Below are 115,343 nucleotides of genomic sequence, written 5' to 3' on the forward strand. Positions count from 1 at the left end.
AACATCGGCACGCTGTTCGCGTTCGTGATCGTCGCGGTCGCGGTGGTGATCCTGCGCAGGACCCGTCCCGACCTGCCGCGCTCCTTCCGCACCCCGCTGGTGCCGCTGGTGCCGATCGCCTCGGTGCTGGCCTCGGCCTATTTGATGCTCAACCTGCCGGTGGAGACCTGGATCCGCTTCTTCGTCTGGATGGCCGTGGGCACGGTCGTCTACTTCCTGTACGGATACCGGCGGAGCCGGGTGGCGAATCCTAGGAGTAAGCCCGGGGAGCCAGCCCTCGGACGATGAGCACGACGCCGACGGCGGCCAGCAGCACGCCGCTCGCGCCGAGCAGCAGGCGGTAGCCGCGGGGGGTCAGCCGGTGCCTGCCTGCCCCCACCGCCCCCGCCAGCGCCACCTTGGAACCGACCAGGACCAGGTAGAAGGCCCCGGTGAAGCCCAGCGCGTACGCCGGGGCCCGGTCCCAGGCCGCGACGAACACCGGCGAGCCCACCGCGATCCAGAACAGCCAGGGGTGCGGGTTGAGCAGGTTCACCACCACCCCGCGCAGGATCTCCCGCGCCGAGGACGGCGCGTCCTCGCCGGGCCGGGGCGGCAGCGCCGTACGGGCCTCGCGCAGCGTCTCCACACCCAGATAGACCACGTAGAGGCCACCGCACACCGACAGCACGCGCAGCAGCGCCTCCGGCAGCGCCCCGACGGCCGTCACAGCGAGCAGCACCACGGGCAGGTCCGACAGCAGCGGCACGCAGGCCAGGCGCACACCCGCGCGGAAGCCGCCGCGCAGGCTGGCCGTGATGACGAGCGTCAGCAGCGCCCCGGGCATGACGCCCGCCCCCAGCCCCAGGCTGAGCCCCATGAGTAGTTCTGGCACATGACCTCCAGATTTGTCCGCACGAGAGGCTATCGGCGGTCGGCACGCGGCCCTGCCACACGTTCCCGACCCCGTGGGCCGCGGGGAACGACATCCCGAACGATCTACCGATATGGCGGTTTATCAATTACCTTGACTTGGTGCAAAGGTGATCGATAACACTGCCGGCAATAAAGGAGTTTCGGAATGACGTTATTCCGTCACGGCGGCGTGCGGCCCGGGGGGACGCGCCGGCTTCCGGCGGTGATCGCCGCCGGGGTCGTGGCGATCGCGGCGGTCCTGGTCGCGCCCCTCGTGCCTCTCTTCGCGCCCGGGCCGGCGGCGGCGGACACGCCGTGGCTGAACGTTTCGGACGACGGCTACCTGTCGATCAGCATCCCGGCGGCCTCCGTCGAGGCCAAGGTGGGCCCGGTGTCGGAGGTGGCCGTCGAGGGGAACTTCGGTCCCTCCTCCGCCTGGGCGGAGTTCGGCCTGACCCGCCGGGGCGACGCCTGGTGGGGGGCCCTCGGCCCGCTCAAGCCGGGGCTGTACTACTACCAGGTCACGGGTGACATCACCAAGGGTCTCAAGGATCCGACGAACGCCACCACCGTGGCGTCCAAGCCTCTGTGGAGCACCTTCCTCGTCCCGGGCGACTCGGCGCGTCTGCTGGCGGACGCGCCCGAAGGGCAGGGCGGCAAGGTCGGGACCCTGACCTACCGGGTCGGGAAGGAGGAGCGGTCGGCTCTGGTCTGGACCCCGCCGGGCTACCCGGCCAAGGGCGGCAAGCCGCTTCCGGTGCTGTACCTGCTGTCCGGCCCGGACAGGAGCGCCACCGACTGGCTCGACCTCGGCCGTGCCAGGCAGATCCTCGACAACCTGTCCGCCGGCGGTTCCATCGAGCCGATGGTGGTCGTGATCACCGACGGTCGCGGTCCGGACGACGACAAGGACCTCAAGGACCTCCGCAAGGCCGTCGGGGACGCCTACCGCGTCCATGACGACCGGGAGCACCAGGCCATCGCCGGTGTGTCCGAGGGCGGCTCGCAGGCGTTGCGCGCCGCCCTGACCGGTCCCGGCCAGTTCGCCTACGCCGGCTCGTTCTCGGGTCTCCTCACGGAGATCGCCGGAGGCAGGCCCGGTCCCGGGCCGAACCCCGGTGCCAAGCTGCTGCGCCTGTACACCGGGAACGTGACCGACCCCGCCTACAACGCCACCGTCCGCCTCACGAAGGCACTGGACCGCGCCCGTGTCAGATACGAGTTCGACGGGGTCAACCCCGACGCCGGGGCGAACTGGACCGCCTGGCAGGAGAACCTGATCGATTTCCTCCCGCGGCTGTTCCGCAAGGCGCCGGATCACGGTCCGAGCGCCGGTCACGGGCGGCTGAAGGGCGAGTTCCACCCGCCGGCGCCCGGCACGACTCCGACGCCGTACGTGACGAAGGACGGCTTCGTCACCTTCGAGACCACGACGGACCTCAAGGACGCCAAGCACGTCACGGTATGGGCGAACGACGCTCCCGGCGGGAGCTGGCTGCGCGTCCCGATGTCCCGTGAGGGCGACCGGTGGCGGGCGACCATCGGTCCGCTGGACCCGTGGTTCTACTACTACCAGTGGATCGTGGACGGGGTCTCGGTCAAGGACACGTCGAACCCGGCGAAGGTGACCTCCGAGCCGAACTGGAGCACCTTCCTCATCCCCGGTGAGCGGTCGCGCCTCCTGTCGGACGTTCCCGCCGGCCGGGGCGGAAAGATCGAGAGCCTGACGTATCCGAGCACCGTCGCGAACCAGGACCGGACCGCGCTGGTGTGGACCCCGCCCGGATACGACGCCGGCCGGGCGGAGCCGTATCCCGTCCTCTACCTCCAGCACGGCAGCGGCCAGAGCTACACGGACTGGGTCGAGATGGGACGCGCCAAGCAGATCCTCGACCACGAGTTCCTCGACGGGAAGCTCGTGCCGATGGTGGTCGTGATGGGCAACGGCAACGTGCCCGACTTCGGCAAGGAGCTTCTCGACAACATCGTTCCGGCGGCCCGGGCCCGCTACAACATCTCCAGTGATCCGTCGCAGCAGGCCCTGGCCGGTCTCTCGATGGGCGGGGTGCAGACGCTCGGGGTGCTCAAGGCGTATCCGGGCCGGTTCGCCTACATCGCGGCGTTCTCGGCCTGGTTCGGCAGCGGCGACGGCGTCGACGCGGAGGCGATCAACAAGGGGACCAGGATGCTGCGCCTGTACGTCGGCGATGTGACCGACTTCGTGCAGCCGTTCTTCATGGCGTCCCTGCCCACCTTGGACGGTCTCGGCATCCGCTACGAGTTCGACGGGGTGACCCCCGGTCCGCACGGCTGGGACGTGTGGCAGAAGAACCTCATCGACCTGGCGCCACGTCTGTTCAGGCGCTGACCCTCGGCTCCACGCGGCGCGGTCACCAGGGTGACCGCGCCGCGTCCGCGTTTGTGCCCGTCCACAAACCATCCTCGATCTTCCGTCGGCACACCAATTGCCGGTCCCTTCGCTCCTCCTGCAGACTTGCCGATCCATGGCCCCTGACCTGGGGCTTCGCAGTGGAGTGAAAGGATCGGGTATGACCGTGCCCCGGGGGCCCGCCGACTCGTCCCGGGTTCCGCGATTCGCCGGACCGGCCACCTTCGCGCGGCTGCCGCGCCTGGACGAGGTCGGCCACGCGGACGTCGCGGTGGTGGGCGTGCCGTTCGACAGCGGGGTCTCCTACCGCCCCGGCGCCCGGTTCGGCCCCTCGGCCGTCCGGGAGGCCAGCCGGCTGCTCCGGCCGTACCACCCGGGCCTGGACGTCTCGCCGTTCGCGGCGATGCAGGTGGCCGACGCGGGGGACATCGCGTGCAACCCGTTCGACATCCACGAGGCCGTCGAGACGATCGACGAGGCGGCGTCCGGGCTCATGGAGGGCGGCACCCGGCTCGTCACGGTCGGCGGCGACCACACGATCGCGCTGCCGCTGCTGCGCGCCGCCGCCCGGCGGCACGGCCCGGTCGCGCTGCTGCACTTCGACGCCCACCTCGACACCTGGGACACCTACTTCGGGGCCGAGTACACGCACGGCACGCCGTTCCGGCGGGCGGTCGAGGAGGGCATCCTCGACACCGAGGCCGTCTGCCACGTCGGCACCCGCGGCCCGCTGTACGGCAAGAAGGACCTGGAGGACGACCGGCGCCTCGGCTTCGGCATCGTGACCAGCGCCGACGTCATGCGCCGGGGCGTGGACGAGGTGGCCGGCGCGCTGCGGGAGCGCATCGGCGGCCGCCCGCTCTACGTCTCGGTCGACATCGACGTGCTCGACCCGGCGCACGCGCCCGGCACGGGGACCCCGGAGGCCGGTGGCCTGACCAGCCGCGAACTGCTGGAGATCCTGCGCGGCCTGACCGGGTGCGACATCGTCGGCGCGGACGTGGTCGAGGTCGCCCCGGCCTACGACCACGCCGAGATCACCTCGGTCGCGGCCTCCCACGTGGCGTACGACCTGATCAGCCTGCTCGCACTCAAGGAGGAGCGGTGAGCGACACGAACGCGGCGACGGGTCTTCCCGCCGCCTTCGCCTGGTCCCCGAAGGGCTGGCCCTCGGAGCGTGCGTTCGCCACGCCGGACGCGGCCGAGGTGTGGTGTTACACCGACCGGTTCTCGTACTTCCCCGGGGAGACCGTCCGCTTCCACCTCAGCGCGAGCGTCCCGTCCTTCGACCTGGAGGTGATCCGCGACGGGCTGGAGCCCCGCGTGGTGTGGTCGCGGCGCGGGCTGTCGGCGGGCTGGTTCGAGGCGCCGGCCGACGCCCACGCCGCCGGCTGCGGCTGGCCGGTGGGGCTGGAGCTGGAGATCCCGGACGACTGGCGGAGCGGCTTCCACATCGTCACGGTGCGCGCGGTCACGCCGTCCGGCGAGCTGTGGGAGCGCGAGCACTTCTTCGTCGTCAAGGCCCCGGCCGGGCGGCGTGCCCCGGCCGCGCTCGTGCTGACCACCAGCACGATGCTGGCCTACAACGACTGGGGCGGCGCCAACCACTACCGCGGACTGGGCGACGATCCGCGTTCCGACAACGGGTCGCCGCTGGCCTCGACGCAGCGTCCGATCGCCCGGGGAATGATCCGCAAGCCCGCGGGCGCGCCGCGGGAGGCCAACCCCGGTACGCTGCCGATGCACGGCGCTCCCCGTTACCCGTCGTACGAGTGGGCGCGCCTGTTCGGGTACAGCCGCCACCACGCCGACGCGTTCTGGGCGACGTACGAGCGGCACTTCGCGGTGTGGGCCGAGCGCCACGGGTACGAGATCGACTACCTGACCCAGCACGACCTGCACTTCGACCCCCAGGCGCTGGACGGGTACTCCTGCGCGATCGTCGTGGGACACGACGAGTACTGGTCGTGGCGGATGCGCGACACGGTCGACGCGTTCGTCGACGAGGGCGGCAACCTGGCCAGGTTCGGCGGCAACTACCAGTGGCAGGTCCGGCTCGGCGACGACGGGACCACGCAGTACTGCTACCGGCTGCCGTCGCTGGACCCCGAGGCCGCCACGACGCCGCACCTCGCCACCACGGTGTGGGAGGCGAAGTCGGTCGGCCGGCCGGGCGCCACCACCATCGGGCTCAACGGACTCGGCGGGATCTACAACCGCTACGGGGTCGCCACCCCCCGCTCGTCCGGAGGCTTCACGGTCTACCGGCCGCACCACTGGGCGCTGGAGGGGACCGACCTCTACTACGGCGACCTGCTCGGCGGGCCCCCGTACTTCCTCGCGGCCTTCGAGCTCGACTCGGTCGAGTACACGTTCCGGCGCGGGTTGCCGTACCCGACGTTCGAGGACGGCGCCCCCGAGACGCTGGAGATCCTGGCCCTCGCGCCGGCCGTACGCGGGGAGGAGGACCGCTTCGGCGGCCGGGTGCCGATCGGCGGGCCGGAGGAGGAGGTCTACAACTACAACGCGGACCTCGGCGACGACCTGCCCGGCTACGTGCACGAGGGGGAGATGCGGGGCGCCGGGATGATCGCGGCGTTCACCCGCGGGGACGGCGAGGTCTTCAACGGCGGCACCACCGAGTGGTCACACGTGCTCAGCCTCGGCGACCCCTTCGTCGAGCGCATCACGCACAACGTCCTGCGCCGCTTCGGCCTGCGCAGCCGCTTCGAGAACCAGAAGGGAGCCGCATCGTGAGCGACGGGCAGACCCCCGTGGGCATCGACGCCGTCCGCGTCGTCTCCGCGGCGAACGGCGAACGCTTCGTGCCCCCGCTGGGCGACTACCATGTGCTGTCCGCCGAGTGGACGGAGGCGGAGTTCCGCGTCTTCGGCGGCGCCGCGAGCGCGTTCACCGGCGGTTACTGGACGGGCGAGCCCGGCGCCATACGGTTCGACTCCTGGCCCTACGACGAGATCTGCTTCATCCTCAAGGGCCGCGTGGCCGTGCAGGACGACTCCGGCCGGCGCAAGGAGTTCGGACCGGGGGAGTCGTTCCACATCCCCCAGGGCTTCCGCGGTGACTGGATCACCCTGGAGCCGAGCGAGAAGGTCTTCGTCGCGGTCAGCCGCTGAGCTCCCCCTTCCCGCCTTCGGGCCCACCCGCCCTCTCCTCCCCACCTGCCTTCCTCCCAGCCCGCAGTAAGGAGCCCCCACCATGCCCGGTCGTCCTCCCGACAGCTCCGCGAACGCCCCCGGTTCCCAGGTCGGCTCCCTGGCCGGCAACGCCATGGGGACCAAGGACCTCGTCTTCACGGTCCTCGCCGCGCTGGCGCCGCTGACGCTCATCGTCGCGGTCGCCCCCCTGCACTTCCTCAAGGGCGGCGCCGCCGTCCCCGGCGGCTACCTGGTCGCCGGGGTGGTCATGGCGCTGTTCGCCGTCGGTTTCATGACCATGAGCCGGTACGTCCGCAACGCCGGGGCCTTCTACGCCACCGTCTCGCGCGGGCTGGGCAAGCCGGCGGGGTCGGGCGCGGCCATGCTCGCCATCGTCGCCTACAACGCCCTGCAGATCAGCACGTACGGCGCGCTCGGCGTCTACGCCACCGAGACGTTCAAGAACTACTTCCACCGCGACGTGCCGTGGTGGGTGTTCGCGATCGTCGGCCTGGTCTTCGTGGGATGGCTCGGCTACCGGGGCATCCACACCAGCGCCCGGATCCTCGGGGCGCTGCTGGTGCTGGAGACGGCCGTGCTCGTCGTGCTGGCGGTCTACGTCCTGGTGAAGGGCGGCGCCGGGAACTGGTCCGCCGAGTCGTTCGCCCCCACGAGGGTGTTCGACCCGGGCAACGGAGCGATGTTCGCCCTGGTCGCCGGGGCGTTCATGGGCTTCGAGGCCACCGCGATCTTCAGCGAGGAGGCGCGGGGCGGCATCCGCACGGTCCGCCGGGCGACCTACATCGCGGTCGGGTTCATCGCCGTCTTCTACGCCTTCATCACCTGGGTCGTCGTCATGGCGTACGGCGTCGACAAGATCGCGGCCGCGGCCGAGGCCGACCCCGTCAACCTCGTCGTCGCCGTCTTCGACAGGTACGTGCCCGCCCCGATCACCGAGGTGATGCACATCCTGTTGCTGACCAGCGCGTTCGCCGCGCTGCTCGCGCTGCACAACGCGGCCAACCGTTACTTCTACGCGATGGGACGGGAGGGCCTGCTGCCCCGCCCGCTGGGCCGTACCCACCCGCGGACCAAGGCGCCGTGGACGGCCGGGCTCGTGCAGACCGTGCTGGCGGCCGCGGCGATCGTCGTGTTCGCGGTCTTCGGGATCGACCCCTACCTGGGGCTGCTGCTGTGGGGCAGCGCCCTCGGGTTCCTCGGGATCATCTGCCTGTGGGCGCTGTGCTCCCTGGCGATCATCCGCTTCCTGCGCCGGGAGGCGCCCGAGGCCGGGATCTTCCGTACCACGATCGCCCCCGGGCTCAGCTTCGCCGCCCTGGCCGTGGTGCTCTTCCTCGTCCTGAGCAACCTGCCGCTGCTGACCGGCGCCGGCACCGCCACCAACCTCCTGATCGTCGGTCTGGGCGTGGCCGCCGTCGTGGCCGGCGTGGCCAGGGCCCTCTACCTGCGGGCCCGCGCACCCCGGCTGTACGCCGGGCTGGCCCAGACGTCCGTCGACGAGCCGCCCGCAGGGCGGAGAGAGCCTGTCACCGGAAATGCCTGATCACGACACGTCGCCCGCGGGCCGGGGCTACCGTCCGCTCGACCTCGCCGGTGTGTTCAACGTGCCCCGTTCTGTCCTCGACGACGGCGACTCCTATCCGCTCGGCGCGCGCACGCTCTACGGCCTGCCGTTCCTCTTCGGCGACGAACGGGACGCCGGGGCGGCCCTGCTCCGCGTCGGCGGCCCGCACCCGGCGGCCGTCACCATCCCGGTCGGCCGCGCGGTCACCTGGCTGGTGGTCGCCCACGCCCTGGAGTCACCGGACCTGTTCGACGGACAGGCGGTCGGCGGGACCTGCGGCCACTACACACTCGTCTACGACGACGGGAGCACCGAGCGGCTGCCGGTGCGCCAGCGCATGGAGATCGGGCCCACGCCGCGGCTGTGGAGCGACCGCGCCATCCCGCTCGACTGGGGCCAGACCCCGTTCCTGGCCGTACCCGACGCCCAGCACCGGCTGATGCCGCGTACCCACGGGCGTTTCGACGCCGCCGGGGCGCGGTTCGTCGACATCGACGACCCGCAGGCGCGGTCGCCGTACGTCCTGCCCTACCGGTTCTACCTGTGGCCCTGCCGCAACCCCCGGCCCGGCCGCACGGTCCGCGCGCTGGAGATCCGGTCGGCGGGCCCGGCCATCCTCGTCGGTGCGGTGACCACGAGCGACCTCGACGAGGACCCCTTCGGGCGTACGGTGTGGCGCGACGTCCTGCTCGACCTGGACCCCTCGGCGGGACCGATCGCGGAGGACCTGGCGGTGACCGTCGACCGGGGATCGGCGACCTACGTCTACCGCACGACCGGCTCCGGCTCCGGCGACGCGGCCGCCGAGGGTACGCCGGCCTGGGGGACGCCGGAGGGGGAGCACCACCAGGGCTACGTACGCGTCGCGGCCAATCCCTCGGCGCGGCTGACGCTCACCCGCGGAGAGACCGTGATCAGCACCTGCGGATGGGGCGAGCTGCTCGCCGCCGGGCGGCACGGCGACGGAGGGGTCACCTGGCGGGTCCCCGACGCCGGGCGGGCCTGGGTGCGCACCACGGTCAGGGACGCGGCCACGGGTGAGCCGATCCCGTGCCGGATCCACTTCCGGTCCGCCGACGGCGTGCCCTACCCTCCCCATGGCCATCACGGTCACATCAACTCCGACGGCAACACCTGGAACCTCGACATCGGCGGGGACGTCCGCCTCGGCACCACGACGTACTCCTACATCGACGGCACCTGCGAGGGCTGGCTGCCTCTGGGGGAGGTCACGGTCGAGGCGGCTCGCGGGTTCGAGTACGAGCCGTTGCGCACGACGGTCACCATCCGGCCGGACCAGGCCGAACTCGAGCTGACGCTGACCAGGGTGACCGACATGGCCGCGGAGGGCTGGTACAGCGGCGACACCCACGTGCACTTCGTCTCGACCCTCGGCGCGGAGCTGGAGGCCCGCGGCGAGGACGTCCGGGTCACCAACCTGCTCCTCAGCCAGTGGGGGCACCTGTTCACGAACACCGAGGAGTTCACCGGCCGCCCGCACACCTCGCACGACGGGCACACGCACGTGTTCGCCGGCCAGGAGAACCGCAGCGGCATGCTCGGCCACATCAACCTGCTCGGCCTGCGCCGCCCGATCATGCCGTGGTGCACCGGCGGCGCGGAGGAGTCGGAACTCGGCGGCGGCCTGGAGACCACGCTGTCCCACTGGGCCGACGAATGCCGCGAGCAGGACGGCACCGTCGTGCTGGCGCACTTCCCCGTGCCCAACGGCGAGGCGGCCGCGCTGCTCGCCACCGGCCGGCTCGACGCCGTCGAGATGATCGCGTACGACCCGTACAACATCCGGGAGTACTACCGCTATCTCAACGCGGGCTACCGGATCACCCTGGTGGGCGGCACCGACAAGATGAGCAGCGAGGTCCCGATCGGCCTCATCCGCACGTACGCGCAGGTGCCGGCCGAGGAGGAGTTCGACTACTGGAGCTGGTGCCGGGCCGTCCGGCGGGGAGCCACCTTCGCCACCAGCGGTCCGCTCCTGTGGCTCGGCGTCAACGGCCGTCAGCCGGGCGAGGAGACCCACGTGCCCGCGAGCGGCACCGTCCACGTCGGCGCCCGCGTCGAGTCGATCTTCGACGTCGACCGGCTGGAGATCGTGGTCAACGGCCACGTCGTCGCCGAGCGGAGGGTCGAGACTCCCGGCCGTACGCTGGAACTGACCGCGGACGTGCCGGTGACGGAGGACAGCTGGATCGCCGCGCGCTGCTACGGGCCGGGCGCCGGAGTCGCCCGCCACCACGACGTGTGGGCCAGGCCGATCATGGCGCACACGTCGCCGGTCTACGTGCGTACGGGCGAGGAGTATGCGCGATCCGACGCGGACACGATCGACCACATGCTGAACCTCGTCGACGGCTCCCTCGCGTACATCGACGAGCGCAGCCGTCGCCTGTGGCCCGGCCAGGTCTGCCATCGGCACGGGCAGGAGGATCACCTTGCCTTCCTCCGGGCGCCGTTCCTGCAGGCGCGCGACCTGCTGCTGAAGCGCAAGGAGGCCGGCTGAGGGCCCGCGCCGTCTCGCCCGGGAACCGCCAGGGAGCGGATCTCGGGCGGCTGGCCATCGAGCACGACTTCTCGCACGTCGCGCCGGTAACTCCAGGCAATCCGGGCGCGGGGTGCTCATGCCCGGCGGGGCCGCGATGCCGGTTACACCACCTACTCCGCCTACCGCCACGCGGCCTGAGCCGTCGCGCGTCCGAGGGTGCTCGTGTCCGGGCCTGCGCCTGATGGCTCGGACTTCAGCGCAGTTTGACGGTGGAGGCGGCCCACAATTCGGCGATCCGGCCGTTCTCGATGCGCATCATCTCCATCAGTGTGGCGGGTTCGCCCGTCTGGCTCGTGCCGTGCACTGTGGACCGGACGGCGACCGTGTCGCCCTCGGCCACGATCTGGTCGGCCACCACGCGCAACGACGGGTAGCGGTCGCGGATCTCGCGCCAGGCGTCCCTGATTGCCTCCACTCCGGTCGTGCCCATGGGATGGCTGTAGAAGCCGGGGGCGAAGATGTCGTCCACCGCGTCGAGGTCTCCGGCCATGGCTGCCTCGTACATTCGCTCCACCAGGGTCTTCTTCGGGTGCTCATCCATCGCAAGCCTCCTTAACGATCGGTCGGTAAGTGAGTGTGACTGCTTACTGAACGGTCGTCAAGTAGACTTCGGCGCGAAGGAGGGAGCGATGGCCGAATCGAGGGCGCGGACCGGCGGCCGGGACGCTGCGCGGACGCGCGCCCGGATCCTGGCGGTCGCCCAGGACCTGTTCGCCGAGCGCGGGTACGCGGGCACGTCGGTCGCCGACATAGCCGGTCGGCTCGGCACCAGCAAGGCTGCTCTTTATTACCACTTCTCGGCGAAGGCCGACATCGCCCAGGCTCTGCTGGCCGGCCCTGTCGAGGCGTACGCCCGGCTGGCAACCGCGCCCGGCGACAGGTCCGCAGAGGAGCTGCTCGCCGCTGTGATCGACACGACGGCGGAGCTGCACGAGCTGGTCGACGTCATCGGCAACGACCCGTCGCTGCAGTCGGCGCGGGGCGCCCTGGTGTCCCGCTCCCGGGAAATCAACGATGACATCGTCCGCGTACTGGCGGGGTCGGGGCCGGGCCGTGCGGGGGAGGTACGGGCCCAGGCGGCCTATGCCGTGGCGAAGAACGGCACGCTCGCCCTGCTCGCCGGCGGCACCGGCGGCCTCTCGCCGTCCGACCGGGCCGAACTGCTCGCCGCCGCCGTCCGCGCCCTCACCCCGGGTTGATCGACTCGCTCACGGCTGCGGCCTGCCGGTCCGGCCCTCACGGTGAGCGGGCCGAGGCCCGCCGGGCTTCAGCCCAGGTGCGAATCTGCCGAGGGCCTTCAGGGTCTCCTACAGCGGATTGCCGGCGGCAGGCTCGGGCAGGCCGCCCGGCCAGGCACGCGCCGTGGCGGCGGCGGGCCGTCGTCTGAGCCACGAGGTGGGTCCCGTAGATCCCGTATGCCGGAACACGGCGGTCACCGCAAAGCCGCATGACACCGACTTACCGCGGTTCTTCCGCCACCTCGGCGTCACCCGCTGGCTCGCTGTTCCCGGGGCGATCTCGAACCTGGCTATCGGTTATGACTGAACGCTGGAAAGCGGCGGATCCGAATTGTCCTCTGATGCGGCTGTGACAGAGGGACTAGTTAAGTCGGGGTTCAAACTAGCCGCTTAGGGTCATTTGCTTCGCATGAGTCAACGAAATGCGCCGTATGGGCGTCAGGTGCGGCTCTTGTCGCTTAACTTCTTGAGTACGCCGGATCGAGGTCAACGACCCGGCGTACTCCTGCCGAAGGGCGATTCCCTCAGCCGTAAACTGGGCGTTTACGCTGACCACTTTACCTGCTTCTAGCCGGGTGGGCTGGGCTTTGGGGTGATCTCTTCGGCTGTTTCCGACGCGAAGGGGTTGCTTCATGAAGTTGGGCAAGACCGCGCTCCTGCCGATCGCCGCACCCATCACGGCTGTGGTGGCCTGGCCCGATCACCCCTGGGTGAGTATCGGCATAGCCGTGGCATGTGCCGTTTCCCTGGCTGTCCTGCTCGTCGTCTTCGCCTGTCGGGGTGGCACCGTCACTCTCAGTTCAGGTAGAGGTGATGGCCGGAAGGCCGCGAGCGTCCGCGTACCCGGGCGCCGTGGAAAGCGCGCTCGTTGATCTCGGGCGGCAACCGGGTGTAAGGCATCAGTGCCCTGCACTCGGTAACTCGCCCGCCGAGTATACGGGGAGCGGTTGAGGCAGGAGCGCAGGCTGTTGATGAACGCGCCTGCAGCCCCGCCTTCCCCAGCGGCGTGACCGGGGTGCTAGGAGGTTTACAGGCCTCACGATCCGGCGAAGCGCGGCGGCTCGGATCGGAAACCAGTGTGGGGCCTCGGCGTTTCACGCGGCCCTGTCGGCTGGAAGGCTGGCGGGGCCGCATATTCGGCATCCTAGGAAACTGCTGCATAAGTCGGATATTTGCCGGTCGAGAGTCTTCCTGTGGCTCCAAGATTCCTCGATCTCGAGCGTGTTTGCGACCTGTGGATGTGGAAGAATCCATACAGGATTTCGAATTTCGAGGGGGGTGTGATGGATCTGTTCGACGCCGATTCCGAGCACCTCCCTCGCTTGAACAATCCTGGCGATGGCAACTGGTGGGAGCGGCTCACTGCCAACTCGCCCCTTTGGTCTTCCGAGGGCGCGCTTGCCCGTGAATATGTGCCGATAGTCGAGCCCAGGGCGCGGAAGCACGCGAGCCGGTTCGATGACTCGGAGAAAACGCCCAACTCTGCCCGCACATTCGAGACTCGTGGTGTTAACGCGTCCGGCGTCGAACAAACCGACGATGAGACCGCAAGCGGTGCCTCTTCCGACGGTGCGTCTCCTGAGGGTGCATCTCCTGAGGGTGCGTCTCCTGACGGCGTCGAGTGTGCCGGCAGCGATGCTCCTGCTGGCGCAGCCAGCGATGCTTCTGGTGGCGCCTTGGGCGCTGGCCGAAACGATGCGGGCCGTGATTGGGATGCTGGTCGCGATCGGGTTGCCGGTGGTGCTTGCGGTGCGGGGTCGTCGTCGTGGGTGGCGGTGGCGGCTGTTGGTGAGGCGGCGCGGGCGGTGGCGTTGGTGGCGGTGCCTGAGTCGGCGGAGGTGTGTCTGGCTGAGGCTGAGGAGTTGCTGGCGGCACGGGACCGGATCACTTCGGCGCTGGCCGCCCGGGTGGGGCGGGTGCATCGGGCCGGGGAGGCGAAGAGCCATGGGCATGCCTCCACCAGGTTGTGGTTGCGATCCGTTGGCGGGATGACCATCCCGGGTGCGGGCCGGTTGGTGACGATGGGCATGGAGTTGGGTCGTCTGTCGCGGGTGCGTGAGCGGTTCGCCGAGGGCAGCTTGGCGGAGGGGATCGTGGAGGCGATCTGCACGGCCACTGCGGGGTTGACCGATGAGCAGGCCATGACGGCTGAGGGGATTTTGCTGGAGTTGGCGGGGTCGGCGGGTGCGGCGGAGGTGGCCAAGGCGGGGCGGTATCTGCGGGCGGTGCTGGACCCCGACGGCCACGAAAGCGGTGAGCAGGCCGATTTCGACCGCCGGTTCTTCCGGGTGCGGCGGCGTAGGAACGGCGGGCTGGAGGGAGAGTTCTACCTCCCGGTCGAGGCGGCCGCGCGGTTGCAGCACCTGCTGGACGTCTACGCCAAGCCGAAGGCCGAGGGGGATGACCGCACCCCGAGTGTGCGGAACGCGGATGCGTTCATCACGTTCCTGGAGAACAAGATCGCAACCGAGCTCCTGGTGCTGGTCAACGCCGAATCCCTGCCCGACGACCCTCCAGCCGACGAACCCTCACGCGAGCCCGCAGGCACCGACCCCCCAGGCGACGCCGCTGACTCCTCTGCCGACCACCCCACCAGCGACCCGGTAGACACCGACCCGAGCGACGGCCCTGGCCCCGACTGCTCCGGCACCGGCACCGGCACCGGCCCTAGTCCTGACCCCGACCCGTCGGGCACCGACCCCGGCTCTGGTCCTGACCCTGATCCCGGCTCGTCGGGCGCCCATCCCTCAGAGACCGGCTACTCAGACGCCGGCTTCTTGGACGCCAGCTTCTTGGACACAGAACCGGGTGACGACCCTGGCCCTGAGCCTGGCTCAGGCTACGACCCCGTTCCCGGCCCTGACGCCTGCGCCGCTGCGGACTGCGGCTCTGACGCCTGTGCTACCCGCGCTGCCGCGACCTGCGCTGGCGCGACCTGTGCTGGTGCGGCCGACGCCACCGGCGAGTCCTCCGCCGCCGACTCCGCCTCTGATCCGCCGCCCGAGCACGGCGATCCTCCTGGTACCCACATTGGGGAAAGCCCAGGCGGGGACTGCCCTGTCGGCGACTGCTCGGCGGGGGACTACCGGCATGCCTTTGCGCCGGGTGAAGCGCCGCATGGGATGCGCGGGGCTGGCTCCGACGCGCCGTCGGGTGCGGAGGGGAGCACCTGGCCGCGAGCGGGCTCCGGTGCGCCGCCCGGCTCGGGAGACCGGGCGTGGGCGGAAGGCAGCGCCCGGCTGGGGGGAGACGCCCAGGTGGGAGGCGCGGCCTGGTCGGGAGGCAGCGCCCGGCGGGGAGGTGGCGTCTGGGCGGGGTCGGGGGTCGGGGTGAACAGTCCGCCGCCGGGGGTGTGGTTGCGGGGGTTGCCGGGGCTGATCCTGGCGACCGGGCATCTGCTGCCTGTTGCCAGTGTGCATCGGCTGGCCCGTACCAGCGCTTTGGTGCGGATCGTGATGGACGCCGGTGGGCAGGTGCTGGACATGGGCCGAAAGGTCCGTCTGGCGACCCCGGCGCAGCGGCGGGCGGTCTTCGCCCGGTATGCGACCTGCTGGGTGGACGGCTGCCCGCTGCCGGCCACGATGTGCCAGATCGACCACGCCGAGGACTGGTGCAGCGGCGGGCTGACCGACCTCAAGCTGCTGGGACCGGCGTGCCAGTTCCACAACCGCGACCGCTACCGCCACCCCACCCGCTACACCCGCCGCAAGATCGGAGCCGACCGCTGGGCCTTCACCTACCGAAACCCCCGCACCACCCGACTGCGGGTGTAGAGGCGGGACACCGGCAGGGCCGGGACGGCGAGTCGTCGTCGCCCCGGCCCCGTGCCGGCGCAGTAAGACCGGCGCAGTAAGACCGGCGCGGTAAGACCAGCGCGGTAAGACCAGCGCGGTTCAGGCCGGTACTGAGGCCACGCCGGGCTCCAGGAAGCGGGAGCCGGTGACCTCCTCGGAGATGCCCGTACGGTCCAGGTACGGCGTGATACCGCCGGTGTGGAACGGCCAGCCGGCGCCGAGGAGCATGCACAGGTCGATGTCCTGGGGCGCGGCGACCACGCCCTCGTCGAGCATCAGCCTGATCTCCTGGGCGAGGGCCCGTAGGGCGCGCAGCCGCACCTCGTCCGTTGTCGAGGGGGACGTGGTCGAAGGGGACGCGCCGCCCTCGAACAGCGACCGAACCTCCGGGTCGATCTGGAAGTCGGGGCCGTAGAGGCCCGGCTTGCCCGCCGCGACCAGCTTGGCGAGGTTCTCCGACACGCCGAAGCGGTCCGGGAACGCCGCGTGCATGGTCTCGGCCACGTGCAGCGCGACGGCCGGGCCGACGAGCTGGAGCAGCGCGAACGGCGTCATCGGCAGGCCGAGCGAGTCGAGCGCGTGGTCGGCGGTCTCCAGCGGGGTGCCCTCGTCGGCCGCGGCCGTGACCTCGCCCATGAAGCGGGTCAGCAGCCGGTTGACGACGAACGCGGGCGCGTCCTTGACCAGCACGCACGACTTCTTCAGCGTCTTGCCGACCGCGAAGGCCGTCGCGAGCGTCGCGTCGTCGGTGGCCGCGCCCCGGACGATCTCCAGCAGCGGCAGCACGGCGACCGGGTTGAAGAAGTGGAAGCCCACCACCCGTTCGGGGTGGCGCAGGCCCGCCGCCATGCCGGTGACCGACAGCGAGGAGGTGTTGGTCGCCAGCACGCAGGTCTCCGAGACGACCTCCTCCACCTCGGCGAACACCTTCTGCTTCACCGTGAGGTCCTCGAACACCGCCTCGATCACGAAGTCGGCGTCGGAGAATGCGTCCTTGGTCAGCGACCCGGTAACCAGGCCCTTGAGCCGGTTGGCCTGGTCGGCGGAGATCCGGCCCTTGGCCAGCAGCTTGTCCACCTCGCCGTGGACATATCCGACGCCCTTGTCGAGGCGGGCCTGGTCGAGGTCGGTCAGCACGACCGGGACCTCCAGGCGGCGGGCGAACAGCAGCGCGAGCTGAGAGGCCATCAGCCCGGCGCCGACCACGCCGACCTTGGTGACCGGGCGGGCGAGTGACCTGTCGGGCGCACCGGCCGGGCGCTTGGCCCGCCGCTGCACGAGGTCGAAGGCGTACAGCCCGGCGCGCAGTTCGTCGCCCATGAGCAGATCGGCCAGCGCCTCGTCCTCGGCCGCGAAGCCCTCGTCGCGCGACGCCGTGCGAGCCAGGGCGACCAGGTCGAGAGCCCGGTACGGCGCGGGGGAGGCGCCCCGCAGCTTGAGATCGACGAGGGTCCTGGCCTGGTCGATCACCGGCGTCCAGTCGCCGGTGGTGTGGTCGGGGCGCTCCACGGTCACCTCGCCGCGCAGCACCTGGGCCGCCCATCGCAGCGACTCCTCCAGGAAGTCGGCGGGCTCGAACATCGCGTCGGCGATCCCGAGGGCGTACGCGTCGCGGCCCTTGATCATGCGGTTCTGCGACAGCGGGTTCTCGATGATCAGCTTCAGCGCCTTCTCCGGGCCGATCAGCCGGGGGAGGAGCTGGGTGCCGCCCCACCCGGGCACCAGGCCGAGGAAGCACTCCGGCAGCGCGATCGCCGGGACCCCGGACGACACGGTGCGGTAGGTGCAGTGCAGGGCGATCTCCAGCCCGCCGCCCATCGCCGCGCCGTTGACGAACGCGAACGACGGCACTCCCAGCTCGCCCAGGCGGCGGAACACGTGGTGGCCGAGCGCCCCGATCGCGACGGCCTCCTCGCGGGCGGACACCTCCGCCGCGCCCTTGAGGTCGGCGCCGACGGCGAAGATGAACGGCTTGCCCACGACGCCGACCGCCGCGACGTCGCTGCGCGCGGCGATCCCGTCGAGCGCGTCGTCCAGCGAGAGCAGGCCGTGCGGGCCGAAGGTGTTCGGCTTGGTGTGGTCGTGCCCGTTGTCGAGAGTGATCAGCGCCATCGTGCCCGCGCCGTACGGAAGCTCGACGTCGCGCACGAGCGCCTTGGTCACGACCTCGTCGGCGTTCCTGCCCTCCAGGAGGGCCTTCCAGGTCTCGATCGTGCTCATGCGAGGTTCTCCCAGATGACGGTGCCGCCCATGCCCATGCCGACGCACATCGTGGTGATCCCGTAGCGGACGTCGGGACGCTCGGCGAACTCGCGCGAGAGCTGGATCATCAGCCGCACGCCCGACGACGCGAGCGGGTGGCCGAACGCGATCGCGCCGCCGTACGGGTTGACCCGCGGGTCGTCGTCGGCGATGCCGAAGTGCTCCAGGAAGGCCAGCACCTGTACGGCGAACGCCTCGTTGATCTCGAACAGGCCGATGTCGCCGATCGACAGCCCGGCCAGGCGCAGCGCGCGCTCGGTGGAGGGGATCGGCCCGACGCCCATCACCTCGGGGTCGACGCCGGCGAAGGCGTACGACACGAGGCGCATGCGCGGGGTCAGGCCCAGCTCCTCGGCCACCTCCTGGGCGGCCACGATGCAGCCGGTCGCGCCGTCGTTGAGGCCGGAGGAGTTGCCCGCGGTGACCCTTCCGTGCGAGCGGAAGGGCGTCTTGAGGCCGCGGATGCCCTCCAGCGTCGTGCCGGGGCGCGGCCCCTCGTCCACGGTGGCGAGGCCCCAGCCCTCGGCGGCCTTGCGGGTGGCCACCGGCACGAGGTCGCGCTGGATCCTGCCGTCGGCGTACGCCTTGGCGACCTTCTCCTGCGAGGCGACGGCGAAGGCGTCGGCGCGCTCCTTGCCGATGGACGGATAGCGGTCGTGCAGGTTCTCCGCGGTCATGCCCATGACCAGCGCCGAGCCGTCGACCAGCCGCTCGGACAGGAACCGGGGGTTGGGGTCGACGCCCTCGCCCATCGGGTGGCGGCCCATGTGCTCGACGCCGCCCGCGATGGCCACGTCGTACGCGCCGAAGGAGATGCCGCCCGCGACCGTGGTCACGGCGGTCATGGCGCCGGCGCACATGCGGTCGACGGCGTAGCCGGGGACCGACTTCGGCAACCCGGCGAGCACCGCCGCGGACCTGCCGATGGTCAGGCCCTGGTCGCCGATCTGGGTGGTGGCCGCGATGGCCACCTCGTCCACCCGCTCCGGGGGGAGGCCGGGGTTGCGCCGCATCAGCTCGCGGATGACGCGGACTACCAGGTCGTCGGCACGCGTCTCGGCGTACAGGCCCTTCGGGCCCGCCTTGCCGAAAGGCGTCCGAACGCCGTCGACGAAGACGACTTCACGGGACGCAGGCACGGGTTCGCTCCTACTAGTCGGTAGCTGCCGGAGTCCCATGCTACTGGTCGGTAACCAGTTCTGGGAGCGGTGGGCGCGCCGCGCCTGTGAGAGATCGTTAACCCGGGAGAAACCGGTAGGAATCAGCACATGTGACCAACAGCGATCTCATTCGGGATGTAAGCCCCACAAACCTCAAGATTCACTCATGTAACTCACATGATTCCATTCTTGGGGCATTGCACTTGAAAAGGGATCCAATGCACTCCCCTGTGCGCGCCTGGACCAAGGCGCTCGCCGCGGCCGTCACGGCCGTGACCCTGTCCACCTCCCTCCTCCCGGGACCCGCGCACGCCGAACCGCCCGGATCGGCCGGCTCGGCCGGCGACGACGGCACCTGGACCGTCGAACCCGTCGGCGGCGGCCACCGGGTCACCCTCCGCCTGAACAAGCCGCTGCCGGTCCGCGACGCCGTTCCCGAACTCGCGGCGGACGGCCGGTCGCTCGGCCCGGCCGAGGAGTCGCCCGACGGCATGACGCTGACCGTCGTCACCCCCGACCCCGCCGTCGCCACGGCGTCCTCCGTGGACGTGGCCTGGAACGGCGAGGTGCCCAGGGTCAGCGGGGCGGCCGTCGGCAGGGCCGCCCCGTCACCCGCCGGTTCTCCGACCAGGACACACGGCAAGCCGGCCCCCGTGCCCGTCGACCCGGCCGCGCCCGGTCCGTACGCCGTGAGCCACGACGAGTACGACCTCGGCGACACCGCTATCACGCTGGAAGGGCTCGGCGGCCGCCAGGCCGAGATCCGGGCGAAGGTCTACCTGCCCGAAGGCGCCCCCGGCAGGCGCCCGCTGGTCGTCTTCCTGCACGGCCGCCACTCGGCCTGCTACAACCCCACGACCCGGGCGACGTCCAACACCCAGTGGCCCTGCCCGGCGGGGCAGCAGCCCATCGCCAGCTACCAGGGATACGACGGTCCCGCGGATGTGCTCGCCAGTCAGGGGTACGCCGTGGTGTCGGTCAGCGCCAACGGCGTCAACGCCGCCGACAACCCCTACAGCGAGGACCGGGGCGCACTGGCCCGGGGCGAGGTCGTCATGAGGCACCTCGACCTGCTCGCCGACGCGGCCAAGGGGGTGGGCGACGCGAAGCTGGTGAGCCTCTTCAGGGACCGCCTCGACATGTCCGACGTCGGCCTGATGGGCCACTCGCGGGGCGGTGAGGGCGTCGTCAAGGCCGCGCTGATGAACGCGGGCCGGGCGAAGCCGTACGGGATCAGGGCGGTGCTCCCGCTCGCGCCGACGGACTTCGCGCGGGCGACCCTGCCCGGCACGCCGATGGCCGTCATCCTGCCGTACTGCGACGGGGACGTCTCCAACCAGCAGGGCCAGCACTTCTACGACGACTCCCGGTACGCCGTGGACGGCGACCCGGCCTTCCGGGCCTCGCTGATGGTCATGGGCGCCGACCACAACTTCTTCAACACCGAGTGGACCCCGGGCGTGGCGCACGCGCCCGCGTCCGACGACTGGTCGAACCGCAACGACCCCGTCTGCGGCGGCTCCGCGCCGTCGCGGCTGACCGCCGCCGAGCAGTACGCCGTCGGCACCGCGTACATCGCCGGGTTCTTCCGGCTCGTGCAGGGCGGCGAGCAGGGCCTGCTGCCGCTCTTCGACGGCAGCGGCGGCACCACCCCCTCCGCCGGGCGGGCGGTCGTCCACACCGTCGCCCAGGCGCCCGCGGCCGGGCGCCTCGACGTGGCCGCCTTCACGTCGCCGTCGCCGTCCACTCAGGTCTCCGGCGCGGCCACCGCGGTCGTCTGCGCGGGGATGCTCGACCGCTCGCCGCAGAGCGGCCTGCCGTCCTGCGCCTCCGCGCTGACCACCTCGCAGGCGCCGTCCTGGACGCCCGCGACGTACGCCGGAAACGTCGCCTCGACTCCGGTGCTGCGGTTCTCCTGGAGTGACCCGACGGGCGCGGTGACCGTGCCGCTGGACAAGCCCGACCAGAACGTCTCCCGCTACGACGCGCTGACCTTCCGCGCGGCCCGGGACGAGACGGCGACCGGCGAGGTGGACCTCGCGGTCGAGGTCGTCGACAAGAGGGGCGCGTCGCGGACGTTCAAGGTGTCGGAGGTGAGCGACGCGCTCACGCCGTTCCCCGGCACGGCCTCGCCGCTGCCCAAGACCTGGCTGAGCACGGTCCGCGTCCCGCTGAGCGCGTTCACCGGCGTCAAGCCGCAGCAGATCAGCGAGATCCGGATCTCGGGCGCGAGCCAGAAGGGCGCCGTCTACCTCGCCGACCTCGCGTTCACCACCATGGCCGCGGGCGAGGCCCGTACCGACAGGCTGCCGCAGGTGTCGGTGGAGGGCACTGCGGTGGACGAGGGCGACGGACCGGGCACGGCCCTGATGAAGGTGCGGCTCACGGAGAAGAGCAGGACGCCGGTGACGGTCCAGATCCAGACGATCGCGACCGGGGCCACACCGGTGGTCGCCTCCGCGGCGCAGGAGGTCGTCATCCCGGCCAGGTCCCTGGAGGCGTCCTTCCAGGTGCCGGTCAACGGCGACACCGCGGTGGCGTCCGCGCCGCAGTCCTACCAGGTGGTCGCCTCGGTGCCGGTCAACGCGACGATCGGCGGCGGCTTCACCCGGCTCCTCGTCACCGACGACGACATGAGCTGACTCCCCTGCCGGCTGAGTCCTTCCGCCTGCGGAAGGGCTCAGCCGGCGTCAGGGACGGGCGTGCACGGTTTCACGGGTGAGCCCGCTCTGGCCAGCCAGGCGCCGAGTCTCCAGGGCCGCTGCGCGTTCTGGTTGTCGCGGAACTCCAGGACGAGCGTCTCGCCCGGCCGGATGAACTCCGGACGGATCCTGATCTCACGGACGTCGACCACCTGGGCCGCCTCGAACGAGCGCCACCGTTCCACACCCGCCCGCATCTGCGCCTCCGTGTGGCCCGGCGACCCGTAGGAGGGATCCACGCCCTCGAACCGGGGATCCGCGCACCGCGTGTGCGGCGCCAGGAACGACACGTCGGCCGTGACGCCGGCCGCCAGCAGATCGGCCTGCAGTCCCTCGGGGTCGCGCATCTCGTCGAGAGCCACCGTGATCGTGCCGTCGGGGTTCTCGGTCACCGCGTACGCCGGGGTCCCGCCGCCGGCGACCAGCGGTGTGGCGACGGCCGCCGCCACGACGCCGGCCGCGACCAGCAGCCGAGGGGCGGTGACGACCCGCCGCCGGGCGTGCATCCCGTCCATCAGCCGCCGTCTCGCCCCGGTGAGGTCCTCGAAGGAGGCCACCGGGACGTCCTGCCACATGCCGTCGAGCACCTTCATGATTGTTCTCCTTCTGGTAGCGACCGCCGGATCTGGGCGCGGGCGCGGTTGAGCCGCGAGGCGACGGTGCCGGGAGGGATGCCGAGCGCGTCGGCGACCTCCTGGTAGGTGAGGCCGGCCCAGGCGACGAGCAGCAGCACGTCGCGGTCGGCCCGTTTGAGCCGCAGCAGGGCCCGCGCCAGCGGGCGGTTGACGGCCAGGGTGTTGACGCCGTCCTCCACCTGCGCGCCCGCTGTCTCCCCCGGATGCACCCCGCTGCGCAGGTACGCGCGGTAGAGGGCGGCCTCGGCACGGCGGCGTCTGCCGATCATGTTCGAGGCGATGCCGTACAGCCACGGCCGGGCGTCGGGGCGGCCCCGGTCGTAATCGGCCCGGCTCTGGAAGGCGGCCAGAAAGGTGTCGGCCACGACGTCCTCCGCCTCGCCGGGACCCAGTCGCCTGGTCACGTAGCGGTGCAGAAGCGGCGCGTGCCGGTCGAACAGGACGGCGAAGATCTCCGGCTCGTGCAGCGATCTCCCGATGAGGGTCGCGTCATCCGCCGCGATGACTTCGCGGGTGGTTGTCATGCATCTCGGCCTTTCCTGGCGTATGCGGTCACCAGTACTTGCCGCGCCGGGCCGAAATGCTTCATTCCCAGGGCACGCGCCGGTCGCCGGCGTCCCGGGTCAGACCTCTCCCTTGATCTCCAGCCGTTCGAGCGCCTTGGTCAGCGGGTGGACGGTCAGGCCGATCTGCCACTCCCGGGCGCCCAGCGCGCGCAGCCGCGCGGACACCGACTCCTCCGTGACCGGGGCGGGCGGCTCCCACGTGAGGCGGCGTACGGCGTCGGGCTGGAGCAGGTTCTCGGTCGGCATGCGGTGCTCGTCGGCCAGCGCGGCGACGACGGCCCGCGCCGCCGCGAGCCGCTTGGCCGCGGCCGGGTCGCGGTCGGCCCAGCGGTTGGCCGGGGGAGGGCCGTCCCCGGGCCCCACGGGCTGCGGCAGCGCCGGTTCGGGCATCGTGCGGGCCCGGTTCACCGCCGCGAGCCAGTCGTTCAGGTGGCGCCGGGCGCTGCGGCCGACGAAGGGCGTGATCTCGGTGAGCGCCTTGGTCGTCCGCGGCTGGTCGAGCGCGGCCTGCACGATCGCGGAGTCGGGCAGCACGCGGCCCGGCGCGAGGTCGGCCTCCCGCGCGATCTCGTCGCGCAGCGTCCACAGCTCCCGCACCACGGCGAGCCCGCGCAGCGAGCGGACCCGGTGGATGCCGGAGGTGCGCCGCCACGGATCGGTGCGCGGCGGATGGGCGGGGGCGGCCAGGATCGCGGCGAACTCCTCCAGCGCCCACTCCAGCTTGCCCGTGGCGGTCAGCTCGTCGTGCAGGAAGTCGCGCAGCTCGACCAGTACCTCCACGTCGAGCGCGGCGTACCGCAGCCAGTCCTCCGGCAGCGGGCGGGTCGACCAGTCCGCGGCCGAGTGCCCCTTCTCCAGCCGCAGCCCGAGGACCAGTTCGACCATGGTGCCGAGGCCCACCCGCTCGTAGCCGAGCAGCCGCCCGGCCAGCTCGGTGTCGAACAGCCGCCGCGGCCGGAAGCCCAGCTCCGCCAGGCAGGGCAGGTCCTGGTTCGCGGCGTGCAGGACGATCTCGGCCTCCCGCAGCGCCTCGTCCAGCGCGGACAGGTCGGGGCAGGCGACGGGGTCGATCAGCGCGGAGCCCGCGCCGGCCCGGCGCAGCTGCACCAGGTAGGCGCGGCCGCTGTAGCGGTAGCCGGAGGCGCGCTCGGCGTCGACGGCCACGGGCCCCGTGCCACGCGCGAAGGCCTCCACGGCGGCCCTCAGCGCGGCGGGGTCCTCGATGACGGGCGGGATTCCCTCGCGCGGCTCCAACAGCGGCTGGATCACGGGTTCTGACACTGGCTACGGGACCTTCGGGTCATCTCTGCGGGCGGGACGCGGGTGCAGCGTCGCGACGTCGGGGGGCAACGGGGGGATGCCCGCCGCCAGGCACATCAGATCGCACCATGCGGCGGCGTGGGGCGACATGTCCTCGTCGAGCGGCGACCACGAGGCCCGCAGCTCGATCTCGGTGGTGACGGGGTCGTCGGCCTTGCTGCCGAACCCCTCAGAGACCGCCCGGGTGACCGTGCCGCCGACCGCCGCGTAGCGCGCGCCGTGCGCGTCGAGCGCCTCGGTGAGCCAGCTCCAGGCCACCGGCCCGAGCAGCGGATCCGTGGTCATCTCCGGCTCCACGTCGGCGCGTACGTAGGCGACCAGGCGGAACTGCCCCTCCCAGCCGCGCTGGCCGTCGGGGTCGAAGAGCAGGATCAGGCGGCCGACGGCGAGTTCGTCGTCGTCGCGGTAGACGGAGGCCCCGACGGCCCCGGAGTACGGCGCGAGCCGCTGGGGCGCCGGGATGTCCTCCAGCTCGATCTCCGGCCGGACCCCGGTGGGGCGCAGCGTCTCCAGCGCGCGCCGGAAGGCGGCGGGAGGCGCCGGCGGCTCACCGAGGGTCATGACGGAAGCGTAGGTCGGATTCGGTAGAGCGCGAAGCAGGGGGGTGGCTGTGGGGGACATGAGAAGTCGTCAAGCCGTCGCCGCCGCTCGAGTACTCGGACGCCCGCCTCCCCGGCGGCAGGCAGGGCGCTCGGCACCGTGATCAGTGCGGTGTTCGGGGGAACTCCACATCGAAGTCATCGCTCCGGGGCCTCTCGTCGGATCCACGGTCGTGGCGGTCGCTCGGGACTGATCCGACGTTGGCACGTCCCGCCGACATTTCCCCGCATCGCACTCGGCGTGTCTCGAAAGTGGTATTGGAATCGATGCCGGATGCCCGATTGACGAACACATTGCCGAGCGGTGAGGCGACTCACAGGAGGGGATGGGGTTCACCTTACGGGATCGGCGGAGTTTTTCGCGTCCCCCGGGAACCCCAGGTGGTGGGTCCGGGCACGGGGCGACCTCCGGGCATGGCAGGCTGGTGCCGTGAAACCCCAGCTCGCCGAATCCGTCTTCGTCCGCGCCTGCCGGCGCGAGGCCGTCCCGCACACCCCCGTCTGGTACATGCGACAGGCCGGGCGCTCACTGCCCGAGTACCGGAGGGTGCGCGCGGGTGTCGAGATGCTCACCGCCTGCGCCACGCCCGACCTGGTGGTGGAGATCACCATGCAGCCGGTCCGCAGGTACGGCACGGACGCGGCGATCTTCTTCAGCGACATCGTGGTCCCGCTCAAGGCGATCGGCGTCGACCTGGACATCAAGCCGGGCGTCGGCCCGGTCGTCGGGACCCCCATCCGCGACAAGGCGGGCGTCGACACCCTGCGGCCGCTGGAGCCGGACGACGTGCTGTACGTGACGGAGGCCGTCGGCGCGCTGACCGGCGAGCTGGGCGGGACCCCGCTGATCGGCTTCGCCGGAGGGCCGTTCACGCTCGCGTCGTACCTCATCGAGGGCGGCCCGTCCAAGAACCACGACCGCACCAAGGCCATGATGTACGGCGAGCCCGAGCTGTGGCACTCCCTGATGGAGCGGCTCGGCGCGATCACGCTCGCCTTCCTGCGCGTGCAGGCGCTGGCCGGGGCGTCGGCCGTTCAGCTCTTCGACTCGTGGGTGGGCGCGGTCGCGCCGCAGGACTACCGGACGTACGTGCTGCCGCACACCAGCCGGATCTTCGCCGGGCTCGCGGACCTCGGGGTGCCGCGCATCCACTTCGGCGTCGGCACCGGCGAGCTGCTCGGCGTGATGGGCGAGGCCGGCGCCGACGTGGTGGGCGTCGACTGGCGGGTGCCGCTCGACGAGGCCGCGCTCCGGGTGGGCGCGGGCAAGGCGCTGCAGGGCAACCTCGACCCGGCGATCCTGCTGGCGCCCTGGGAGGTCGTCGAGAGGCGGGCCAGGGACGTGCTCGAACGCGGCCGGGTGGCCGAGGGGCACGTGTTCAACCTCGGCCACGGCGTGCTTCCCTCGACCGATCCCGACCAGCTCGCCCGGCTCACCGACCTCGTTCACGAGGCGTCGGCCCGCTGACCACCGCTCCGGGTCCTACTCGGGCTCGTCGCCGGGCGCCTGCGCGGGTCCGGGGGTGTACGCGGGTGCCCGGACCGGCGGACGCGGCGCGGCGGGGCCGGGAGACGCGGGGGGTGCGGGAGGCGCGGCGGGCCTGCGCCGGCGGACCCGGCGCGCGATCTCCCGTCCGGCCAGCCACAGCACCGCGCCCACGGCGAGCCAGGGCAGCAGCACGCCCACCACGGTCAGCGTCACCCCGGTCGCCGAGGACAGGGCGTCCCACCCGGCCCGCAGCCCGGCGAGGAAGCCGGGCGCGTCCTCGGTCTTCTTCGGCTGCGGGGAGGGGGAGGCGCCCGGCTGCGGGAACAGGGTGAGCGTCAGCGTGCCCATGCCGGTCTGCCCCTCCAGGGCCTTCTGCCTGGCCTGCAGCGACTCCAGTTCGGCCTCGCGGCTGGAGATCTCCCGTTCGATCTCCATGATCTCGCCGATCTTGTCGGCCTTCGACAGCAGCGTGCGGAACTGGCCGAGCGCGGCCTCGGCCGATTTCACCCGGCTGGCGACGTCGGCGACCTCCTCGGTGACGTCCTCGGTGTTCTGCCGCATCGACTTGCGGACGCCGAGGTCGCGTCCGAGCTGGGCCAGCACGCCGGAGTAGCGGTCCGGGGGCACCTTGAACACGATCACCCACTGACCGCCGCCCGGGGAGTGCTCGCCGCCCGCGTAGAAGTCGCTGCGCTCCTGGGCGACGTACCCGCCCGCGCCGCTGACGACCTCCTTGGCGCGGTCCGCCGCCGCCGTGACGTCCTTGGCCTCGACGATGAGCTCCGACGTGTAGACGATGGCGCGGTCGGCCTGGCCGAGCTTGACGTCGTCCTGCTTCCCGCTCCCGCCGCCGGACGCGGCCTTCGAGTCCTGTGCCGAGCCTCCCGCCGATCCCTCCGCCGATCCCTCTCCGGGAGCCTGCTCCTGCATGGCGGGCACGGGCGCGGCGGCGTCGCTCGCCGCCTGGCCGCTCGACGAGTCGTCGCCGCCCCCACACCCCGTCAACAGAAAGGCGACGGCCGCCAGGGCCGCCGCACCGTACCGGATTCGACTCATGTCAGTACATCGGTTCACCCGCACGGACAGTTCGACGCCGGCGATCACGATGGCATCACAATGCCTCTGGTCATCGCCGGCGTCTCGCCGCTGGGGGGTGAAGACCCGTGGGCCCCGGCCGGGCCGGGCCGGAGCCCACGGGGTCGTGCCGGCTGAGTACTCGCCGAGTACTAGCCGAGCTGCCTGATCAGGTCCGCGGCGTCCCGGACGAGGACGTCGCTGACGGCCGGGTCGGACACCTTCTTGCTTTCTCCGGCGAACTCGATGAACTTCTCCAGCCTGCCGACGGCCTTGTGGTTGCGGCCCTTGCCGACCACCTGCTCCTCGGCCTTGTCGAGCTCCTTGAGCAGGGACTCACTCTTGATCTTGCCCGCCGCCTTGAAGGCCTCCAGCAGCGCGCGCACGTCGGCGAACGAGGTGGTGACCTGGAAGGTGACGGTCTTCTCGGTGGTGAAGCCGGCCTTGTCGCGGGCGGTGACGGTCAGCGTGTTGTCGCCGAGCGGCAGCGTCCACAGCGGGATCGCCGCCCCGGACTCGACCGTACGGTCGCCGATCTTGGCGGTGACGCTCGCCACGCCGGAGGCCGCGTCGGTGGCCGAGAAGACCGGCGTGATCGAGGCCGAGTCGCCGTACGCCTTGCTCTCGACGCCGCTCACGTCCACGGCGGGGGCGGTCTTGTCGATCTTCACCGTGACGGTGCCGATCTGCGAGACGTTGCCGCCGCTGTCGGTCGCGCGGTAGCGGACCTCGGTGGTGCCCTCGGTGCTCAGCGTCACCGCGTTGTTGGCGTTCAGCCAGGTGGTGCCGCCGTTGACCGAGTACTGCCGGCTCGTGACCGTGCCGTTGTCGGTCGCGGTGACCGTCAGCGTCACATTGCCCTTGTACCAGCCGTTCTCACCGGTCGGCTGGGCCGGGTTGAGGGTGGCGGTCACGGTCGGCGGGGTCTTGTCGGCGACGCCTTCGCCCACGAAGGTGAACGCGTCCACGTCCACGCCGCCGGTGGAGGTGACGTAGAGCCTGCCGCTGCCCGTGGGGGCGTTCTTCAGGTCGGTGGTCACCGTCTGCCAGCCGGCCCCGGCCGGGATCGCGACGGTCGCGAAGGGCTCCGCGGTCGGCGAGTTCCAGCGCAGGGACAGGGTGCCCGCGCCGGTCGCCTGGGTCTTCACCGAGGTGATGCCGGCGAAGTTCACCGGGTCGTAGCCGATGTAGTCGCCCGCGTCGAGCGAGGTGACCTTGTTGAGGCCGGACGCCGTCGAGTCCGGGGTCTTGGTGACGCCCTTGCTGTCGTCCCCGTGCTCGGCCTGCATGAGCTTGGGGTTGAGGATCAGGGTCGTGTCGCTGGAGGCACCGGGGATGCCGTTGGCGCCGTTGTCGCGGTAGCTGACCACGACCACGCCGAAGATGTTCTCGGTCACGCCGTGCTCGGGAGCGTCCGCGGGGGTCGCCCAGGTGATGGTGCAGCCCGTGCCGGTCGTGATCGGGTGGGCGTGCGTGTCGTGGCCGAGGCCGAAGGTCCACGCGACCCGGCTGCAGGTCGGGTTGTCGCCGTCCTCCTGGTCGGTCACCTTGACCTTGAACGGAACCGCGTTGCCCCAGTCGATGAAGCCGCCGTTTCCGGGGGTCTCGATGGAGACCTTGGGTGCGGTGTTGCCGACGGTGATCTCAAGGGTGGCGAGGCCGAACCGGCCGCCCGCGTCGGTGACCCGCAGCCGGGCGGTGTACTGCCCGAGCTTGTCGTAGGTGTGGGTCGCCGTCACGCCCTTCGCGTCGAACGTGCCGTCGCCGTCGAAGTCCCACTCGTAGGTCAGGTCGCCGGCCTCGGAGTCGGAGGACTTGGCGCCGCTGAACTCGACGGTGAGCGGCGCGTTGCTGCCCGACGTCTTGTCCGTGGTGATCTTCGCCTGCGGGGCCTTGTTGCCGGGCGAGTAGTCGATGCGGTAGAGGCCCGAGTCGGGGTTGGCGCGGAAGAAGCCGTCGCCGTACTCCAGCACGTACAGCGCCCCGTCGGGACCGAACTCGAGGTCCATCGGGTTGTCCGTGATGGGCATCGCCATCTTGGTCAGCTCGGCGTTGGGCAGGACCTGCTCGATCTTGGTGACCGGCCCGTCGGAGCCCGAGACCGTGAACGCCGCGAGGTAGTCCTGCGAGAACTCGCCGAAGAAGAACTTGTTGTCCCAGTACGCGGGGAACTTCGTCGCCGACTTGTTGTCCGCGTCGAAGTGGTAGACCGGGCCGCCCATGGGGGCCTGGCCGTTCTGCACCGGGTCGAACTCGGTGAGCCCGGACCACTCCGCCGGCTGGTCGCTCGCGCGGTCGCCGTAGTACAGGTCGGCCGGGGTGGCCGGGGGCAGCTTCTCCAGGCCGGTGTTCCAGACGGAGTCGTTGGTCGCGCCGCCCGCGCAGTCGAAGAACTCACGCGGCTTGGAATTCGCGTAGTCCCAGTGGTTGTAGTTGAAGTTGTTGCCGGTGCAGTACGGCCAGCCGCCGTTCATCGGCTTGTTCAGCGGGGTGACGTTCCACTCGACGAGACCCATCGGGCCGCGCTGGGGGTCGGCGGCGCCGGCGTCCGGCCCGTAGTCGCCCCAGGAGAGCGTCCCGGTCTTCGAGTCGACGTCGATGCGGAACGGGTTCCGCACGCCCATCACGAAGATCTCGGGCCGGGTCTTGGCCGTGCCCTTCGGGAAGAGGTTGCCGTCGGGGACCGTGTAGGAGCCGTCCGCCCCCACCTTGATTCGCAGGATCTTGCCGCGCAGGTCGTTGGTGCTGCCCGCGCCGCGGCGGTCGTCGAAGCCCGGGTTCATGCCGGGGGCGTCGTTGTTGGGCGCCATGCCGTTGGCGCCGGGGGTGCTGGCCGGGGTGTTGTCACCGGTGGCCAGGTAGAGGTTGCCGTCGTCGTCCCAGTCGAAGTCGCCGGCGACGTGGCAGCACTGCCCGCGGTTGGTCTCGACCTTGATGATGACCTGCTCGGTGGACAGGTCGAGCTTGTCGCCGTCCCACTTGAACCGGGAGACCTGGTTGTAGCCCTTCCACTGGTCCCAGTAGGACACGTCGGCGCCGGCGGGCAGGGAGTTGGGCGCCGATCCGGCCGGGGTCTCCGCCGGGTACGGCCCGGTCATCTTCCTCGGCGCGTAGTAGACGTAGACCCACTTGTTGTTCGCGAAGTCCGGGTCCAGGCCGATGGTCTGCAGGCCGTCCTCGGAGTTGTTGTAGACGTCGAACTTGTTGATGATCTTCGTCACGCCGCTGGCGGGGTCGGTCAGCCTGAGGTCGCCGTTGCGCGCGGTGTGCAGGACGCGGCCGTCCGGCATGACCGCCATGTCGATCGGCTCGCCGACGTCCTTGGTGAGAGTGACCTTCTCGTAGTTCTGCCAGTTCAGGGCCGGTTCGTCGGCCGCCTGTGCGGGTGCGGCGGTGAACGCCGCGAACGGGAGTGTCAGTGCCGCGGCGAGACCGCCGAGCACGATGCGAGTACGCTTCAAGTCTGCTGCGCCTCTTCTCTTCCTGGGGGGTGGCAAGGCAACGGCGGGCCGCCACGAGTGCCGCTGCAATGGAACACGTGGCGGTCCGCCGATTCTCGGCGGCTGATGAAGATCGTCAGCCGCGAAGCTTGGAGATGTTGTTGTAGCTGAGCGCGGCGTACTGCAGCGACTGACCCGGGTTGGCGGTGCCGCCGGGCGCGTTGTCCTGCTCGTACATCGGGTTGTGGTAGCCCTTGGCGCCCATCTCCGAGAAGAAGGACTTGTAGTCGATGTCGCCGGTGCCGAACGGAACCATGTCGTAGCCGTTGGCGGTACCGGTGTTGATCTTGCCGTCCTTGGCGTGGAACAGCGGGAACCGCATGGTCTGGGCCTGCACGACGCCGAGCGGGTTGAAGATCTGCGTCTGCGCCGAGCCGTCGGGCGCGGTGTAGGTCTTGTGCTTGTACTGCGCGACGTGGGCCCAGAAGATGTCCATCTCCAGCCACACGTGCTTCGGGTCGGTGTTCTGGAGGAAGTACTCCAGGCGGCGGATGCCGGAGGAGCGGGTGGGCCGGCCCTGCGCGTCGAGCGGTCCGCTGTCGAGCAGGAAGCTGTAGGCCACGTCGTGGTTGTGGGTGTACAGCTTGAGGCCCGCCTCGGTGGCGATCTGGCCGAGAGCGTTCCACTTCTCGGCGGCCACGTCCCAGTCGGCCTTGTAGGCGCTGCTCGTCGGGTCGTTGCCGGTGCCGACGTGCTTCATGCCGAGGATGTTGGCGATCTCCAGGTGGAGCTTGAAACGGTCCAGGTCGGCCTGGTTCAGCGGCCAGGAGCCGGGGATGAAGCCGTGGTTGCCCTGGGCGGCCAGGCCGCTGTCGTCCAGCCAGCCGCGCAGCAGGCGGGCGCCCGCGACGCTCTCCAGGCTGGCGCCGCCCTCGGCGTTGGCGTGCTGGGCGTAGCCGGCGAACTCCACCTGCGCGTAGCCGATCCGGCCGAGCTCCTGCAGGACGGCCCGGAAGCCGGACGGGAGGTTGCTCGACAGCGGGTCGCGGCTGATCGCGTCCCGGACCGTGTAGAGGATGATGCCGCGCCGCGGCGGCGGGACCAGGATGCCGTTGGCGGCGCGGGCGACCGACTTCATCGGGCCGGCCGCGGTGACCGCGGCGACGGCCGCCATGCCGGTCGTGGCCGCGAGGAACTGGCGTCGGTTGAGCCCCAGCTTGCGTCCGAGGTTTCCGGCCGTCTCCATCTCTTCTTCGTACGCACTCATCTGTCTTACTAACTCCATCTGCGTGGAAGCACCTGGGTCCTCGGGTGGGTCCTCGGGGGGTCAGGTGTGTGCGGAGCACTTGACGAGCAAGTTACGCCTCTTTCACCGAGCGTGGAAGAAGTTTCGTCATGATCTTTTGAACTTTCTACCGTCAGAGGACAAAGTTCCCCGCAAGGAGGTTAGGCGACCAGGGATTTCGGGTGGGAAGCGAGGGGCGGAAGGGGTGGTGGACGATCTTGAGCTCACCGCTTCATCGCAGGTAGATGAACTTTGTGTAGCAAGCCGGAAACTTTTGCTTGTGCGTGGCAAAAGGTCCCACTTAGTATCCGAATGTTCCGGGGTCATCCTTCATACCCGAGTTGACGGGAGAGTTACAGTGCCCATCGGTGTCTGGCTGGTCGGCGCCCGGGGGTCCGTCGCGACCACGGCAGTGGTCGGAGCGGCGGCGGTACGGGCGGGAGCCGCCCTGCCCACGGGTTGCGTCATCGAGGCCGCCGGCTTCCCCGGCGACTTCCCGCCCCTGGCCGACCTGGTGTTCGGCGGCCACGACGTGGTCGGTACGCCGCTGCGCAAGAGGGCCGAACTGCTCGCCCAGGCGGGCGTGCTTCCTCCCGCCCTGACGACTCTCCTCTCGGCGGACATCGACGCCGCCGAGGCCGAGATCCGGCACGGCTACGTCCCCGGCGTGGAGACCCAGGCGGAGGCCGCGCGCCGGCTCGCCGGCGACATCGCGGACTTCCGCGAGCGGCACGGCCTCTCCCGCGTGGTCGTGGTGGACGTGTCCTCGACCGAGCCGCCGGCCGAGGTGCCGTACGCCCGGCTCGCCGACCTGGAGGAGGCGCTGGCGTCCGGGGCGGACGCGCTGCCGCCCAGCTCCCTCTACGCCTACGCGGCCTTCCTGACCGGCAGCGGCTACGTGGCGTTCACGCCCTCCGCCGGACCGACGCCGCCCGCCCTGGACGAGCTGGCGCGGCGCAACGGCGCTCCGTACGCGGGACGCGACGGCAAGACCGGGGAGACGCTGATCAAGAGCGCGCTCGCGCCGATGTTCGCCGGCCGCGCGCTGCGGGTCCGGTCGTGGTCGGGGCTCAACCTGCTCGGCGGCGGCGACGGCGCCACGCTGGCCGACCCCGCCGCCCGGGCGAGCAAGTCGGCGAGCAAGGCGCGCGCCGTTCCCGCGATCGTGGGCGAGGAGGTCGAGGGCCTGACGCACATCGACTACGTCGCCGACCTGGGGGAGTGGAAGACCGCCTGGGACCACATCACGTTCGAGGGGTTCCTCGGCGTCCGGATGACCATGCAGTTCACCTGGCAGGGGTGCGACTCGACGCTGGCCGCCCCGCTCGTCCTCGACCTCGTCCGCCTCGTCGCGCGGGCGCAGGAGGCCGGGCACAGCGGCGTGCTGCCCGAGCTCGGCTACTTCTTCAAGGACCCGCTGGGCGGCGCCGGGCACGACCTGCCCGCCCAGTACGCCCGGCTGGTGGAGTTCGCCCGGTCGCTCGCGGACGAGGCACCGACGGGCGACCGGCCGTGAGGGCCTGGCTGGAGCTGGTCCGCGCGCCCGCCGCGCTGTCCGTCCCCGGTGACACGCTCGCGGGGGCGGCCGCGGCGGGGCGGGCCGCCCGGCCCGGTCTCGCCGCGGCGTCGGTGCTGCTCTACTGGGCCGGCATGGCGCTCAACGACTGGTCCGACCGCGACCTCGACGCGGTGGAGCGGCCGGAGCGGCCCATCCCCTCCGGGCGGATCAGCCCGGCGGGGGCGCTCGGGGTCGCCGTCGCGCTGACCGGCGCCGGGGTGGCCGCCGCCGGGATCTTCGGCGGACGGCGCGGGCTGGCGCTCGCGGGCCTGCTCGCGGGTTCCGTGTGGGCCTACGACATCAAGCTCAAGCACACGCCGGCCGGCCCGGCCGCCATGGCGGCCTGCCGCGTGTTCGACGTCCTGCTCGGCGCGGGCCCCGCCACCCGGGCCGCGGCCCCCATGGCCCTGGCCGTCGGCGCGCACACGTACGGGATCACCCTGCTGGGCACCGCCGAGGTCGACGGCGCCGAGCCTTCGACGATCGTCGGCGCGATGGCCGCCACCGGCGCGACCGCCGCGCTGGCCGCCGTCGCCTGCCTCGGCGGCAAGAGCGGCGGCGGAACCGCGGAACGCCTCGGCGCCGCCGGGCTGATCGCCGGGTATCTCGCCACGGCCGGGCGCGCCCAGGTGGCGCTGTGCACCGACCCCGACCCCCAGCACGTACGGCAGGCCGTGCGGATGAGCATCCTCGGCCTGATCCCGCTGCAGGCGGCGGCCGTCGCCGGGCGGGGCAGGCTCGTCCAGGCGGCGGCGCTGCTCGCCGCGCTGCCCGCCGGCCGGTGGCTGTCGGCGAAGGTGGCCACCTCGTGAGCGCGCTCCTGAACAGCGTCCCCGTGAATTGGGCGTACTGCACCAACGGCTTCCGCGACCACCCGCTCGACGAGGCGCTGCGCGTCCTCGCCGGCCTCGGTTACACCGGTGCGGCGATCACCCTCGACCACGGTCACCTCACCCCCGACGCGCCGCCCGCCGAGGTGGACCGGATCGCGGGGCTGGCGCGGCGGCTCGGCCTCGCCCTGGCCGTCGAGACCGGCGGCAGGTACACGCTCGACTCCCGGCGCAAGCACTTCCCGACGCTGCTGCACGCCGAGGGGGAGGCGCGGGCGGACCTGATCCGCCGCGCCATGCGGATCGCGGCCGACCTCGGTGCCCCGGTGGTGCACTTCTGGAGCGGCATCCGGCCGCCGGAGGTGCCCGAGGCGGAGGCGTGGGACCGGCTCGCCCGGCACTGCGAGGGCCTGCTATCCGAGGCGGAGCGGGTGGGCGTCACGCTCGGGTTCGAGCCGGAGCCGGGGATGCTCGTGCAGGACCTCGCCGGGTACGAACGGCTGCGCGGCCTGCTCGGCGGGCACCCCCGCTTCGGCCTCACCCTCGACATCGGGCACTGCCGCTGCCTGGAGCCGTACGACGTGCCCGAGTGCGTCGAGCGGGCGAAGCCCTATCTGGTCCACGTGCAGATCGAGGACATGCGGCGGGGCGTGCACGAACACCTCGAGTTCGGCGAGGGCGAGATCGACTTCCCGCCCGCGCTCGCCGCCCTCGACGGCTTCGGCGGCCTCGTGGCCGTCGAGCTCGCCCGGCACAGCCACGCGGCTCCCGACGTGGCGAGAAGGTCGATCGAATTCCTGAGGAGGGCACATGACCTGGCTGGCGCGGGCCGTAGCCGACGTTGAGCGCGACCCGGAGACCGTCCACGCGCTGTTCCCGAGGGCCGCGCGCGACGGCGGCCCCGGCGCCCGCGTGGAGCTGCTGAGAGCGCTCGCGAAGGCCGGGCCGGAGCCGGCCGAGGCCGTCACGAGGCTCTACTGGCAGGGCGACGCCTCCGAGCGGCTGGACATCCTGCGGGCGCTCCCGGACCTCGACCTCGGCCCGGCCGCCCTGCCGCTCGTGCACGACGCCCTGCGCACCAACGACACCCGGCTGGTCGCCGCCGCGCTCGGCCCGTACGGCTCGGCCTGGCTCGACGACCACGCCTTCCGGCAGGGGGTGCTCAAGTGCGTCTTCATGTCCGTTCCGCTAGCCTCGGTCGAGGGCCTCGACCGGCGCTTCGACGAGGAGCTGCGGCGCATGCTCGCGGACTTCGCCGCCGAGCGCCGCGCGGCCGGACGTCCCGTTCCCCCCGACGTTCTCGAGAGGCTCTGATTCCCATGCGGATCTTCGATCCCCACGTCCACATGACGTCCCGCACCACCGACGACTACGAGCGCATGTACGCCGCCGGGGTCAGGGCCATCGTGGAGCCGGCCTTCTGGCTCGGCCAGCCGCGCACCAACGTCGGGAGCTTCCTCGACTACTTCGACGCGCTGCTGGGCTGGGAGCCCTACCGGGCCGCGCAGTACGGCATCCGCCACCACTGCACGCTCGCGCTCAACCCCAAGGAGGCCAACGACCCGCGGTGCCTGGGCGTGCTCGAGGAGCTGCCCCGCTACCTGCTGAAGGACTCGGTGGTCGCGGTGGGCGAGACGGGGTACGACTCCATGACGCAGGAGGAGGAGCGCGTCTTCGAGGCCCAGCTCGCGCTGGCCGAGGAGCACGGCCTTCCGGTGCTCGTCCACACGCCGCACCGGGACAAGGCCGCGGGGACCCGCCGCACGCTCGACGTGGTCAAGGGGATCGACCCGGGGAAGGTGCTCGTCGACCACCTCAACGAGCTGACCGTCGGCATGGTCCACGAGGCCGGCTGCTGGATGGGCTTCTCGATCTACCCCGACACCAAGATGGACCCGGACCGCATGGTCGCGATCCTCAAGGAGTACGGCACCGAGCGGATGATCGTGAACTCGGCCGCCGACTGGGGACGCAGCGACGTGCTGAAGACCCGCGAGGTCGGCGAGGCCATGCTGGCCGCCGGGTTCACCGACGACGACGTGGACCAGGTGCTGTGGCGCAACCCGGTGGCCTTCTACGGCCAGAGCGGGCGCCTGGTCCTCGACGACGTCGAGTCCGGCGGCGACTACGAGGGCAACACGATCCTGCGCGGGACGCGCTGACCATGCGCCTGCGTCATCCCGCCGGTCCCGTCGTCCACCTGGCCTACTGCACGAACGTCCACCCCGCGGAGGACCTCGCGGGAATCCACGAGCAGCTCACCGGAGTCGCCGCGCGGGTGCGCTCGCTGACTGGCGCCGGGCGGCTCGGGCTCGGTCTGTGGCTGTCGCGCCGCGCCGCCCGGGCGCTGCGCGACGACCCCGCCGAGCTCGCCCGGCTGCGCGCCCGGCTGGACGAGCAGGGGCTCGAGGTCGTCACCCTCAACGGCTTCCCGTACGGAGGCTTCCACGACGAGGTCGTGAAGCTGCGCGTCTACCGGCCGGACTGGGCGGAGCCGGAACGGCTCGCCTACACCCTCGACCTGGCCGAGATCCTCACCGCGCTGCTGCCGGACGACGTGACCGAGGGCTCGATCTCGACGCTGCCCCTCGCCTGGCGCACCGGCTGGACGCCGGCCAAGGCCGCGGCCGTCAACGCCAGCCTGGCCGTGCTCGCCCGGGGCCTGCGGGCCCTGGCGGAGCGCACCGGCAAGACGATCCGGGTCGGCTTCGAGCCCGAGCCGGGCTGCGTCGTGGAGACCACCCCGCAGGCGGTGGCGCTGCTCGGCGGGGCCGACCGCGACCACCTCGGCGTCTGCCTGGACGCCTGCCATCTCGCCGTCGGCCTGGAGGAGGCCGCCGACGCGGCGGCCCTGGGGCTGCCGATCGTCAAGCTCCAGGTGTCGTCGGCGGTGGAGGCGCCGCCGGGCGGCCAGCACGCGCTCGCGGCGTACGTGGAGGAGCGGTACCTCCACCAGACGCGGTGCGCGGCGGGCTACACCGACGACCTGCCCGAGGCGCTGGCCGGGGCGCTGCCCACGGACCTGCCGTGGCGCACGCACTTCCACATGCCCCTGCACGCCGCGCCCCCGCCGCCGCTCACCACCACCTCCTCCTATCTGGAGGACCTGCTGCGGCTGCTGGTGACCCCCGCCTCCCCCCACGGGGACCTCGCCGCCCCCCTCACCCGGCACCTCGAGGTGGAGACCTACACCTGGAGCGTGCTGCCCGGCCCGGTGGACATCGCCGAGGGCATCGCCGCGGAGCTGGACTGGACCCGGCGGCGGCTCGCCGCCCTCGGACTTAAGGAGATCTGATGGCGCCCGTCGTCGTCGTCAACGTCGTCGGCCTGACCCCGCGCCTGCTCGCGCACATGCCGAACGTCGCCAAGGTGGGGGCCGCGGCCACCCTGAAGCCCGTGCTGCCCGCGGTGACCTGCACGATGCAGGCCACCCTGCTGACCGGGGCCATGCCGCGCGACCACGGCATCGTCGCCAACGGCTGGTACTTCCGGGACCTCGGAGAGGTCTTCCTGTGGCGGCAGCACAACCGGCTGATCCAGAGCGAGCAGCTGTGGGACGCGGTGCCGGGGATGCGTACGGCCAACGTCTGCTGGTGGTACGCCATGGGAGGCTCCAGCGACTTCATCGTCACCCCCCGGCCCGTCTACTACGCGGACGGCAAGAAGGACCAGGACTGCTACACCCGTCCTCCGTCGCTGCACGACGACCTCGTGGCCGAGCTCGGGGAGTTCCCGCTCTTCTCCTACTGGGGGGCGAACGCCAACATCGCCTCCTCCAAGTGGATCATCGCGGCCGCGCGGCGCATCCTCACCCGGGAACGGCCGGACCTGCTGATGGTCTACGTGCCGCACCTCGACTACGACCTGCAGCGGTTCGGCCCGGACGCGCCGCAGGCCGTCGCGGCGGCCCGTGAGGTCGACGCCGCCCTCGCGCCCCTGCTGCGGGAGGACGCCACCTTCGTCGTGGTGTCGGAGTACGGGATCACCAACGCGTCCCGGCCGGTGGACGTGAACCGCGCGCTGCGCCGGGCCGGGCTGCTGGAGGTCTACACCCAGGCCGGGATGGAGTACCTGGACCCCTGGGCATCCCGGGCCTTCGCCGTGTCCGACCACCAGATCGCCCACCTCTACGTGCGCGACCCCGCCGACCTGCCCCGCGTCCGCGACATCGTGGCCGAGCTGCCCGGCGTGGACGAGGTCCTCGGCCAGGAGGGCAAGGCGAGGTACGGCCTCGACCACGACCGGGCCGGCGACCTCGTGGCCGTGGCCGACCCGGACGCCTGGTTCACGTACTACTACTGGCTGTCCGACGATCGCGCGCCCGACTTCGCGAAGCTCGTGGAGATCCACCGCAAGCCCGGATACGACCCGGCCGAGCTGTTCATGGATCCGGACGACCCGTTCGTGAAGCTCCGCGCCGGCGCGGCGCTGGCCCGCAAGAAGCTGGGCTTCCGCTACATGATGTCGGTGGTGCCCCTCGACCCGGCGCCGGTGCGGGGCAGTCACGGCCGCCTGCCCGACACGGCGGCGGACGGTCCGGTGCTGCTGGGCCCCTTCGAGGGCGAGTCCTACGCCGCGACGGAGTTCAAGGGCCTGCTGACGCAGCTGCTCAAGGGCTGAGAGACACCTGTGACAAGGCCGCCGTCCCGCGATCGGGGCGGCGGCCTTCGCCTTCGGGGAAGGCTCACTCCGCCGAGAACAGGTGGTCGCTGATCAGGCGGGCCGCCCCGACGATTCCGGCGGTCCCGCCGAGCTCCGACAAGACGATGGGCAGGTTGCCGGTCGCCAGCGGCAGGGAGCGCTGGTAGACGACGCTGCGGACCTCCGCGAGCAACGCGTGGCCGAGACCCGCCACCCCGCCCCCGATGATCACCAGGCCGGGGTTGAAGAAGCTCACCAGCGAGGCGAGCACGAGCCCCACGTGCCGGCCGCCCTCGCGGACCATCCGTACGGCGGCGGCGTCGCCCGAGGCCGCCGCCGCGCCCACGTCCTCGGCGGTGAGCACGCCCTCGTGCGCGAGCCGCTCGGCGAGGAAGGCGGAGTCGCCGGAGCGGGCGGCGGCCAGGGCGTCGCGGGCCAGCGCCGCGCCGCCGAAGTACGCCTCGAGGCAGCCCGTGTTGCCGCACGTGCACAGGGGGCCGTCCTCGTCCACCCGGATGTGGCCGATGTCGCCCGCGCTGCCGGTCACCCCGCGGTAGATCCCGCCGTCGACCACGATGCCGCAGCCGATGCCCGTACCGATCTTGACGAGCAGGAAGTCGTCGACGGACCTCGCGAGCCCGGCGTGCAGCTCGCCGAGCGCCATGATGTTCACGTCGTTGTCCACCAGCACCGGGCAGCCGAACTCCCGGGTCAGCGACTCCCGTACGGGGAAGCGGTCCCAGCCGGGCATGATCGGGGGCGAGACCGGCGTCCTGTCGCGGAAGCTCACCGGGCCGGGGACGCCGAGGCCGATGCCGTGGATCACGCCGTGCGTCTCGGCCGTCTCACCGGTGAGCAGCTTGCCGACGAGCTCCATCGTCTGGTCGAGGACCGCCTCGGGGCCCTCCCGCACGTCGGCCGGCTTCGACAGGTGGCCGAGCACCTCCAGCTCGCCGTTGGTCACGCCCACGTCGATGGAGGTGGCGCCGATGTCGACGCCGACGAAGCGCAGATCCGAGGAGAGGCGCACGATGCCCGAGCGCCGTCCGCCCCGGGACGCCGCGAGGCCTCCGGACTCCACCAGGCCCAGCTGCGCGAGGCGGTCGAGTTCGAGGGCGAGCTTGGACGCGGACAGACGGACCACCTCCCCGAGCTCGGCGCGTGAGCGCGCGCCGTCCTGACGCAGGAGGCGCAGGAGCCGGGCCTGGTGCGGATTCTCGGGGCGAACCGTCATTCGCTTCACGCCGCTCTTCGGGGTCGGGAGAACTTCGGGCCGGGAAACTTCGGTGTCGAGGAAATCGGTTACAAGTGGTAACTGACTCTACTTCTGCTCTGACCCCTTCAACTTTATTACAGGACTGCCTGACTTTTAGCCTTGTATGTGAAAAGTTTCTATGAATCTTGCTCAGGTGGCGGCCATGCCGATACGGCCCCCGCGCGTACGGGCCGGTAGCTTTGCCTCCATGGGCAGGACAGCGGGTAGTCATGTGGTCGTCGTGGGCGCCGGCATCGCGGGACTGGCCGCGGCGCTGCACCTGAGCCGGGCCGAGGCGGGGCTGCGGATCACCGTGCTGGAGGCCGCGCCGAGGATCGGCGGCAAGCTGTACTCCTCGCCCGTCGCGGGGGTGGAGGTCGACGCGGGCGCCGAGTCGATGCTGGCGCGGCGGCCCGAGGGCACGGAACTGGCCCGGCTCGCCGGTCTCGGCGACGACCTGGCCGACCCGGGCACGACCCGGGCGGCGGTCCTGTCGCGGGGGTCCCTGCGCCCGCTGCCCAGGCAGCAGGTCATGGGCGTGCCCGCGGACGTGGTCGCGCTCGCCCGCTCGGGCATCCTGTCGCCCGCCGGGCTCGCCCGGGTGCCGCTCGACCAGTTCCTGCCGCCCACGCTCGTGACCGGCGACGTCTCCGTCGCGGCCTACGTGCGCGCCCGGATGGGGAGCGAGGTCGTCGAGCGGCTGGTGGAGCCGCTGCTCGGCGGCGTCTACGCCGGGCGGGCCGAGTCGCTGTCGCTCGACGCGACCATGCCGCGCGTCGCCGCCGCCGCCCGCACCGAGCGGTCCCTGCTGCAGGCCGCGAGGAGCATGGCCGCCGAGGCCCCGGCGGACGCCGGGCCGGTCTTCACGACCCTCAGGAGCGGCATGGGCGCGTTGCCGGCCGCCGTGGCCAAGGAGTCCGGCGCGCAGGTCCGGACCGGCGTCACCGTGCGCGACCTCCTCCGCACGCCGGACGGCTGGCGGCTGGTCACCGGCCCCACCCGCGACGAGGAGATCATCGACGCCGACGCGGTCGTCCTGGCGGTCCCGGCGCGGCCCGCCTCCCGGCTGCTGCGGCGCGAGGTGCCCGGGGCGGCGGCGGAACTGGCCGCGATCGAGTACGCCGGGATGGCGATCGTCACGCTCGCCTACCCCCTGACGGCCTTTCCCGAGCCGCCGACCGGCAGCGGCTACCTGGTCCCGCCGGTGGAGGGCCGGCCGGTCAAGGCCGCGACTTTCAGCAGCGTCAAGTGGCCCCACCTGGCGGAGGCCGGCCGGGACGTGCTGATCGTCCGGTGTTCGCTCGGACGGCTGGGGGAGGAGGCGGTGCTCCAGCGCGACGACGCCGAGCTGACGGCCCTGGCGGCGAACGAGATGACCGAGGTGATGGGCGTGCGCGGGCTGCCGCTCGACACCCGGGTGACCCGCTGGGGCGGCGCGCTCCCGCAGTACGAGGTCGGCCACCTCGACCGGGTGGCCCGGGTGCGGGCCGCGATCGCCGGGCAGCCCGGCCTGGCCGTGTGCGGCGCCGCGTACGAGGGCGTCGGCGTCCCGGCCTGCGTCGCCAGCGCCCGGACGGCCGCCCGGCTCGTGCTCGGCCACCTGCGGGCGGCGCAGGCCGCCCCGGGGGCCTGACCACCTCGCCGTACGGGCAGAATGGAGCCATGACGGAGCCCGCCCCGCGCCCCAAGGCACGCGATCTCAACCTGGTCATCCGGTACACGATGTGGTCGGTCTTCCGGCTGCGCGACCGGCTCCCCGACGCCCGTGAGGCCGTCGCCGGGGAGGTCGAGGAGCTGCTCGCCCAGGCGGCGGGCAAGGACGTGACGACGCGCGGCTGCTACGACGTGGCGGGGTTCCGCGCCGACGCGGACTTCATGTTCTGGTGGCACGCCCCCTCCCCGGAGGACCTCCAGGAGACCTACGCCCGGTTCCGCCGTACGGCGCTCGGCCGCGCGAGCGAGCCGGTCTGGTCGGCGATGGCCCTGCACCGGCCCGCGGAGTTCAACAAGTCCCACGTCCCGGCCTTCCTCGCCGACGAGGAGCCCCGCGGCTTCGTCTGCGTCTACCCCTTCGTCCGGTCCCTGGAGTGGTACCTGCTGGAGGACTCCGAACGCCGCAGGATGCTCGCCGAGCACGGGATGATGGCCCGCGAGTACCCCGACGTGCGGTCGAACACGGTCGCCTGCTTCGCGCTCAACGACTACGAGTGGATGCTGGCCTTCGAAGCCGACGAACTGCACCGCATCGTCGACCTGATGCGCCACCTGCGCGGGGCCGAGGCGAGGCGGCACACCAGGATCGAGATCCCCTTCTACACCGGCACCCGCAAGCCGGTCAGCGAACTCGTCGCCGCGCTGCCCTAGCGATCGACACCCCAAGGACGGCCCAGGTCAGGGCTTCGACCAGGGGGCCCGCCGCGCCGAGCGCCATCGTCAGCGGCAGCGTCGCGGGCAGGACGGCCGCCACGGGACGGGGGCACCGGCCCGTGGCGGAAGCACGCGATCGCCAGCGGGACCAGCCCGGCCATCCACAGCGCGATCCCCGGCACGAACAGCGCGCCGAGCGGGTCCGGCGCGTCGTGGCCGAGGAGGAAGGTGGTCGTCACCGGGACCGCGACGAGCGCGTGACCGAGGCCGTACAGCAGCGCCCCGGCGTCGCCGATCCGGCCCCAGCCCCCCGCCGGGCGGTGGACATGGCGCAGCGCGCGGTGGACACGGCGCAGCGCGAGGACGGCCGCGACCGCCGCCACCAGATAGAGCGCGTACGCGCCCTCGATGACGTAGTCCGCCGGAGAGGCGAACGGCACCGTCTGCGCGTGCAGGATCTGCGTCACGCCGAGTGTCAGTGCCGCCGCCGCGGCGACGGCCGGCGCGGCGGGGGTGGTGGAAGTGCGGGGCGGCGCGGTGGCGTCCATGACTGTTCTCCTCCGGAGGGTGCTGTCGTTGCCCGTCCAGATTCGGGCCGTGACGATCCCGGCCGGAGGAGCCGATGTTCCCGCCTGAGGGGGAACGTCTCCCGGACCACCGGGAGGCAGGCTCAGCCCGTGGCGAGTCCCGCCGCGCGGGCGGCGGCCACCGCCCCGGCGCGGTCGCGCACGCCGAGCTTGACGAGGACGCCGGAGACGGCGTTGGCCACGGTCTTCGGGCTGACGCCCAGGCGCGCCGCGATCGCCTGGTTGCCCAGGCCCGACGCGAGGAGTTCCAGGATCTCGTACTCCCGGTCGGTGAGCGCGGGGAACGGCCGCGGGGACACGCGGGGCGGCGCGTGTAGCAGGTTGATCAGGGACTCGGCCGCGCCGGTCCCGAAGACGGCCTGTCCCCGGGCCGCCGCGCGCACCGCGGCGACCACGTCGTCCTGGCCGGCGTTCTTGAGCAGGTAGCCCCTGGCGCCCGCGCGGACGGCCGCCAGCAGCGACAGGTCGTCGTCCGACATCGTGAGCATCACCACGCTCGGCGGGCGGGCCCCGGCGGACAGCCGCCGGGTCGCCTCGATGCCGTCCATGTTCGGCATCGAGATGTCCATGAGCACGACGTCGGGGCTGTGCTCGCGGGCGGCGGCGAGCGCCCGCAGACCGTCCTCGGCCACCGCGACGACCTCGATGCCCTCCACGGTCGACATCAGCGCCCCGAGGCCGTCGCGGACCACCGGGTGGTCGTCGACGACGAGCAGCCTGATCACAGGGGAATCCACGCGGCCACCACCGTTCCGCCGCCGGGGGCGGCGTCGATCGTCAGCTTTCCGTCCAGCTCCTCCACCCGCTCCCGCATGGAGGTCAGCCCGACTCCCGGGACGGCCTCGGGCGCGAGCCCGCTCCCGTCGTCGCGCACGCTCAGCTCGAACCCGTCCGTCGTCCGGCCGAGGCGTACGGCGCAGCGGCGGGGCCCGCCGTGCCGTACCGCGTTCGTCAGCGCCTCGCGGGCGACCAGGTAGGCCGTGACCTCCACGGCGGCCGGCAGGCCGCTCACGTCCCCGGCCGTGACCTCGATCTCCACCCCGCCGGCGCCCAGCGTCGCGGCGGTGTGCTCGACGGCGCCGGCCAGCCCGAGCTGGGCCAGCTCGGGTGGCCTCAGCCCCCGCACCAGGCGGCGTACGCCCGCGCCCGCCTCGGCCACCTGCGTCCTGATCTGGGTGAGTAGGCCGCGCGCCCGCTCCGGGTCGGCCTTCAGCGCGTTGCCCGCGGCGTCCACCGTGAAGCCGATGCCCGCGAGGAAGGCGCCCAGCCCGTCGTGCAGGTCCCTGCTGAACCGCCGCCGCTCCTCCTCCCGCCGGTGACCAGCAGCGTCCGCGAGCGCTGCAGCGCCGCGGCGCGGTGGGCGGCGGCGAGCGCCGCCCCGGCGTGCGACGCGAGCGGGGCGAGCACCCGCACGTCGCCTCCCGACAGGCCGAGGACGCCGAGGACCTCGTCCTGGAAGCGCAGCGGCACCGACACGCCGAGCGGGGGTCGTGGTGTGCCCACCCAGGCGGCCCAGCGGCCGCCGGGCAGGCCGGGCCGGAGTGAGTAGGAGTCGGCGAAGTAGGCGACGGCGCCGAGCACGGTCACCAGGCAGCAGGGTCCGACGGCGCCACCCCTGCGACGGGCGACCAGATAGGCGCCGAGCGGGGTGAAGCCGAGCGCGACCGCGGCGTCCACCGGGTCGGCGCCGCCCAGCGCCCCTCCGGCCGCGACCAGGACGCAGGACAGCCCGAACACGAGCCAGGACGCGGCGGAGGACACGGCGGGGGACACGGCGGCCGGCACGGACCCTCCCTGTGATCGGCGGAGGACGGGACTCCGTTGGAAGGGACATTCTGTCGGACCGTGTGCGAAACGCCTGAAAGGGACTTGGCGGCGGCCGGACTTTGCCATACTGTGACGGAAGATCTACGTCTAGGTGAGGCAGAGTGTCAAGCGGGCTGGCACGTTCCAGGGGGCATCGCCGTAAGAGGCGGACCCGTTCACACGTCGTCGAACTGTCGCTGGGAGCCGCCGCCTTCGCCGTCGGGGCCTTCGCGATCGCCGGGCCGCTGTCGCACCCGGACGCGGCCCCGGCCGGCGTGGCCGCCGCGCCCGCGCCGCACGCCTCCCCGGCCGGTGAGCTCACCGTCGCGAGCGTCGACACGGGGAAGAAGGCGGACGGCGCGCGGAAGAAGAAGGCGTCGGCGAAGAAGGCGTCGGGACCGTCCAAGTACACCGACAAGAAGGCGGACGCCTACTTCCGCAGCCGGTGGAACGACAAGACGGCCAAGAAGGTCAAGGACATCCGCACCACCGGCCGCTATCTGCGCATCTACACGAGCCTCCCGGAGAACGCCGACAACTCCAAGGCCGCGATCACCCTGTGCAAGCGAGGCCTGGAGTACCTGGCCGAGCGGGGGGAGGTCAACCCCGTGGTGTTCGTCCAGTCCAGGTTCGGCGAGAACGGCAACCCCGTCCTCGCCAACGTCCTCGGTCCGGACGACGACGACTGCCGGGTCACCTACCCGAAGCCGAACTGAGCCGGCCCTACTCGGCCGGCCGCAGGGTCAGGCTGACGGAGTTGATGCAGTACCGGTCGTCGGTCGGGGTGGGATAACCCTCGCCGTGGAACACGTGCCCGAGGTGCGAGTCGCACCGCGCGCAGCGCACCTCGACCCGGCGCATGCCCAGGGAGTCGTCCTCGTGCAGCGTCACGGCCTCCGACTCCGACGGCTCGAAGAACGACGGCCAGCCGCAGTGCGACTCGAACTTGGCCTCCGACCGGAACAGCTCCGCGCCGCAGGCGCGGCAGGAGTAGACGCCGACGGTCTTGGTGCCGACGTACTCGCCGGTGTAGGGGCGCTCGGTCCCCGCCTGCCGGAGGACGCGGAACTCCTCCGGGGAAAGCTGCGCGCGCCACTCGGCGTCGCTCTTGACTACCTTTTCCATGCTCACCACCCTGTGCCCGGTGGCCCCTCGCGGGGATTACGAAGTGAGGAACCATCAGGCCGTCCCGGATCTTCCCCGGGGGTAGGGTCGCCTACATGGCTTCGCCGTACATCGAGATCGAGGTGGGTGACCGGGTCGTCAAGGTCACCAACCCGGACAAGGTCTATTTCCCGGCGATCGGCGCGACCAAGCGCGACCTGGTGACGTACTACGTGAGCGTGGGGGAGGGCGCGCTGCGCGCGATGCGGGAGCGGCCGACCTACCTCAAGCGGCATCCGGACGGCGTCGGCTCCGAGGCGATCTACCAGAAGCGGATGCCCCGGCATCCCGACTGGATCGAGACCGTCACCGTGCGCTTCCCCAGCGGGCGCACGGCCGACGCCTTCTGCCCGACCGAGGTGGCGGCCATCGCCTGGTGCGCCAACCTCGGCACGATCGACTTCCACCCCTGGCACGCCCGCCGCGCCGACCTCGACCACCCCGACGAGCTGCGCATCGACATTGACCCGCAGCCCGGCACCTCGTTCGAGCAGGCCCGTACGGTCGCCTTCACCGCGAAGGAGGTCCTCGACGAGCTCGGCATGCGGGGTTTCCCGAAGACCTCCGGCAGCCGCGGTGTCCACGTGAACGTGCGCATAGAGCCGCGCTGGACCTTCACCGAGGTGCGGCACGCCGCCATCGCCTTCGCCCGGGAGGTGGAGCGGCGCACCGATCTCGCGACGACCGCCTGGTGGAAGGAGGAGCGGGGGGAGAAGGTCTTCATCGACTACAACCAGAACGCCCGCGACCGGACGGTGGCGTCCGCCTACTCGGTGCGCGCCCGGCCCGACGGCCGGGTGTCCGCTCCCGTGACCTGGGCCGAGCTGGAGGACTGCGACCCCGGCGCCTTCGACCTGAGGACGATGCCGGACCGGTTCGCCGCGCTGGGCGACGTGCAGCGGGAGATCGACGACCGCGCCTTCGGCATCGGCACGCTCCTGGAGTGGTACGACGCCGACGAGCGAGGCGACCTGCCGTATCCGCCGAACTACCCGAAGATGCCCGGCGAGCCCAAGCGGGTGCAGCCCAGTAAGGCAAGGCCGTCCAGCGGAGGATGACGCTTCGCGTAGCCAAGGCGGCCGGGCTACTCCGGGGCGCCGGTCGGATGTCGGCCCGGCTTTCCCAGGTGCTCGCGGCGCTCGTCGAGGTCGCCTCGTCGGAAGTGCGGGCCGAGACTTGACAGGGTCTTGGCCCCGTCTCCTCGCCGTGCGTGCCTACCCTGGGCAGTACGAGCCGTTTCCTCCGGCGGGAGGGAGATCGTCATGCTGTGGCGGACGTACCTGTCGTTCATCGTCGCCCTGGCTCCCGCAGTGGGGCTGCCGCATATGGCCGCCCCGGGCCCGCCTTCGACGGTGGTGCGCGACGGCCCCGACGCCCGGGCGACGCTGAAGGACGCCAACGGCCGGACCGTCGGTGTGGTCCGCGTCAATGAGCAGAAGGACGGCGCCACCAGGGTGCGCGTCGCCGTCGAGAACCTGCCGGCCGGGTTCCACGGGCTGCACCTCCATGCCAAGGGAGTGTGCGACCCCTCGTCGACCGACCCCGCGACCGGCAGTCCGTTCGCCAGCGCGGGCCGGCACCTCGGCATGGGCTCCCACCCCGACCACGCGGGTGACCTGCCCAACCTGCTGGTCGGGAAGGACGGGAGAGGGCGGGCCACGTTCCTGACCGATCGCTTCGGCCTGGACCGGCTACGCGCGCCGGAGGGCGCCTCGCTGATCGTCCACGCCCGCGCCGACAACGCGGCGCAGATTCCGGACCGCTACCGCTCCGGCACGAAGGGCCCCGACGCCGAGACGCTCAAGGCCGGTGACTCGGGCGACCGCATCGCCTGCGGAGTGATACGCGTACGGTGAGTCGGCGCGGGCTTGTGAGTGCTCGCAGAGGATGGACGGAGCTGCCGCTCTCTCCGAGAGGCTGTGACGCGTCTCACCCCGCAGGCGATGAGACGGCGGGGCAGCTCAGCGAGTGCGGTGCGCGACGTCGTCCTGCACGGCCAGGGCCCGGGCGAGCCCTTCGGGGGTTTTCCGGCCCACGGTGGTCACCATCCCGGGGCCTATCAGCCAATAATGCGGCTGGCCGTACGGGCTGCGGAGCCGCGAGCTTCGGCCGTACCACCGCCACCCGGCCGCGTCAGGGAGCACTTCCCTGGCCTGATTGCCAGTAGGCCGTGGTTGGTCGTTTGTTAGTCAGTGCAGATGGCCGGCTTTTGAGGATGTATTACGCATTGCTCGCAATGATGGCTCCACTCTGGAGGAATGATACCTTTTGTCGGGTCGTCATGTCTTATATGGGAGCCTTACCCTGGAGTTGTAAGCATTATTCTGTAGCTTACCTGGGGAAGAAATGCGAGAGGGCTCCTCGGTCGAAAGCATCGACCGGAAGACGACTTCTTGGCGAGAGCGAGCGCTCGCTACCATCGATGGTTTGGAAACTGAACTTGACCGCCTGAACAACGACTCCGCTTATGCAAGGGGGGTGCGGCGACATTTAGGCGCTGCGCGAGGTGCGGCGACACGACTTCGAAACCCGATGTCCGTTTGGACGGGGTCGGCAGTCGATCGCGCGTGGGCCAACATCCACCAGGCTGAGGTTGAGTTGTTGCGGTTGGTGCCGCCCAGCGAACTGGAGTGGTGGGGTATAAACGTTCTTGCGCGCGCGAGACAGCACCTGGGTCGTAATGATCCTCGGCGGGCCAAATTTGAATCGCAGCTCAGGCGATCCGACGGGAAGTTGGCCGCATGTGACCGTGGATTGGCGATTCAAACGATGCAGGCGGCTAACATAGCCGCTCAATTGGAGAGAGTGAACCTGCGGAGCTTTCGAAACATCGTCCTGGTCACTGCCATCATTTTGGCTTCGATAGCTGTCTTGTTCATGTTCTTGGGAATTCTTGAGTCCGACAAGTTGAGGCTCTGCTATCATCCTAAAGAGGGCCTGGTCTGTCCACTTGGCGGGCGACCCAGTGTGTGGGATATTCCGCTCGTGGAATTGATTGGGTTGTCTGGTGCGGCATTGGTGGGGGCTGCCACCTTGCGTCATATTCATGGGGCGGCTACGCCTTACACTCTTCCTATAGCATTGGCACTCCTAAAGCTTCCGGCGGGCGCGGTTTCCGCAGTCCTGGGGCTGTTGCTGATTCAAGGTGGTTTCATTCCAGGCCTGACCGACCTGGACACCGGTGGTCAGATTCTTGCCTGGGCGGCCGTCTTCGGTATCGCGCAGCAAGTAGTAACTCGAGTAGCGGATGAACAAGCGCGACGTGTTCTCGAGAATGTTCGCGGGCCTTCGTATTTGGGGGAGCGAACCTTGAGAACTGTGGACTAGGGGGCGCGGCGGTCTTCGTGCGCCATCTGCCCCTCCCCGCGTCGCCCCCTTCGAACGGCCGACCTCGGTGTCATTCCCGCGCGAAGGGCAGGGGTGCCGGGACCTCGGTATTCATCGCTCCAAGCTTCTGGGTGTCCGTCGGCTCCGTGTCGGGCGGACGCGAGGGGAAATGGAGCCAGTGTGGAGCACAGGGACTTCTTCGGCAGGGTGGCCGAGCGCAGCGGCCTGTCGCGTGAGGAGGCGGCCGATCTGAGCCACGCGACGCTGGAGATCCTGGGAGACCGGCTCAGCGCCACGGAGGCTCAGCATCTCGCGCTCGAACTTCCGGAGCCTCTCCGGGAGTCGATCCACGTCGGGCCCGCGCGCCTCGGTCCGTACGCGTGGCGAGGCTCAGATCGTTTCGAGCGGACGCCGCGAGAGTGGCGGCGGGAATACCGCGTCAAGCAGCAGGAGATCGTCGTGGGTCAGGTGGATGCCAAGGGCCGCCGCATTGTGCCGGACCTGGGCAGGGTCGCCCGCCTTCGGTATCGCGATCACGCCGTCGTTCCTGAGCACCCGTGCCAGGGCGACCTGCGCCGGGGTGGCCTCGTGCCGGTCGGCCACGTCGAAGAGCGCCGGATGGTCCATCATCCGCCCTGCTTGATCGGCGAGTACGCCATGATGGCAGGCCCCGCTCGTGGCACCAGGGATCAGCTCGTACTCGGGACCGCGCCTTGCGAGGGTTGTCGTCCCTGTGGCCGGCGACCGGTCCTCGGCCATCCCCAGGTTCCCTGGCCGGGGACCGACCTCGACGCCGCGCTCCGCCCGGCCGCCCGGACGAGGTCAGCGCGCCGCGGCGGCCACGGCGGCGGTGATGGTCCGGAGGTTCGCCGGCACCGGGACGTCCTCGACGAGGACGGTCGGCGTGCCGCCGACCCCCCGCTCCATCGCCATCTCCGTGACAGACGAACTGTCGGCAGAACGGGGACAGGAAATCGACGTAGACAATGATCGTCACCGGGCCCGCGCCCACGACGATGCCGTCTCCGCTCGCGGAGGCCCCGGCGGGTATGTGCCGCGGCACCGATGCTCTGCGTGCGTGCGTGGTCATGAGGTCCTCCCGCAACCGACTCGGCCGACTGCGGTGCCTACCCCCGCGAAGCAGTCCACGGCTACGGAAGGCCCGTTTTGGGAAAACCTCTGTCCGTGGTTGGCCCGGCGCCCGCTGAGCAGGGAAGACGGTCTGGCCGTGGCCGTGGCGTGGCGGCAGCGAACGGGGGCGGTGGTGGGGCCGCCACGGTGGAGGAGGCGGCCCGGGTCGTCGCGGAGGCGTCACGGCGGTGTTGTCGGTGCGGTGTGCGAGTGTGGGAACCGTGCGCCGCATCCATCCCCACGCCGAGGACGATCCCGACATCGCCGCCGCCTACGCTTACCCGCGTGACCACTGGCTGCGTCTCAACATGGTGGCGAGCGCCGACGGCGCGGCCTGGGTCGAGGGCCACTCGGAGGGCCTGTCCGGCCGGGCCGACAAACGGATCTTCGGGCTGCTGCGCGGCCTGGCCGACGTGGTGCTCGCCGGCGCCGCGACCGTCCGCACGGAGGGCTACCGTCCGGCCCGCCCGCGCGAGTCGTGGCGGGCGCCGCGCGAGGGCCGCCCGCCCGTGCCGCCGATCGCCGTCGTCACCCGCCTGCTCGACCTCGATCTCGGGGGCCCGCTGTTCACCGAGGCCGAGCCGTACGCCCGGACCATCGTGATCACGACGGAGGCGGCGCCGAAGGACCGCAGGGACGAGGCCGCGGACAAGGCGGTCCTGATCGTCGCCGGAGACGACCGGGTCGATCTCGCGACCGCGGTGGAGGAGCTGCGCGGCCTGGGGCTCGGCCGGATCCTGTGCGAGGGCGGGCCGCGGATCAACGCGCAGCTCGCCGCGGCCGGGCTGGTCGACGAGCTGGCGCTGACGGTGAGCCCGCTGCTCGCCGGGGGCGACGCCGCGCGCATACTGGACGGCGTCGCCTCGCGCACGCCGCTGACCCTCGCCCAGGTGCTGGAGGAGGACGGCTTCCTCTTCTGCCGATACCTCAGGGAGGCGCATGATGACGCCGCCGGTTGAGCCGCTGATCCCGGATCTGGACCTGCCGGTGGTGCCACCGGTCGCGCCGATGCTCGCGAAGGCGGTCAAGAAGCTGCCCGAGCAGGACGGCACGCTCTACTACGAGCCGAAATGGGATGGCTTCCGCTGCATCGTCTTCCGCGACGGCGACGAGGTCTTCCTGGGCAGCAGGAACGAGCGGCCCTTCACGCGTTACTTCCCTGAGCTGGTCGAGGCCGTCAGGAAGGAACTGCCGCCCCGGTGCGTGGTGGACGGCGAGATCGTGCTCATCAGGGGCCAGTCGCTCGACTTCGACGCGCTCCAGCAGCGCATCCACCCCGCCCAGTCCCGGGTGCGGCTGCTGGCCGGGAGCACGCCCGCCTCCTTCGTCGCGTTCGACCTGCTCGCCGTCGGCGCGGAGGACCTGATGGAGGCGCCGTTCTCGGAGCGGCGGGCCCGGCTGGAGGAGGCGCTGGCGGGGGCGGGCCGGTCGGTGCGGCTCACCCCGGTCACCCGGGACGAGGGCCGGGCCGCCGAGTGGTTCGACGCGTTCGAGGGCGCCGGGCTCGACGGCATCGTGGTCAAGCCGGGAGACCAGCCGTACACGCCGGACAAGCGGGTGATGTTCAAGGTCAAGCACGAGCGGACGGCCGACTGCGTCGTGGCGGGCTACCGCGAGCACAAGTCGGGGCCGGTCGTCGGGTCGCTGCTGCTCGGGCTGTACTCCGCCGACGGCCGTCTGCACCACGTGGGGGTGGCCGCCTCCTTCCCGATGAAGAAGCGCGAGGAACTGGTCGGGGAGCTCGCGCCGTACCGGATGGAGGACCTGAGCGAGCACCCCTGGGGACACTGGGCCGAGGTGGCGGAGGGTGGCGCGCAGGGTGGGGCGCAGGGCCAGCGCCTGCCGGGCGCCGTCTCACGGTGGAACGCCAAGAAGGACCTGTCGTTCATCCCGTTGCGGCCGGAACGGGTCATCGAGGTCGCCTACGACCACATGGAGGGCGACCGGTTCCGGCACACCGCCCAGTTCCGCCGCTGGCGCACCGACCGCACGCCCGAGTCCTGCACCTACGACCAGCTCGAACGCCCGGTGAGCTACGACCTCGACGAGATCCTCGCCCGCTGAGCCGTCCCGGCATCCGGCCGCAGAGGCCGACGGAGCTCGGCGGAGGTGAGCAGAGTCGGCAGAGCTCAGCCGGTCAGGGCGCGGACGGCGGCGGTGACGACGACGGCCACCGCGACCACCACCAGGAAGGGCGCGCGCAGCAGCAGCGCGACGGCCGCCGCGGCGAGTCCGGCGGCCCGGGCGTCGACGAGGAGCGTGCGGCCGTCGGCGAAGGTCTGCAGGGCGATCAGCGCGGCCAGCGCCGCGATCGGCACCAGCGCGGCGAGCCTGCGCATGAGCGGCCGTTCCAGCACCGCCGCCGGGACCGACAGCCCGAGGAGCTTGACCGCGTAGCACCCGGCGACGGTGACCCCGATCGCGATCCACACCCCCATCACGCCTCCTCCGCCCGCGCCGCCGCGCTCCGCTCCCGCCGTGCGGCGGCGCGGGACCGGAGCGCGGCGACGGCCAGGACGGCGGGCGCGGCGAGCACGGCCACCAGCACCGGGACGCCCGCGGGCAGGAACGGCACGCAGGCCAGCGCCAGCACGACGGCCAGGGCCGCCACCGCCACCTCATGCCGGAGGAGCGCGGCCCGGGCCGGCCGGGCCGTCGCCGTGCCCTCCCCGTCCTGGCCCGGAGCCGGGGTGGCGCCTGCCCGCGCCGAAGGAGCGGCGGCGGAGCGGCCCCGGATCATGGGCAGGAGCAGGGCGAGGAAGACGGCCGGACCGGCCACGTCGAGCCCCCAGGCCGCCGGGTCGCCCAGAGCCGCGGCGCCCAGCGCGCCGAGGAGGGTCGTGACGTTCCACCCGGCGTACAGGGTCACGCCCGTGACGGTGAACCCGAGCCGGGTGAGGCGCCGGTCGGGCTGGGCCAGGGCCACGGCGGAGGTCTCGTCGATAACCCAGTGGGCGGCCAGCGGGCGGACCGCCGCGGGGAGGCCGAGCACCTGCGACAGACGCAGGCCGTAGAAGGCGTTGCGGACGCCCAGCAGCAGCGCCCCCGCCGCCGCGGGGAGCGGTGCCCCGCCGACGCCGAGCGCGCCCACCAGCGCGAACTGGGACGCCCCGGTGAAGACCAGCAGCGACAGCACGCAGGTCTGGGCGAGCGTCATCCCGGCCCCCGCCGACGTCACGCCGAACGCGAACCCGGAGAGCCCGACCGCCGCGCCGACCCCGAGGGCGTCCCGTACGACCGCCGACCGGGGCTTCGGCGGCAGGCCGGAATGCGGCTTTTGTGGTGGTGCCGTAGTCACCCGACCGAGGGTAACCGGCGGCTCGGGCCGCCGGCGCACACGAGGACGCGCATGGACCGGTCGGTGACGGTGACCTTGGACCCGGCCGCCAGCGTCTCCGCCGCGTCCGGGTCGTCCGGCGGGTCCTCGTCGGCGGTGTCGAGCACGGGACGCCAGGCCGCGCCCAGCTCCGGGCCGGGGAGGGCGAAGGTCAGGCTCTCGTGGTGCGCGTTGATCAGCAGCAGGAACGTCGCGTCGGTGATCCGCTCGCCCCGCGCGCCGGGCTCGCTGATCGCGTCGCCGTTGACGTAGACGCCCAGCGACTTGGCGTAGCCGGTCTGCCAGTCGGCGTCGGTCATCTCGGTGCCCGACGGCGTGAGCCAGACGATGTCCCTGCTGTCGTCCCCGACCGTGCGGCCCAGGAAGAACCGGCGGCGCCGGAAGACGGGGTGGGCCCGCCGTAACGCGCCCAGGCGGCGGACGAAGTCCAGCAGGCCGGGTTCCTGCCCGACCAGGGACCAGTCGGTCCAGGACGTCTCGTTGTCCTGGCAGTAGGCGTTGTTGTTGCCCTGCTGGGTGCGGCCGAACTCGTCGCCCGCCAGCAGCATCGGCACGCCCTGGGACACGAACAGGGTGGTGAGGAGGTTGCGCCGCTGGCGCCGGCGCAGCCGGTTTATGGCCGGGTCGTCGACCGGTCCCTCGGCGCCGCAGTTCCACGACCGGTTGTCGTCCGTGCCGTCGCGGTTGCCCTCGCCGTTGGCCTCGTTGTGCTTGTGGTCGTACGACACGAGGTCGTTGAGCGTGAACCCGTCGTGGGCGGTGACGAAGTTGATCGAGGCGACCGGGCGGCGGCCGCTGGTCGCGTACAGGTCGCTCGACCCGGCGAGACGCGAGGCGAACTCGGGCAGCGTCCGGGAGTCGCCCCGCCAGAAGTCCCGTACGGCGTCGCGGTACTTGCCGTTCCACTCGGTCCACAGGGGCGGGAAGTTGCCGACCTGGTAGCCGCCGGGACCGACGTCCCACGGCTCGGCGATCAGCTTGACCTGGGAGATCACCGGGTCCTGCTGGATGAGGTCGAAGAACGCGCTGAGCCGGTCGACGTCGTGCAGCTCGCGGGCGAGCGCGGCGGCGAGGTCGAAGCGGAAGCCGTCCACGTGCATGTCGAGCACCCAGTAACGCAGCGAATCCATGATCAGCTGGAGCGCGTGGGGCGAGCGGACGTTCAGCGAGTTGCCGCAGCCGGTGTAGTCGAGGTAGTAGCGGCGGTCCTCCTCGCGCAGCCGGTAGTAGGCGACGTTGTCGAGGCCCCGGAACCCGAGCGTGGGGCCCATGTGGTCACCCTCGGCCGTGTGGTTGTAGACCACGTCGAGGATCACCTCGATCCCCGCGTCGTGCAGGGCCCGGACCATCGCCTTGAACTCCTGGACCTGCTGGCCGCGCTGCCCCGCGCAGGAGTACGCGTTGTGCGGCGCGAGGTAGGCGATCGTGTTGTAGCCCCAGTAGTTGGTCAGTCCCCGGGCGACCAGGAAGTGCTCGGGCACGAACTGGTGGACGGGCATGAGCTCGACCGCCGTCACGCCGAGCGACCGCAGATGGTCGATCACGGCCGGGTGCGCGAGCCCGGCGTAGGTGCCCCGCTGCTCCTCGGGCACGGCGGGGTGCCGCATGGTGAGCCCCCGCACGTGCGCCTCGTAGATCACCGTCTCGTGGTACGGCGTGCGGGGCGGCCGGTCGTTGCCCCACTCGAAGAACGGGTTGACCACCACGTTCTTCGGCATGTGCGGCCCGGAGTCCTCGACGTTCAGCCGGGCGGGGTCGGCGAAGTGGTAGGAGAACAGCGACTCGTTCCATCGGACCGAGCCCTCGATCGCCTTCGCGTACGGATCGAGCAGCAGCTTGGCCGGGTTGCACCGGTGGCCGTGCTCGGGCCGGTAGGGGCCGTGCACGCGGAAGCCGTACCGCTGGCCGGGCATGATCCCCGGCAGGTAGCCGTGCCAGACGAAGCCGTCGACCTCCGGCAGGTCGACGCGGGTCTCCGCGCCGTCGTCGTCGAACAGGCACAGCTCGACCCGCTCGGCCACCTCCGAGAACACCGAGAAATTGGTGCCCACACCGTCCCAGGTGGCGCCGAGTGGGTAGGGCTCTCCAGGCCAAACCTCGCGCATGTAACCTCATTCTCCACTGCCCGGACGATTCGTGCACCTGGGGCGGTACCCCTGCTCCCGGTCCGCGCACGCGGAGGCCCCCGCCGGACCGGTCCGGCGGGGGCCCCACTGGTGGTTCAGCCGACGAGTTCGGCGTTCAGGGTGATCGTCGTGCCGGCCAGCGCCTTGCTCACCGGGCAGTTCGCCTTCGCGGTCTCGGCCGCCTGCTGGAAGTCCTCGGCGGACAGGCCGGGCACCTGGGCCCGTACGGAGAGCACGATGCCGGTGATGCCCTCTCCGGGCTGGAAGGTCACGTCGGCCCGGGTCTCGACCGACTGCGGCGGAGTGCCCGCCTGGGCCAGGCCGTGGGACAGGGCCATCGAGAAGCACGAGGAGTGGGCGGCCGCGATGAGCTCCTCCGGGCTCGTCTTGCCGTTCGCCTGCTCGGCCCGGGAGGGCCAGGAGACGTCGAAGGTGCCGACGCCGGAGGTGTCGAGCGAGACAACGCCCGAACCGTCGAGCAGGGCGCCCTTCCACTGCGTCGTCGCGGTACGAGTGGTCGCCATGGCGATATCCCTTCACTAGCGAGTCTTAATCCATTCAGCAGCGACCTTAACGCCACCCGCGCCGCCGGTCGTCCCGCGACCCTCCCGCAAACCCACGATCAGGCCGGCGCGGCGGCGACACGCGCCTGGTGGGCGCGGTGCTCGGCCCGGACCAGGTCCTCGACCTCCGCCCTGATCCGCAGGAACTCCGCGGAGCGCTTGATCTCCAGCGGGCGGGGCTCCGGCAGGCCGATGGCGATCTCCTGGCTGATCCGGCCGGGATCGCTGGACAGCACGATCACCCGGCGCGCGAGGAACACGGCCTCCTCCGTGTCGTGGGTCACCATGACGACCGTCGGGCGTTCCCCGGCCGGTGTCACGTCCTGCCAGACCTGCCGTACGAACAGCTGCATGTCCTCCTTGGTCTGCACGTCCAGCGCGCCGAAGGGCTCGTCGAGCAGCAGCACGCGCGGCGCGCAGGCCAGCGCGCGGGCGATCGCCACCCGCTGCTGCTGCCCGCCCGACAGGCGTCCGGGCAGGGCCCCGGCCAGGTGGCCGAGGCCCACCTCGTCGAGCAGCCACCGCACCCGCTCCCGCCGGGCGGCGCGCGGCACGCCGAGCGCCTCCAGGCCGAACGCGACGTTCTGGGCCACGGTCCGCCAGGGATACAGCGAGGCGGTCTGGAACACCAGCCCGCGGTCCGGGCCGGGACCCGCGACCTCCCGGCCGTTCAGCAGCACCCGGCCGGACGTGGGCGGGACGAGGCCCGCGACCATGCCCAGCAGGGTCGACTTGCCCGAGCCGCTCGCCCCCACCACGCAGACGAAGTCGCCGGACGCCACGGACAGGTCCACGTCCTGGAGCACCGGCCGGCCCGGGACGAACTCCTTGCCCACGCCCTCCAGCCGGAGACCGCTCGGTGCGCTCGTCAACGGGCCCACCTCCCCACCCGGGCGCGCAGCAGGCGCAGCGTGACGTCGATGGCCAGGCCGATCAGGCCGATCACCACGAGGATCGCGAAGATGCGGTCGGTCTGCAGGAACCGCTGGGCGCGGGTGATCCGGTAGCCGAGTCCCGAGGTGGCCGCGACCAGTTCGGCGACGACCACGAAGTTCCACGCCGCGGCGGCGTTGACCCGCATCGCGTCGATGATCCCCGGCAGCGCGTACGGGAACACCACCCGGGCGGCCACCCGCGGCCGGGACGCCCCGAGGGTCGCCGACACCTCCAGCAGCCGGTGCGGCACCTGCCGTACGGCGTCGGCGGTCATGAGCGTGTTGAAGAACACCACGCCGAGGACGAGCAGCGCCACCTTCGACGCCTCGCCGATGCCCAGCCAGATGATCAGCAGCGGGATGAAGGCCGACGCGGGCAGGTAACGCAGGATGCCGACGGCCGGTTCGAGCAGCGGCTGCGCCCAGCCGAGCGTCCCCATCGCGAACCCCAGCGGCACCGAGATCAGGACGGCCAGGCCGAAGCCCGCCGCGATCCGGCCGAGGCTCGCCGCGAGGTCGGCGGCCAGTTCGCCGCCGGCCGCCATGTCCACCCCGGCCGCCCAGACCGCCGACGGGGAGGGCAGGAACGCGGGGTCCACCCGGCCGCTCGCGCTGACCGCCTGCCAGACCGCCAGCGGCACGAGGATCGACAGGCACCGCAGGAGCCAGGCCGTACGCGCGGAGACCGAGGTCGTGAGCGCCTTGGTCGTGAGCGGCCCGGTCCTGAGCTTCGCCCGGCGCGGCGCGGGCTCTTCCGCCGCCGGGGCCGTCCCGGCGTCCTGTCTCGGCATCGCCTCGGCCGCGGTCACGGCTGCACCGCGCGGACGAACTGGGGCGCGAACAGTCCCTCCAGCGGCGGGGCCTTGTCCACCAGCTTCGCCGAGACCAGGAACTCCGCGATCTCCTTGGCGCGGCCGTCCAGCTCGCCGGAGAAGGCCGTCCGGTTGCGCTCCAGCGTGAAGATCGTCGTGCCCTTGTCGTACGACTCGTAGTCGGACACGCTCACCCCCGCCCGCTTCGCCATGATCTCCAGGGCCTCCGGCCGGTGCTCGCCGATCCAGGTGAGCGCGTCGAACCAGGCCGACACGAGCCCCTGCACGGCCTTCGGGTCGCGGGAGACGAGGTCACGGGTCACCACCAGGTGGTCGGGGATCGCCCCGGGGAAGTCGGCCGACGTCGCGATCGCCCGGCTGCCCTTCCGCTTGAGGGCGGTCGTGGTGAAGGGGGCGAACACCCCGACGGCGTCCACCTGCCCGGCGACGAAGGCCGCCGCGGCGGCGTCGGTCGGCATCGGCCGGAACTGCACGTCCGCCTCGGTGAGACCGGCCTTCCGAAGCGCGAGCAGGAGCAGGTAGTGGTCGACCGTGCCCTGCTCGGCGGCGACGGTCCTGCCCTTCAGGCCGGACAGCGACGAGATGCCCGGCCCCGCGATGATCTGGTCGTTGCCGCTGGAGTTGTCGTTGACCAGCACGACGCTCTGCTTCACCCCGCCGGCCACGGACGCCAGGGTGTCGTTGAGCGTCTGGCTGTTGGCGTCGATGGTTCCCGTGGCCAGCGCGTTGAGCGAGTCGGTGTAGCTGTCGAAGTACTTGAGCTCGACGTCCACGCCGTTCTTGCGGAACAGGCCCTGCTCGCCGGCGACCTGCCAGGGGAACCAGCCCGGCCAGGCGCTGAAGCCCAGGGTGATCGTCGAGCCGGCCGGGGCGGCGGCCTGCCGCTCCCCGGGGGAGGCGCAGCCCGCGAGCAGGAGCAGAACGAGAACGGCGGCGAGGTGTCGGCGCGTCATTGGACGGCCTCCTTCTTCCTCTTCGGCAGGTGTCCCGAGCGCACCAGGCACCCGAGGGTGTCGCAGATGACCCGGGTGGCGATGAGCGAGGTGATCTCCGCGTTGTCGTACGGCGGGGAGCACTCCACCACCTCGATCCCGGCGAGCGGCCGGGCGTCGGCGATGAGCTGGATGAACTTGAGCACCTCGCGGGGGAGGAACCCGCCGGGCTCGGGCCAGCCGGTTCCGGGCACGAAGGCCGCGTCGAGGCAGTCGACGTCGAAGGACAGCCAGACGGCCTCCGCGCCGTCCCAGGCGACCTCCAGGGCCCGCTCGGCGGCGGCCTCGATGCCCATCTCGACGCAGTCGGTGACCGTCATGATCGTGGTGCCCCGCTCGCGGCCCACCTTGACGCCCGGGCGGGGCGCCTGCCAGCCGCCGATGCCGATCTGCACGAGGTTCTTCGGCGGCACGTTCGGGATGTCGGTGGCGTGGAACCAGGGGGTGGTGTGCATCCGCTCGTCGAGGTCGGTCTCCTGGGTGTCGACGTGGCGGTCGAAGTGGATGATGCCGACGTTTCCCCGCACGTGTTCGGCCACCCCGCGCACGGTCGGGTAGCCGATCGAGTGGTCCCCGCCGAGGATCACCGGGAAGGCGCCGCTCTCGAAGACGTGTGCGACGCCCTTGCTGATCTGGTCGAAGGTCTTCTCGATGTTGCCCGGGATCGTGAAGATGTCGCCCAGGTCGCAGATCGTGATCGACTCACGGAGGTCGACGCCGAGCTCGAAGCTGTAGGGGCCGTACAGCGCGGAGATCTTGCGGATGCCCTGCGGCCCGAAGCGGGTGCCCGAGCGGTAGGTGGTGCCCCCGTCGAAGGGCGCGCCGAGCACCGCCACGTCGTACTCCCCGCAGCGCCGCACGTCCTCGACGTACGGCGCCTTGAGGAAGGTGTTGATCCCGGCGAAGTGCGGCAGTTCGCCGCGGGAGAAGGTGGGAATGGTGCGGTCGACGATCGAGTCGGCGCCCTGCAGGCCGAGTTCGAGCCCGCGGGCGATCTCCCGCTCGTGCATGGTGGTGGGGATCTCGGCCTCACGCTCGACGGCGTTACGGGCTTCGGGACCGTAGTGGGAATGGAGGTGGCCCACGGCACTCCTCGGGGGACGGCTGGTCCACCGCCGCCCGGCGGGCGGCGGGATTCGCGACCCGCGGCGTCTCCCCGGTCCCGGCCGCGCCGTTGACCGGGGAGACGCCGAAGTCGCAGCCTCCCGGGCTTTTGTCCCGCCGTGGAACGGCTCCGCGCCGAGCCGCCTGCACCTCTCGGACCAGCCGAACGGAACCCTAGGTGCGCCTCACCGGGGTGAGCCGGTGAGTCCCCTTCATGACAGCGGCGGCCTGTTTCCGTCGGATTTCCGTGGGGTAGCCGTCCCGTGACCGCCTGCTCACGCGGGCGCCGCGCGCTCCAGGATCGGCTCCAGGTCGAGGCCGGCCGGGAGCGTGCCGAAGGCGCGGCCCCAGTCGCCGCCCAGGCGGGAGGCGCAGAACGCGTCGGCCACCGGCGCCGGGGCGTGCCGCACGAGCAGGGACGCCTGCAGGACCAGCGTCATCTCCTCGGCCACCCGGCGGGCGTCGGCCTCACCGGCGGAGGCGAGCGTCTTCAGCACCCGCTCGGCCGCGTCGCCGACGCGGTGGTCCCCGGCGCGGGCGACCTCGGCGAAGAACGCCTCGACCGCCTCCGGCTCCCGGGCGAGCACCCGCATCAGGTCGAGGGCGGCCACGTTGCCCGAGCCCTCCCAGATGCCGTTCAGCGGTGACTCCCGGAACAGCCGGGGCATCTGCGACTCCTCGACGTACCCGTTGCCGCCCAGGCACTCCAGCGCCTCGGCGGCGTGGACCGGCGCCCGCTTGCAGATCCAGTACTTGGCGGCGGCGAGGGCGGCCCGGCGGAACAGCCCCTCGGCGGCGTCGCCCGCCACCGCCCGGTCGGTCGCCCCGGCCAGGCGGGTCATCAGCGTGGTCGCCGCCTCGGACTCCAGCGCGAGGTCGGCGAGCACGGCGCGCATCAGCGGCTGGTCGGCCAGCGGCCGGCCGAACGCGCTCCGGTGGCGGGCGTGGTGGAGGGCCTGCGACAGTCCCTGCCGCATGCCGGCCGCCGAGCCGGTCACGCAGTCGAGCCTGGTCATGTTGACCATCTCGATGATCGTGCGGACGCCCCTGCCCTCCTCGCCGACGAGGAAGGCCGTCGCGCCGTCGTACTCGACCTCCGCGGAGGCGTTGGAGCGGTTGCCGAGCTTGTCCTTCAGCCGCATCAGGCGCATCGCGTTGCGGGTGCCGTCGGGCAGCACGCGGGGGAGCAGGAAGCACGACAGCCCGCGCGGGGCCTGGGCCAGCACCAGGAACGCGTCGCACATCGGGGCGGAGTTGAACCACTTGTGCCCGGTCAGGGCGAAGCTCCCGTCGCCGAGGGGTTCGGCCCGGGTGGTGCCGGCCCGCACGTCGGAGCCGCCCTGCTTCTCGGTCATGGCCATCCCCGCCAGCACGCCCCGCTTCTCCAGCGGCGGGCGCAGCCCGAAGTCGTACGTGCGGGAGGCCAGCAGGGGCTCCCACTCCGCCCGCAGCGACGGCGAGTGCCGCAGCGCGGCCACGGCGGCGTACGTCATGGAGATCGGGCAGCCGTGCCCGGCCTCCACCTGGGACCAGACGAAGAACTTCGCGGCCCTGGCGACGTGCGCCCCCGGCCGGGCCGAGGTCCAGGGGGAGGCGTGCAGCCCGTTGCCGACCGCGACCGACATCAGCTCGTGCCAGGCGGGGTGGAACTCGACCTCGTCGATCCGGTTGCCGTACCGGTCGTGGGTGCGCAGGACGGGCGGGTGCTCGTTGGCCAGCCGCCCCCACTCCTGCGCCTTCTCGGATCCGGCCAGCAGGCCGAGCCGGCGCAGCTCCCCGCTCGCCCAGTCCGCCCCCTCCCTGGCGAGCCCCTCCAGCAGCGCCTGGTCGGCCGAGACGTCGTGCCCGGCCAGCGGGGGCGCCTGGTTGGTCACGTCGTGAGTCGCGTCGCGGGTCACAGGGTCCTCCTCGGATGATGCCGGGTCCTCGGCGCCGGGAACCGGGCGAGGCCGGAACTCCATCTCAGCACTCGGGCCCGCCGGGACAAACACCCGCCGCCGCGCTCAGGCGCCGGAGATGTCCAGGCCCAGCTCCTGGGCCGCCTCAAGGGCGAGATCACGCGCGTAGCCCTGACCGGCGCCCGCCTCGCACAGCACCCGGTGGACGCCCGTGAGCGCCCGCCTGTCGCCGCGCGCGGCCAGGCCGCGGGCCGCCTCGGCCACGGTCGTCACGTCACGGTCGGCCAGCCGGGCGGCCAGCGCCTCCCTGATCCGGGCGGTGTCGGCCGGCAGGCCGGCGAGGCCCATGGTCGCCCAGTCGCGCACCTCGTCGTCCCCGCACTCGGTCAGCCGGATCAGGGCGGCGAGGCCGTCCTCGTCGCCGGACGGCAGGACCGCGGCGAGCGCGACCGGGTCGTTGACGGTGGGTTCGCGCCCCGGGCCGCCCACGATCGCCAGCACCTCGGGCAGGGCCCGCTCGTCGGCCCGGTGGCCGAACGCCGCGAGCAGGGCCTCGACCACCGCGGGCTCGGTCTCCCGGCGGGCCAGGTCGCGCAGGATGCCGAGGACCTCGTCCTGCCGGTCGTCGTGGCCCGTGTCCTGTCCCGGGAGGTGGCCCGTGTCGCGGCCGAACTGGGCGAGGACGTCGACGCCGAACTCCCGCCGCACCGGGTCGTCGCTCTCGCACAACCGCGTCACCGCCCGGAACGTCTCCTCGTCGTGGCGCCCGCGCAGCGCGTGGACGGCCGCCCACCACGTCTCGTCGTCCTCGTCCAGGTCGCGGTAGGGCAGGACGCGGCGGAGCAGCTCCTCGGGCGGCGGCCGGAGGCCGAGCGCCGCCTCCAGGACCGTGGCGGCGGCCGCGTGCCCGTACTGGCGGGCCACGGTGTAGACGCCGGTGCGGGCGCCCTCGCCGCGCGCCTCGACGGTGACCCGCCGGGTGCCGTCCGGCGCGGCGGAGTGCGCCACCAGCACCGTGTGCTCGCCGCCCAGCCGCGCGGCGGCGTCGTCCCGGAGGACCGCCTCCAGATCGGCTCCCGCCAGACGGGCGGCGATCTCCAGCGGGGTCGCGCCGTCCCAGCCGGGCGCGGCCGGGTCCGCGCCGTGCTCCAGCAGGGACCAGACGATCCCGTACGCCCCGAACAGCGCGGCCAGCGTCAGCGGCGTGTCGCCGTCCTCGTCGGCCAGGCCCGGATCGGCCCCGGCGTCGAGCAGCACGTCGGCCGACTCGAGGTTGCCGTTGGCCGCCGCCCACAGCAGGGCCGTCCAGCCGCCCTCCTCCGCCGCGTCGGGGTCGGCGCCTCCGTCCAGCAGCGCCTGCACGGTCTCGGCGTGGTCCCAGCAGGCCGCGGCGCACAGCGGCAGCCCCTCCTCGGGCCCGCCGCTCGGCCGGTCGGGGTCCGCGCCGTGGTCCAGCAGCAGCCGGACGATCTCGTGGTGCCCTCCGGCGGCGGCCCGGTAGAGCGGCGTCGTCCCCTGGGCGGGGTCGACGGCGGGGGACACAGGGGAGGACACAGGGGATACCGGGGCCTCCGGGTGCAGCATCTCCGCCACCCGCGCGGCGTCCCCCTCCGCGATCGCCTCCAACAACCTGCTGCGGGTCACGTCTCCATGCTCACACAACCCCTTCTCGAGGACCCCGCAGGGATCGTCCCCAGGGAGGATGGGGAGCGGGGCCGGTCGGGGTTACGGTGGGGGACGTGAACGATCCGGGTGGCATGCGGGCGTCCGACGCCGAGCGCGAGTCCGTGGTGGAGCGGCTGAGGGTGGCGTCCACCGAGGGGCGGCTGACGCTGGCCGAGCTGACCGAGCGGACCGAGGCCGCCTATCTGGCCCAGACGCACGGCGAGCTCGCCCAGATCATCGCCGACCTGCCGGGCGGCGCCCCGGCCCCGGCCCCCGCGCCCGCGGCTGCGGCCGCCTCGCAGGGCAGGATGCGCAAGTGGATCGTGGCGGTGCTGGGCGACGCCAAGAGGACCGGCTCGTGGCGGATCGACGACGGCATCGGCGCGGTCAGCGTGCTGGGCGACGTGACCCTCGACCTGCGGGAGGCCGAGGTGCGCGGGCGTGAGGTGGACGTCGTCGCCGTCTGCGCACTGGGCGACCTGAAGATCATCGTGCCGGACGGCGTCGACGTGGAGCTCTCCGGCGTCACCGTCCTGGGCGACAAGAAGGTCCAGGTGATCGAGGCTCCCGCCGGGCAGGCCGCCCCCGTCGTCAGGGTCAGGGCGTACGTCCTGCTGGGCGACGTGAAGATCATCGGGGACTCCCGGGCGCAGCCGATCAAGCGCGGCTGGTTCGCCTGGAGCGAGTGGTGGCAGGAGCGCCGCGCCTCCCTCACCGAGGGATACGAGAGCTCCGAGCACGGCCTGCACGGGCTGCACGGCATGCACGGACTGCACGGCATGCACGGGCTCCGCCCGCCCCGCCCGCCTCGTCCTCCCCGGCTCCGCGACCGCCGGCGCGACTCCCGCTGAACGGCCCCCGAGCGCGCGGTCGTACGGGGCGACGCCGATCGCCGGCGACCAGGACGTCGTGATCCGCAGGCCCGACGGACAGGGGATCCTCTGCCGTCAGGCCGCCTGGCGGGCGGCGCGGACGGCCTGGGCGTGGCGTTCGAGCAGGAGCGTGACCAGTTCGGGGGCGGCGCCGAGGACGCCGCCCACGGCGTGCGCCCCGGCGTCCAGGGCGTCGCGCCGCACGGCGTCGGCGAAGTGGCCGGGGGCCAGCAGGTACGGCGCGACGACGACCCGCGGCGCGCCCGCCAGTATGAGCCGTTCGACCTCCTCCCGGGGCCTGGGCGCGGCGGCGGAGGCGTAGGCGGCGGTCACCGACCACCAGGGGCGCTCCCGCGCCCACGCGCGGGCGACGGCGGCGATCGTCGCGTTCGCCCGGCCGTCACTGGACCCGGCCGAGACCAGCACCACGGCGGTCTCCGGGTCGCCGATCCCCACCCCGGCCTCGGTGAGGCGGCGTTCGAGGGCCCGGACCAGCAGCGGGTGCGGGCCGAGCGTGGGGCCGCAGACGGCCCGCAGGCGCGGCGCGCGGGCCGACGCCTCCCGCAGTGCCGCCGGGATGTCCACCCGGCTGTGATAGGCGGCGGTGAGCAGGAGGGGGAGCACGACCGCCTCGTCCAGGCCCGACAGCGCCCGCGGCAGCGACGGCGGGGCGTGGTCGAGGTAGGCGGCGCGGACGTCGAGGCCGGGCCGGGCCCGCCGTACGCCGTCGAGCAGGGCCTCCACCGTCGCGGTGGCGCGCGGGTCGCGGGACCCGTGCGCCACCGCGATCAGCGGCGCGTTCCCATGTGGAGCACTCGTCACAGGTGGATGCCGCACTCGATCTTGCCGAGGCCGGACCAGCGCCCGCTGCGCGGGTCCTCGCCCGGCGCCACGCGGCGGGTGCAGGGGGCGCAGCCGATCGACGGGTAGTCGTCGTAGTGCAACGGGTTGATCAGCACGCCGTTGTCGGCGATGTAGTTGTCGACGTCCTCCTGGGTCCACCGGGCGATGGGGTTGACCTTCACCATCTGCCGCTTGGCGTCCCACTCGACGACCTTGGTGTTCGCGCGGGTGGGCGACTCGTCGCGGCGGATGCCCGACACCCAGGCGAGGTACGGCTCCAGCGCCCGGTTCAGCGGCTCGACCTTCCGCAGGTAGCAGCACAGGTCGGGGTTGCGCCCGTACAGGCGCGGGCCGAGGTCGCGGTCCTGCTCCTCGACCGTCCTGGACGGCTTCACGTTGATCACGTTGACCTTGTAGACGGTCTCGACCGCGTCGCGGGTGCCGATGGTCTCGGCGAAGTGGTAGCCGGTGTCGATGAACAACACGTCGACGCCCGGCTTCACCCTGCTGACCAGGTCGATCAGCAGGGCGTCGCTCATCGACGAGGTGAGACAGAGGCGGTCGCCGAACGTGGCCGCGGCCCACCGGATGATCTCCCGGGCGGGGGCGTCCTCAAGGAAGCGCGCCGCGGACTCCACGATCCCCTGGAGGTCCAGCGTCGCCCGCTGCCGCTCCAGGCCCGCCTCTATCTCTGCCACCGACATCGTTACTCCTCACACGTCGTTCACTGGTTCATCGGATGATCGGACGACAAGCCTTCGAACAATCACGAACGCACGCCGACGCCGAGGAATTTCACCCGGAAGGCACGGGCGCAGGCCCTGCAGTACCATCCGTGGCTCTCCTCCTCGGTCACGTAGGGCTCCAGGTCCTCGTCGCCGCAGTACGGGCAGTAGAACGGCGCCGCCCGCTCGCTCATTTGAGGTCGCTTTCGTCGGCGCGCTGGACCCACTCGGCGAAGGTCTCGCCCTCGTTCCGCTGCTTCTCGAAGTTGCGGGCGACCCGCTCGACGTAGTCGGGCAGTTCCTCCGCCGTGGTCTTGAGCCCGCGCACCTTCCGGCCGAAGGTCGGGTTGAGCCCGATCGAGCCGCCCAGGTGCACCTGGAAGCCCTCGACCTGCTCACCCTTGTCGTTGGCCACGAGCTGGCCCTTGAGGCCGATGTCGGCGACCTGGATGCGGGCGCAGGAGTTCGGGCAGCCGTTGACGTTGATCGTCAGCGGCTCGGCGAAGTCCGGCAGGCGCCGCTCCAGCTCGTCGATCAGGGCCGACGCGGTGGCCTTGGTCTCGACGATCGCGATCTTGCAGTACTCGATGCCGGTGCAGGCCATCGTCTGGCGGCGGAACGTGGACGGGTTGACCTGGAGGTCGGCGGCCTCCAGCTCGCTGACGATCGACTCCACCTGGTCGGGGGCGACGTCGAGGATGACCATCTTCTGCTCGACCGTCGTGCGGATCCGGGCGGAACCGTGCCGCTCGGCGATGTCGGCGATGCGGTGCAGCGTGTCGCCGTCCAGCCGGCCCACGCGCGGGGCGAAGCCGACGTAGAAGTTGCCGTCCCGCTGCGGGTGGACCCCGACGTGGTCACGCCGGCCGCTCTGCGGCGCCTCCGGAGCCGGGCCGTCGGGCAGGGCGTACCGCAGGTACTCGGTCTCCAGGACCTGGCGGAACTTCTCCGCGCCCCAGTCGTTGACGAGGAACTTGATCCGCGCCCGGTGGCGCAGGCGGCGGTAGCCGTAGTCGCGGAAGATGCCGGTGACCCCGGCCCACACCTCGTGGACCTGGTCGGGCCGGACGAACGCGCCGAGCCGCTGGGCGAACATCGGGTTGGTCGACAGGCCGCCGCCCACCCAGACGTCGAAGCCGGGCTCGCCCTGCTCGTTCACCACGCCGACGAACGCGACGTCGTTGATCTCGTGGACGGTGCAGTGGGCGGTGCAGCCGCTGATCGCCGTCTTGAACTTGCGCGGCAGGTTGGAGAACGCCTTGTCCCCGACGTACCGGTCGTAGATCTCGTGGATCTGCGGCGTGCCGTCGATCACCTCGCCGGCGTCGATCCCGGCCAGGGGGCAGCCGAGGATGACGCGGGGGGTGTCGCCGCACGCCTCGGTGGTGGACAGGCCCACCGCCTCCAGCCGCCGCCAGATGTCCGGGACCGACTCGATCTCGATCCAGTGGAGCTGGATGTTCTGCCGGTCGGTGACGTCGGCGGTGCCCCGGCCGTAGTCGTTGGAGATGTCGGCGATGGTGCGCAGCTGCTCCAGGCTGAGCTGCCCGCCGTCGATGCGGACCCGCAGCATGAAGTAGCGGTCGTCCAGCTCCTCGTCCGGCAGGATCGCGGTCTTGCCGCCGTCGATGCCGGGCTTGCGCTGGGTGTACAGACCGAACCAGCGGAAGCGCCCGCGCAGGTCGGCGGGGTCGATCGAGTCGAACCCGCCCTTCGAGTAGATGTCGATGATCCGCTGGCGGACGTTGAGCCCGTCGTCGTTCTTCTTGTTCTCCTCGTTCTTGTTCAGTGGCTCACGGTAACCGAGAGCCCACTGACCTTCGCCGCGCGGGCGTCTGTGGTGGCGGTTCGCCGGGCGGGCCGGGGTGCTCATGGGCACACGTCCTTCTCCGAGGCTCGGGTCGAGATCGGTCTTCGGCGGACACCGGCGCAGGCGGCCTCTCACCTCGCCGGCGGCATTGCGCGGCCGAGTATGAGGGCATACGAAAACGACGCCTGGCCGAGCGCCCGGGTAACGGAGGGCGACGGTCAGCCGGCGTCGATACAGATCGCGCTACGGACGCGCAGGAGATCGACGTGGCGTCGCACGACGAGCAACGGGTCCGCTGGCATGTCCCAAACGATACCCCCGAGATCCTGGATGTCCAAGTTCGTGTCCAGGATGCGGGATTGTAACGGCATAATGACGGGAGGTTGTCAGCCCTTGCGGACCCAGTTCTCCGGCGGCTCCGCCTCGCGGTCCTGCTCGGCCGGCTCCTTGTGCTGGCAGTCGCACCAGGACCCGCCACGGCACTCCTCGTGCCTGTGTTCCCCGCACGCCCGGCAGATCATGTCTTCATTGTTCCCCTCCCATGACAGCCGGATGACACCCGCACAGACCGAGGTGAGAGGCGCGATCCTCGCGGGCGGAGGGCGGGGACCCCTATTCTGGGCGGCGACGATCCGCTCGCACGTCACGTGATAAGAGCCACGCCGGCGGGTAGAGCCCAGTTCTCATGACCGGTTGGGTGCCATGACCTCCACGGACGCGCGGGCGCGCAGGCCGCGGCGCATCACGCGCAAAGGCATGGCCATCGCCCGCGCGCGCCTGACCTGGGTACGTGAGACGACCATCTGGGCCCTGGTCAAGGCGACCACGATGGCGGGGGTCAACTACCGGGTGACCGGGCTGGCGGGCGAGGCGGCGTTCTTCGCCCTGCTGTCGCTGCCGCCGTTCGTGCTGGGGCTGCTCGGGGTCATGGGTCATCTGAGCGGGCTGCTGGGCGACGCCGGCGTCGCCGAGATCAGGCGCTGGGTGGTGGACCAGTCCGAGTTGTTGTTCACGCACAACACGGTGGAACGGGTCGTGCAGCCGCTGCTGTCCGACGTGCTGAGCGGCGGCCAGGTCTCGCTGATCTCCGTCGGGTTCCTGCTGTCGCTGTGGTCGGGCTCGCGCGCCCTGTTCGTGTACGTCGACCTCATCTCCATCGCGTACGGGCTGGGGGAGACCCGGGGGATCATCCGCACCCGCGTCCTGTCGTTCGGCCTCTACGTCGCGGCGCTGCTGATGGGCCTGGTCGTCATGCCGGTCCTGGTGATCGGCCCCACGCTGATGTCCAACGCCCTGCCCAGGTACGCCGCGCTGGTGACGATCCTCTACTGGCCCGTGCTCGTCGTCGGCTCGGTGCTGATGCTCACGCTGCTCTACCACGTGAGCGTGCCGCACCGTACGCGCTGGTGGCGGGAGACGCCGGGGGCCGTGCTCGCGCTGGTGATCTGGATCGTGTGCGCGGCGTTCCTGCGCGAGGTGCTGGCCGCGTGGTTCACCCCGCTGTCGATCTACGGCTCGCTGGCCGCGCCCATCGCCGTGCTGCTGTGGCTCTACATCACCGCGCTCGCCGTGCTCATCGGGGCGACCCTGAACGCGGAGATCGACCGGCTGTGGCCGCTGGGCGGCGCCCCCCGGCACGAGCACCATCACCGCAAGTCCGGCAAGGCATGATCTGGCCCCGTCGCCGATGAGTGAGGGCACCGCCGCGTCCCGATAAGGTGGGGAGGGTCGCGACTGGCGCTGACGAGCCCGGCAGGGGAGCGTCGCTAGGTGGGGCACCACCGGGGAGCGAATCAGCGGAGGCCGTGCGCCTGGGTCGCCGCCGCTGTCGACGTGGAGAAGGAAGGCGCCATGGCTGAGCACTCGCTGAACGTCGTCGATCCCGAGATCGCCGAACTGATCAGGGCGGAGGAGCGGCGGCAGGCCGACACCGTCAAGCTGATCGCGTCCGAGAACTACGTGTCCAGGGCCGTCCTGGAGGCGACCGGGACCGTTCTCACCAACAAGTACTCCGAGGGCTACCCGGGCAAGCGCTACTACGAGGGCCAGCAGGTCATCGACCAGATCGAGACGCTGGCCGTCGAGCGGGCGAAGTCGGTCTTCGGCGTGAACCACGCCAACGTCCAGCCTTACTCGGGCTCGCCCGCGAACCTCGCCGTCTACCTGGCGTTCCTGAACCCGGGCGACACCGTCCTCGGCATGGGCCTGCCGTTCGGCGGCCACCTCACCCACGGCTGGTCGGTGTCGGCCACCGGCAAGTGGTTCAACTCCGTGAAGTACGGCGTGCGCCGCGACACGGGCCGGATCGACATGGACGAGGTGCGCGCCCTGGCGCTGGAGCACCGGCCCAAGCTGATCTTCTGCGGCGGCACCGCGATCCCGCGCACGATCGACTTCCCGGCCTTCGCCGAGATCGCCAGGGAGGTCGGCGCCGTGCTGGCGGCCGACATCGCCCACATCGCGGGCCTCGTCGCGGGCGGCGCCCACCCCTCGCCCGTCGGGCACGCGGACGTGATCTCCACGACCACCCACAAGACCCTGCGCGGCCCCCGCGGCGCGATGCTCATGGCGAACTCGGACGAGGTCGCCACCGCGCTCAACAAGGCCGTCTTCCCCGGCCTCCAGGGCGGCCCGCACAACCACACCACCGCCGCCATCGCCGTCGCCCTGCACGAGGCCGCCCGGCCGGAGTTCAGGGCGTACGCCGCGCAGATCGTGAAGAACGCCCAGGCGCTCGCCGACGAGCTCCTGAACCGCGGCTTCGACCTCGTCTCCGGCGGCACCGACAACCACCTGATCCTGATGGACCTCACGTCCAAGGGCGTCGGGGGCAAGCCGGCGGCGCAGGCGCTCGACCGGGCGGGCCTGGAGACCAACTACAACACCGTGCCGTTCGACCCGCGCAAGCCGTTCGACCCGTCGGGCATCCGGATCGGCACGCCCTCGGTCACGTCGCGGGGGATGGGCGAGGCCGAGATGCGGCAGATCGCCGCCTGGATGGACGAGGTCGTCACCGCCGTGGCCAAGGGCGACGCGGAGGACGTCGTCGCGCGGGTGCACGGCGAGGTCACGGAGCTGACGAGCCGGTTCCCGGCTCCCGGCCTTTCCTGATTCCTGAGAAAAAGGGTTGCGGGAGGTGGCGGCGGTGCTGCTAACGTTCCCGCATCCGACGCCGCTCGAGCGTCATGAGGGTGGCCGCCGGCGGCGGCCTGACACCAGGGAGGTGGGGACCATGCGGGTCTTTCTGACGACCATGCCGTCCGTCATCTCCCGGGTGTCCGCATAACCCTTTTCCGCAGGGACACCCGGTCTTTCCGAAGGGTGTCCACAGCAATGTCGTACGAACTCTCGCTTCTCGGCTGGCACGACGACCTCGCCGAGTCGCTTCCCGACCTTCCCGGCGGGGCCGTGCCCGGCCGGGTGGCGCGGGTCGACCGCGGCGCCGCCGAGGTCGTCGCCGCCGGCGGGACCCACCACGCGCGGCTGTCCGCCCGCGTACGGAGGGCCGCGGCGGCCGACCCGCTCGCGCTTCCGTGCGTGGGGGACTGGGTCGCGCTCACCCCCCTCGCCGAGGGCCGGCACGAACTGGCGGAGGTGCTGCCGCGCCGTACGGCCTTCGTCCGGGGCGGCGTGAGCCGCGACTCGCGCGGCGGCCTGTCCGGCGACGGCCAGGGGCAGGTGCTGGCCGCGAACGTCGACGTCGTCTTCGTGGCCGAGCCGTCCATGCACGCCGACGACTTCGCCGATCTCGGCAGGATCGAGCGCCTCGTGGCGCTCGCCTGGGAGAGCGGCGCCCGGCCGGTCGTGCTCGTCACCAAGGCCGACCTGTTCGCCGATCTGCAGGACCGGGTGCTCGGCGACCTGCTCGCCGACGTCGAGGCGGCGGTGCCCGGGGTGGAGGTCCACCCGGTCTGCTCGCTCACCGGCGACGGTGTGGACCTGGTGCGGGCCCATCTCGGCGAATCCGGCACCGCGGTGATCCTCGGTCCCTCGGGCGCGGGCAAGTCCACGCTCGTCAACGCCCTCGCCGGCGCGGAGGTGATGGAGACCCAGCGCGTCAGGGCCGGCGACGGGCGGGGCAGGCACACGACCGTCCACCGGCAGCTCATCCCGCTGCCCGGCGGCGGGCTGATCATCGACACCCCCGGCATCCGCCGGGTGGGACTGTACGAGACGAGCGAGGGCGTGGACCTGGTCTTCGCCGAGATCGACGAACTGGCCGGCAACTGCCGGTTCTCCGACTGCGGGCACGGGCAGGAGCCGGGCTGCGCCGTGATCGCGGCGGTGGAGTCGGGCGAGCTGCCCGAGCGGCGGCTGGAGAGCTGGCGCCGGCTTCAGCGGGAGGCGGCCTGGATGGCCCGCCGCACCGACGCGCGGCTGCGCGCCGAGGAGACCCGCAAGTGGAAGTCGATCCACCGGCAGATGCGCGGCATGGGCCGCCCGTAGCGGCCCGCGCGATCACGGGCCGGACACCAGAAGGGCGTTTCACGCCTGCCGTCTGTCCGGGGGGACAGGGGCGGGACGTGGAACGCCCTGTGGTGACGCTGTGGTGGAACCGTGGTGACGCGTGTCGGGGAAGGGGAAAATCGCTCAGGCGACGGCGCTGATGCCGGCGCTGGCGGCGCGGCGCATGCGGCGGCGACGCTCGGAAGCGCGCTCGTCCTCGTTGAGACCGCCCCAGGTGCCGTACTTCTCGGGCCGCGAGAGCGCGTAGTCGAGGCACTCCGCGCGCACAGGACACTGAGCACAGATGGCCTTGGCCTTGCGCTCCCGGATGTCGCGCTCGGGCTGACGCTCGCCGTCAGGACCGAAGAACAGCACCAGGTCCTCTCCCCGGCACGCGGCATCATCCTGCCAACCCCAGCTGGGGCGCGGGCGGGCGAGCTGCCGACGTACCTGAGACATGAGAAACCACCTTTGGTGAGAGGTATTTCAGTGTTTGTGCCGATTTGGACGCTTGTGGCGTCCCTTGTGCCAACGCCGGGATAGGCCGTGGTGTTCCCGGCTTCTCGCGAAGCCCTCAGGTCGATACCGGCATGAGCGGACTCAGTTCGGCCAACCTGTAGGTCGGGATTCCGTCGGCGCAGGTCATCCCGCACGGCGCCGAGAACACCGTGGGTTCGACCACGACCCGGAATCGCGACGTCCCACGCCCCGTCGTGCACCGCACGACGCAGACGGTGGAGTCGCCGACCGACCGGGAGGATTCCACGGCCACACCGCCGACCGAGATCTCGCCCGTATGAGCGCGGACGAAGTGCTCGGCGGCCTGGAGTGGCTCAGGGATACCCGCGCGTCCCCGGAAACGGTCGAGGACGACCTCGCCGTGCCGGTACGCGTTTGCCGCCGCGATCGCAGCAGCCTGAGACATGCTGCCGTAGTAGAGCCCGTGTGGCAAGCATACGAGGTTGGCGGCGTATCGATCGCCGCCAACATGTGTGGTTTCCCACACTTCGCCGGGCAGGTTCTCGCTAAGGAACCGGGCCAGCGGCAGTCCGAGCCGAGCGCAGCAGGCGTTGTGCTTGCCGTGGGTGCAGACCAGGAACATCGGCTCGTTCACCAGTATGCAGGACTCCGGAACCACTCCGTGCACGAGAGACCGCAGGTCAAGATCGTCCGGGCTTTCCGGGAACGCCTCCGCGAGCCACGGCTCGTTCACCGCGGCGGCGGCGAGGTAAACGTGCAGCGGGCCGCTCCGGGCCTCCCTGCGGCCGGGGCGGCGGATGAGCTGCGGCCGGATCCCGAGTTCGCGCGCGCGGGAGATCAGCGTGCGGGCGTCGTCCGGCAGCCGGCACTCCTCGATCTCCGCGGCCCAGGGCCCCGCGTGCTCGATGAGCAGCCAGAACCGGCCCTTCTTGGTCGCGCTCGCCAGGACGGGAGCCTCCCCCGTGTGGCACGCGGCGGGGTGCTCGCACCCGTTGGCCATCAGGTCCCGTCCCTCCCGTACGTTTCTTAGGTAAGACTAACCTTATCCAATGCGGTCAAGAATCGGGTGACTTCCCCGACGAATCAGGAACAAACGCCTTCGCGGTGGGGTCAGGTGCGATAAAGGGCGGCCTCGGCGGCGGGAAGGGCCGCCGCCCGGTCCTCCGCCACCAGGCCGATCCTGGTCCGCCGGTCCAGCAGGTCGCCGGCGTCGAGCGCGCCCTCGTGGCGGACCGCCCAGACCAGATCGGCCAGGGTGATCCCCGCCGCCACCGGCTCGGCCAGCTCCGGCTCGCGCCGCATCAGGTCCAGCACCGCCCCGGCCTCCGCGCCGTACCGCAGGACCAGCCGCCGGGGGAGGCCCGGCCGCACCGGTCCGGCCCCGGCCAGCGGCAGCCGCGCCGTACGGCTCGCGGGCGCGTGGGGGCAGGCGGCATCGACGGCGTCCTCGGCCATCCGGCGGTAGGTGGTGAGCTTGCCGCCGACGACGGTGACCACGCCGTCCGGCGAGCGCAGCACGGCGTGCCGGCGGGACAGGTCCGCGGTGGCCCCGCCCACCCGGCCCGCCCCGCCCGCCCCGCCCGGGCTGTCGACCAGCGGCCGCAGGCCGGCGAAGGCGCCCGCCACCTGGTCGCGGCCCAGGGGGCGGTCCAGCACGCCGCCGAGGACCTCCAGCAGGAAGGCCACGTCGCTCTCGGGCGCCTCGGGGACGTCCGGGACCGCGCCGTCCAGCGGCTCGTCCGTCAGCCCCACGTAGATCCGCCCGTCGGCCTGGGGGAGCACCAGCGCGAAGCGGGCGCGCTCGCCCGGGATCGGCACGTGCAGCCCCGCGCGCAGCGCGCCCAGGGCTCCCGGCCGCAGCACGAGGTGGGTGCCCCGCGACGGCCGCAGCGCCACCGAGGGCACCAGCCCTCCGGCCCACACGCCGGTCGCGTTGACCACCGCCCGCGCCCGGATGTCGAACTCCGCGCCGGTCAGCTCGTCGCGCACCCGGGCGCCGTCCCCGGCGAGCGCCAGCGCGCGGCACCGGGTGAGCACCCGCGCGCCGTGGGCGGCGGCCGTACGGGCGATCGCGACCACCAGGCGGGCGTCGTCCACCACCCGGCCGTCCCAGGACAGGAGTGCGCCGCGCAGGCCGTGCGGGCGCAGGGACGGGGCGAGGGCGAGCGCCCGCGCGGCGGTCAGGCGGGACGGCCCGGGCAGCAGGCTCCTCGGCGTGCCCGCGGCGGCCCGCAGCGCGTCGCCCAGCCGGTAACCGGTCATCACCGTCGCGGCCTCACCCGGGCCGACATCGGACGTCAGCGGCAGCAGGTACGGGTGCGCGGCCACGAGGTGGGGGGCGGTGCGGCGGAGCAGGACGCCGCGTTCCACGGCGCTCTCCCAGGCCACGCCGACCTGGCCGCTCGCGAGGTAGCGCAGCCCGCCGTGGACCAGCTTGGAACTCCACCGGGAGGTGCCGAAGGCCAGGTCGTGGGCGTCCACCGCGGCCACCGACAGCCCGCGTGAGGCGGCGTCGAGCGCGGCCCCGGCCCCCGTCACCCCCAGGCCCACCACGAGCACGTCGACGACGACCGTGCGCACCTTGTCGAGTTCCCGGGCCCGCCGGGCGGCGTTCAGTGAGGATTCCATGACCCCGCCTCTATGGTCGCGTTACCCTTGAGTAACCTATCTGGAGGCGCACCGGTCATGGAATCCCCTCTCCTGCCCGCGGAACCCATGCTCTGGTCGGGCTGGGGCGACCCCGCCAGGGCCGCCGAGCTGCCCGCGCCGGTGCGCGAACTGCTCACGGAGCTGCTCGGCGTGCGCCCGCCCGCCGCCCCGGCGGCGACGTTCGGCGAGGTGCGGCTGCCCCCGGCGGCCCTGCCGCCGGCCGTCCTCGCCGCGCTGGCCGCCGTGACCGGGGAGGAGCACGTGCGGGCCGACGACGACGCCCGCATCCGGCACACCCGGGGCAAGTCCACGCCCGACCTGCTGCTGATGCGCGCGGGGGACGCCTCCGACGCGCCCGACGCCGTCGTGCTCCCCGGCTCGCACGAGGAGGTCGTGGAGGTGCTGCGCCTGTGCGCGGAGCACCGGGTGGCGGTGGTGCCGTTCGGCGGGGGCACGTCGGTGGTCGGCGGGCTCACCCCCGCGCGGCGGGGCTACGCGGGAGTGGTCGCCCTCGACCTCGGCAGGCTCGACCGCCTGCGGTCCGTCGACCCCGTCTCGATGACCGCCGACCTGGAGCCGGGGCTGCGCGCGCCGCAGGCGGAGCGGTTGCTCGCCGGGCACGGGCTGACGCTCGGGCACTTCCCCCAGTCGTACGAGTACGCGACGCTCGGCGGGTTCGCGGCGGCCCGGTCCAGCGGGCAGGCCTCGGCCGGCTACGGCAGGTTCGACGACATGGTCGTGGGCATGACCGTGGCGACGCCGCGCGGCACGCTGGAGATCGGCCGTGCCCCCAAGTCGGCCGCCGGGCCCGACCTGCGCCAGGTGTTCCTGGGCTCCGAGGGCGCCTTCGGGGTGATCACCTCGCTGCGGCTGCGGGTCCACCGGGCCCCCGCCGTCCGGGCGTACGAGGGCTGGCGGTTCGAGACCTTCGCGGCGGGGACGGCCGCCCTGCGGCGGCTCGCGCAGGAGGGCGCGCCGCCCACCGTGCTGCGCCTGTCGGACGAGACCGAGACGATGGTCGGGCTGGCGAAGCCCACGGACCTCGGAACGCCCGGGGGCGACTCGGGCTGCCTGGTCGTGGCGGGCTTCGAGGGCGCCCCGGGCGACGTGGCCCACCGCCGGGAGCACGCCGCCGCGCTGCTCGTGGAGGCCGGCGGGGTGCACCTCGGGCCGGAACCGGGGGAGAAGTGGGCGCAGGGCCGGTTCTCGGCCCCCTACCTGCGCGACTCCCTGCTGGCCGCCGGGGCGACCGTGGAGACGCTGGAGACCGCCTGCTTCTGGGCGGACCTGCCGCGCCTGTACGACGCCGTACGGCTGGCCCTGCACGGCGCACTCGGCTCACCGCTGGTCATGTGCCACATCTCCCACGTGTACGCCACGGGGGCGTCGCTCTACTTCACGGTGGTGACGGCGCAGACCGGCGACCCGCTGGCGCAGTGGGCGGCGGCCAAGCGCGCCGCCGGCGAGGCGATCGTCGGGGCGGGCGGCACGATCTCGCACCACCACGGCGTCGGCCGCGACCACCTGGAGGCGTACGCCGCGGAGATCGGCGACCTGGGCGGCGAGATCCTGCGCGGGATCAAGGAACGGCTCGATCCGGCCGGGATCCTCAACCCGGGTGTGCTGATCCCGGTGTACTGATCCCCGGAAAACGCCAAGATTGTTCCCATGGTCGATGTGGGCGCGGCGGCGGCGCGGGGAAAGCAGGTCTCGTCACGGGTGTCGGAGTCGGGAGCGGGCTGGGACTGCTCGCAGATCGGCACGTTCCAGGCGCTGCGCCCCAACCAGAACTCCTTCAGCTGGCTGAGCCCGGCGACGCTCTGGCGGTCGCGCAACGAGGTGATCGCCCAGCTCTTCGGCGATCCCTCGCCCCAGGTGCGCCGCCGCTGGGTGGCGGCCCAGCGCGACCGCGGCGCCGACCCCGACTTCCGGGTCAGGCTCGACCTCGGTGAGGAGTTCTCGTTCCTGCTGCTCGGTGACACCGGCGAGGGCGACGCCTCCCAGTACGCGGTGGTGCCCGGGCTGCTCAGGCTCGGCGAGGGCACGTCGTTCGCCGTCGTCGCCAGCGACGTGATCTACCCGACCGGCTCGGGCAACGAGTACTGCGACAAGTTCTTCCGGCCCTACAAGGACTACCCGGCCCCGATCTTCGCGATTCCCGGCAACCACGACTGGTACGACGGGCTCGGCGGCTTCATGCGGGTCTTCTGCGACGCCCGCCCCCTGTCCGCCGAACGGCGCGGCTTCCGCCTGTCGCCCGGCGGGCTGCGCGGGCTGCTGTGGAAGAAGCCGGAGACGATCGACGAGAACGCCCTGGCCGAGGCGAGGAAGATGCGCCCGGACCCCGGGCCCGCCCTGCCGGGGCCGTACTGGGTGATCGACACCGGCCGCCTGCTGCTGGTCGGCATCGACACCGGGATCAAGGGCACCCTCGACCGCGAACAGGGCGAGTGGCTGCGCCGGGTCTCCGCCGACCCCAGGCCGAAGGTCCTGGTCACCGGCAAGCCGATCTACGTCAACAACGCCTACCACCCGTGCGAGATCGAAGGCGGCGGCACGGTGGACGACGTCGTCCGCGACCCGGCGAACAACTACGTGGCCGCTATCGGCGGCGACGTCCACAACTACCAGCGCTATCCCGTACGGGTGGACGGCCGGCTCATCCAGTACGTGGTCTCCGGGGGCGGCGGGGCGTTCATGCACGCCACGCACACCATCCCCCGGGTGGACGTGGCCGGGGTCCACGAGGACGACTTCAAGTGCTATCCGCTGCGCGGCGACTCGCTGTCGTTCTACAGCCTGCTCTACAGCAGGCGGCTGCGGCTGCGCGGGCTGTACGTCACCCCGGAGGAGGGCCTGGCCCTGATGTCCCGGCAGATCGGGAACACCCCGCCCCGGCCCACGCCCGGGGCGCCGATCGGCGCTCGGGTGAGGTGGGCGGCCCGGCTGCTCGGCGGCTGGCCGATGCCGTTCCGCCTGCCGGTCGGGCGGGTCTTCCACCGGTATATCTCGGAGCTGTCCGACTGGGACACCCCGCCCTTCTTCAAGAGCTTCCTGCACATGTCGGTGACCGGGGACACGCTGCGGCTGCGCTGCTTCGCCGCCACCGGCTGCCTCCCCCAGGAGCAGGAGCCCCCACTGGAGGACGAGGTCGAGATCCCCCTCTGACGGGATTGTCGGTGCGGGCTGGCACGCTGGGGGGATGCACGTCGTGGTCGCGGCCGGCGCCGAGGGGGGCGGGACGATCCGGCCGCTCGGCGGGACGGCGGCCCGGGTGACCGACCTCGCCGCGGCCGTCCGGTCGCTGGAGGCCGCCGAGCGGCCCCGCTGGGTCTGGGCCGACGCGCGCCGCGTCTACCCGGCCCTCCTCGCGGCCGGCGTGCGGCTGTCGCGGTGCCACGACGTCGCGCTGACCGAGGGCCTGCTGCTGGGGGCCGACGCCCGTTACGGGGAGCCCAGGCAGGCGCGGGCGGCCTTCGCGCGCCTGCACGGCCTTCCGGTGCCCGAGGACCCGCACGAGGCCGCGGAGGGGCACCAGCCGGGCGGCACGCAGGCGAGCCTGTTCGAGCCCGCGCCGGCCGAGGACCCCTCGTCCGAGGCCGGCATGGTCGCCGAGGTGTTCGAGGACCAGCTCCGCCGCGTCGCCCGCACGCCCGATCCCGGGCGGTTCCGCCTGCTCGTCGCCGCCGAGTCGGCCGGGGCGCTGGTCGCGGCCGAGATGCGGCACGACGGCATGCCGTGGCGCGAGGACGTCCACGACGAGTTGCTGACCGGCCTGCTCGGGCCGCGGCCCGCCCACGGCATGCGGCCCGGGAAGCTCCAGGCGCTGGCCGACGAGGTGGCGGCCGCCTTCGGGCAGCCGGTGAACCCCGACTCCCCGCAGCAGATCGTCCGGGCGTTCAAGGCCGCGGGGATCGAGGTCCCGTCGACCCGGTCGCACGTGCTCAAGGCGGTCGATCACCCGGCCGTCGCGCCGCTGCTCGCGTACAAGGAACTGGCCCGCCTGCACAGCGCCCACGGCTGGGCCTGGGCCGCGCAGTGGGTCGGCGGCGGCCGCCTGCGTCCCGAGTACGTCGTCGGCGGGGTGGTGAGCGGCCGGTGGGCCACCAGCGGCGGCGGCGCGCTGCAGATCCCCAAGGTGATGCGCCGGGTCGTGGTGGCCGACGACGGCTGGACGCTCGTGGTCGCCGACGCCGCGCAACTCGAACCCCGGGTGCTGGCGGCGCTGTCCGGCGACCGGGGGCTCGCGCGGGCGGCCGGGGAGATCGACCTGTACGCCGCGCTGGCCGGGGCCTTCGGCGGCGTGCGCGACTCGGCCAAGGTGGCCATGCTGTCCGCGATGTACGGCGGGACCAGCGGCGACGCCTCCAAGCTGCTGCCCGTCATGCGGCGGCGCTTCCCGAAGGCGTACGCGTTCGTGGAGGACGCCGCCCGCGCGGGGGAGGAGGGGCGGCTGGTCCGGTCGTGGCTCGGCCGCACCTGCCCGCCGCCGTCGGAGCGGTGGCGCCGCCTGGTGGCCGGGCCGGAGGGCGCGCGGGCGGCCCGGGACCGGGGGAGGTTCACCCGCAACTTCGTCGTTCAGGCGACGGCGGCCGAGTGGGCGCTGACGCTGCTCGCGGTGCTGCGCGGGCTGCTTCCGGACCCGGCGCGGCTGGTGTTCTTCCAGCACGACGAGGTGATGGTGCACTGCCCGCTCGGCCTGGCCGCCGAGGTCCGCGAGGCGGTCGGGCGGGCGGCGGACGAGGCGACCCGCCTGCTGTTCGGCGACACCCCGGTCCGTTTCCCGATGGAGGCGGTCGCGGTCGCCTGCTACGCCGACGCGAAGTGACGCGCCCGGTCGGGCGCGTGCCGGTCAGGCAGTGCCGGTCAGGCGGGGCGGAAGGTGTTCCAGAGGGCCTGCCGCACCGGCGCGGCGGCCTCGGTCCAGTCGAAGTCGGGAGAGGCGAACATGACCGCGTACGCTCGCCCGTCCGCCTCCAGGTAGCGGATGACCGCGTGGACGGTGACCTGGCTGGAGTTGGTGTAGGTGTACTCCCAGTCGGCGGCGGGGTAGTGGTAGTCCGCCTCCCGCAACTGGATCTGCGTGTAGTCCGGGTAGTCCTTGATGTTCAGGTTCTGCTCCGCGGCCCGCAGCGCCTCCAGGCCGCCGTCGGGGATCCTCCTGACGGTGATGCTCTGCCCGCTGTCCTTGGGGCCGAGGAGCCTGACGGCCCCGCCGTCGTCGGTCGTCGCGGTCCACGCCTGGGGCACCGCGACCGAGACACCGCCCTCGGTCACGAGCCGGTAGCCCTCGGGCACGCGTACGGCGGGAAGGGAGCGCCCGGCCGCCCTGGCGCCGCCCGTGGACGCCCCGGCCGCTCCGGTCGCCAGGCCGCGTACCCCGGAGGTCGTCTCCCCCTGGTCGCCGGAGCCCCCCGGCAGCAGCACGAGCGCGATCGTGACGATCACCGCGAGGACGGCGACGCCGGCCACGACGAGCAGCAGCCTGGCGCGGGGGTCGCGGTCCGTCCCCCGCTGGGTCTGCTCCTTGCGCCTGCGCCCCACCCGGGGCCGGTGCGGGCCCGTGGTCACGGCGTCCGCGGCCCGGCCGGACCTCCGGCCGTTCCGCGTGTCCGTCTCGGGCGGACCGGCGCCAGGACCGGCGCCGGGGGAGGCCGGACCCGATCCCGGGCCGGCGTCGAGGCCGCCGCCCAGGTCGCCGGGCATGTCGCCCGGCGCGGGGGCCGGCCACATGCCCTCCTTCCGCCGCTCCGGCGCGTACGACGACCCGGACGGCGACGACAGCGGGTCGAACGCCGGGGCCTGGCCGAAGGGCGTGACGGGCCCGAAGGCGGCGAAAGGCTCGAAGGCGGGTTCCGCGGCGGGCTCGACGGCAGGACCGGGCGGCGCGCCGCCGGGGAGGCCGTTCTGCGCGAGCGGCACGCGGACCGGGCCCGAGGGCGTCTCGACGATGCGCGAGGGCAGCGGCCCCGAGGGGATGTCGAGCGGTGGCAGCAGCCCCGCCGGCATGGAGTTCTGCGGGGTCGGCACCGAGGACGGCGTGCCCGCCCGTCCCGGCAGCCCGGCCCCGTGGCTGTGCAGGATCCGTTCCAGCATCTCCGCGACCTGCGCCGCCGGGAGGCGGTCGGCCGGGTTCTTGCGGAGCAGGCCCTCGATGACCGGCAGCAGCGCGCCCGCCCGGCGGGGCCGGCTGGGCTCCTGCGTCAGCACCGCGCCGAGGACGGCGACCGCGTCGGGTCCCTCGTACGGCGGGCGGCCCTCCACGGCGGCGTACAGGGTGGCCCCGAAGGACCACAGGTCGGCGGCGTGGGTGATCGTGCGGCCCTGCAGGCGCTCCGGCGGGATGTAGGCGGGCGAGCCCATCAGCAGGCCGGTCTGGGTGATCGTGACGTCGCCCTCGATGGCGGCGATGCCGAAGTCGGTGAGCACCACCCGGTCGGCGGTGAGCAGCACGTTGCCGGGCTTCACGTCCCGGTGCAGGATGCCGGCGGCGTGGGCGTGGCGCAGGGCGTCGAGCACCCGGACGCCGATCTCGGCCGCCTGCACGACGGGCAGCGGCCCGCCCTGCCGCACGGCCTGTTCGAGGGACCAGGCGCGGACCAGTTCCATGACGATCCACGGCCGCCCGTCCTCCTCGACCACGTCGTGGACGGTGACGATGCCGGGGTGGCTGAGGCGGGCCGCCGACCGCGCCTCGCGCAGCATGCGCCGGTGCGCCGACTGGGCGCCCGCCTGGTCGAGCCCGAACGGCAGGAGCAGTTCCTTCACCGCGACGTCGCGGTCGAGCAGCACGTCGTGGGCGTGCCACACCATCCCCATGCCGCCGCGGCCCACCGGGGACAGCAGCCGGTAACGCCTCCCGACGAGACGGCCCTGCCCGTCGGGAACGCCGGCCGGGGGGCGCCCCGCGGGTCCCTGACCCTCTGGCATAGGGGGGACCATACCGAGCAGGCGATCGGTCGTCATAGAAAAGGTCCCCAATTCACGCTCGATCCGCAGGATCCCCCGTCCGGACCGTGCGAATTGCTCCGGATATCTGAGACTGACGACGATATTACGGTCTGATGACGGTCAAAGGGAATTCATGCGGCGGCCAGCGCGTCGAGGGCGGCCGTGAAGACCCCGGCCGGCGGGCTGACCAGCCCCGCCCCCACCTGCCCCGTTCCGGCGACGCGGCCCGCGATGCCGGTGTTCACGACGGGCAGCACACCGGTCCTCGCCACGAGGGCGACGTCGATGCCGGCGGGCGTGCCCCGGAAGCCCAGCCCCGGGATCTGGTACGCCGGGTGCTCGGCCAGCGTGATCTCGTACATCGAGGTCGTGGCCGCGACGGCGTCGGCCACCTCGCCGCCGACGAACCTGACGATCGCCGGGGCCGCCGCCATCGCGAAGCCGCCGAGCCCGGTGGTCTCGGTGATCGTGGAGTCGCCGATGTCGGGATTGGCGTCGTCCGGCCCGTAACCGCCGAGGTAGAGGCCGTCGGGCACCCCGGCCGGGCCGGTGAACCACCGGTCGCCGAGTCCCGACACCTGTATTCCGAAATCCGTTCCGTTGCGGGCCATCGCCACGACCAGGCTCGACCCCGGCACGCCGCGCGCCGCGTCGGCCGCGGCTTTCGCCGCCGCCATTCCCGCGTTCAGGAAGAAATGATCGTTTCCATTGATGAAACGCAGCACCTCGGCCGCGCGGCCCGGGGCGGCCTCCACGACCGCGGGGGCGATCTCCCGCACCAGCAGGGACGTCGCCGCCCGGTTCCGGTTGTGCAGCTCGTCGCCCATCTGCAGGGCCTGCGCGATCAGGGTGCGCAGGTCGAGGGGCCCGCACCGCTCCAGGGCCGCCGCGAGCACCGGCCCGAGGACCTCGCCCATCCAGCGCAGCCGCTCGATCACCTCGGGCCCGTACGCGCCGTACCGCAGGACCTTGCCCAGCCCCTCGTTGAGCGAGCAGTAGGCCGTGCCGCCGTGCTCGGCGTCGGTGACCTCCAGCATCCACATGGACGGGCTGACCACCCCCGCCATGGGGCCGACCGTGCGGTGGTGGTGGCAGGAGTCCAGGGTGATCCCCGCGCCGGAGGCGAGGCGCTCCGCCGCCTCCTCCGGGGTGGCGGCCAGGCCCTCGAACAGCATGGCGCCGACGAGCGCCCCCCGCATCGGCCCGGACGCCCGCTCCCACGTGATCGGCGGGCCGGCGTGGAAGAACGAACCGGCCTCCAGGCCCAGCGCCTCGCGGGCCGGCCGCACGCCGGAGAGCATGGGCCGCGCGGACAGCATCCTCCCCACGGCCGTCGCGTTGGCCCGCTCACGCCGGGGATCGGCGAGCACCTTGGCGAGCATCCCGGCGAGCGCGGCGGAGACGCCCGGGGCCGGCGGGCGCCAGTCGACCCGCCGCTGCGGCACGGCCTGCCGGTCCAGCGCCTCGGCGAGCACCTCGGCGCCCACGGTGATGACGCGCGGTTCGCCGTACAGCATGGAGAGGGTCATCGGCTGCCTCCGGTGAGCCGGGTGGGACTACTCGGCCGCACAGCCGTCAGCCGTCGGCCAGGCGGCGGGCGTGCCGCGCCGCCGCCGCGTTGGAGGTGAAGACGGCGGCGCCCGCCTCGTTCAGGCGCGCGGCCTGGGTGCGCGGCCCCTGCGGGTCGCCGTCGGCGCCGACCAGGGCGACCACCACGTCCACGCCCCTGGCGGTGGCGTCGCGGACCTCGGGCGCGAGCCAGGAGGACGGATCGGGGTCGGCGCCGTGCCCGAGCACCACGTCGAGCAGCACGACGCCCGAGTCGACGCCGCGCAGCGCCTCCCGGCGCAGCGACGGGTCGATCATGGGGTGGGCCCGCCCCCGCGTGTACGCGTCGTCCCCGTAGTCGACGAACCACGCCTCGCCGCCCGGCTCCACGGCGCCGGCGATCAGGGCCGCCTCGGCGCACAGCGTGCCGCCGGAGTAGAGCCCCCGCAGCGGACGCCGCCCCTCGCGCGCGGGCGCGTCGCCGGCGGGCCAGGACGGCCACTCGGGCACGTCCCGGCCGAGGGCGCGCAGCGCCTTCTCCGCGACGGCGGTCAGGTCGTCCTGCCCCGGCCCGAGCAGCGCGGCGACGACCGGGGTGGCCAGGTCGAGGTCCCGTACGGCCCGGGCCGCCTCGGGGGCGGGCGGCTTGGAGATCAGCACGATCAGTTCGGTCGCCGGGTCCTCGTCCAGCGCGCGCAGTGCCTGCACGGCCGAGCGCCCGCCCACCTCGGCGGACAGGTCCCGGCCGCCCACGCCGAGCACGTGCGACACGCCGACGCCGGCGATGTCGAGCAGGCACGTCACCTGCTGGGCCCCGGTCCCCGAGGCGGCCACGACCCCCACCGGGCCCGGCCGCAGCACGTTGGCGAAGCCCAGACCGGCCCCGCCCACGACGGCGGTGCCGCAGTCGGGCCCCATGACGAGCACGCCCCTGGCCCGCGCCCGGTCCTTGAGCAGGATCTCCTGCTCGACCGGCACGTTGTCACTGAAGATCATGACGGAGAGCCCGGCCTCCACGGCGTCCAGCGCCTCGGCGAAGGCGTGCTCGCCGGGCACGCTCACCAGCGCCACGGTCGCCTCCCACGACCGCGCGGCCGACCGGACGGTGCGGGGCGGCGCCTCCTCGCGGGTGGCCCCGCCCGCCGTCCCGGTCGTGGCGAGCTGCCGCTCCAGTTCGGCGGCGGCCTCGCCGAGATCGGCGGCCGAGGCCGCCCTGATCGCCACCAGCAGGTCGCCGGGCGTCGTGGGCGGCACCTCGAAGCCGAGATCGCGGGCGAGGCCGGCGTTGAGGTCCGTGCCCATCGCGACGACGGCGACGGCCACCTCCGGCCGGGCGGTGAGCGCCTGGCTCACCCGCATCAGCGTCACCGAGTCGTGGTAGACGCCGGGGCGGACCTCGACGAGGTCGGTCACGGCCGCTCCCGGCGGGACGGGGCGCCCGCGACGGCGGGACCCGCGCCGAGGAGGGACAGGACGGCGGACACGCCGATCTGCGCGCCCCACGCCAGGTCGGCGCCGGAGGTGTGGCCGAGGCGGAGCAGGCGGTTGACGGCGGGTTCCAGCGGCTGGTGCCCGGCCGCCGCCCGCAGCACGCCGAGGACCTCCGGGCTCGCCTCGCCCCTGGCGGCGCAGTGCAGCAGGGTCGCCGAGATGGAGGTGGTCCTGGTGCGGGCGTCGAAGGTGACCGCGGCGGCCAGCCAGTCCGCCAGCCACACCGCGCGCGGGACCCCGGCGGCCCGGCCGAGGTGGCGCAGCGCGACCAGCAGCCCCGCCAGCATGTCGTCGCCGCTCGGCGTGAGCCCGGGGCCGAGGCCGATGAGCCGCTCGGCCGCCGTGATGCTCTCCACCAGCGAGCCGCGCAGGCAGCCCCGCTCCAGCAGCGCCGGGGCCCCGGCAGCGTCCAGCCCCGGCTGCCGGGGCGACGCCGCGCGGATCCCGGCCAGCGCAGCGGGGGCGGACGCCAGCCGCGCGGGGTCGGCGGGCGCGAGCGCGGGAGCGGGATCCCACCAGCGGCGGACGCCGACGCACAGGCCGCCGATCTCGATGGAGCCGTCGCCGACCCAGCCGTCGTCGCCGGCCGACACCCCGTCGAGGGACTCGGCGAGCACCACCGCGTTGGGCAGGCGGACGCCCTCACCCGTGACCACGGCGATGACGTGCGGCTCGCACTCGCTCCTGACCTCCAGGTAGAGCGCGAGCGGGAAGGCCGCGAGCACCCGTGCCGGGCGGCGGGGGGACTCCAGGGCCGGCCGTACGGCGACGCTCGCCGCGCCGCTCACGTAGGCCGGGGCCGCCGGGGGGCGAGGGGCGGGCGCCGCCGCCCGCCGCCCTTTCTGGCGCGTGCCAACACTCACCGGGACCTCCCTCGCCAGTCGTTGCCGACGCTAAGGCCCGCCTTCCCCCCTCCGTACGGAGAAAGATGCCAACAGTCGGCCGAATGCTTGGCTCTTCCTGACAGGACCGGCGTCGGGCAGAATCTCGGTGAGACGTCCCGAGTACGTCGACACTCCCCGGAGAGGCCCTTGCGCAACGACCCGGCTCCGCCCGCGATGCGGCTGGCCAGCACCGGCACGATCCTGCACGGGGTGTCGGTGGGCGAGGTGCTCGGCGTGTCCACGCTCGCGGACGCCCGCCTGATCGCCGGCGGGGACGGGCTCGGCCGCATCGTGCAGCGCCTCAACGTGATGGAGGTCCCCGACATCCTCGCCTGGGTGAAGCCGCACGAACTGCTGCTCACCACGGGCTACCCGCTGCGCAACACCCCGCAGTCGCTCGACCGGCTCGTGACCGACCTGGACGAGCGGGGCCTCGCCGCCCTGGCGATCAAACTCGGGCGCTACCTGGACGAACTGCCGGGGGAGATGGTCGAGCAGGCCGACCGGCTGGGCTTCCCGCTGATCCTGCTCCCCAACGACGTGGGGTTCGACGACATCCTCAACCAGGTGCTCACCGACATCCTCAACCGGCAGGCCGCGATCCTCGCCAGGACGGAGGAGGCCCACCGGGCGCTCGTGCAGATCGTGCTGGCCGGGGGCGGGATGCGGGAGGTCACCGCGGAGGTGGCCGGGCTGCTCCGGGTGGCGGTGGGCGCGATCGACGCGTCCGGGCACTTCCTCGCGGCGGCCGGGGAGGCGGCGCAGGTGGCGCGGCTGCGGGAGATCGACGCGGCCCCCGTGCGGACGCCCGCCGGTGCGGGACGGACGCCGGGGAAGGCCGCCGGGAACGGGCACCACGCGAGCGTCCCGATCGTCGCGGGCGGCCACCACCACGGGAGGATCGCCGCCTACAGCGCCCACGGCACGCTCACCCCGAGCGACGTCGGCATCCTGGAGCGGGCCGCGACCGTGGCCGCGCTGGTGATCACCAAGCAGGAGGCGGTCACCGCCGTCGAGAGCAAGTACCGGGCCGACTTTCTGCGGGACGTGCTGACCGGCCGGGGCGGGCTGCGGGTGGCCGAGCGCGCCCGGGCGTTCGGCTGGGACCTGGAGCGCCCGGTGAGCGTGATGGTGGCGGAGATCGACCCGGACGCCGAGGAGCGGCCCCTCCAGGACCGCATGTGCGCGGCCTGGCAGGCGTCGGTGCGCAAGCACGACCCGCGCGGCGCGGTGGCGGGTTTCTCGCACGAGGTGGTGGCGATCGTCGGGGCGTCCGCGGACCCCGCGCGGGTGGCGCGGGACGCGCTCGCGGGGATCTCCGACGGCACGTTCTCCACCGGGCTCAGCCGGGTCGCCTCCGGGGTGGACGCCCTGCCCGGCGCGTACAACCAGGCGCTGAAGGCCGCCCGGGTGGGCCGTCAGCTGCACGGGGCGGGCGCGGTCGCCCACTTCGACGAGCTCGGGGTCTACCGGCTGCTGTCGCTCGTCAGCGACACCGACGAGCTGCACTCCTTCGTACGGGAGACCCTCGGCCCGCTCGCGGGGGACGACGACGCCGAGAACGCCGACCTGCGCCGCACCCTGCAGGCGCTGCTGGAGACCAACCTCAACGTCGCCGAGACCGCGAGGCGGCTGCACTTCCACTACAACACTCTGCGCTACCGCATCGGCAAGCTGGAGCGCCTGCTCGGCAACTTCACCGAGGACGCGCACCTGCGGCTCAACCTCACCCTCGCCCTGCACGTGCTGCGCATGCGGGGCATCTGACTCTTTAAGCTGGCGCCGTGAACGAGGCCATAACCTTCGAGCTCGACGGCGACCACATCCCGCTCTGCGATCTCCTCAAGTTCTGCCAGATCGCCGACAGCGGCGGCGCGGCCAAACACCTCGTCGCCGAGGGCCTGGTCCGCGTCGACGGGCAGGTGGAACTGCGCAAGGCCTGCAAAATCAGGGCGGGCCAGGTCGTCACCGGCGACGACTACACGATCCGCGTGGTGTAGACGCCCCGGTGGTCGTCGTTTTGGCAGATCATGCCCATGTCTGTCGCGCACGCCGGTCCTAAAGTGCCCCAAACGGTCAAGGAAGTACGCGGGACGCCTGCGGGGTGGCCGAGCCCACGGCCCAGCTGGAGGGACGTACATGGCTTTCAGATGGACGGTGCACGGAGACGGCAGAGGGCTGGCACCCGGCGAGGTCGTCAAACCCGATGAGAGGCTGAGCTGGCCGCGGATGGCCGGCATCGGCGCGCAGCACGTGATCGCCATGTTCGGCGCGACCTTCGTGTTCCCCCTCGTGATGGGGCTCGACCCGAACACCGCGGTGATGATGTCGGGCGTCGCGACGATCCTGTTCCTGCTGATCACCCGGGGCCGGATCCCCAGCTATCTCGGCACCTCGGCGTCGTTCGTCGGCGGCGTGGTGGCGGTGCGCGCGGCGTTCGGCGGCGACACCCCGGGGGCCGACCGGGTCGTCACCGGGGCGATCCTCGTCGCGGGTCTCGTGCTCGCGGTGTGCGGCGTGGTCGTCCACGTCCTCGGCGTGCAGGTCATCCACCGGATCTTCCCGCCGGTCGTGACCGGAGCGGTGGTCATGCTGATCGGGTTCGGCCTGGCGTACGTCGTGGCCGACGTGTACTGGCCGCAGGACCCGTGGATCGCGCTGATCACCATGATCGCGACGTTCGTGTTCATCGTGCTGTTCCGCGGCTTCCTCGGCCGGATCGGCGTGCTGCTGGGGCTGGTCTTCGGGTTCGTCCTGTCCTGGCTCGCCGACAGGGTGTTCGGGAACATCACCGCCTACAACGCGGGCACCGGGGCGGTCGACACCCATCCCCGGGTGAGCTTCCAGGCCGTCGCCGACGCCGGCTGGATCGGGCTGCCGCACTTCCACGCGCCGTCGTTCCAGGCGTCGGCCGTGCTGGTCGTGCTGCCCGCCGTGATCGCCCTGATCGCGGAGAACGTCGGCCACGTCAAGGCGGTCGGCCAGATGACCGGCGCCGACGTCGACCCCCTGATGGGCCGGGCGATCGTCGCCGACGGCGTCGGCACCGCGGTCGCGACCGCCGTCGGCGGCTCGCCCACCACGACGTACGCGGAGAACATCGGCGTCATGGCGGCCACCAGGGTCTACTCGACGGCCGCGTACTACGTCGCCGCGGTCATCGCGATCCTGTTCGGCCTGTGCCCCAAGTTCGGCGCGCTGGTCGCCGCCACGCCCGGCGGCGTGCTCGGCGGCGTCACGGTCATCCTGTACGGCATGATCGGGCTGCTCGGCGCGAAGATCTGGGTGGAGAACCGGGTGGACTTCGCCGATCCGGTCAACATGGTGCCGATCGGCGCGGGGATCATCCTCGCGATCGGGCCGGTCACCCACCAGATCACCGGGGACTTCTCGCTCGCCGGGATCGCGCTGGGCACGATCGTGGTACTCGCCGGCTATCACCTGCTCCGCGCCATCGCGGGCAGGCCCGCGAAGGAGGTCACAGGTGGGGAGATCGGGCTCGAACGCGACCCGGCCGTCTGATCGGCGCGTGTCCCGGACGACGCGGTGAAGCCGCCTCCGTTCGACTACCGCCGCCCGGCCACCCTCGGCGAGGCGCTCGGCCTCCTCGCCGAGGCGGGCTCCGGCGGGAAGGTCCTGGCGGGCGGCCAGAGCCTGATCCCGCTGCTCAACATGCGCCTCGCCGCGCCCGCCCGCGTGGTGGACGTCAACCGCGTGCCCGGCCTGGACGGGATCGAGGCCGGGCCGTCCGGCGTGCGCGTCGGGGCCCTCGCCCGCCACGCCGCCGTCGAGCGCTCGCCCGGGGCCGCGGCGGCCCAGCCGCTGCTGCGGCAGGCGCTGCGCCTGGTGGCCCACCCCGTGATCCGCAACCGGGGCACCGTGGTGGGCAGCCTCGTCCACGCCGACCCCGCCGCCGAGATGCCCGCCGTCCTCGCCCTGCTCGGCGGGTCCGTACGGCTGGCGAGCCGGGGCGGGGAGCGGGAGGTGCCGGCCGCGGCGTTCTTCACCGGCCCGATGGAGTCGGCGGTGCGGCCCGGCGAGCTGGCCGTGTCGGCGTTCTTCCCGGCGCTGCCGGCGCGGTCGGGCACGGCCTTCCACGAGGTGGCCCGGCGGCACGGCGACTACGCGGTGGCCGGGGTCGCCGCCGCCGTCACCCTGGACGAGGACCTCCGGATCGCCGCCGCCCGCGTCGCCTGCGTGAGCGTGGGACCGGTTCCGGTGGTCGCGGACGTAACCGCCGCCTGCGGCCCGCGCCCGGCGGCCTCGGTGGCCTGGGACGCGGTGGCGGCGGCCGTACGGGACCTGGTCGAGCCGGAGGGCGACATCCACGCGACGGCGGACTACCGCCGTCACCTCACGGGCGTGCTCGCCGTACGGGCGCTGCGGGACGCCGCTTCCGCGGCCCACGGGGAGGAATCGTGAACGAGACACACCATCACGTGACGCTGACGGTCAACGGGGTCGTGCGGGAGGCGACGGTGCCCGGGCGGCGGCTGCTGTCCGACTGCCTGCGCCACGATCTCGGCCTCACCGGCACCCACGTGGGCTGCGAGCACGGCGTCTGCGGCGCGTGCACGGTGCTGCTGGACGGCGAGCCGGTGCGGTCGTGCCTGACGTTCGCCGTCACGGTGGACGGTCAGGAGATCACGACGGTGGAGGGGCTGGCCCGCGACGGCGCGCTGTCCCCGGTCCAGCGGGCCTTCACCGAGTGCCACGCCCTGCAGTGCGGGTTCTGCACGCCGGGGTTCCTGTGCACGGTCACCGCGTTCCTGCGGGACAACCCCGCGCCAACGGAGGAGGAGGCGCTGGAGGCCGTGGCGGGCAACCTGTGCCGGTGCACCGGCTACCAGAACATCCTCAAGGCGGTCCACCGAGCCGCCCAGATGCAGGCGACACAGATCCAGGCGGAAGAGGGCGGGGCATGACGACCAGGCTGTTCGGCGAGCCGGTCCGGCGGCGCGAGGACCCCCGGCTGATAACCGGTCAGGGGCGCTACCTCGACGACCTGGGCGCGGGCGCGCTGGCCGCCGCCTTCGTCAGGTCGCCGCACGCCCACGCGCGGATCCTCGACGTCGACGTGTCCGGCGCGCTCGACGTGGACGGCCTGGTCGCGATCTACACCTGGGAGGATCTGCCGGGCGCGCTGGCCGAGCCGCTGCCGCTGCTGATCCCGCACCCGGCCCTCACCCACGGCCGCACGGCGTACGCGCTGGCCCGGGAGGTCGTGCGGCACGTGGGGGAGCCGGTCGTGATGGTCGTCGCCCGCGACCGCTACCTCGCCGAGGACGCGTGCGCGCTGATCCGGGTGGACTACGAGATCCTGAAGCCGGTCGTGGGCCTGGAGGAGGCCGCCGGAGGCGCGCACCTGGTGCACGAGGACGTGCCGGGCAACATCGGCGCGCACCTCGTGCAGGAGGTGCCCGGCCCCGGCGGCGTGACGGCGCGGGAGGCGGTCGATGCGGCTCCCCACCGGCTGGAGTTCCGCCTCGACGTCGAGCGCAGCGCCTGCACGCCGCTGGAGGGGAAGGGCGTGTACGCCCGCTGGGACGCCGACGACGAGTCGCTGCGCGTCTACTCCTCCACGCAGACCTCCACCAGCGTGCGGATGGCGATCGCGGCCAAGCTGGGGCTGCCGCTGCCCAAGGTGGAGGTCGTCGCGCCCGACGTCGGCGGCGGCTTCGGCGTCAAGATCGTCCATCCCTGGCCCGAGGAGATCCTCGTCCCGTGGGCGGCCCGGCTGCTGAACCGGGAGGTGAAGTGGACCGAGGACCGGCGCGAGCACTTCGTCTCCTCCTCCCACGAGCGCGGGCAGGTGCAGCACGTCCGGGCCGGCTTCGACGACGACGGCCGCCTCCTCGGGCTGGAAGTGGAGATCCTGCACGACCACGGCGCGTACACGCCGTACGGGATCATCGTGCCGATCATCACCTCGACCCAGCTGCTCGGGCCGTACCGGGTGGGCGCCTACCGGGTCGAGTTCTCCTCGGTCTACACCAACACCGTGCAGGTCACGCCGTACCGGGGCGCGGGCCGCCCGCAGGGCGTCTTCTGCATGGAGCGCACCATGGACAAGATCGCCGCCTACCTCGGCCGGGACCGTACGGAGGTCAGGGCGGCCAACTTCATCCAGCCGGACGAGTTCCCCTACGACCAGGGCCTGACGTTCCAGGACGGGCGCCCGCTGATCTACGACAGCGGCGACTACCCGGAGGCCCTGCGCATGCTCAAGGAGCTGATCGGCTGGGACGCCTTCCCGAAGGAGAAGGCGCGGGCGGCGGCCGAGGGCCGCAGGATCGGCATCGGCGTCGGCTGCTACGTCGAGGGCACCGGCGTCGGGCCGTACGAGGGCGGTCACGTGCAGATCACCTCCGACGGCCGGGTGCACGTGTCGACCGGCCTCACCTCCCAGGGGCAGGGCCACGAGACGGTGTTCGCGCAGATCGCGGCGACCGAGCTCGGCGTGCCGATCGAGAAGGTGTCGGTCGTCACCGGCGACACCCGGCGCTTCGGCTACGCCGTGGGCACCTTCGCCTCACGCGCGGCCGTGATGAGCGGCAACGCGATCGCGCTGGCCTGCCGCAAGGTCAGGGAGAAGGCGCTGCGGATCGCGGCCGAGGCGCTGGAGGCCGACCCGCGCGACCTGGAGATCACCGACGGGATGGTCCACGTGGCGGGCGCGCCGTCGGCGTCGATCCCGCTGGCGACCGTCGCCGTGCTGTCCAACCCGCTGCGGTACGCCTTCGACGAGGAGGCCAAGCGGGCCACCCAGTTCGCCGGGCCCGCCTCGGACGACCGGCCGCCGGTGGCGGAGGGGGAGGAGCCCGGCCTGGAGGGCCGCGACTACTACTCGCCGGTCAGGTCGACCTTCGCGGCCGGCATGCACGCCGCGATCGTGGAGACCGACCCGGACACCGCCGAGATCCAGATCCTGCGGTACGCCGTCGTGCACGACTGCGGCAGGCTGATCAACCCGATGATCGTCGAGGGGCAGATCCACGGCGGGGTCGCCCAGGGCGTCGGCGGCGCGCTGTACGAGAAGATGGTCTACGACGAGCACGGCCAGTTGCTGAACGCCTCGTTCATGGACTTCCTGATGCCGTACGCCACGGAGGTGCCGCGCATCGAGACGGCCCACCTGGAGACGCCCTCGCCGCTCAACCCCCTGGGGATCAAGGGCGCCGGGGAGGCCGGGGTCATCCCGGTCTCCGCCGTCGTCGCCGCCGCGATCGAGGACGCCGAGGGCATCCCGATCGACCGGATGCCCATCTCCCCCTCCGACCTCCACACCCTGCGCCTCACGCGTTGAGGGAGACCTCGGCGGTGAGGCGCTTGCGGAACACCCAGTAGGTCCAGGCCTGGTAGGCGAGGACGCCCGGCAGGGCGATCAGGCCGATCCAGGTGAGGAGCGTCAGCGTGTACGGCGCGGAGGCCGCCTCGGCCAGGGTCAGGCCGGGCAGCGGCGCCGCCGACAGCACGCCGAAGACGGTGGCGGTCGTCGCGGTGATCGCCGTGGCGGTCGCCGCGAAGGCCCAGCCCTCCCGGCGGCCCCACACCAGCGTGACCCCGGCCGCGAGCGCGGCGGCGGCGAGCAGGGCCGTCCCCAGCGTCCACAGCGGCCCCCTGCCGGGCACGGAGGGCAGCGTGCTGAGCGCGACCGGCATCGCGCCGACCGCCGCCAGCAGGGCGGCGCGGCGGGCGCGGGCCCGCACCCCGCCGGTCGTCTTGAGCGCCACGAACACCGCGCCGTGCAGCACGGCCACCGACAGCGACAGGGCCCCGCCGAGCACGGTCGCGAGGGCCGTGCCGAACAGCAGGTTGCCGAAGATCGCGCCCCACAGGAACGCGGGCAGCACGCTGCCGGTGACGATCCCGGCGTCGCACAGGGCGACCTCGCGCCGGGAGTGGACCTTGCCGCGCCACTCCAGGCCGACGCCGCGCACGATCAGACCCGTGATCACCAGGAAGACCGGCAGGTAGAAGCCGCTCAGCAGGCCGGAGTACCACGCGGGGAAGGCGGCGAACATCGCCCCGATCGCGGTGATCAGCCAGACCTCGTTGCCGTCCCACACCGGGCCGATGGTGCCGAGCACCTGCCTGCGGTCCGCCTCCGAGCGCGACAGCAGCGGCAGCAGCGCGCCCACGCCGAAGTCGAACCCCTCCAGGACGAAGTAGCCCGTCCAGAGGAAGGCGATCACGATGAACCAGAAAGTCGTCATCTCGTGGCTCCTCAGTACATGAGGGTCGGGGTGAGCCGGGTCTCCTCCGCCCGCGCCGGCGGAACCGCGGCGGCGGGCCCGGGGGCCGGGGCGGGCAGTTCGGGGCCGGCCTTGACGTGCCGCAGCAGCAGGGCGCCCTCGGCCAGCGCGAGCACGCCGTACAGGACCGTGAAGACGGCCAGCGTGATCGCGACCTCGGTGAGCGAGACGCCGGGCGACACGCTCGCGGCCGTCATGAGCTCGCCCTGCACGGTCCACGGCTGGCGGCCGATCTCGCTGAGCAGCCAGCCGGCGATGATCGCGGTGGCCGGGAGCGGGAGCGCCAGCACGCAGAGGCGCGCGAACCAGGCGGGCAGGGGCTCGCCCTGCCCGGCGTGCTGGCCGGCCCGCCGCCCGCGGCGCTTCCTGGTCAGCCAGAGGCCGAGCACGGAGAGGCCCACCGTGGCCATGCCGAAGTTGATCATCACCCGGAACGACCAGAAGACGACCGGCAGGTTCGGGGTGTAGTCGGCCGGGCCGAAGGCCTTCTCGTACCTCGCCTGGATGTCGTCCACGCCCTGGACCGTCGCGGCGGGGTCGTGCGCGGCGAGCAGGCTGAGCAGACCGGGCACCTCGACGCCGGGCGCGATCGAGAACGGCGCGCCGGCCGTGTCGTGACGCAGGCCCTCGGCCGCGGCCAGCTTCATCGGCTGCTGCTCGTGCAGGAGCCGGCCGGACAGGTCGCCGGTGCCCGCGACCACGGCTCCCGCGATCGCGGTCATCACGAGGGCGGCGCGCAGGGCGGTCCGCCACATGTCCGGGAGGCGGCGCATCGGCGTCGTGGCGTCCTCCGCGGTGACCGTGCGGGCCCGGCGGCCGGGCAGCACGCCGAGGCCGCGCTCACGCAGGACGCGGTAGCCGATGACGGCGAGGACGAACCCGCCGGCCACGACGAACGAGGCGGCCACGACGTGCGGCACCTGGGCGAGCGCGGTCGAGTTGGTCAGCACGGCCCACAGGTCGGTCATCCGGGCCCGGCCGTCCACGACCTCGTAGCCGACCGGGTGCTTCATCCAGGCGTTGGCCGCGAGGATGAAGTAGGCCGACAGGTTGGAGCCGATGACCGCCGCCCACAGGCAGGCGAGGTGGACCCGCTTGGGCAGCCGGTCCCAGCCGAAGATCCACAGGCCGAGGAACGTCGACTCCAGGAAGAAGGCGAGCAGCGCCTCCAGCGCCAGCGGCGCGCCGAACACGTCGCCGACGAAGGTCGAGTACTCGCTCCAGTTCATCCCGAACTGGAACTCCTGCACGATGCCGGTGACCACGCCCATGGCGAAGTTGATCAGGAAGAGCTTGCCGAAGAACCTGGTGAGCCGCAGGTAGTGCTCCCGGCCCGTACGGAGCCAGGCGGTCTGCAGGCCGGCCACGTAGACGCCGAGCCCGATCGTCAGGGGCACGAAGAGAAAGTGGTAGACGGTGGTCACCCCGAACTGCCACCGTGCCAGGTCAAGCGCGTCCATGTCTTCCTCACGCCGAGCTCTACGACTTGTAGTTCTATATTCAGTAGTACTACAAGCTGTAGAGCATTAGGGCCCCGCGAGGTGCGATCTTCGTCACAGCCGTGAGGCACGCCGAAGCGGCCCGGTTCGCGGTGCCGGATCCCCGTTCCTTGCAGTACGGACGATGCCGGTCGGACGGTCCCGGGGAACAGGGACAGGTGTCCCGTCCCGCCGGGCGTGCCCGGTTCGGGCACATGACCAAGAGTGGCCCGACGGCGGCACGGGCGGCGTCCGCCGTGCGGCTGATTCCCCCGTACGCCGCGCGGTTGACGTCGCGCGCCCTCCGGCCGTCGCGGAGACGCGCGTGGGAACGGCGAGGACCTCCGGTTCCGCGAACCGGAGGTCCTCGCCGGGTCTTCCGTGGTCCTTGCCGCGCTCCTTCCGGGGCTTTCCCTGCGGTCAGGCGACGGCGGGGTGGAGGGCCAGGGTGGGGTAGTCGGTGTAGCCGCGGTGGTCGCCGCCGAAGGCCGTGCTCAGGTCCGCCTCGTTCAACGGCGCGCCGACGCGCAGGCGCACCGGCAGGTCGGGGTTGGCCAGGAAGGACTTGCCGAGTGCGACGAGATGGGCGCCCCAGCGCAGCCGTTCCTCGGCGGAGGCCGCCGGGTCGGTCGCCGTGGGGTCGTTGACGATCAGGGTGTTCGGCCACAGGTCCCGGATGCGCGCGTCCAGCTCGGCGCCGCCGGTCGCCAGCAGGTGCAGGTAGACCAGGTCGAGACCGGCGAGCTCGGACACCAGCGCGGGATAGACCTCGTGGGCGTCCTCCTCCACCAGTCCCTGGGCGCCGTTCCGGGGGGACAGCCGGATCCCCACCCGGGAGGGGCCGATCTCGTCCGCGACGGCCTTCGCCGTCTCGACGGCGAACCGGATCCGGCCCTCCACCGACCCGCCGTACCGGTCGTCGCGGAGGTTGGCGTTCTGCGACAGGAACTGGTGGATCAGGTAGCCGTTGGCGCCGTGCAGCTCGACGCCGTCGAACCCGGCGTCCACCGCGCGCCGGGCGGCGGCGGCGAAGTCGCCGACCGTGGCCTCCACCTCGGCGGTGGACAGCTCCACGGCCACCGGCGTGTCCTGAAGGCCCGCGGGCGTGAAGATCTGCTCGCCGAGCCGTACGGCGGAGGGGGCGACCGGTAGGTGGCCCGTGTTGTCGGGGTGGCCCACCCCGCCCGCGTGCATGATCTGGGCCACGATCCGGCCGCCCGCCGCGTGGACGGCGTCGGTCACCTCCCGCCACCCGGCGACCTGCTCGTCGGTGTGCAGCCCCGGGGTGTTCATGTAGCCCTGTCCCACCGCGCTGGGCTGGACGCCCTCCGTGACGATCAGGCCGGCCGAGGCGCGCTGGGCGTAGTAGAGCGCGGTCAACGGCGAGGGGATCCCCGCGACGTACGCACGTGACCGCGTCATGGGTGCCATGACGAGACGGTTCGGCAGGCGAAGGGAGCCCAGGGTGTGGGGTGTGAACAGCATGGTCAAGACCTCCCGAATTTACTTGGTCGGCCAACTTGGTCGGCCATAGATACACATACAACTTGGCCGACCAATATGCAAGCGGTAGGCTCATCGCAGAGGAGGCGGCGTGATGACGGAAGCACGGACGGACGGCGTGGAGGCGTGCGGGACGACGTCCGCGGCCGGGGCGGGGTGCGGAGGGGCGCCCGGAGAGGACCCCGACAGCCTGAGCTGCCTGATGGCCCAGGCGGCCCTGGGGCACCGCGTCCTGCTCGCCGCGTTGCTCGCGGAGATCGGCCTCTATCCCGGTCAGGACCGGGTGCTCAACGCGCTGTGGGCCAACGGGCCCATGTCCCAGAACAGGCTCGCGGCGGCGGTGGGCATCGACATGTCGACGATGACCAAGAGCCTGCAACGGCTGGAGCGCAGCGGGTTCGTGAGTCGCGCTCCGTCCCCCCGCAACCGGCGGATCAGCGTGGTGAGCACGACGCCGAAGGGCGACACGCTGCGTGCGGAGGTCCGCCGGGTGGAGGAGGAGCTTCACCGGCGGCTGTCCGACGGCCTGACGCCGGAGCAGGTCGAGACCCTCCGCTCCCTGCTGGGGGTGGTCCGCCGCAACGTCTGCCGCGAGACCGCGCCGTCCCCGCTTCCCGCGGCGGAGCTCCCCGGGACGGAGCTTCGTGAAGCGGATCCTCCCGCCACGGTCGCGGCCTCCCGGTAGCCCGGCCGTACCGCCGCGCCGCGGCCGGGCATGTCTTGCCGTTCCCGCCGTACGGGTGATTCTCTAGGGTGCTCGGCATCGGAGGTGGCCATGAAGGTCTCGGGCAGCGCGGTGGTCGCGGCGGAGCGCAAGCGGGTCTGGGACGCCCTCCAGGACCCCGGCGTCCTGGTGCGGACGATCCCCGGCTGCGAGCGCCTGGAGACGGTCGGCGAGAACGTGTACGCGATGACGGTCACGGCGGGGGTCGCCTCGGTCAGGGGCGTCTACCAGGGTGAGGTGGCCCTGCGCGACCAGGAGGAGCCGGACCGGTTCACGCTCGGCGCACGCGGCCAGGGCGCCCCCGGCACCGTCGAGGCCACCGTGGCCGTACGGCTGAGCGACGCCGAGGGCGGCACCCGGGTCGACTTCGACGCCGAGGCCGTGGTCGGCGGCATGATCGGCGGCGTGGGGCAGCGGATGCTCGCCTCGGTGGCCAAGAAGACCGCCGGGGAGTTCTTCTCCGCCGTCGAGCGGCACCTGCTGTCCGCCTCCGCTGTTCCCGCCGCCGTGTCCGGAACCGCTCCCGGCGTGTCCGAGGCCGTGCCGGCGGCGACGGCCGCGGCCGGGGAGACGGCGCCGCGCGTGTTCACCCGCGAGGCTCCGGCCGCGCCCCGCCAGGGCGTGCCGGCCTGGACGATGCTCGCGGCCTTCGGCACGGGCGCCGGGGTGGCCCTCGGCAGCGCCGTCATCGGCTGGCTCCTCGGCCGCAACTCCCGCCGCCGTTAGGCACCTTCTCTAGGCACCTTCTCCTGGTTCCGGGGGAATCGGCCGGAGGGCGCGCCGGTTGGGACATGTCGTGAAAGTCGAGATCTTCTCTGATGTCGTGTGTCCCTGGTGCTACATCGGGCACCACCGGCTCCAGCAGGCCGTACGCCTCTTCGAGGGGGACGTCGAGGTGGCGCACCGCCCCTTCCAGCTCGACCCGGACGGCGTCTCCACCGGTGAGCCGCTGCTGCGCGCGCTGGAGCGCAAGTTCGGCGGCGCCGGGCAGGTGGCGCAGATGACCGCCCGCGTCGCGGGCGTGGCCGCGGAGGACGGGCTGGACCTCCGCTTCGACCGGGCGCTGCAGGCCGGCACCTTCGAGGCGCACCGGCTGATCTCGCTGGCCGGTCGGGCCGGACGCGGAGCGGCGATGGCCGAGCGGCTGTTCCGGGCCCACTTCACCGACGGCCTCGACGTGGGGGACCCCGGCACGCTGGCCGGGCTCGCCGCCGAGACCGGAGTCGAGGACACGGGAGAGGGCGCGGAGCAGGTGCGCGCCGATCTGGCCCGCGCCCACGCGCTGGGCGTGCGCTCCGTCCCGCTGTTCCTGTTCGAGGAGAAGTACGCCGTCTCGGGCGCGCAGCCCGTCGAGACGCTCGTGGCCGCGCTGCGGGAGGTCGAGGCCCGTACGGCTCAGGAGAAGGCGGCCCAGGAGAAGGCGACACAGGAGAAGGCGGGCGAAGGCTGCGAGGGCGACGCATGCGCGGTCTGATCCCGTAGGCGGTCCGGGTAGGCAGGGTGTGACGACGGTGTCCTGATTCTTCGGCAGAGTGCGCCGGTTCTTCCCGGTGGCGGCGCTCGATAGACACTGAGCATGTCCATCCGCATCGGGGTAGACACCGGCGGCACCTTCACCGACGTCGTTCTCGTCGACGAGGAGTCCGGCCGCGTCGTCACGACCAAGACTCCCTCCACTCCTGCCAACCCGGCCGATGGTTTCATGGCAGGCGTGCACAAGGTGCTGGAGACCCATGGGGGGTCCCGCGACCTCGATGCCGTCGCCGCCCTCGTCCACGGCACGACCGTCGCCACCAACCAGTTGCTGGAGGACCGCCCGGACGGCACCGCCCATCTGGGGTTCGTCACCACCGAGGGCTTCGAGTCCGTACTGGAGATCGCCCGGCAGAGCGTGCCGGACGGCTACGGCAACTCCTACTTCTGGGTGAAGCCGCCGCGGATCGTGCCCGTCCACCGGGTGCGTGCTGTGGGAGGACGGCTCGACCACCTCGGCCGCGAGGTCCGGCCGTTCGACGAGGAGCAGGCCGCGGCCGCCGCGCGGTGGTTCAGGGAGCGGGGCGTCACCGCGATCGGCGTGTGCTTCCTGCACTCCTACGCCAACCCCGCCCACGAGCGGCGAATGCGCGAGGTGCTGGAGCGCGAGCACCCGGAGGCCGTCGTGTCGCTGTCGAGCGACGTGCTGCGGGAGTACCGGGAGTACGAGCGGTCGGTGACCACGCTGGTGGACGCGGCGGTCAAGCCGATCATGCGGCGGTACATCGAGAACCTGTCCGAACGGCTCGGCCGGCCCTTCTCCGTCATGAAGAGCAACGGCGGCGTGCTGTCGGCGGCCGAGGTGGTGCACCAGCCGATCACGACCGTCCTGTCCGGCCCGGCGGCGGGCGCGCTCGGCGCCGCGCTGGTGGCCGGCGCCGCCGGGCATCCGAGCGCGATCACCCTCGACGGCGGCGGCACCTCGACCGACGTGGCCGTGGTGGTGGACGGAGAGCCCTCGCTGACGACCGAGGGCAGGATCGGCCGCTATCCCTGCAAGATCCCGATGATCGACATCGTCACGGTCGGGGCGGGCGGCGGGTCCATCGCCTGGGTCTCCCCCGAGGGGACGCTGAAGGTGGGCCCCCGGTCCGCGGGCGCGGACCCCGGGCCGATCTGTTACGGGGCGGGCGGCGCCGAGGTGACGGTGACCGACGCGCACGTCTTCCTCGGCCGGGTGCCGCCGCACCTGCTCGGCGGGGAGATCCGCCTCGACGTCGCCGCGGCGCGGGCTGGCGTCGAGGCGCTCGCCGCCCGGCTCGGGCTGACCCCCGAGCGCTGCGCCACCGGGATCCTGGAGATCAGCGCGTTCAACCAGTCGAACGCGATCCGGCAGATCACCGTGCAGCGCGGCCTCGACGTGCGGGACTTCCCGCTGGTCGCGTTCGGCGGCTCCGGCCCGCTGCTGGCCTGCAGGCTGATCGACGTCCTCGGGCTGCCCGCCGCGATCATCCCGCCCGACCCGGGGAACGTGTCCGCCTTCGGCCTGCTCACGGTGGACGTGAAGAACGACTACGTCCGCACGCACGTCACCCGTGAGCCGTCGCCGCGGGCGCTCGGCGAGATCCTCGCCGGCCTGGAGGCCGAGGCGGCGGACGCGCTCGGCCGCGAGGGCTTCGCCGAGCACGTGTACGCGCGCAGCGCCGACCTGCGCTACTACGGCCAGGCGTACGAGGTGCGGGTGCCCGCGCCGGACGGCCCGGTGGACGAGGCGTGGCTCGCGGTGGTCACGGACCGGTTCCACGCCGAGCACGAGAGGCTCTACGGGTACGGCTACCGCGACGATCCCCGTCACGCCGTCGAGTGGGTCAACCTCCGGGTGTCCGGCATCGGCCCGATCACCCGGCCGAAGCTCGCGCGCAGGCCGTACCAGGTGGACGAGCCGAGCCCGGTCGGGACCCGTGACGTGTACTACGAGCGATGGGGCAGGACCGTGGTCTACCGCCGCGACGACCTCGGCGCGGGCGCCGTGGTGCGCGGCCCCGCCGTCGTCGAGGAGTACGGCTCGACCCTGCCGGTGCATCCCGGCTTCACGGCGACCATGGACGACTACGGCAACCTCGTGGTGGTGAGCGATGACCGATAGGACCGCCGACCCCGTGCTCGTGGAGATCGTGGAGGGCACGCTCGCCTCGGTCGAGACGGAGGTGGAGACGGCGATCGCGCGCACCGCCCGCTCGCCGATGATCCGCGACGCGCACGACTTCCGGGCCGGCATCCACGACGCGCGGCTGCGCAAGCTGACCGGCCGGTCCTATTCGGCGCTGGTGCAGCCGGTCGTCCGCGACTTCCCGATCGAGACGATGCGGCCCGGCGACGTGTTCTTCCACAACGACGTCTACCTCTCCGAAGGCGGCATCGGCCACCTGCCCGACCTGTGCGTGACGGTGCCCGTCTTCCACGAGGGCGAGGTCGTCGCGTTCGTCCAGGCCTTCGGCCACCACGACGACATCGGCGGCGCGGTGCCGGGATCGATGCCGTCGCACGCGCGCAGCGCGTTCGAGGAGGGCCTCATGGTCCCGCCGATCAGGCTGTGGGACGAGGGGGTGCCCAACCGGGCCGCCCTCACGATCATGACGCGCAACTCCCGCATGCCCGACTCGCTGGCCGGGGACCTCGACGCCGAGTGCTCGGCCTGCCTCATGGGCGCCCGGCGGCTCGGCGAGCTGTTCGGCCGGTACGGCCGGGAGGCGGTCGAGGCCTGCTTCGACGCGATCATCTCCAAGACGACCGAGACCTTCCGGCGGGAGCTGCTCGCGAAGATCCCCGAGGGGGTCCACGTCTGGGAGGACTACGCCGAGCACGACGGCGTGGACGAGCCGCGGCTGCACACCCAGCGGATCACGCTGACCGTCGACCACTCCGCGGACACCCCGCTGACCATCGACTTCACCGGCACCTCGGCTCAGGCCAAGGGGCCGATCAACCACGCGGGCGACTACGCCGGCGGCGTCTTCCTGAAGAAGTGGCTGGCGCCGATCCTGCGCAACCTCGCCGACACCCCCGAGCGGATGGCCGAGCTCGACGTCAACGAGGGCGTCGTTCCGCTGATCGAAATGGTCTTCCCGGAGAAGGGCACCCTGCTCACGCCGATCTTCCCCGCGCCCACCAACGCCCGCACGTTCGTGATCCTCCGCCTGCTCGGCGTGCTGGCGGGCGTGCTGGCCAAGGCCACCGGCGGTCGGATGCCCGCCGACCAGGAGACGATCCGCTACACCGGCGTGTACGGCGAGTCGGACGACGGGCCGTACCTCATGCGCGAGGTGCTCGGCGGCGGGTCGGGCGGGCGCTGGTACGCCGACGGGGAGGACACCATCCACGTCGTGCCCGACAGCCGCAACATCCCCGCGGAGTTCGCCGAGGCACGCTGGCCGTTCCGGGTCGAGCGGCTGGGCCTGGCCGTGGACAGCGGCGGGCCGGGGGAGTTCCGCGGCGGCCTCGGCTACGACAAGCACATCCGGATGCTGCGGGACGCCTCCTTCATGTCGATCGCCGACCGCTCGATCCTGTCGTGCTGGGGCGTCAACGGCGGCCGGGCGGGCCGTCCGTTCCAGGTCACGGTGGACGGGGTGGAGATGGAGGGCCTGGTCGACGACTTCCCCGTGCGTGCCGGGCAGGTCATCCGCATCCGTACGACCGGGGGAGGCGGCTGGGGCTCGCCGTACGACCGGCCGGCCGAGCGCGTGGCCGACGACGTCCGCGACGGGAAGGTCTCCTTCGAGGGCGCGCGCGACGACTACGGCGTCGTCCTGACCGGCACCCGGGACGACGTCGTCGTGGACGCCGAGGCGACCGCGCGCCTGCGGGAGCGGCTGCGGGAGGCGCCGCCCGCGGCCTTCTTCGACCGCGGCCCCGGCTATCCCCGGCTCTCCGGCGGCCTCCCGCACGCCGAGGTCGACATCGTGTGAACGCCGGCGACGCCCGGAGCTGTCCGGCCGTCCGGGATTGGCGGCGGTGCCGTTGGGTAGCCGTTCAGTGACGGCACAAACAGGATGGTGAGTTCGAAATGGCGAATATCGTCCAGCGCATCAGGGAGTACCTGCAGACCCCCAAGGGCCGCGAGAACATGGAGAAGGCCAAGACGATGGCCCGCGATCCCGAGAACCGGCAGCGGCTGCGCCGCCTGATGGACCAGGTGCGCGGTCACCGTACGCCGCGCTGAGGCGTCCCGGTCGTACGGCGGGCGCGGGGCTCCCCGGCCCCGTAGTACCGAAAATATGCGGCACAAGGGATAGTTCGCGTATCGGGAAGAGCTGATCGCCGAGATGGAGAAGCCGCCTGCGGCGCACGGGCACCGGCGCGTGGCGCCGGGGCGGCGGCCGTCGTGACCAGGCCGGACGCGCGTGCCCTGATCGCGCGGGTGCTCGACCCGCACTCGTGGAAGTCGTGGGACGGGCCGCCGCTCGACCGGGCCGCGCCGGGCTCGGAGTACGCGGCCGAACTCGCCCGGGTGCGGGCCAGGACGGGATACGACGAGTCGGTCGTCACCGGGGAGGGGACCCTCGACGGCCGCCGGGTCGCCGTGATGGCCTGCGAGTTCTCCTTCCTGGCCGGTTCGATCGGGGTGGCGGCGGCGGAACGGCTCGTCCGGGCCGTCGAGCGGGCCACCTCCGAACGGCTGCCGCTGCTCGCCGCCCCGGCCAGCGGCGGCACTCGGATGCAGGAGGGCGCCCTGGCCTTCACCCAGATGGTGAAGATCACCGCCGCGGTCGGCGCGCACCGGGCCGCGGGGCTGCCGTACGTCGTCTACCTGCGCCATCCGACCACGGGCGGGGTGTTCGCGTCGTGGGGGTCGCTCGGGCACGTGACCGCGGCCGAGCCGGGCGCGCTGATCGGCTTCCTCGGGCCAAGAGTGTTCGAGTCGCTGCACGGCTACCCGTTCCCCGAGGGCGTCCAGGTCGCGGAGAACCTCCACGCCCACGGGCTGGTCGACGCCGTGGTCTCGGCCGGGGACGCCCGGGAGATCGCCATCAGGGCGCTGGCCGTGCTCTGCGCTCCCCGCTCGGGGCTGTCGCCGGGCCCGGAGCCCGAGGAGGCGGCCGAGCCGGTCCCGGCGTGGGAGGCGGTGACCCGCTCCCGCCGCGACGACCGGCCCGGCATCCGCGAACTGCTGAGACACGGGGCGCGCGACGTGACCCCGCTGCAGGGCACCGGCACCGGCGAGCGCGACCCCGGCCTGCTGCTCGCGCTGGCCAGGTTCGGCTCGGCGCCCGCCGTCGTCCTGGGCCAGGACCGGCGGCGGCGCGGGGGCAGCGGGCTCGGTCCCGCCGGTCTGCGGGTGGCCCGGCGCGGCATGCGCCTGGCCAGCGAACTGGGCCTTCCCCTGGTCACGGTCGTCGACACGGCCGGGGCGGCGCTGTCGAGGGCGGCCGAGGAGGGCGGCCTCGCCGCCGAGATCGCCCGCTGCCTGGCCGACCTCGTCATGCTCGACGCGCCGACCGTGTGCCTGCTGCTGGGGGAGGGCGCGGGCGGGGCGGCGCTGGCCCTGCTCCCGGCCGACCGGGTCGTCTGCGCGCAGCACGCCTGGCTGTCCCCGCTTCCGCCCGAGGGCGCGTCGGCGCTGCTGTACCGGACCGTGGACTTCGCCCCGGAGATGGCCGCGGCCCAGGGCATCCGCGCCACCGACCTGCGCCGCGACGGCATCGCCGACCGGGTGGTCCCGGAGCGGCCCGACGCGGCGTACGAGCCGGAGGCGTTCTGCGGCCGGGTGGCCAGGACGCTGGAGCACGAGATCGCCGGCCTGCTCGCGCGCCCGGCGGAGGAGCGGACGGCCGCCCGGTACGCCCGCTTCCGCTCCCTGGGCCTCTGACCGGCCTTATCCGGGAAGCGCCGTCATCGGTCGCCCGGCTCCTGGCCGTCCGGCCGGTCGGCGGCGAGCGGCACGGGCACCCGTTCCACCCGGACGGCGTGCACCTCGTCGCGGGGCACCACCACCTCGTACGCGCCGTGGTCCACGAGCCAGTAGCCGAGCGCCTCTGCCTTCAGGCCGTTGTGGCCGGTGTACGCGATGTGGAGGCCGCCCTCCCCGCCGTCGCCCCCGTCGTCCTCGTCCAGCACCAGGCAGGGCTCCCCGCCGAACGCCCCGACCGTACGCAGCAGGGTGAGCCGGTCCAGCGCGGACCGGTCCACCCGCAGCCGCCAGTAGCCCCCGGCGGCGGTGAAGCCCTCCTGCGGCGCCTCGCTGAACAGCACCACGTCGTCGCTGCCCGGCCCGAGCGCCGCGGCGTACTCCCGGTCCCGGTAGAGGGCGACGAACCCCAGGCCGACCGGCTCGCCGCCGCTGATCGGGGCGCTCACAGGGCCGCTCATCGGGCCGGCCGCCACGTCAGGCCGTCGTACGCGGCGAAGGAACGCGTGGCGCCCGGCGTGAGGTGCACGATCTCCGCGCCCGCGGGGATCGGCATCGGCATCGTGTGGAACTGCGGCACCACCTGCTCGCGCGAGGCGGTGAACCCGTTCCCGGTGAAGGGCGGTGCATCGCTCCAATCCCCGCCCATGTGCTGGCCGTACGGGACGACGTAGGTGTCGATGTCCCGGGCGTCCCACCGCATGACGTACAGCTCGGGCACGTCCGGCGTGAGCTCCGACCCGTCGAAGCCCAGGTCGAGGGCTTCGACGAGCGCGGCGGGCGAGGTGAGGCGGTCGCAGTCCTGCACCCGGTAAACGTACCCGGAGATGATCGTGCGCCGGCCCGACAGGTACGGCACGAGCAGCCGCGGCGGAATCACCTTCTGCATCCGCGTCCTGTGTCCCGGCTCGTTCATGGGGGGTAGTTTACGATCTGTCGACACCCAGCCGTCGGTGTTCCAGCGAGGGGAGGGTGGCGCGCGCGGTCGCCGTCCAGGCGGGGTCGATCTCCGCGACCAGCACGCCGGGGCCGGGGCCCAGGTCGTGGCGGGCGACGCCCATCGGATCGACGAGCATGCTGCGGCCGACACCGAACCCGTCCGGTATGGCGGGGTTGGGAGCCTGACCGACGGCGATCGTGCAGGTGGTGTTCTCGATGGCCCTGGCCCTGACGAGGGTCGTCCAGTGGTCCTCCTTGAGCGGCCCCGAGCCCCAGGCGGCGATCACCGCGAACGTGTCCGCGCCCCGGTCCACCAGCGCTCGCGCGAGCTCGGGGAACCGGACGTCGTAGCAGGTGACCAGGCCGATCCTGAGCCCGGCGAGCTCCACGACCACCGGTTCGTCCCCCGGCGCGACCAGGTTCGACTCCTTCGCGCCGAACGAGTCGAAGAGATGGATCTTCCGGTAGGCCGCGGCGAGCGAGCCGTCCGCCCGCAGGGCGACGGCGGTGTTCCACACCCGGCCGTCCTCGGCGGGTTCGAAGACGCCGGCGATGACGGCGACGCCGTGCTCGCGCGCCGCCTCCGCGAGGCCGGTGACGAACGGCCCGTCCAGCGGTTCGGCCGTGTGCGTCACGCCCCGGCCGAACCGGGTCAGCGTGGCCTCGGGGAACACGGCGAGGTCCGCTCCCGGCACCCGGGCGAGAGCGTCACGCACGGTCTCGAGGTTGGTCTTCGGGTCGTGGTCGACGGGGATCTGGCACAGCGCTATGCGGGTCACGGCTCCCAGTCTGCCCGGCGGGCGGCTCTCCCCACCAGGTGAGCGTCCGCCACACCCGCTCCAGCGGGCCGTACCGGTGGCGGGCCAGCCACCACCGGCAGAAGGCGGCCTGCGCGGCCAGGGTCACGGCGGTGAGCCCCACGACGACGGCGGCGCCGGAACCGCCGGCGGCGGGCGGCGGCAGCGCCACCGCGATCACCAGCGTGCCCGTCACGTAGTTCGTCAGCGCCATCCGTCCCAGTGCCTCGAACAGGGCCGTCCGGCGGGCGAGCAGCAGGAACGCCGCCGCGTAGGCGGCCGCGCCGCTCACCGCCGCCGCCTGGTAGACCCCGCCGCCGGGCGGCGCGTGGTTCCACCACCAGGTCAGCCCGGCCGTCAGCGCCCCAGCCGTTCCGCAGACGGCGGCGAGGACCCACGTCCCGCCCAGGTCCCCCCAGCCGCCCGCCACGCTCGGGGCGGCGGCCAGGCCGAGCAGGAACAGCGCGCTGATCAGCACGTACGGCTCGGAGTCGAGCAGGGCGGCGGCCAGCGTGCCGCAGCCGAGCAGCAGCACCACCCACCGGGGCAGCAGGCTCGCCGGGAGCAGGACCGCCACCCCCAGCAGCGCGTACGGCAGCAGCACCCCGCCGGGATGGACCACGGTGTGCGCGGCTCCCAGCACGGCCAGCACGGCCAGGCGCCGCAGCAGGACGACCCGGGGGCGGGCCGAGCGTTCCCGGGCCGAACCGAGGAACAACGCGAAGGACAGGCCGAAAAGGAACGCGAAGATCGGGTAGAAGCGGCTCTGGACCAGGTTCTCCATCACCCAGCCGAAAGAGGACAGATCACGTCGCTCCGCCGTCCGCTGCCAGGTGTTCACCAGCATGATCCCGCAGACGGCGAACCCGCGCAGCGCGTCGACCCGCCGGATCCTGCCCGCCGCCGCGCGCCTCGTCATGCTCCCCGTCACGCCTCCTGCCATGCCTCCTGCCACGTCTCCTGTCATGCTCCCCGTCAGTTCCGCCGCGAGCCGGGCGGCCAGAGCACCAGCACCCGCATGTCCTGCTCGCGGGCGTGCGCGACGACGTCGGCGGTGCCGCCGAGCCCGCGCGCCGGCAGCCCGTCCCAGACGGCGAACAGTTCGTCCGCCCGTTCGAGCATGAACACCGCGGCGGCCATGTACGCCACCGGCTCCGGCCGGCCGAACGGCATCAGGTGCACCTGCCGCGCGAGCGGGAGCAGGTCGTCGTACGCCGCCCGGGCGGCCCGGGGCAGGCTCTCCCGGTATCCGGCGGCGGGCACGACCACGTCCAGGTCACCACCCACGCGCAGCACCTCCCTGGCGAAGAGCTGGTCGGCCCCCTCGGCCAGGCAGGACAGGCCCACCAGCGGCAGGGCCCGGCCGGCGAGCACGGCCCGCAGGGCGCGGCGGACCCGCACGGCCGTGTCGTGCGGGAGGCCCCGATGGCCGGTGAACGCGATCCTGGCCGTCCCGCTCACTCGTTCAGCCGACCCGTACGATCTGGAACCCGGCGGTGGACAGGATACGCGGCAGATTCCGTACGGTGTCGCGGTCCTTCTCCTTGGCCGCGTCCGAGATGTCGTCCCAGCCGCCCAGGTCGGGGTGCCTCCTGGTCCCGGTGTCGCGGACCGGGCCGCGGGCCCACCCGTCGGCGATCAGGTCCCGCAGCCACCGTTCGTGCTCCATCATCGCGAGCTGCTCGATCTCGTAGTCCTTGAAGGCGAAGTGCAGCTCGGGCTCCACGCGGGGAGCGAGGGCGCAGCCGATGCTCGTCAGCTTGCGCCCGATGTCCTCGGCCTGCCGCCGGTTGGCCGCCCGCAGGTGCGGCGGCAGGCTCTCCCACGGGACCAGCGACGGGTTGGTCGCCCGCACGTGGCGCCGCGCGGTGTTCTCCGCCACGTAACTGTCGTGGATCGCCCGGGCCAGCGTCTCCACCAGGTCCTCTCCGATGAGCTGCGGATCACCGGCCTCCTCGTTGACCGCGAACACCCGCAGGGCGCCGGAGAGCCCCTCCAGCAGATGGACGCTGTCGAAGGCCCGGCTGAAGGTGCCGGCCTCCTCGACCCGCACCACGAGCGATCCGGGCCCGCAGTTCCACAGGCGCGGCGAGGTGAGCGCGGTCTTGAGCGCGAGGTCCTGGTCGTCGTGGCACACGAACACCCGTTGCGGCGGCTCGGCCGGCAGCAGTTCCCCGAGGGGCGGGTTGCCGAGCGGGAAGTCGCCGGGTGGCGCGTCGTGGGTGGTCAGCGCGCACACATCGGCCACGAACTCGAACCTGTGGCACAGGGCCCGGACGGTCCGCGCGGCGTGGGCGTCGATGATCGTCACCGGCAGCGGACCGGGGGAGGGGGCCAGCCGCCGTCTGCGCGCCATCTCGACCAGCAGGCTGCGGCCGAAGGCGTCCAGCCCGATGAGGACGACCGGCTGTTCGTTCACGATCGGGTGCCGGTCCAGGAGCACCCGGGCGGCGAGCTCGTCCAGGTTGAAGAAGTCGAGGCGCAGCCGGGGCCTGCCCGGGAGGCTCAGCCGGCGGGCCCGCAGGGCGGCGCACAGGTCGGGGTCGGTGATCAGGGCGTACGCCGACAGCGGATGCCTGCCGCCGGGCCTGGCCACCCCGTGCGCCGCGAGGGCGATCGCCGTGTTGGCCGAGCTGTCCGGCTCGCAGGCGTACAGGACGGAGGCCCGCTGGATGCCGGCGGCCCGCAGGGTGGCGGGGCTGCGCGCGTCACCCCTGACGTAGAGCACCTTGCGGTCGCCGACGGCGGCCACCGGAGCCGAGCCGATCAGCACGATCCGCGTGCTCGCCGCGCGCAGCCGCTCCACCAGGGCCACGGCCGCCGATCCGGAGCCGCACACGACCACGTGCTCCTTCGACCTGCGTGCCCGGAACCGGCGGAGTTCGGCGGCGAAGAGCAGACGGGCTCCGTCCACCAGTGTGTAGACCGTGACGCCGGGCGCGGCGAAGCGGGCGAACTCCAGCGCCGACGGCAGCGGGCTCGGGTCGTCGAGCGGCGCGGAGTCGAACACGAACAACTGCAGGTCCCAATACAAAAGATCCAGTGGGGCCGAAGGCAGGCCCAGGGTTTTCGCATATGTATTAAGGCCGATATATCCGGTCACCAATGCGGCCACTGCGAGCCCCGCGAATACCACACGCACCACGTAGCTGGCGGGAAAGGTCATAAACGCCCTTCCTTCCCTGGTCGGCACGTGCCCTTTCGAAAATAACCCGCCATTAGGAAGCGCTCCAGGGCCGTCCGGAGAAAGGTGTTGCCGTTCCGAGGCCGACGGGGTCTTTCCTGCCACGTCCGCTCGATGGATGCTGGAGTCGAGATCCTTCGACGATCGCCACGGGAGGGCCGGGCGTTGACGGACGGGGTGTGGTCGGCAGACGGCGAGCGGCGCCTCGCGGTCGCGCAGCGGGGGAAGATCCACGGGGGAAGACCGGTGTTCCTGCTGCACGGCACGCCGGGCAGCCGGATCGGCCCTCTGCCACGGGAAGGCCTGCTCTACCGGCTCGGCGTGCGGCTCATCACCTACGACCGGCCGGGGTACGGCGCCTCCGACCGGCACGAGGGGCGCAGCGTGGGGGACGTCGCCGCGGACGTGGCGGTCATCGCGGACCACCTCGGCCTCGACCGCTTCGCGGTGGTGGGCCGTTCGGGTGGCGGGCCGCACGCGCTCGCCTGCGCCGCCCTGATTCCCCACCGGGTGACCCGGGCCGCGGTCCTCGTCGGGCTCGCCCCCCGGGAGGCGGAGGGGCTCGACTGGTTCGACGGCATGACAGAAGGCAACGTCGCGGAGTACATGACCGCGATGCAGGGGCGGGCGCGGCTCGCGGCGCGGCTCGTCCCGACCGCGGCCGAGATCCGCGAGGACCCGGTACGGCTCGTGAACTCCCTGTACGACGAGCTGACGGAGTCGGACCGGAGCGTGATCGCGGACGCCGGCATCCGGACGATGCTGGTGCAGAACTACGCGGAGGCCGTGCGGACCTCCGCGTACGGCTGGATCGACGACGCGATGGCCTTCTGCTCGCCGTGGGGGTTCGACCCCGCCGACATCAGGGTGCCCACCCTCCTGTGGCACGGCGAGGACGACGTCTTCTCACCGGTCAGCCACTCCCGCTGGCTGGCCGGGCGGATACCGACCGCGACGGTGCGCATCCAGCGGGGCGCGGCGCACTTCCACGCCCTGCACGTGCTGCCCGACCTGCTGGGCTGGCTCGCCAGGGACGGCCGGGCGGCCTGACCACGGAGCGGCCGGGCCCGGTCACCAGGGGAGGGGCTCCAGCTCCCGGTCGACGCGGCGCCACTCCAGGACCGCCTCGATGACCGGATGCGTCTCCCCGAGGATCCGGCGGAGCTGGACGAGCAGGGGCTCGCGCAGCACCCGCGCCTCGTCGGTCCGCCTGAGGTCGCGGAGCGTCACGGCCAGGTCGGCCTCGCAGATCAGCGTCGTGGGGTGATAGGGGCCGAGAACCGCGCGCAGCCGGTCGAGGGTGTCCCGCTGCAGCTTCTCCGCCTCGGCGTACTCCTGCAGTTCTCCCAGGGTGTTGGCGACGTTGACGGCGCAGGCGAGCGAGAAGGGGTGGTCGGGCCCGACCTTGCGCCGCAGTGACCGCAGCGTCCGGACGCCCAGCGCACGGCTCTCGGCCGAATCGCCCAGATGCCTGAGGTACACGGTGATGTTGTTGGCCGCGATCAGCGTGTACGGGTTGTCCGCGCCCAGCGTGTCCTGGTAGCTCGCCCGCACCTCCGAGGCGAGTTCGAGCGCCCCTCGCCTGTCGCCCGCCGCCATGAGGTCGCAGGCGAGGTTCAGCTTGCAGGCGACGGTGTCGGGGGAGTGGGGGCCGAAGCGCTGGAGATAGCGCTCGTAGGTCGCCTCGATGAGCTGCCGCGCCTCCGCCAGGCGCCCGGCCTCGCGCAGGGATATGGCGAGGCTGCGCGCCGTGTGCAGCGTGTCCGGCAGGTCGGGGCCCGGCACCTCGGCGTAGGTGTTCAGCGTCTCGCGCAGCAGGTCCGCCGACTTCGCGAACTCGCCGCCTTCGCGCATGTCGAGGCCCAGGTTCGTCTCGGACAGGAGCGTGAAGGGATGGGCCGGGCCGAGCACCTCACGGCGTTTGTCCGCGGTCTCCTGGTCGAGCTGGCGCGCGGCGGTGAAGTCCCCGACGTGCCGCAGGGCGACGGCCAGGTTGTTGGCCGCCATGAGGACGCGCGGATGGTCGTCGAAGAAGAGCTCCTTGGTGCGCTCGTAGGTCTCCTGCTCCATCCGCAGCGACTCGGTCAGCTCGCCCAGGGCCCGCAGGTCCGCGGCGAGGCTCCCGGCCGTCTGCAGCGTGTGGGGGTGCGGGTCGGAGAGGACGCGGCGCTGGTCGTCCAGAACGGCCCGGTTGAGCTCGCACGACTCCCGGTACCTGCCCTGGGAGCGCAGCACGTTGCCCATGTGGAACCGCAGGTAGAGCGTCTGCCGGTCGTAGTCGCCGAGCTTCCTGATCCAGAGGGCCTCCAGGCGGCGGCCGAGGTCGAGCGCCCGGTCGAACTCGCCCCGCCGCCACAGGTACCGCACGCGGTCGATCAGCAGCTGCCGGGTCTGCTCCTCGTCGCAGTCCTCCGCGTTGGACGGGGCGAGGTGCGGCCAGATCTCGTCGTACCGGGGCCAGTTGCCGGGGTCGTCGGTGTCGCCCTCGCGCGGCCGGGCGCCGAGGAGGATGCGGTGCACCTCGTGGACGGTCCGCTCGCGCTCGTCGGCGTCCATCTGGTCGCTCAGCACGGCCTGCACGAGCCGGTGCACCTGCACCGAGTTGTTGCGCTGGTCGACCTTGGCGAGGGCGAACCTGTTCAGCTCGCGCACCAGCCGCCCGATCATGATCTTTTCCCGCAGCGAGTCGTCGTACGGGACCAGGCAGCGCACGGTCTCGTCGCCGTAGAGCATGGACAGCGACACCGGTTCGGCGGCGAAGAAGGCCAGCAGCTGGAGCAGGCGGACCGCCGCGGGCGACTTCTCCCGCAGCCGCTGGAAGGAGACGTTCCAGGTGGCGGCGACCGGGGTCGGGTAGGTCGGGGAGTCGCCCAGCGCGAGCGTCCTGACGGGCTGCTTGAAGAGCTTGTCGACGTACTCGTCGACGCTCATGCCGGTCTCCTGCAGCCAGGCTCCGGCCTGCTCGATGGCGAGGGGCAGGTCGCCCAGCGCGGCGGCCACCCGGTCGGCGTCGTCGTCGCTGAGATCCGCCACCCGGCGCCGCAGGTGCTCCAGGCTCTCCTCGCGGGTGAAGACGTCGATCTCCAGCGGCTTGGCGATCAGGGACCAGGTCTGGCTCCGCGACGTGATCAGCACGTGACCCGAGCCGCCCGGGAGGTAGGTCTGCACGTCCTCCGCGTTGTTGGCGTTGTCGAAGATCAGCAGCCAGCGGGCGTACGGCTCGCCGCGGCGCAGCGCGTCCTTCGCCGCCAGCGCCGCCTCCGCCAGGTTGTCGCCGGTCCTGATGCCGAGCCGGTCGGCCAGATCGGCCATCGAGCCGTTCAGCAGTTCCGGCTGCTCGGCGGACACCCACCACACGACGTCGTAGTCGCTCATGAAACGGTGGGCGTACTCGATCGCCAGTTGCGTCTTGCCGACGCCGCCCAGCCCGAACAGGGCCTGGGTGCGGCCCTCCTGCACCTGGGTCACCACCGCCTGGCTGCCGCCGACGAGCTGGTCCCGCAGCCTCTCCAGGACCTCGCTCCGGCCCGTGAAGGCGGCGTTCCTCGTCGGCAGGTTCAGGATGGCCGGCTGGATGCCGGGATACCGCGGCGTGCCCCCCTGCGTGCCGGTCTCGGCCCCCGCCGGGCGGTCGAGCGCGCGCAGCAGCGCGCCGGCCGCGTGCTGCTCGTCGAGCCGGAACAGGTCCAGCGCGGGCGGGTCGGCGTACGACGGCGGGACCCGCACGTCCGACACCCGGACGGGGAGAAGGCCGAGGGACAGCGCGGCGGGGCCCTCGGCGGCGTGCCAGGCCTCCCTCGCCCGGCTCGAGCGCAGGTACGCCGGGGACATCAGCGCGACCGTGCGTACGGCCGGGTCCGGGGCGCGTCCCTGGCCGTCGCCGTCGCGGTCGCCCGCCTGCGTACGGACCCGCATGCCCGCCTGGGTCAGCACGGCGGCGATCCACTCCGCCCACAGCCGGTCCTCCGGGACGTAGCTCAGGGCGACCTCGTTCGACAGCGACGGCCGGCGGCGCACGAACCGCTCCCGGCAGCTCAGCCTGAGGTCCTCGTCCAACGGGGGGAGAGACGAGACACGGCCCCGGGTGATGACGCCCGTGAGCCGCTCGTAGGCG

The 115,343-nt window shown here is 72.6% G+C and carries 98 protein-coding genes, 1 pseudogene and 1 riboswitch (2 of these 100 cut by a window edge); of the genes and pseudogenes, 48 read left to right on the forward strand and 51 right to left on the reverse strand.

Going from position 1 to position 115,343, the window contains the following annotated elements; genetic code table 11:
* On the forward strand, window positions 1-288 hold the end of the coding sequence (locus FED44_RS05655; protein WP_111698039.1) for an amino acid permease. It extends 1,200 nt beyond the left edge of the window; only the last 288 of its 1,488 coding nucleotides appear in the window; the start codon falls outside the window, past its left edge; its stop codon occupies window positions 286-288.
* On the opposite strand, the gene FED44_RS05660 is transcribed toward FED44_RS05655, so the two are convergent.
* Complete coding sequence (locus tag FED44_RS05660; protein WP_138459986.1) at window positions 251-874, reverse strand: LysE family translocator; 624 nt, start codon at window positions 872-874, stop codon at window positions 251-253. The genes FED44_RS05655 and FED44_RS05660 overlap by 38 nt on opposite strands.
* Before the next feature lie 186 nt (window positions 875-1,060).
* Here FED44_RS05660 and FED44_RS05665 point away from each other — a divergent pair, with 186 nt between their 5' ends.
* The 6 genes from FED44_RS05665 to FED44_RS05690 all read left to right on the forward strand — a co-directional run bounded on the left by FED44_RS05665 (window position 1,061) and on the right by FED44_RS05690 (window position 10,544).
* Complete coding sequence (locus FED44_RS05665) at window positions 1,061-3,262, forward strand: alpha/beta hydrolase (protein WP_138459987.1); 2,202 nt, start codon at window positions 1,061-1,063, stop codon at window positions 3,260-3,262.
* A 181-nt stretch (window positions 3,263-3,443) separates the two neighbouring features.
* Window positions 3,444-4,391, forward strand: coding sequence for an agmatinase (gene speB / locus FED44_RS05670; protein WP_111698035.1), 948 nt, complete (start codon window positions 3,444-3,446; stop codon window positions 4,389-4,391).
* A complete protein-coding gene (locus tag FED44_RS05675) occupies window positions 4,388-6,040 on the forward strand; it encodes a N,N-dimethylformamidase beta subunit family domain-containing protein (protein WP_138459988.1) in 1,653 nt (550 codons plus the stop codon). The genes speB and FED44_RS05675 overlap by 4 nt, the downstream gene beginning before the upstream one ends.
* Entirely contained in the window at window positions 6,037-6,417 is a 381-nt protein-coding gene (locus FED44_RS05680) for a cupin domain-containing protein (protein WP_208758848.1), read from the forward strand. Before FED44_RS05675 ends, FED44_RS05680 begins: the two co-directional genes overlap by 4 nt.
* Before the next feature lie 82 nt (window positions 6,418-6,499).
* Window positions 6,500-8,002, forward strand: a complete 1,503-nt coding sequence (locus FED44_RS05685) for an APC family permease (protein WP_138459989.1) — start codon at window positions 6,500-6,502, stop codon at window positions 8,000-8,002.
* On the forward strand, window positions 7,995-10,544 hold the full coding sequence (locus FED44_RS05690; RefSeq protein ID WP_138459990.1) for a CehA/McbA family metallohydrolase: 2,550 nt from the start codon (window positions 7,995-7,997) through the stop codon (window positions 10,542-10,544). Before FED44_RS05685 ends, FED44_RS05690 begins: the two co-directional genes overlap by 8 nt.
* A gap of 235 nt (window positions 10,545-10,779) precedes the next feature.
* Here the strand turns inward: FED44_RS05690 and FED44_RS05695 are convergent, their stop codons facing one another.
* Window positions 10,780-11,127, reverse strand: coding sequence for an ester cyclase (locus tag FED44_RS05695; RefSeq protein WP_111698031.1), 348 nt, complete (start codon window positions 11,125-11,127; stop codon window positions 10,780-10,782).
* A gap of 88 nt (window positions 11,128-11,215) precedes the next feature.
* On the opposite strand from FED44_RS05695, the gene FED44_RS36255 reads away from it, so the two are divergent.
* Together FED44_RS36255 and FED44_RS05705 are read left to right on the forward strand one after the other, a co-directional pair.
* On the forward strand, window positions 11,216-11,785 hold the full coding sequence (locus tag FED44_RS36255) for a TetR/AcrR family transcriptional regulator (protein WP_208758849.1): 570 nt from the start codon (window positions 11,216-11,218) through the stop codon (window positions 11,783-11,785).
* Between the two features lie 1,814 nt (window positions 11,786-13,599).
* Window positions 13,600-15,597 carry an HNH endonuclease signature motif containing protein gene (locus FED44_RS05705; protein ID WP_167521400.1) on the forward strand — a complete coding sequence of 666 codons (1,998 nt, stop codon included), beginning with the start codon at window positions 13,600-13,602 and terminating at the stop codon, window positions 15,595-15,597.
* Between the two features lie 120 nt (window positions 15,598-15,717).
* On the opposite strand, the gene FED44_RS05710 is transcribed toward FED44_RS05705, so the two are convergent.
* Together FED44_RS05710 and FED44_RS05715 are read right to left on the reverse strand one after the other, a co-directional pair.
* Window positions 15,718-17,838, reverse strand: a complete 2,121-nt coding sequence (locus tag FED44_RS05710) for a 3-hydroxyacyl-CoA dehydrogenase NAD-binding domain-containing protein (protein WP_138459992.1) — start codon at window positions 17,836-17,838, stop codon at window positions 15,718-15,720.
* Window positions 17,835-19,019, reverse strand: a complete 1,185-nt coding sequence (locus tag FED44_RS05715) for a thiolase family protein (protein ID WP_111697966.1) — start codon at window positions 19,017-19,019, stop codon at window positions 17,835-17,837. The genes FED44_RS05710 and FED44_RS05715 overlap by 4 nt, the downstream gene beginning before the upstream one ends.
* A gap of 239 nt (window positions 19,020-19,258) precedes the next feature.
* Between FED44_RS05715 and FED44_RS05720 the strand changes: the two genes are divergently transcribed.
* On the forward strand, window positions 19,259-21,682 hold the full coding sequence (locus tag FED44_RS05720; protein ID WP_138459993.1) for an alpha/beta hydrolase: 2,424 nt from the start codon (window positions 19,259-19,261) through the stop codon (window positions 21,680-21,682).
* Between the two features lie 38 nt (window positions 21,683-21,720).
* Here the strand turns inward: FED44_RS05720 and FED44_RS05725 are convergent, their stop codons facing one another.
* The 4 genes from FED44_RS05725 to FED44_RS05740 form a co-directional block, all read right to left on the reverse strand.
* Entirely contained in the window at window positions 21,721-22,335 is a 615-nt protein-coding gene (locus FED44_RS05725) for a hypothetical protein (protein ID WP_111697964.1), read from the reverse strand.
* Window positions 22,332-22,901, reverse strand: a complete 570-nt coding sequence (locus FED44_RS05730) for an RNA polymerase sigma factor (protein ID WP_138459994.1) — start codon at window positions 22,899-22,901, stop codon at window positions 22,332-22,334. Before FED44_RS05730 ends, FED44_RS05725 begins: the two co-directional genes overlap by 4 nt.
* A 99-nt stretch (window positions 22,902-23,000) precedes the next feature.
* A complete protein-coding gene (locus FED44_RS05735; protein ID WP_138459995.1) occupies window positions 23,001-24,224 on the reverse strand; it encodes an HRDC domain-containing protein in 1,224 nt (407 codons plus the stop codon).
* Window positions 24,225-24,227: 3 nt separating this feature from the next.
* Entirely contained in the window at window positions 24,228-24,824 is a 597-nt protein-coding gene (locus FED44_RS05740; protein WP_111697961.1) for a DUF3000 domain-containing protein, read from the reverse strand.
* Between the two features lie 468 nt (window positions 24,825-25,292).
* Here FED44_RS05740 and hemE point away from each other — a divergent pair, with 468 nt between their 5' ends.
* A complete protein-coding gene (hemE, locus tag FED44_RS05745) occupies window positions 25,293-26,330 on the forward strand; it encodes a uroporphyrinogen decarboxylase (RefSeq protein ID WP_138459996.1) in 1,038 nt (345 codons plus the stop codon).
* 15 nt (window positions 26,331-26,345) lie between these two features.
* Here hemE and FED44_RS05750 read toward each other — a convergent pair whose 3' ends face one another.
* From FED44_RS05750 to FED44_RS05760, 3 genes are all read right to left on the reverse strand, one after another.
* The gene (locus FED44_RS05750) at window positions 26,346-27,407 is read right to left on the reverse strand and encodes a DUF4349 domain-containing protein (protein WP_138459997.1); all 1,062 of its coding nucleotides are present in this window, start codon (window positions 27,405-27,407) and stop codon (window positions 26,346-26,348) included.
* A 170-nt stretch (window positions 27,408-27,577) separates the two neighbouring features.
* Entirely contained in the window at window positions 27,578-30,886 is a 3,309-nt protein-coding gene (locus FED44_RS05755) for a PQQ-dependent sugar dehydrogenase (protein ID WP_208758850.1), read from the reverse strand.
* A gap of 115 nt (window positions 30,887-31,001) precedes the next feature.
* A complete protein-coding gene (locus FED44_RS05760; RefSeq protein WP_138459998.1) occupies window positions 31,002-32,132 on the reverse strand; it encodes a sugar phosphate isomerase/epimerase family protein in 1,131 nt (376 codons plus the stop codon).
* A gap of 376 nt (window positions 32,133-32,508) precedes the next feature.
* Here FED44_RS05760 and FED44_RS05765 point away from each other — a divergent pair, with 376 nt between their 5' ends.
* The 7 genes from FED44_RS05765 to FED44_RS05795 are packed head-to-tail and all read left to right on the forward strand — an operon-like array spanning window position 32,509 to window position 39,158.
* Entirely contained in the window at window positions 32,509-33,666 is a 1,158-nt protein-coding gene (locus tag FED44_RS05765) for an inositol-3-phosphate synthase (protein ID WP_244301741.1), read from the forward strand.
* The gene (locus FED44_RS05770; RefSeq protein WP_138460000.1) at window positions 33,663-34,520 is read left to right on the forward strand and encodes an SCO3242 family prenyltransferase; all 858 of its coding nucleotides are present in this window, start codon (window positions 33,663-33,665) and stop codon (window positions 34,518-34,520) included. The genes FED44_RS05765 and FED44_RS05770 overlap by 4 nt, the downstream gene beginning before the upstream one ends.
* Window positions 34,517-35,383: a sugar phosphate isomerase/epimerase family protein gene (locus tag FED44_RS05775; RefSeq protein WP_244301742.1), complete on the forward strand. Its 867-nt coding sequence runs from the start codon at window positions 34,517-34,519 to the stop codon at window positions 35,381-35,383. Before FED44_RS05770 ends, FED44_RS05775 begins: the two co-directional genes overlap by 4 nt.
* Window positions 35,349-35,852 carry an EboA domain-containing protein gene (locus tag FED44_RS05780; RefSeq protein WP_111699525.1) on the forward strand — a complete coding sequence of 168 codons (504 nt, stop codon included), beginning with the start codon at window positions 35,349-35,351 and terminating at the stop codon, window positions 35,850-35,852. The genes FED44_RS05775 and FED44_RS05780 overlap by 35 nt, the downstream gene beginning before the upstream one ends.
* 5 nt (window positions 35,853-35,857) lie before the next feature.
* Entirely contained in the window at window positions 35,858-36,700 is an 843-nt protein-coding gene (locus FED44_RS05785; protein WP_111699526.1) for a TatD family hydrolase, read from the forward strand.
* Window positions 36,701-36,702: 2 nt separating this feature from the next.
* Window positions 36,703-37,833, forward strand: coding sequence for a metabolite traffic protein EboE (eboE, locus tag FED44_RS05790; protein WP_111699527.1), 1,131 nt, complete (start codon window positions 36,703-36,705; stop codon window positions 37,831-37,833).
* Complete coding sequence (locus FED44_RS05795; RefSeq protein WP_111699528.1) at window positions 37,833-39,158, forward strand: alkaline phosphatase family protein; 1,326 nt, start codon at window positions 37,833-37,835, stop codon at window positions 39,156-39,158. Before eboE ends, FED44_RS05795 begins: the two co-directional genes overlap by 1 nt.
* A 64-nt stretch (window positions 39,159-39,222) precedes the next feature.
* Here the strand turns inward: FED44_RS05795 and FED44_RS05800 are convergent, their stop codons facing one another.
* On the reverse strand, window positions 39,223-40,413 hold the full coding sequence (locus FED44_RS05800) for an ROK family transcriptional regulator (protein ID WP_138460001.1): 1,191 nt from the start codon (window positions 40,411-40,413) through the stop codon (window positions 39,223-39,225).
* Between the two features lie 229 nt (window positions 40,414-40,642).
* Between FED44_RS05800 and hemG the strand changes: the two genes are divergently transcribed.
* A complete protein-coding gene (hemG, locus tag FED44_RS05805; RefSeq protein ID WP_138460002.1) occupies window positions 40,643-42,067 on the forward strand; it encodes a protoporphyrinogen oxidase in 1,425 nt (474 codons plus the stop codon).
* Window positions 42,068-42,096: 29 nt separating this feature from the next.
* Window positions 42,097-42,798, forward strand: a complete 702-nt coding sequence (gene hemQ / locus FED44_RS05810; protein ID WP_138460003.1) for a hydrogen peroxide-dependent heme synthase — start codon at window positions 42,097-42,099, stop codon at window positions 42,796-42,798.
* Here hemQ and FED44_RS05815 read toward each other — a convergent pair.
* From FED44_RS05815 to FED44_RS37105, 4 genes are all read right to left on the reverse strand, one after another.
* Window positions 42,795-43,349 (reverse strand): hypothetical protein, encoded by a 555-nt coding sequence (locus FED44_RS05815; protein ID WP_138460004.1) that lies wholly within the window; start codon window positions 43,347-43,349, stop codon window positions 42,795-42,797. The genes hemQ and FED44_RS05815 overlap by 4 nt on opposite strands.
* Before the next feature lie 122 nt (window positions 43,350-43,471).
* On the reverse strand, window positions 43,472-44,125 hold the full coding sequence (locus FED44_RS05820) for a response regulator (protein ID WP_244301743.1): 654 nt from the start codon (window positions 44,123-44,125) through the stop codon (window positions 43,472-43,474).
* Complete coding sequence (locus tag FED44_RS37100) at window positions 44,110-44,667, reverse strand: sensor histidine kinase (RefSeq protein WP_244301784.1); 558 nt, start codon at window positions 44,665-44,667, stop codon at window positions 44,110-44,112. The genes FED44_RS05820 and FED44_RS37100 overlap by 16 nt, the downstream gene beginning before the upstream one ends.
* On the reverse strand, window positions 44,598-45,173 hold the full coding sequence (locus FED44_RS37105) for a hypothetical protein (protein ID WP_244301791.1): 576 nt from the start codon (window positions 45,171-45,173) through the stop codon (window positions 44,598-44,600). The genes FED44_RS37100 and FED44_RS37105 overlap by 70 nt, the downstream gene beginning before the upstream one ends.
* A 143-nt stretch (window positions 45,174-45,316) precedes the next feature.
* Here FED44_RS37105 and FED44_RS05830 point away from each other — a divergent pair, with 143 nt between their 5' ends.
* Window positions 45,317-45,910 (forward strand): hypothetical protein, encoded by a 594-nt coding sequence (locus FED44_RS05830; RefSeq protein ID WP_111699535.1) that lies wholly within the window; start codon window positions 45,317-45,319, stop codon window positions 45,908-45,910.
* Between the two features lie 7 nt (window positions 45,911-45,917).
* Here FED44_RS05830 and msrB read toward each other — a convergent pair whose 3' ends face one another.
* Window positions 45,918-46,319, reverse strand: a complete 402-nt coding sequence (gene msrB, locus FED44_RS05835) for a peptide-methionine (R)-S-oxide reductase MsrB (protein ID WP_111699536.1) — start codon at window positions 46,317-46,319, stop codon at window positions 45,918-45,920.
* A 95-nt stretch (window positions 46,320-46,414) separates the two neighbouring features.
* On the opposite strand from msrB, the gene ligD reads away from it, so the two are divergent.
* From ligD to FED44_RS38015, 4 genes and pseudogenes are all read left to right on the forward strand, one after another.
* Window positions 46,415-47,416, forward strand: a complete 1,002-nt coding sequence (ligD, locus tag FED44_RS05840) for a non-homologous end-joining DNA ligase (RefSeq protein WP_111699537.1) — start codon at window positions 46,415-46,417, stop codon at window positions 47,414-47,416.
* 204 nt (window positions 47,417-47,620) lie between these two features.
* Window positions 47,621-48,214: a superoxide dismutase family protein gene (locus tag FED44_RS05845; protein ID WP_111699538.1), complete on the forward strand. Its 594-nt coding sequence runs from the start codon at window positions 47,621-47,623 to the stop codon at window positions 48,212-48,214.
* Window positions 48,215-49,163: 949 nt separating this feature from the next.
* Window positions 49,164-49,685, forward strand: coding sequence for a hypothetical protein (locus FED44_RS05850; protein WP_133305928.1), 522 nt, complete (start codon window positions 49,164-49,166; stop codon window positions 49,683-49,685).
* 207 nt (window positions 49,686-49,892) lie between these two features.
* Window positions 49,893-50,030: pseudogene (locus FED44_RS38015) on the forward strand (DUF2267 domain-containing protein); the annotation flags it as partial.
* 45 nt (window positions 50,031-50,075) lie between these two features.
* Here FED44_RS38015 and FED44_RS05860 read toward each other — a convergent pair.
* Window positions 50,076-50,444 (reverse strand): aldo-keto reductase family protein, encoded by a 369-nt coding sequence (locus FED44_RS05860; RefSeq protein WP_138460006.1) that lies wholly within the window; start codon window positions 50,442-50,444, stop codon window positions 50,076-50,078.
* Window positions 50,445-51,028: 584 nt separating this feature from the next.
* On the opposite strand from FED44_RS05860, the gene FED44_RS05865 reads away from it, so the two are divergent.
* Together FED44_RS05865 and FED44_RS05870 are read left to right on the forward strand one after the other, a co-directional pair.
* Window positions 51,029-51,775 carry a pyrimidine reductase family protein gene (locus tag FED44_RS05865; RefSeq protein WP_316246880.1) on the forward strand — a complete coding sequence of 249 codons (747 nt, stop codon included), beginning with the start codon at window positions 51,029-51,031 and terminating at the stop codon, window positions 51,773-51,775.
* Entirely contained in the window at window positions 51,759-52,880 is a 1,122-nt protein-coding gene (locus FED44_RS05870; RefSeq protein ID WP_244301744.1) for an ATP-dependent DNA ligase, read from the forward strand. The genes FED44_RS05865 and FED44_RS05870 overlap by 17 nt, the downstream gene beginning before the upstream one ends.
* Window positions 52,881-52,945: 65 nt before the next feature.
* Here the strand turns inward: FED44_RS05870 and FED44_RS05875 are convergent, their stop codons facing one another.
* From FED44_RS05875 to FED44_RS05920, 10 genes are all read right to left on the reverse strand, one after another.
* Window positions 52,946-53,254 carry an AzlD domain-containing protein gene (locus tag FED44_RS05875; RefSeq protein WP_138460007.1) on the reverse strand — a complete coding sequence of 103 codons (309 nt, stop codon included), beginning with the start codon at window positions 53,252-53,254 and terminating at the stop codon, window positions 52,946-52,948.
* On the reverse strand, window positions 53,254-54,114 hold the full coding sequence (locus FED44_RS05880) for an AzlC family ABC transporter permease (RefSeq protein ID WP_138460008.1): 861 nt from the start codon (window positions 54,112-54,114) through the stop codon (window positions 53,254-53,256). The genes FED44_RS05875 and FED44_RS05880 overlap by 1 nt, the downstream gene beginning before the upstream one ends.
* On the reverse strand, window positions 54,111-56,258 hold the full coding sequence (glgX, locus tag FED44_RS05885) for a glycogen debranching protein GlgX (protein WP_111699540.1): 2,148 nt from the start codon (window positions 56,256-56,258) through the stop codon (window positions 54,111-54,113). Before glgX ends, FED44_RS05880 begins: the two co-directional genes overlap by 4 nt.
* A 116-nt stretch (window positions 56,259-56,374) precedes the next feature.
* Window positions 56,375-56,803: an OsmC family protein gene (locus FED44_RS05890; RefSeq protein WP_111699541.1), complete on the reverse strand. Its 429-nt coding sequence runs from the start codon at window positions 56,801-56,803 to the stop codon at window positions 56,375-56,377.
* A 98-nt stretch (window positions 56,804-56,901) separates the two neighbouring features.
* On the reverse strand, window positions 56,902-57,714 hold the full coding sequence (locus FED44_RS05895) for an ABC transporter ATP-binding protein (RefSeq protein ID WP_138460009.1): 813 nt from the start codon (window positions 57,712-57,714) through the stop codon (window positions 56,902-56,904).
* A complete protein-coding gene (locus FED44_RS05900) occupies window positions 57,711-58,586 on the reverse strand; it encodes an ABC transporter permease (protein WP_208758852.1) in 876 nt (291 codons plus the stop codon). Before FED44_RS05900 ends, FED44_RS05895 begins: the two co-directional genes overlap by 4 nt.
* Window positions 58,583-59,563: an ABC transporter substrate-binding protein gene (locus FED44_RS05905; protein ID WP_138460010.1), complete on the reverse strand. Its 981-nt coding sequence runs from the start codon at window positions 59,561-59,563 to the stop codon at window positions 58,583-58,585. The genes FED44_RS05900 and FED44_RS05905 overlap by 4 nt, the downstream gene beginning before the upstream one ends.
* Window positions 59,560-60,687, reverse strand: a complete 1,128-nt coding sequence (locus FED44_RS05910) for an agmatinase family protein (RefSeq protein ID WP_111699544.1) — start codon at window positions 60,685-60,687, stop codon at window positions 59,560-59,562. Before FED44_RS05910 ends, FED44_RS05905 begins: the two co-directional genes overlap by 4 nt.
* Window positions 60,688-60,802: 115 nt before the next feature.
* A riboswitch (guanidine-I (ykkC/yxkD leader) is annotated at window positions 60,803-60,895 on the reverse strand.
* A gap of 86 nt (window positions 60,896-60,981) precedes the next feature.
* Entirely contained in the window at window positions 60,982-62,604 is a 1,623-nt protein-coding gene (locus FED44_RS05915) for an isovaleryl-CoA dehydrogenase (protein WP_244301745.1), read from the reverse strand.
* A gap of 105 nt (window positions 62,605-62,709) precedes the next feature.
* The gene (locus FED44_RS05920; RefSeq protein WP_244301746.1) at window positions 62,710-64,248 is read right to left on the reverse strand and encodes an ankyrin repeat domain-containing protein; all 1,539 of its coding nucleotides are present in this window, start codon (window positions 64,246-64,248) and stop codon (window positions 62,710-62,712) included.
* Between the two features lie 95 nt (window positions 64,249-64,343).
* Here FED44_RS05920 and FED44_RS05925 point away from each other — a divergent pair, with 95 nt between their 5' ends.
* Window positions 64,344-65,120, forward strand: coding sequence for a DUF1707 SHOCT-like domain-containing protein (locus FED44_RS05925; RefSeq protein ID WP_138460012.1), 777 nt, complete (start codon window positions 64,344-64,346; stop codon window positions 65,118-65,120).
* Between the two features lie 96 nt (window positions 65,121-65,216).
* Here the strand turns inward: FED44_RS05925 and FED44_RS05930 are convergent, their stop codons facing one another.
* From FED44_RS05930 to FED44_RS38020, 6 genes are all read right to left on the reverse strand, one after another.
* On the reverse strand, window positions 65,217-65,963 hold the full coding sequence (locus FED44_RS05930; protein ID WP_138460013.1) for a sirohydrochlorin chelatase: 747 nt from the start codon (window positions 65,961-65,963) through the stop codon (window positions 65,217-65,219).
* Entirely contained in the window at window positions 65,960-66,688 is a 729-nt protein-coding gene (locus tag FED44_RS05935; protein WP_111699547.1) for a phosphoadenylyl-sulfate reductase, read from the reverse strand. The genes FED44_RS05930 and FED44_RS05935 overlap by 4 nt, the downstream gene beginning before the upstream one ends.
* Window positions 66,689-66,750: 62 nt before the next feature.
* Entirely contained in the window at window positions 66,751-66,903 is a 153-nt protein-coding gene (locus FED44_RS05940; RefSeq protein WP_111699548.1) for an Insertion element protein, read from the reverse strand.
* Window positions 66,900-68,582, reverse strand: a complete 1,683-nt coding sequence (locus FED44_RS05945; RefSeq protein WP_111699549.1) for a nitrite/sulfite reductase — start codon at window positions 68,580-68,582, stop codon at window positions 66,900-66,902. The genes FED44_RS05940 and FED44_RS05945 overlap by 4 nt, the downstream gene beginning before the upstream one ends.
* A gap of 155 nt (window positions 68,583-68,737) precedes the next feature.
* Window positions 68,738-68,890 carry a putative leader peptide gene (locus FED44_RS38390; protein WP_373868690.1) on the reverse strand — a complete coding sequence of 51 codons (153 nt, stop codon included), beginning with the start codon at window positions 68,888-68,890 and terminating at the stop codon, window positions 68,738-68,740.
* A gap of 15 nt (window positions 68,891-68,905) precedes the next feature.
* Window positions 68,906-69,040 (reverse strand): hypothetical protein, encoded by a 135-nt coding sequence (locus FED44_RS38020; protein ID WP_259402300.1) that lies wholly within the window; start codon window positions 69,038-69,040, stop codon window positions 68,906-68,908.
* Between the two features lie 181 nt (window positions 69,041-69,221).
* On the opposite strand from FED44_RS38020, the gene FED44_RS05950 reads away from it, so the two are divergent.
* From FED44_RS05950 to rsgA, 3 genes are all read left to right on the forward strand, one after another.
* Window positions 69,222-70,190, forward strand: a complete 969-nt coding sequence (locus tag FED44_RS05950) for a YihY/virulence factor BrkB family protein (protein WP_244301747.1) — start codon at window positions 69,222-69,224, stop codon at window positions 70,188-70,190.
* A 162-nt stretch (window positions 70,191-70,352) separates the two neighbouring features.
* The gene (gene glyA, locus FED44_RS05955) at window positions 70,353-71,630 is read left to right on the forward strand and encodes a serine hydroxymethyltransferase (RefSeq protein WP_463674805.1); all 1,278 of its coding nucleotides are present in this window, start codon (window positions 70,353-70,355) and stop codon (window positions 71,628-71,630) included.
* A gap of 222 nt (window positions 71,631-71,852) precedes the next feature.
* Window positions 71,853-72,965: a ribosome small subunit-dependent GTPase A gene (gene rsgA, locus FED44_RS05960; RefSeq protein WP_138460014.1), complete on the forward strand. Its 1,113-nt coding sequence runs from the start codon at window positions 71,853-71,855 to the stop codon at window positions 72,963-72,965.
* Between the two features lie 144 nt (window positions 72,966-73,109).
* Here rsgA and FED44_RS05965 read toward each other — a convergent pair whose 3' ends face one another.
* The 3 genes from FED44_RS05965 to FED44_RS05975 all read right to left on the reverse strand — a co-directional run bounded on the left by FED44_RS05965 (window position 73,110) and on the right by FED44_RS05975 (window position 76,073).
* On the reverse strand, window positions 73,110-73,424 hold the full coding sequence (locus tag FED44_RS05965) for a WhiB family transcriptional regulator (RefSeq protein ID WP_076434697.1): 315 nt from the start codon (window positions 73,422-73,424) through the stop codon (window positions 73,110-73,112).
* 115 nt (window positions 73,425-73,539) lie between these two features.
* The gene (locus tag FED44_RS05970) at window positions 73,540-74,445 is read right to left on the reverse strand and encodes a sucrase ferredoxin (protein WP_111699553.1); all 906 of its coding nucleotides are present in this window, start codon (window positions 74,443-74,445) and stop codon (window positions 73,540-73,542) included.
* A gap of 110 nt (window positions 74,446-74,555) precedes the next feature.
* A complete protein-coding gene (locus FED44_RS05975; protein ID WP_138460015.1) occupies window positions 74,556-76,073 on the reverse strand; it encodes a glycerol-3-phosphate dehydrogenase/oxidase in 1,518 nt (505 codons plus the stop codon).
* Between the two features lie 57 nt (window positions 76,074-76,130).
* On the opposite strand from FED44_RS05975, the gene FED44_RS05980 reads away from it, so the two are divergent.
* Genes FED44_RS05980 through FED44_RS05990 form a run of 3 tightly spaced genes read left to right on the forward strand, consistent with a single transcriptional unit; the run spans window position 76,131 to window position 80,922 of the window.
* Window positions 76,131-77,735 carry an FAD-binding oxidoreductase gene (locus FED44_RS05980; RefSeq protein WP_396700088.1) on the forward strand — a complete coding sequence of 535 codons (1,605 nt, stop codon included), beginning with the start codon at window positions 76,131-76,133 and terminating at the stop codon, window positions 77,733-77,735.
* Window positions 77,736-77,762: 27 nt separating this feature from the next.
* Window positions 77,763-79,262 (forward strand): metallophosphoesterase family protein, encoded by a 1,500-nt coding sequence (locus FED44_RS05985; protein ID WP_111699556.1) that lies wholly within the window; start codon window positions 77,763-77,765, stop codon window positions 79,260-79,262.
* 34 nt (window positions 79,263-79,296) lie between these two features.
* Window positions 79,297-80,922: a bifunctional 3'-5' exonuclease/DNA polymerase gene (locus FED44_RS05990; RefSeq protein ID WP_138460016.1), complete on the forward strand. Its 1,626-nt coding sequence runs from the start codon at window positions 79,297-79,299 to the stop codon at window positions 80,920-80,922.
* Between the two features lie 38 nt (window positions 80,923-80,960).
* On the opposite strand, the gene FED44_RS36260 is transcribed toward FED44_RS05990, so the two are convergent.
* The 4 genes from FED44_RS36260 to FED44_RS06010 all read right to left on the reverse strand — a co-directional run bounded on the left by FED44_RS36260 (window position 80,961) and on the right by FED44_RS06010 (window position 86,947).
* Entirely contained in the window at window positions 80,961-83,024 is a 2,064-nt protein-coding gene (locus FED44_RS36260; RefSeq protein WP_208758853.1) for a serine/threonine-protein kinase, read from the reverse strand.
* Between the two features lie 152 nt (window positions 83,025-83,176).
* Entirely contained in the window at window positions 83,177-84,574 is a 1,398-nt protein-coding gene (locus FED44_RS06000; protein WP_111699559.1) for a YlbE family protein, read from the reverse strand.
* Window positions 84,575-84,620: 46 nt separating this feature from the next.
* Window positions 84,621-86,006: an FdrA family protein gene (locus FED44_RS06005; protein ID WP_138460017.1), complete on the reverse strand. Its 1,386-nt coding sequence runs from the start codon at window positions 86,004-86,006 to the stop codon at window positions 84,621-84,623.
* Window positions 86,003-86,947 (reverse strand): oxamate carbamoyltransferase subunit AllH family protein, encoded by a 945-nt coding sequence (locus tag FED44_RS06010; RefSeq protein WP_138460018.1) that lies wholly within the window; start codon window positions 86,945-86,947, stop codon window positions 86,003-86,005. The genes FED44_RS06005 and FED44_RS06010 overlap by 4 nt, the downstream gene beginning before the upstream one ends.
* 195 nt (window positions 86,948-87,142) lie before the next feature.
* Between FED44_RS06010 and FED44_RS06015 the strand changes: the two genes are divergently transcribed.
* The 6 genes from FED44_RS06015 to cutA all read left to right on the forward strand — a co-directional run bounded on the left by FED44_RS06015 (window position 87,143) and on the right by cutA (window position 94,274).
* A complete protein-coding gene (locus FED44_RS06015; protein WP_117409528.1) occupies window positions 87,143-88,735 on the forward strand; it encodes a PucR family transcriptional regulator in 1,593 nt (530 codons plus the stop codon).
* 17 nt (window positions 88,736-88,752) lie between these two features.
* Entirely contained in the window at window positions 88,753-88,968 is a 216-nt protein-coding gene (locus FED44_RS06020) for an RNA-binding S4 domain-containing protein (RefSeq protein ID WP_117409520.1), read from the forward strand.
* A 139-nt stretch (window positions 88,969-89,107) separates the two neighbouring features.
* Window positions 89,108-90,490, forward strand: coding sequence for a uracil-xanthine permease family protein (locus tag FED44_RS06025; protein WP_138460019.1), 1,383 nt, complete (start codon window positions 89,108-89,110; stop codon window positions 90,488-90,490).
* A 24-nt stretch (window positions 90,491-90,514) separates the two neighbouring features.
* Entirely contained in the window at window positions 90,515-91,390 is an 876-nt protein-coding gene (locus tag FED44_RS06030) for an FAD binding domain-containing protein (RefSeq protein ID WP_117409518.1), read from the forward strand.
* Window positions 91,387-91,893: a (2Fe-2S)-binding protein gene (locus FED44_RS06035; RefSeq protein WP_117409517.1), complete on the forward strand. Its 507-nt coding sequence runs from the start codon at window positions 91,387-91,389 to the stop codon at window positions 91,891-91,893. Before FED44_RS06030 ends, FED44_RS06035 begins: the two co-directional genes overlap by 4 nt.
* On the forward strand, window positions 91,890-94,274 hold the full coding sequence (gene cutA / locus FED44_RS06040) for an aerobic carbon-monoxide dehydrogenase large subunit (RefSeq protein ID WP_138460020.1): 2,385 nt from the start codon (window positions 91,890-91,892) through the stop codon (window positions 94,272-94,274). Before FED44_RS06035 ends, cutA begins: the two co-directional genes overlap by 4 nt.
* Here the strand turns inward: cutA and cydB are convergent.
* The 3 genes from cydB to FED44_RS06055 form a co-directional block, all read right to left on the reverse strand.
* Window positions 94,264-95,184 (reverse strand): cytochrome d ubiquinol oxidase subunit II, encoded by a 921-nt coding sequence (gene cydB / locus FED44_RS06045; protein ID WP_138460021.1) that lies wholly within the window; start codon window positions 95,182-95,184, stop codon window positions 94,264-94,266. The two genes, cutA and cydB, sit on opposite strands and share 11 nt — an antisense overlap.
* A gap of 11 nt (window positions 95,185-95,195) precedes the next feature.
* The gene (locus FED44_RS06050; RefSeq protein WP_138460022.1) at window positions 95,196-96,683 is read right to left on the reverse strand and encodes a cytochrome ubiquinol oxidase subunit I; all 1,488 of its coding nucleotides are present in this window, start codon (window positions 96,681-96,683) and stop codon (window positions 95,196-95,198) included.
* A 438-nt stretch (window positions 96,684-97,121) separates the two neighbouring features.
* Window positions 97,122-98,186, reverse strand: a complete 1,065-nt coding sequence (locus FED44_RS06055) for an alkene reductase (protein ID WP_138460023.1) — start codon at window positions 98,184-98,186, stop codon at window positions 97,122-97,124.
* Window positions 98,187-98,298: 112 nt separating this feature from the next.
* Between FED44_RS06055 and FED44_RS06060 the strand changes: the two genes are divergently transcribed.
* From FED44_RS06060 to FED44_RS06085, 7 genes are all read left to right on the forward strand, one after another.
* Window positions 98,299-98,889, forward strand: coding sequence for a MarR family winged helix-turn-helix transcriptional regulator (locus tag FED44_RS06060; RefSeq protein ID WP_117409512.1), 591 nt, complete (start codon window positions 98,299-98,301; stop codon window positions 98,887-98,889).
* Between the two features lie 90 nt (window positions 98,890-98,979).
* The gene (locus tag FED44_RS06065; RefSeq protein ID WP_117409511.1) at window positions 98,980-99,654 is read left to right on the forward strand and encodes an SRPBCC family protein; all 675 of its coding nucleotides are present in this window, start codon (window positions 98,980-98,982) and stop codon (window positions 99,652-99,654) included.
* 70 nt (window positions 99,655-99,724) lie between these two features.
* Window positions 99,725-100,402: a DsbA family oxidoreductase gene (locus tag FED44_RS06070; RefSeq protein ID WP_138460024.1), complete on the forward strand. Its 678-nt coding sequence runs from the start codon at window positions 99,725-99,727 to the stop codon at window positions 100,400-100,402.
* Window positions 100,403-100,504: 102 nt separating this feature from the next.
* Window positions 100,505-102,547, forward strand: coding sequence for a hydantoinase/oxoprolinase family protein (locus FED44_RS06075; protein ID WP_138460025.1), 2,043 nt, complete (start codon window positions 100,505-100,507; stop codon window positions 102,545-102,547).
* Complete coding sequence (locus FED44_RS06080) at window positions 102,537-104,369, forward strand: hydantoinase B/oxoprolinase family protein (protein WP_138460026.1); 1,833 nt, start codon at window positions 102,537-102,539, stop codon at window positions 104,367-104,369. The genes FED44_RS06075 and FED44_RS06080 overlap by 11 nt, the downstream gene beginning before the upstream one ends.
* A gap of 98 nt (window positions 104,370-104,467) precedes the next feature.
* Window positions 104,468-104,623 carry a hypothetical protein gene (locus tag FED44_RS35670; RefSeq protein WP_165900867.1) on the forward strand — a complete coding sequence of 52 codons (156 nt, stop codon included), beginning with the start codon at window positions 104,468-104,470 and terminating at the stop codon, window positions 104,621-104,623.
* Window positions 104,624-104,785: 162 nt separating this feature from the next.
* Complete coding sequence (locus tag FED44_RS06085; RefSeq protein WP_138460027.1) at window positions 104,786-106,270, forward strand: carboxyl transferase domain-containing protein; 1,485 nt, start codon at window positions 104,786-104,788, stop codon at window positions 106,268-106,270.
* Window positions 106,271-106,293: 23 nt separating this feature from the next.
* On the opposite strand, the gene FED44_RS06090 is transcribed toward FED44_RS06085, so the two are convergent.
* Genes FED44_RS06090 through FED44_RS06115 form a run of 6 tightly spaced genes read right to left on the reverse strand, consistent with a single transcriptional unit; the run spans window position 106,294 to window position 111,079 of the window.
* Window positions 106,294-106,758 carry a hypothetical protein gene (locus FED44_RS06090; protein WP_244301748.1) on the reverse strand — a complete coding sequence of 155 codons (465 nt, stop codon included), beginning with the start codon at window positions 106,756-106,758 and terminating at the stop codon, window positions 106,294-106,296.
* 8 nt (window positions 106,759-106,766) lie between these two features.
* Window positions 106,767-107,225: a hypothetical protein gene (locus tag FED44_RS06095; protein ID WP_244301749.1), complete on the reverse strand. Its 459-nt coding sequence runs from the start codon at window positions 107,223-107,225 to the stop codon at window positions 106,767-106,769.
* A gap of 10 nt (window positions 107,226-107,235) precedes the next feature.
* A complete protein-coding gene (locus tag FED44_RS06100; RefSeq protein WP_138460028.1) occupies window positions 107,236-108,027 on the reverse strand; it encodes a carbon-nitrogen hydrolase family protein in 792 nt (263 codons plus the stop codon).
* Entirely contained in the window at window positions 107,957-108,964 is a 1,008-nt protein-coding gene (locus tag FED44_RS06105) for a DUF418 domain-containing protein (protein WP_208758855.1), read from the reverse strand. The genes FED44_RS06100 and FED44_RS06105 overlap by 71 nt, the downstream gene beginning before the upstream one ends.
* A 56-nt stretch (window positions 108,965-109,020) precedes the next feature.
* Window positions 109,021-109,506 carry a hypothetical protein gene (locus tag FED44_RS06110; protein WP_117409503.1) on the reverse strand — a complete coding sequence of 162 codons (486 nt, stop codon included), beginning with the start codon at window positions 109,504-109,506 and terminating at the stop codon, window positions 109,021-109,023.
* A gap of 4 nt (window positions 109,507-109,510) precedes the next feature.
* Window positions 109,511-111,079 carry a RyR domain-containing protein gene (locus FED44_RS06115; RefSeq protein WP_167521401.1) on the reverse strand — a complete coding sequence of 523 codons (1,569 nt, stop codon included), beginning with the start codon at window positions 111,077-111,079 and terminating at the stop codon, window positions 109,511-109,513.
* A gap of 315 nt (window positions 111,080-111,394) precedes the next feature.
* On the opposite strand from FED44_RS06115, the gene FED44_RS06120 reads away from it, so the two are divergent.
* The gene (locus FED44_RS06120) at window positions 111,395-112,279 is read left to right on the forward strand and encodes an alpha/beta fold hydrolase (protein WP_208758856.1); all 885 of its coding nucleotides are present in this window, start codon (window positions 111,395-111,397) and stop codon (window positions 112,277-112,279) included.
* A gap of 21 nt (window positions 112,280-112,300) precedes the next feature.
* On the opposite strand, the gene fxsT is transcribed toward FED44_RS06120, so the two are convergent.
* On the reverse strand, window positions 112,301-115,343 hold the 3' portion of the coding sequence (gene fxsT / locus FED44_RS06125; RefSeq protein WP_138460031.1) for an FxSxx-COOH system tetratricopeptide repeat protein. 878 nt of this gene lie beyond the right edge of the window; only the last 3,043 of its 3,921 coding nucleotides appear in the window; the start codon falls outside the window, past its right edge; it ends in the stop codon at window positions 112,301-112,303.

Origin of the sequence: Microbispora triticiradicis, from assembly GCF_005864065.1 — a bacterium.
GTDB lineage: Bacteria > Actinomycetota > Actinomycetes > Streptosporangiales > Streptosporangiaceae > Microbispora > Microbispora triticiradicis.

What these genes read in the sequence shown, in the direction of transcription:
- FED44_RS05665 (WP_138459987.1), top strand. Translation starts at nt 1,061, where the DNA reads ATGACGTTATTCCGTCACGGCGGCGTGCGGCCCGGGGGGACGCGCCGG.
- speB (WP_111698035.1), top strand. Translation starts at nt 3,444, where the DNA reads ATGACCGTGCCCCGGGGGCCCGCCGACTCGTCCCGGGTTCCGCGATTC.
- FED44_RS05685 (WP_138459989.1), top strand. Translation starts at nt 6,500, where the DNA reads ATGCCCGGTCGTCCTCCCGACAGCTCCGCGAACGCCCCCGGTTCCCAG.
- FED44_RS05690 (WP_138459990.1), top strand. Translation starts at nt 7,995, where the DNA reads ATGCCTGATCACGACACGTCGCCCGCGGGCCGGGGCTACCGTCCGCTC.
- FED44_RS05695 (WP_111698031.1), bottom strand. Translation starts at nt 11,127, where the DNA reads ATGGATGAGCACCCGAAGAAGACCCTGGTGGAGCGAATGTACGAGGCA.
- FED44_RS36255 (WP_208758849.1), top strand. Translation starts at nt 11,216, where the DNA reads ATGGCCGAATCGAGGGCGCGGACCGGCGGCCGGGACGCTGCGCGGACG.
- FED44_RS05710 (WP_138459992.1), bottom strand. Translation starts at nt 17,838, where the DNA reads ATGAGCACGATCGAGACCTGGAAGGCCCTCCTGGAGGGCAGGAACGCC.
- FED44_RS05720 (WP_138459993.1), top strand. Translation starts at nt 19,259, where the DNA reads ATGCACTCCCCTGTGCGCGCCTGGACCAAGGCGCTCGCCGCGGCCGTC.
- FED44_RS05725 (WP_111697964.1), bottom strand. Translation starts at nt 22,335, where the DNA reads ATGAAGGTGCTCGACGGCATGTGGCAGGACGTCCCGGTGGCCTCCTTC.
- FED44_RS05730 (WP_138459994.1), bottom strand. Translation starts at nt 22,901, where the DNA reads ATGACAACCACCCGCGAAGTCATCGCGGCGGATGACGCGACCCTCATC.
- FED44_RS05740 (WP_111697961.1), bottom strand. Translation starts at nt 24,824, where the DNA reads ATGACCCTCGGTGAGCCGCCGGCGCCTCCCGCCGCCTTCCGGCGCGCG.
- FED44_RS05750 (WP_138459997.1), bottom strand. Translation starts at nt 27,407, where the DNA reads ATGAGTCGAATCCGGTACGGTGCGGCGGCCCTGGCGGCCGTCGCCTTT.
- FED44_RS05760 (WP_138459998.1), bottom strand. Translation starts at nt 32,132, where the DNA reads ATGAGTGCGTACGAAGAAGAGATGGAGACGGCCGGAAACCTCGGACGC.
- FED44_RS05780 (WP_111699525.1), top strand. Translation starts at nt 35,349, where the DNA reads ATGACCTGGCTGGCGCGGGCCGTAGCCGACGTTGAGCGCGACCCGGAG.
- FED44_RS05785 (WP_111699526.1), top strand. Translation starts at nt 35,858, where the DNA reads ATGCGGATCTTCGATCCCCACGTCCACATGACGTCCCGCACCACCGAC.
- eboE (WP_111699527.1), top strand. Translation starts at nt 36,703, where the DNA reads ATGCGCCTGCGTCATCCCGCCGGTCCCGTCGTCCACCTGGCCTACTGC.
- FED44_RS05795 (WP_111699528.1), top strand. Translation starts at nt 37,833, where the DNA reads ATGGCGCCCGTCGTCGTCGTCAACGTCGTCGGCCTGACCCCGCGCCTG.
- FED44_RS05800 (WP_138460001.1), bottom strand. Translation starts at nt 40,413, where the DNA reads ATGACGGTTCGCCCCGAGAATCCGCACCAGGCCCGGCTCCTGCGCCTC.
- hemG (WP_138460002.1), top strand. Translation starts at nt 40,643, where the DNA reads ATGGGCAGGACAGCGGGTAGTCATGTGGTCGTCGTGGGCGCCGGCATC.
- hemQ (WP_138460003.1), top strand. Translation starts at nt 42,097, where the DNA reads ATGACGGAGCCCGCCCCGCGCCCCAAGGCACGCGATCTCAACCTGGTC.
- FED44_RS05815 (WP_138460004.1), bottom strand. Translation starts at nt 43,349, where the DNA reads ATGGACGCCACCGCGCCGCCCCGCACTTCCACCACCCCCGCCGCGCCG.
- msrB (WP_111699536.1), bottom strand. Translation starts at nt 46,319, where the DNA reads ATGGAAAAGGTAGTCAAGAGCGACGCCGAGTGGCGCGCGCAGCTTTCC.
- ligD (WP_111699537.1), top strand. Translation starts at nt 46,415, where the DNA reads ATGGCTTCGCCGTACATCGAGATCGAGGTGGGTGACCGGGTCGTCAAG.
- FED44_RS05845 (WP_111699538.1), top strand. Translation starts at nt 47,621, where the DNA reads ATGCTGTGGCGGACGTACCTGTCGTTCATCGTCGCCCTGGCTCCCGCA.
- FED44_RS05860 (WP_138460006.1), bottom strand. Translation starts at nt 50,444, where the DNA reads ATGGCCGAGGACCGGTCGCCGGCCACAGGGACGACAACCCTCGCAAGG.
- FED44_RS05870 (WP_244301744.1), top strand. Translation starts at nt 51,759, where the DNA reads ATGACGCCGCCGGTTGAGCCGCTGATCCCGGATCTGGACCTGCCGGTG.
- FED44_RS05875 (WP_138460007.1), bottom strand. Translation starts at nt 53,254, where the DNA reads ATGGGGGTGTGGATCGCGATCGGGGTCACCGTCGCCGGGTGCTACGCG.
- glgX (WP_111699540.1), bottom strand. Translation starts at nt 56,258, where the DNA reads ATGCGCGAGGTTTGGCCTGGAGAGCCCTACCCACTCGGCGCCACCTGG.
- FED44_RS05890 (WP_111699541.1), bottom strand. Translation starts at nt 56,803, where the DNA reads ATGGCGACCACTCGTACCGCGACGACGCAGTGGAAGGGCGCCCTGCTC.
- FED44_RS05905 (WP_138460010.1), bottom strand. Translation starts at nt 59,563, where the DNA reads ATGACGCGCCGACACCTCGCCGCCGTTCTCGTTCTGCTCCTGCTCGCG.
- FED44_RS05935 (WP_111699547.1), bottom strand. Translation starts at nt 66,688, where the DNA reads ATGTCGGTGGCAGAGATAGAGGCGGGCCTGGAGCGGCAGCGGGCGACG.
- FED44_RS05940 (WP_111699548.1), bottom strand. Translation starts at nt 66,903, where the DNA reads ATGAGCGAGCGGGCGGCGCCGTTCTACTGCCCGTACTGCGGCGACGAG.
- FED44_RS05945 (WP_111699549.1), bottom strand. Translation starts at nt 68,582, where the DNA reads ATGAGCACCCCGGCCCGCCCGGCGAACCGCCACCACAGACGCCCGCGC.
- FED44_RS38390 (WP_373868690.1), bottom strand. Translation starts at nt 68,890, where the DNA reads ATGCCGTTACAATCCCGCATCCTGGACACGAACTTGGACATCCAGGAT.
- FED44_RS38020 (WP_259402300.1), bottom strand. Translation starts at nt 69,040, where the DNA reads ATGATCTGCCGGGCGTGCGGGGAACACAGGCACGAGGAGTGCCGTGGC.
- FED44_RS05950 (WP_244301747.1), top strand. Translation starts at nt 69,222, where the DNA reads ATGACCTCCACGGACGCGCGGGCGCGCAGGCCGCGGCGCATCACGCGC.
- rsgA (WP_138460014.1), top strand. Translation starts at nt 71,853, where the DNA reads ATGTCGTACGAACTCTCGCTTCTCGGCTGGCACGACGACCTCGCCGAG.
- FED44_RS05965 (WP_076434697.1), bottom strand. Translation starts at nt 73,424, where the DNA reads ATGTCTCAGGTACGTCGGCAGCTCGCCCGCCCGCGCCCCAGCTGGGGT.
- FED44_RS05970 (WP_111699553.1), bottom strand. Translation starts at nt 74,445, where the DNA reads ATGGCCAACGGGTGCGAGCACCCCGCCGCGTGCCACACGGGGGAGGCT.
- FED44_RS05975 (WP_138460015.1), bottom strand. Translation starts at nt 76,073, where the DNA reads ATGGAATCCTCACTGAACGCCGCCCGGCGGGCCCGGGAACTCGACAAG.
- FED44_RS05980 (WP_396700088.1), top strand. Translation starts at nt 76,131, where the DNA reads ATGGAATCCCCTCTCCTGCCCGCGGAACCCATGCTCTGGTCGGGCTGG.
- FED44_RS05985 (WP_111699556.1), top strand. Translation starts at nt 77,763, where the DNA reads ATGGTCGATGTGGGCGCGGCGGCGGCGCGGGGAAAGCAGGTCTCGTCA.
- FED44_RS05990 (WP_138460016.1), top strand. Translation starts at nt 79,297, where the DNA reads ATGCACGTCGTGGTCGCGGCCGGCGCCGAGGGGGGCGGGACGATCCGG.
- FED44_RS36260 (WP_208758853.1), bottom strand. Translation starts at nt 83,024, where the DNA reads ATGCCAGAGGGTCAGGGACCCGCGGGGCGCCCCCCGGCCGGCGTTCCC.
- FED44_RS06000 (WP_111699559.1), bottom strand. Translation starts at nt 84,574, where the DNA reads ATGACCCTCTCCATGCTGTACGGCGAACCGCGCGTCATCACCGTGGGC.
- FED44_RS06015 (WP_117409528.1), top strand. Translation starts at nt 87,143, where the DNA reads ATGCGGCTGGCCAGCACCGGCACGATCCTGCACGGGGTGTCGGTGGGC.
- FED44_RS06025 (WP_138460019.1), top strand. Translation starts at nt 89,108, where the DNA reads ATGGCTTTCAGATGGACGGTGCACGGAGACGGCAGAGGGCTGGCACCC.
- cutA (WP_138460020.1), top strand. Translation starts at nt 91,890, where the DNA reads ATGACGACCAGGCTGTTCGGCGAGCCGGTCCGGCGGCGCGAGGACCCC.
- cydB (WP_138460021.1), bottom strand. Translation starts at nt 95,184, where the DNA reads ATGACGACTTTCTGGTTCATCGTGATCGCCTTCCTCTGGACGGGCTAC.
- FED44_RS06050 (WP_138460022.1), bottom strand. Translation starts at nt 96,683, where the DNA reads ATGGACGCGCTTGACCTGGCACGGTGGCAGTTCGGGGTGACCACCGTC.
- FED44_RS06055 (WP_138460023.1), bottom strand. Translation starts at nt 98,186, where the DNA reads ATGCTGTTCACACCCCACACCCTGGGCTCCCTTCGCCTGCCGAACCGT.
- FED44_RS06060 (WP_117409512.1), top strand. Translation starts at nt 98,299, where the DNA reads ATGACGGAAGCACGGACGGACGGCGTGGAGGCGTGCGGGACGACGTCC.
- FED44_RS06065 (WP_117409511.1), top strand. Translation starts at nt 98,980, where the DNA reads ATGAAGGTCTCGGGCAGCGCGGTGGTCGCGGCGGAGCGCAAGCGGGTC.
- FED44_RS06075 (WP_138460025.1), top strand. Translation starts at nt 100,505, where the DNA reads ATGTCCATCCGCATCGGGGTAGACACCGGCGGCACCTTCACCGACGTC.
- FED44_RS06080 (WP_138460026.1), top strand. Translation starts at nt 102,537, where the DNA reads ATGACCGATAGGACCGCCGACCCCGTGCTCGTGGAGATCGTGGAGGGC.
- FED44_RS35670 (WP_165900867.1), top strand. Translation starts at nt 104,468, where the DNA reads ATGGCGAATATCGTCCAGCGCATCAGGGAGTACCTGCAGACCCCCAAG.
- FED44_RS06095 (WP_244301749.1), bottom strand. Translation starts at nt 107,225, where the DNA reads ATGAACGAGCCGGGACACAGGACGCGGATGCAGAAGGTGATTCCGCCG.
- FED44_RS06105 (WP_208758855.1), bottom strand. Translation starts at nt 108,964, where the DNA reads ATGACGAGGCGCGCGGCGGCGGGCAGGATCCGGCGGGTCGACGCGCTG.